The sequence below is a fragment of the Burkholderia sp. Nafp2/4-1b genome, assembly GCF_003635165.1.
Classification (GTDB): domain Bacteria; phylum Pseudomonadota; class Gammaproteobacteria; order Burkholderiales; family Burkholderiaceae; genus Burkholderia.
Genome location: NZ_ML058610.1, coordinates 82,860 through 194,022, shown reverse-complemented (window position 1 = coordinate 194,022; position 111,163 = coordinate 82,860). Strand labels below are relative to the sequence as shown.

Sequence of the window (111,163 nt, the reverse complement as noted above, 5' to 3'; positions counted from 1 at the left end):
GGCCGTCGTGCTTCAGGTAGTCGTCGATCGACAGCGGATCGGTCAGGCCGATGCGTGCGAACGTGAGTCGCTGCTGGCGTGCGAGATAGGGCACGGCATCGACCAAGCCGACGCCGCTCGGATGCGTGCCGCCGTCGAGCCAGTTCGCATCGAAGAGGGCCGGCACGTCGGCGGCCGACAGGTTCGCGTAGCCGACGCGTCCGGCGGCCGTGCCGACCTCGACGAGCGGCTCGAGCCACAGCAGCCCGCGGGAGCCGTTGCGGATCAGTTCGATGTCGGCGCCGCGCCGCTCGGCTTCCGCGACGATCGCGGCGGCGAGGGCGTCGGCGCCGAGCGCCAGCGCGGACGAATCGCGCGGAACGTAAATGCGGGTCGTCATGCGGCCTCCGGGGCGTGGGCGGCCGCGTCGGCGAGCAGCGCGTCGAATTTCTCCGGCGTGACCTTTGCGTGCAGCACGCCGTTGACCGTCATCGAAGGCGATTGCGCGCACAGTCCCAGGCAGTAGACGGATTCGAGCGCGACGTCGCCCGGCGCGTGCGCGTCGGCACCGTCGCCGTGCGCCGCGTCGAACCGGCAACCCGTGCGCGCTTCCGCGTGCGCGGCGAGCGTTTCGCAGCCCATGCTGCGGCACGCCTCGGCGCGGCACATCTGGATCGTCACGCGCGCGGGCGGCGCGGTGCGGAAGTGGTGATAGTAGGTGAGCACGCCGTGCACTTCCGCGCGCGACAGGTTCAGTGCCTTCGCGAGCGGCGCGACGCAGCCGGCCGGCACGTAGCCCGCGTCGTCCTGGATCGCATGCAGGATCGCGACCAACGAGCGGCCGGCGCGCGCATGGCGCTCGACGAGCGCGTCGGGCGCTGGGGAATTCGGGGACATCGGTTATGCTCCTCCAAAGTCTCATATGCGCTCGGAATGCATATAGTGCGCAGCGGGACTTCGTTCTGATTGATTTTGCCCAACGATAAGCGGAAGATTGCGCCGTCGCAATAGGAAGTCGGAGTGCATAATTGATTCGGATCGAATGCGACGCGTATCTGACCGTACGCGACACGGAGGGCCGCACCGCGAGCCTGTCGGATGTCGCGCCATTGCTGGAGCTCGTGGCCGATACGGGCAGCATCGCGCAGGCTGCGCAGGCAAAGGGGCTGTCGTATCGGCACGCGTGGGGCATGCTGCGCGCGCTGGAGGCGTGCGTCGGCGGCGAATTGATCGAGACCGCGCGCGGCAAGGGCTCGACGCTGTCCGAACTCGGGCAGGCCGTGGTCGACGCGCAGCGCCTCGCGCGCAGCCGTCTCGACGGAAACCTGCGCGCGCTCGCGGCCGAGGTGGCGAGCGACCTGAACCGGCGGCTCGCGCAGCGCGATGGCGCCGTGCGCATCCATGCGTCGCACGGCTATGCGGTCGCGGCGCTCGTGTCCGCGCTCGTCGATGCGCAGGCCGCGGTCGACATCAAATATCGGGAAAGCGTCGAGGCCGTGCGGGCGCTTGCCCGCGGCGAATGTGAACTGGCCGGCTTCCATCTGCCGCGCGGCGCATTCCGCGAGCAGTGCGCACAGATCTACCGGCCGTGGCTCGACGATACGCGTCACGTGCTGATTCATCTGACGCGTCGCCAGCAGGGGCTGTTCGTGCCGCGCGGCAACCCGAAGCAGGTCCGTGGGCTAGCCGATCTCGCCCGCAACGACATTCGCTTCGTCAACCGGCAGCCGGGGTCGGGCACGCGGATGCTGCTCGATCTCGCGTTGCGCGCGATCGGCATCGATCCCGAGCGTATCGACGGCTACGCGTCGGCCGAACTCACCCACTCCGCGATCGCCGCGTTCGTCGCGAGCGGGATGGCCGATCTCGGCTTCGGCGTCGAGCCGGCCGCGCGTCATTTCGGGCTCGATTTCATCCCGGTCGTCGACGAGGACTATTACTTCGCGTGCGAACGCGCGCAGCTCGATTCGCGGCCGCTCGCCGGCGTGCTGGCCTTGCTGCGCGACGCACACTTCATCGAGCGCGTCGCGCATCTCGATGGCTACGATCCGGCCGCGTGCGGAACGCTGACCGGCATCGCGGCGGGGCTCGCCGGCACCGACGCGGCGGGTGCGGCGGACAGCAACGCGCGGTAACGCGGGCGCGTGCGAACCGCGATGCAGCGGTGGGGGATTTGCGCTACGCTTGCCGCTTGATCAACGTTCCAACAAGCACGCCGTTCAGGCGTCATCCCGCCATGAAACTTTCCGTTCCCCTCTCCGCGGCAGCGTTGACCGCGGGGCTTCTGATCGCTGTTGCGCCGTTGGCGTTTGCACAGAATTCTCCTGGCGTGCCCGGCGGGATCCTGAGCGAACAGTTCCGCCTGAACGAGCATCCGCAGATGCCGTTTGCGGCATCGACGCCGTCGCAGAAATACCAGGGCAGCAAGAAATCGGCGCTGCGCCGCAAGGGCGATATGGGCGACCCGAACGGTTGCAATCTGAAGTGCCCGATGGACACCCAGTAAACAGTGGCCGACGCGCCCGGTCGTTGCGGGCGCGAATGTCCAGCCGGGGCCGCGCCGATACCGCGTGGTTTTCTTCGAGCCCCGCACAGCGTGACGCTGTGCGGGGCTCGTGCGTTATGGGCCGTCGTCGTCCGGTGCACACGTGCGTGCCGGGTCGGCCGAATGGTGGCCTAGGTGTTAACCCTTGATTCAGGAAGAATGCCTTCCAGAAACCCGTCTTATTCTTAAGCACTCGCCTACATAAACTTCGGTTTGTCAGCGATGAACGGGTGTTCACCGCGAAATCAGACAAATCTGGAGGTAGGTCACCATGAAGTCGCTCGTTCAAGCCGTTGTCGTTGCTGCCGCTCTCGTCGCCCCGGTCGTGTCGTTCGCCCAGCCGGGCTCGGCGCTCACCCGCGCACAGGTTCGCGCCGAACTGGTGCAGTTGCAGCAGGCCGGTTACAACACCGCCCGCGGTGAAGATCCGCACTATCCGGAGGCCATCCAGGCCGCCACGGCGCGTGTTGCAGAGCAGCAGCGCAGTGCACTCGCTGAAGAACGAGGCGCGGATGCGAGCGGCTACGGCGCCGAAGTGCGCGGCGCATCGGCGTCGGGTTCGCGTGCGATCGGCGTGCGTCCGGCCAGCGCGGAAGAGATGAAGTCGCTGTATCGCGGCAGCTAAGCTACGCGGCGTCCGGCGTCCGGCGAGGCCGGGCGGCAGGGGCGACGACGCGTCGTGCTCCTGTCGCGGCGCCGGGCCCGGTACTGTCCGGCCCGGTCGAGCGCCGGGCGCGCAACACCGAACATCCGTCACCTCCTGTCGCCGGAAAGCCGGCGGCGTTCCGCCCGGCCTGCCGCCTGTGGCCGGGCGCTTTTTCGGAAGGGGTGCGTGTATGGCTCGCGTCGCGCCCAACAAAAAACCCCGCAGACTTCCGTCGTGCGGGGTTCGTGCGTCAAGCGCGGAATTTGGTGGAGGCGGCGGGAATCGAACCCGCGTCCAGAAGCGCTCCACGACTAGTTCTACATGTTTAGTTCAGTCATTTGATTTAACCGCAGCGACGCGGACGAACACGCTGCACTACGGCGATTCGCTAGGTTTTCGACCCTGGCGTCGCGACGCCGACAGGGCTTAACTGACGTAAATGACCTCTGGCGGTATTGCTACCGGTCTTGCGACACTAGCCCGTCAGTGAACTAGGCAGAGGACGGCGGCCGTTAGGCTGCCAGTGCGAACGTATCGTCGTTTGCAGTTACGATTTTCCCATTGATTAACGAGGTGACGGGTCCTCGACATGCCCTAGCCGCTTCACAACCCCTGTCGAAACCAGGTCGCCCCCGCGGATAAGATCAGTCATTATAGCGCAACATCGCGCAGCAGTTCGCGCAGTTCCCGCGTCGAGCCGACGAGATGCTGCGCCTGCCAGTCGGCCGGGGCGGCGCCGTCGCCGCAATAGCCATAGGCGGCCGCGACCGTCGCCATGCCGGCGGCGCTACCGGCCTGGATGTCGCGAAGATCGTCGCCGACGTAGACGATGCGCTCCGGCGCAAGCGTCATTTGCGCGGCCGCATGCAGCAGCGGGGCCGGATGCGGCTTCGAGTGCGGCGTTGTGTCGCCCCCGACGATGCAGGCCGCGCGCGACGAGAGGCCGAGCAGGTCGGCGAGCGGCGCGGTCAGGCGCATCGCTTTGTTCGTGACGATACCCCAGCGCACGCCGCGCGAATCGAGCTCGTCGAGCACGTCGCCGATACCGGGGAACAGCGTCGTATGCACGCAGATGTCGGTCGCGTAATTGATCAGGAACTCGTCGCGCATCGCGTCGTAGCCGGGCGACTGCGGATCGATGCCGAATGCGCCGCCGAGCAGGCCGCGCGCGCCGGCCGATGCCAGCGGTCGCAGCACGTCGAGCGGCGTTTCCGCCAAGCCGCGCACGCGCTGCATCTTGTTGACGGCCGCGGCGAGATCGGGCGCCGTGTCGGCGAGCGTGCCGTCGAGGTCGAACAGCACTGCATCGCAGTGCAGCAGGCGCGGCTCGTCGAATGCGGCCCGCTCGGTCGAAAGGGGAGTCGTCATGCCGGTCGGAAGGTCACGCACCGCGGCGGCACGCGACGAGATAGTTGATGTCGGTGTCGTTCGACAGCGCGAAGCGCTTGCCGATCGGGTGATAGGTGATGCCCTTGATCTCGACGATGTGCAGGTCGGTCCCGCGCACGAAGCTCGCCAGTTCCGACGGGCGGATGAAGCGTGCGTAATCGTGGGTGCCCTTGGGCAGCATCTGCGCGATGTACTCGGCGCCGATCACCGCGAACAGGTAGGACTTCAGGTTGCGGTTCAACGTCGAGAAGAACACCCAGCCGCCCGGCTTCACGAGCGTCGCGCACGCGGCGACGATGCCAGCCGGCGACGGCACGTGCTCGAGCATTTCCATGCAGGTGACGACGTCATAGCTGCCGGGTTCGCGCTCGGCGATCGCTTCGGCGGCGATTGCCTCGTAGTCGACCGTGATGCCGCTTTCGAGGCTGTGCAGGTCGGCCACGCCGAGCGCTTCGTTCGACAGGTCGATCCCTTTCACCTGCGCGCCGAGGCCGGCCATCGATTCGGACAGGATGCCGCCGCCGCAGCCGACGTCGAGCGCGCGCTTGCCGGCGAGGTGCGCATGCGAGTCGATCCAGCCGAGCCGGACCGGGTTCAGGTCGTGCAACGGCTTGAATTCGGCATTCGGATCCCACCACCGATGGGCGAGGTCGCTGAATTTCTGGAGTTCGTGCGGATCGGCGTTGGTCATGTCGGCAAACGGGCTACGGAAGGAGGGCGGTGCGTCGGTACATCAGCCCCCAGTATATAAGCGGGCGGACGACGAGGCCAGCGAGCGCCCGGACGGGCGTCAAAGAAAAAGCCCCGCCGGAGCGGGGCTTTGAAGCAGTCGAAAACCGCGGCTTACTGCGCCGGAACGGTCGTCTTCTGAACTTCTTGCGTACCGACCACTTCGACTTCCACGCGGCGATCCGGTGCGAGGCAGGCGATCAGTTGCTTGCGATTCTTCTGGTTGCAACCGGTCGTGACCGGGTTGCGCTTGCCCTTGCCTTCCGTGTAGATCTTGTTGGCCGGGACACCCTTGCTGACCAGGTACGACTTGACTGCTTGCGCACGGCGCAGCGACAGACGGTCGTTGTACTTGTCCGAACCGATGCGGTCCGTGTAGCCCGTTGCGACGACCACTTCCGTGTTCATGCCCTGGATCTTCGAACCCAGTTCGTCGAGCTTCTGCTTGCCCAGCGGCTTGAGCGTTGCCTTGTCGAAGTCGAACAGTGCGTCGGCTTGATACGTGATCTTCTGGCTCGTGATTGCCGGAGCGACCGGTGCGACCGGAGCCGGTGCCGGTGCCTGGGCGACCAGTGCGCCATCGCACTTCGCGTTGGCGGTGGCCGGCGTCCAGAACGCGTCACGCCAGCAGAGCTCGTTCGTGCCGTTCATCCACACCCATTCGCCCGTGCCGTTCACCCAGTTGTCGTTCACGGCTTGACGCGACGCCGGCACCGACTGTGCCGAAGCGGATGCAGCCATAACTGCGGTAGCTGCAATGAACGCGAGCTTTGAAAGTTTATTCATATTTCTCCTCTCGAAATTGAGATTACCGCAGGTTTACTGCGAGCCTGTTGACGGTGACAAGTCATACATTGCTCGAAGTATAACATTGGTGCGGCACAAAAAACGCGGCACCGCTCTGTGTAGACTTCGAGCAGCGTCTAACTTTCAGTGCGTTGGCATTTTGCCATATCGTTCCCTTCCTACGAAAAAAAATCCTCCCCACCCCAAGATCGCTTCAACTTTGTGGTGCATGCGCAACACCCGCCTGCCGTAACTTTTAGAGATTGTCAAGAGCGTGCCGGCGGAATTGCGGCGGACGCCGCAGGTGTTTACGCGTTCGGGCGAAACTTCTCTCGTGCACGCGAAGCAAATTTGCTCGGACGCCGGAGCTGCCTGATGGGGCGCGATCACGGTCGTTTCGGGCGCGCCGCCATGGCCGCGATTTCTGCTGTTTACATATAGAGGGGGCGGCGAATTGGCTGCTGATTGGCGCATGTTAGAATCTCGCGTTGCGTTGCGCATGCAGCGCCCACGCGAAAGGCGTTCGCCGTCTTCGCTCCGAAACGATACGGATACATGGATCAATTCGCCAAAGAGACCCTGCCCACCTCCCTAGAGGAGGAAATGCGCCGTTCGTATCTCGATTACGCGATGAGCGTGATCGTCGGACGTGCCCTTCCGGATGTCCGCGACGGCCTGAAGCCCGTGCACCGGCGCGTACTGTTCGCGATGCACGAGCTGAACAACGACTGGAACCGCGCGTACAAGAAATCGGCGCGTATCGTCGGTGACGTGATCGGTAAATATCACCCGCACGGCGATACCGCGGTGTACGACACGATCGTGCGGATGGCGCAGGACTTCTCGCTGCGCTACATGCTGATCGACGGACAGGGCAACTTCGGCTCGATCGACGGCGACAACGCCGCGGCGATGCGTTACACCGAAATTCGCATGGCGAAGATCGGTCATGAGCTGCTCGCCGACATCGACAAGGAAACAGTCGACTTCGAGCCCAACTACGACGGCAACGAGATGCAGCCGTCGGTCCTGCCGTCGCGCATCCCGAATCTGCTGATCAATGGCTCGTCGGGCATCGCGGTCGGCATGGCGACCAACATCCCGCCGCACAACCTGAACGAAGTCGTCGACGCGTGCCAGCACCTGCTGGGCAACCCGGAAGCGACGATCGACGAGCTGATCGAGATCATCCCGGCGCCGGACTTCCCGACGGCCGGCATCATCTACGGCGTCGCCGGCGTGCGCGACGGCTACCGCACCGGGCGCGGCCGCGTCGTGATGCGCGCGGCCACGCACTTCGAGGAGATCGACCGCGGCCAGCGGATGGCGATCATCGTCGACGAGCTGCCGTACCAGGTGAACAAGCGCTCGCTGCTCGAGCGCATCGCCGAGCTCGTCAACGAGAAGAAGCTCGAGGGCATCTCCGACATCCGCGACGAGTCCGACAAGAGCGGCATGCGCGTCGTGATCGAGCTGAAGCGCGGCGAAGTGCCGGAAGTGGTGCTGAACAACCTGTACAAGGCGACGCAGCTGCAGGACACGTTCGGCATGAACATGGTCGCGCTGGTCGACGGCCAGCCGAAGCTGCTGAACCTGAAGGAAATCCTGCAGGCGTTCCTGTCGCATCGGCGGGAAGTGCTGACACGCCGCACGATCTACGAACTGCGCAAGGCCCGCGAGCGCGGCCACGTGCTCGAAGGTCTGGCGGTCGCGCTCGCGAACATCGACGAGTTCATCGCGATCATCAAGGCCGCGCCGACGCCGCCGATCGCGAAGCAGGAATTGATGGCGAAGCCGTGGGATTCGTCGCTCGTGCGCGAGATGCTCACGCGCGCCGAGACCGAAAACGCGTCGGCGGGCGGCCGCTCCGCGTATCGTCCGGAAGGCCTGAACCCGGCATTCGGGATGCAGACCGACGGGCTGTACCGCCTGTCCGACACGCAGGCGCAGGAAATCCTGCAGATGCGTCTGCAACGCCTGACCGGTCTCGAGCAGGACAAGATCATCGGCGAGTACCGCGAAGTGATGGCGCAGATCGCCGACCTGCTGGACATTCTCGCTCGCCCCGAGCGGATCACGACGATGATCGGCGAAGAGCTGACGTCGGTGAAGGCCGAATTCGGCGACGCGCGCCGCTCGAAGATCGAGCTGAACGCGACCGAGCTGAACACCGAAGACTTGATCACGCCGCAGGACATGGTCGTCACGATGTCGCACGCGGGTTACGTGAAGTCGCAGCCGCTGTCCGAGTATCGCGCGCAGAAGCGCGGCGGTCGCGGCAAGCAGGCGACGCAGATGAAGGAAGACGACTGGATCGAGACGCTGTTCATCGCGAACACGCACGATTACATCCTGTGCTTCTCGAACCGCGGCCGCGTGTACTGGGTCAAGGTCTATGAAGTGCCGCAGGGCTCGCGCAACTCGCGCGGCCGTCCGATCGTCAACATGTTCCCGCTGCAGGACGGCGAGAAGATCAACGTCGTGCTGCCGGTGAAGGAATTCTCGGCCGACAAGTTCATCTTCATGGCGACGTCGCTCGGCACCGTGAAGAAGACGCCGCTCGAAGCATTCAGCCGTCCGATGAAGAAGGGCATCATCGCGGTCGGCCTCGACGACGGTGATTACCTGATCGGTGCGTCGATCACCGACGGCGCGCACGACGTGATGCTGTTCTCCGACGCCGGCAAGGCCGTGCGCTTCGACGAGAACGACGTGCGCCCGATGGGGCGCGAAGCGCGCGGCGTGCGCGGCATGCAGCTCGAGGATGGCCAGCAGGTCATCGCGTTGCTGGTCGCGGGCAGCGAAGAGCAGACCGTGCTCACCGCGACCGAGAACGGCTACGGCAAGCGCACGCCGATCACCGAGTACACGCGTCACGGCCGCGGCACGAAGGGGATGATCGCGATCCAGACGTCCGAGCGCAACGGCAAGGTGGTGGCCGCGACGCTCGTCGACCCCGAGGATCAGATCATGCTGATCACGACGGCGGGCGTGCTGATTCGCACGCGCGTGTCGGAGATCCGCGAGATGGGACGCGCTACGCAAGGTGTTACACTCATCAGTCTCGATGAGGGTACGAAGCTCTCCGGCCTGCAGCAGATCGCGGAAGCCGAAGAGGGCGAAGGCGAGGCCGACGAGGCGTCGGACGGCGAAGCCTAAGAAACGGATGAAACTCGAGCCGCCGCGGGCGCACGGCGCCGCGGTCGGCGAGCAACCATTCATATTTCCAAAGGGAGTGATGATGCAAAAGCAATTCAAGCAACTGGTTCTGCTGGCTGCACTGGTGCCGACGTTCGCGATGGCGCAAGCGCTGTCGAATTCCGCACCGGCTGCAACCGCAGCAGCTGCGCCGATCGACGCCGACAAGAAGGCAGCGATCAAGGATCTGCTCGACGCGATCGACGCGCCGAAGCTCGTGTCGGCTATCGGCAACAGCGCCGAAATGCAGGCAAAGCAGCTCGTGCCGGCGATCCTGTCGGACGCACTGTCGGAAAACAAGTCGCTGAACGACAAGCAGAAGCAAGCCGCCGTGCCGACGCTGCAAAAGAACGCAGTGCCGAAGCTGGTTGACGGCGCGGGCAAGGTGTTCGGCTCGCAGCAGTTCCAGAACGACGCGATGTCGGCTCAGTACGACGCGTACGCGAAGTACTACAGCACGTCGGAGATCAAGGATCTGACGACGTTCTACAAGAGCCCGACGGGCCGCAAGTTCATCCAGGTTCAGGATCAGGTTGGCCGCGACGTGGTCAACGGCCTGATGCAGAAGTACATGCCGCAAGCGATCCAGGCGACGCGCGCGCAGGCTGACAAGGAAGTCGCGGCAGTCAAGCCGGGCAAGTAAGCCGTCCGGGCACGCCGCCCGGCCGTTCGGCCGGGTTTGGCGGGAGCCTGATGACAGTGCGATAATGGCCGTTTGCGCGCGAGCGCAAGCGGCCATTTCTTTTCTGGCGCGGTTCTTTCTGCCGGCGGCAAGCCGGTCGCAAGCCGGTCGCGTCCCTCCCGAGGTTTTCACGATGCGCGTCTTTAATTTCTCCGCCGGCCCTGCGGCGCTCCCCGAGGAAGTGCTGCGGCAGGCCGCCGACGAAATGCTCGACTGGCACGGCAGCGGCATGAGCGTGATGGAGATGAGCCATCGCGGCAAGGAATTCATGTCGATCCACGAGGCGGCGCTGGCCGACCTGCGCGAGCTGCTCGACGTGCCGGCCAGCCACCGAATCCTGTTCCTGCAGGGCGGCGGCATTGCCGAAAACGCGATCGTGCCGATGAACCTGCTCGGTTCGCGCGAGACCGCCGACTTCGTCGTGACGGGTTCGTGGTCGCAGAAGTCGTTCAACGAAGCGAAGAAATACGGCACGCCGCGCCTGGCCGCCTCGGGCAAGACGGCCGACGGTTTCACGCGCGCGCCCGCCCGCGACGAATGGCAGCTGTCGGACGACCCGGCCTACGTGCATCTGTGCACGAACGAGACGATCGACGGCGTCGAGACGTTCGAGATCCCCGACCTCGGCGACATCCCGCTCGTTGCCGATGTCTCGTCGCACATCCTGTCGCGCCCGATGGACGTCGCGAAGTACGGCGTGCTGTTCGGCGGCGCGCAGAAGAACATCGGGATGGCCGGCGTGACGGTCGTGATCGTGCGCGAGGATCTGCTCGATCGCGCGCAGTCGATCTGCCCGTCCGCCTTCGAATGGAAGACGGTTGCCGCGAACAACTCGCTGTACAACACGCCGCCCACCTATGCGATCTACATCGCGGGCCTCGTGTTCCAGTGGCTGAAGCGGCAGGGCGGCCTCGCAGCGATCGAGGCGCGCAATATCGAAAAGGCGAAGCTGCTCTACGACACGATCGATGCGAGCGGCTTCTATCTGAACAAGGTCGAGCCGGCGGTGCGTTCGCGCATGAACGTGCCGTTTTTCCTGGCCGACGAAACGCGCAATGAAGACTTCCTTGCCGGCGCTAAGGCGCGCGGGCTGCTGCAGCTGAAGGGCCACAAGTCCGTCGGCGGCATGCGGGCGTCGATCTACAACGCGGTGCCGCTCGAGGGCGTGAAAGCGCTCGTCGAGTACATGAAGGACTTCGAGCAGCGCGGCGCCTGAGCGCGGCGCTGTTCAAACAGCACGGCAAAACGCATGGACGACGAACTCAATTCCCGCCTGAAACCGCTGCGCGATCGCATCGATGCGATCGACGCGCAGCTGATCGCGCTCCTCAACCAGCGCGCCGCGGTGGCGCTCGAGGTGGGCGAGGTCAAGAAGCATTTCAACGCGCCGGTGTTCCGGCCGGAGCGCGAGCTGCAGGTGATCGCGCGCCTGCAGGACATGAGCGCGGGGCCGCTCGCGGGCGAGCACATCAGCGCCATCTGGCGCGAGATCATGGCCGCGAGCCGCGCGCTCGAGCAGACGATCCACGTCGCGTTCCTCGGGCCGGTCGGCACGTACAGCGAACAGGCGATGTTCGAGTATTTCGGGCAGTCGATCGAAGGGCTGCCGTGCCCGTCGATCGACGAAGTGTTCCGCTCGGTCGAGGCAGGCGCGTCCGCATTCGGGATCGCGCCGGTCGAGAATTCGACCGAAGGCGCGGTCTCGCGCACGCTCGACCTGCTGCTGCAGACGCAACTGCTGATCAGCGGTGAGCTCGCGCTGCCGATCCATCACAACCTGCTCACGCAGAGCGGTACGCTCGACGGCGTGACGCGCGTCTGCGCGCATGCGCAGGCGCTCGCGCAATGCCAGCAGTGGCTCGCCGCGAACGCGCCGCAGCTCGAGCGGCAAGCGGTGGCGAGCAATGCCGAGGCGGCGCGTCTCGCCGCGGCCGACCCGAGCGTCGCGGCGATCGCCGGCGACCGCGCGGCCGCGCACTACGGGCTGCAGATCGCGTTCTCGCTGATCCAGGACGATCCGCACAACCGCACGCGCTTCGTGATCATCGGCAAGCACCCGGCCGGGCAGACCGGTCACGACCAGACGTCGCTGATCGTGTCGGTGAAGAACGAGCCGGGCGCCGTGTTCAAGCTGCTCGAACCGCTCGCACGGCACGGTGTGTCGATGACGCGTTTCGAATCGCGCCCGGCGCGTGTCGGCACGTGGGAGTATTACTTCTACATCGACATCGAAGGGCACCGGGACGAGGCGGCCGTGGCTGCCGCGCTCGCGGAGCTCGGCCAGAAGGCCGCGTTCCTGAAGATACTCGGTTCGTATCCGCGCGCGCGCTGATGCGCAGCGGCCCGTCGCCTGCCTCGCGCAGGCGGCGCGGCGAAGCGGGCAGGGCAGGCCGGGCGGCACTGCCGAAGGCGGGTTCGGGCGGTATCCGGTGCAGTTCGCGCCGGGTGCGGTCCGTTGCCCGGAATCTGGACTTCCGTGCGCGGGGCATCGTTCCGCGTGCGTCACTTGGCTCTTGTCGTGTCAGGCTTTGCATTCAACAAACTGGTCATCTTCGGTGTCGGCCTGATCGGCGGATCGCTGGCGCGCGCGTTGCGCGAGCGCGCGCCGGGCGGTGCGGGCGAAGTCGTCGGCGTCGGTCGTTCGCGTGCGTCGGTCGAACGCGCGCTCGCGCTCGGCGTGATCGATCGCGCGGCGGCCCTCGACGACGATGCGCAACTGCGCGACGCGCTGGCCGGCGCCGATCTGGTGCTGCTGGCCGCGCCCGTCGCGCAGACGGGCCCGCTGCTTTCGCGCATCGCGCCGTGGCTCGACGCCGCCACGATCGTCACGGATGCGGGCAGCACCAAGTCCGACGTCGTCGCGGCCGCGCGCGACGCGCTCGGTGCGCGGATTGCGCAGTTCGTGCCGGGGCACCCGATCGCCGGGCGCGAGTCGAGCGGCGTCGAGGCTGCGCTGCCGGATCTCTACGTCGGCCGCAACGTCGTGCTGTGCCCGCTGCCGGAGAACGCGCCCGATGCGGTCGCGCGGATCGACGCGATGTGGCGGGCGACCGGCGCCGACGTGCGCACGATGAGCACGGCTCAGCACGATCGCGTGTTCGCGTCGATCAGTCATCTGCCGCACCTGCTGTCGTTCGCGCTCGTCGAACAGATCCTCGGCGACGCCGATGCCGAACTGAAATTCTCGTACGCGGCGGGCGGCTTCCGCGACTTCACGCGGATCGCCGCGTCGAGCCCGGAAATGTGGCGCGACGTATGCGTCGCGAATCGCGCGGCGCTGCTCGACGAACTCGACGGCTATACGCGCGTGCTCGCCCGGCTGCGTGACGCGATCGACGCCGGCGACGGCGCGGCGCTCGAAGCCGTGTTCACGCGCTCGCGTGCCGCACGCAAGGCATGGCAGGAGCGCGGCGCGCAGCCCGCTGCCGAACCGGTCAAGAAATAACAGGAAACAGGACGATTCCCATGGACTATCTCGATCTCGGCCCGTATTCCAGTGCGTCGGGCACCGTGCGTCTGCCCGGCTCGAAGAGCATCTCGAACCGCGTGCTGCTGCTCGCGGCGCTCGCCGAAGGCGAAACGACGATCACCAACCTGCTCGATTCCGACGACACGCGGGTGATGCTCGATGCGCTCGGCAAGCTCGGCGTGAAGCTCGCGCGCGACGGCGACACCTGTGTCGTCACCGGCACGCGCGGCGCGTTCACCGCGAAGACCGCCGATCTGTTCCTCGGCAATGCGGGCACCGCGGTGCGGCCGCTGACTGCGGCGCTCGCGGTCAACGGCGGCGACTATCGCGTGCATGGCGTGCCGCGCATGCACGAGCGGCCGATCGGCGACCTCGTCGACGGCCTGCGGCAGATCGGCGCACAGATCGACTACGAGCAAAACGACGGCTTTCCGCCGCTGCGGATCAAGCCGGCGGCGATCACGGTCGATGCGCCGATCCGCGTGCGCGGCGACGTGTCGAGCCAGTTCCTCACCGCGCTGCTGATGACGCTGCCGCTCGTGAAGGCGAAGGATGGCAGGATCGTCGTCGAAGTCGACGGCGAGCTGATCTCGAAACCGTACATCGACATCACGATCCGGTTGATGGAGCGCTTCGGCGTGACCGTCGAGCGCGACGGCTGGCAGCGCTTCGTCGTGCCGGCCAGGGTCCGCTACCGTTCGCCGGGACGCATCATGGTCGAGGGCGATGCGTCGTCGGCGTCGTACTTCCTCGCGGCCGGCGCGCTCGGCGGCGGCCCGCTGCGCGTCGAGGGCGTGGGGCGAGCGAGCATCCAGGGCGACGTCGGTTTCGCGAACGCGCTGATGCAGATGGGCGCGAACGTGTCGATGGGCGACGACTGGATCGAGGTGCGCGGCATCGGCCACGACCACGGCAAGCTCGAACCGGTCGACATGGACTTCAACCTGATTCCCGACGCAGCGATGACCATTGCGGTCGCGGCGCTGTTCGCGAGCGGCACGAGCACGCTGCGCAACATCGCGAGCTGGCGAGTGAAGGAAACCGACCGAATCGCCGCGATGGCGACCGAGCTGCGCAAGGTCGGTGCGATCGTCGAGGAAGGCCCCGACTATCTGGTCGTCACGCCGCCGCAACGGCTCACGCCGAACGCCGCGATCGATACGTATGACGATCACCGGATGGCGATGTGCTTCTCGCTCGTCAGCCTGGGCGGCGTGCCCGTGCGGATCAACGACCCGAAGTGCGTCGGCAAGACGTTCCCCGACTATTTCGACCGCTTCGCCGCGCTCGCCAAGGCCTGACCCGACTGACCCGATGAAATCGACCCGACCCTTTCACCCGACCCCCGTCATCACGATCGACGGCCCGACTGCTTCCGGCAAGGGGACCGTCGCCGCGCTCGTCGCCGCGCATCTCGGCTTCCACCTGCTCGACAGCGGTGCGCTGTACCGTCTGGCCGCGCTCGCGAGCGTGCGCTACGGCATCGCGGCGGAGGACATCGACGCGCTCGTGAAGCTGATCGACGATCTTCACATCACGTTCCGCGAGGGCTGCGCGCAGCTCGACGGCGTCGACGTGTCGAACGACATCCGCGCCGAAGCGGTCGGCAACCGCGCGTCGGCGATCGCCGTGCACGGGCCGGTGCGTGCCGCGCTGGTCGCGCGCCAGCGCGCGTTCCGCAAGACGCCGGGCCTCGTCGCCGACGGGCGCGACATGGGCACCGTGATCTTCCCGGATGCCGTGCTGAAGGTGTTCCTGACGGCCAGCGCCGAGGCGCGCGCGACCAGACGGCATAAGCAATTGATGCAAAAAGGTTTTTCTGCTAATATAGATGACTTGCTCCGGGATCTTCGTGAACGTGACGCGCGCGACAGCAATCGCGCAGCCGCGCCGCTGAAGCCCGCGGCAGATGCCCAGCTGCTCGATACGTCGGCGCTTTCGGTCGATGAAGCCGTCGACCAGGTGCTCCAGTGGTACCGAGCGCTCGGTCAGCCGGCCTGAGAAGGCGGGCAGCAGTAGGTGCTTCGCGCGCAGGTGCGTGCGGAGCGTGTTTCGAACCCTTAACCCCGTATGGCGTCGATCTGGCTCTTTCAGCCTGCCATTCCGGCCGGCGTGGCACAGCGATCCATGCACAATCAGATTTTTATGTCCGACCTGCAAACCTCCACCCCGAATACCGAATCCTTTGCGGCTCTGTTCGAAGAGTCGCTGACCCGTCAAGACATGCGCGCCGGCGAAGTGATTTCCGCCGAAGTCGTGCGCGTCGACCACAACTTCGTGGTCGTCAATGCAGGCCTGAAGTCCGAGGCTTACATTCCGATCGAGGAATTCCTGAACGATCAGGGCGAGGTTGAGGTGCAGTCGGGCGATTTCGTGTCCGTCGCGATCGACGCACTCGAAAACGGCTACGGCGACACGATCCTGTCGCGCGACAAGGCGAAGCGCCTTGCATCGTGGCTGTCGCTGGAAAAGGCCCTCGACAACAACGAACTCGTCACCGGCACGATCACCGGCAAGGTGAAGGGCGGCATGACCGTGATGGTCAACGGCATCCGCGCGTTCCTGCCGGGTTCGCTGGTCGACACGCGTCCGGTCAAGGACACGACCCCGTACGAAGGCAAGACGCTCGAGTTCCGCGTGATCAAGCTCGATCGCAAGCGTAACAACGTCGTGCTGTCGCGTCGTGCAGTGATCGAGGCAACGCAAGGCGAAGAGCGCGCGAAGCTGCTCGAGACGCTGAAGGAAGGCGCGATCGTCAACGGCGTGGTCAAGAACATCACCGACTACGGCGCATTCGTCGACCTCGGCGGCATCGACGGCCTGCTGCACATCACCGACATCGCATGGCGTCGCGTGCGTCACCCGAGCGAAGTTCTGTCGGTTGGCCAGGAAGTCACCGCGAAGATCCTCAAGTTCGACCAAGAGAAGAACCGCGTCTCGCTGGGCATCAAGCAACTGGGCGACGATCCGTGGGAAGGCATCTCGCGCCGTTACCCGTCGGGCACGCGCCTGTTCGGCAAGGTCACGAACATCACCGACTACGGCGCATTCGTCGAAGTGGAATCGGGCATCGAAGGCCTGGTTCACGTGTCGGAAATGGACTGGACCAACAAGAACGTTGCTCCGTCGAAGGTTGTCCAGCTGGGCGACGAAGTCGAAGTCATGGTCCTCGAGATCGACGAAGACCGTCGTCGTATCAGCCTCGGCATGAAGCAGTGCAAGCCGAATCCGTGGGATGACTTCAGCCGCAACTTCAAGAAGGGCGACAAGATCACGGGCGCAATCAAGTCGATCACCGACTTCGGCGTGTTCATCGGTCTGCCGGGCGGCATCGACGGCCTGGTCCACCTGTCGGACCTGTCGTGGAGCGAAGCCGGCGAAGAAGCCGTTCGCAAGTACAAGAAGGGCGACGAAGTCGAAGCGATCGTGCTCGGTATCGACGTCGAGAAGGAGCGTATTTCGCTCGGCATCAAGCAACTCGAAGGCGACCCGTTCAGCAACTACGTTGCAATGAACGACAAGGGTTCGATCGTCGACGGCGTCGTGAAGTCGGTCGATGCGAAGGGCGCTGTCATCACGCTGAACGGCGACATCGAAGGCTACCTGCGCGCATCGGAAATCGCACAGGATCGCGTCGAAGATGCACGCAACGTGCTGAAGGAAGGCGACAAGGTCAACGCGATGGTGATCAACATCGATCGCAAGTCGCGTGGCATCAACCTGTCGATCAAGGCGAAGGATTCGGCTGAACAACAGGAAGCAATCCGCGGCCTGCAGTCGGACTCGAGCGCTGCTGCGACCGGTACGACCAACCTCGGCGCGCTGCTGAAGGCGAAGCTCGACGGCCAGAACCAGTAAGCCTCACGAGGTCTGCTGAAGTATGACCAAATCCGAGTTGGTCGCGCAGCTGGCACTGCGATTTCCGCAACTTGTCCTCAAGGATGCGGATTTCGCGGTGAAAACGATGCTCGATGCGATGTCCGACGCTCTCGCGAAAGGGCATCGCATTGAAATTCGGGGTTTCGGCAGCTTCGGCCTCAACCGTCGCCCGGCGCGCGTCGGACGCAACCCGAAGTCGGGGGAGAAAGTGCAGGTGCCCGAGAAGTTCGTGCCTCACTTCAAGCCCGGCAAGGAATTGCGCGAACGCGTCGACGGCCGCGCCGGCGAGCCGCTGAAAGCTGATGATCCGGACGACGAGCGTTGAACGTCGTTCGGTTTGCCCGGAATCCGTCCGGCGAAGGCTGAAGAAAAAGCGCCCCTTGCGGGCGCTTTTTTCATTTCAGGCGACTGGGCGGCCCCGCACACCCGAATGATGTGCGGTGACGCGGAAACGCTTCCTTTACAATACGGGTCGATTCGGCGCCGCGAAGGGGAGTCGCGCGTCACGGCAAACCTCAACAAAGAGAGGGCTACATGAAGTTTATCGTCTGGCTGATCCGGGTATTGGTGTTCGTGCTGCTGCTGGTGCTCGCACTGGCCAATACGCAAACCGCGACGCTGAATTTCCTTGCCGGCTATGAATGGCAAGCGCCGCTGATCCTGATCGGTCTCGCGTTCTTCGTCGTGGGGTTGCTGGCCGGCCTGCTGTCCGCGCTGCCGGCGATCTTCCGCCTGCGCCTCGAGAACGGCCGCATCAAGCGCGATCTGCGCGCGGCGCGCGAAACTCCGGTCGTCGTCGACCAGCCGCCGATGCCGCCCGTCATTTAACACGGACGCCGCGCGATCCTCGCGCGGTTTTCGTCTCTGCTTCGATATTTCGCATGGATCTGGATTTCTGGTGGTTGCTCGCGATTCCGGTGGCGTTTGCGCTCGGCTGGGCGGCGTCACGCTATGACCTGAAGAATCTCCTGTCGGAGAGCGCCAACCTGCCGCGATCGTATTTCCGCGGCCTGAACTTTCTGTTGAACGAACAACCGGACAAGGCGATCGACGCGTTCATCGAGGTCGCGAAGCTCGACCCCGAGACGGTCGAGCTGCACTTCGCGCTGGGCAACCTGTTTCGCCGCCGCGGTGAAACGGACCGCGCGATCCGCGTGCACCAGAACCTGCTGAGCCGCACGGACCTGCCGGTCAACGAACGCGACCATGCGCTGTTCGAACTCGGCCAGGACTTCCTGAAGGCCGGCCTGCTTGATCGTGCCGAGGAATCGTTCCATCGACTCGCCGACGGCGACTACGCGCTGGGCGCGCAGCGCGCGCTGCTGACGATCTACGAGATCGAGAAGGACTGGAACAAGTCGATCGATACCGCGAAGCGCATCGAATCGATGAGCGACAAGCCGCTCGGCACCGAAATCGCGCAGTTCCACTGCGAACTCGCGCAAGACGCGCTGCAGCGCAAGGACGCCGGGGCCGCGGCCGAACAGTTGAAGCTCGCGCTCGTTGCGAATCCGCAGAACGTGCGCGCGACGATCCTGTCCGGCGATGCCGCGGAGGCGGCAGGTAACCCTGCAGCCGCGATCGAGCACTGGAAGCGTGTCGAAGCGCAGAATCCCGCCTACCTGCCGCTCGTCGCCGACAAGCTGATGAAGGCGCACGTCGCGCTCGGCAAGGCAGTCGAGGGGGCCGAGCTGCTGATGGGCTACGTCGAGCGCTACCCGTCGAACGACCTGCTCGATATCGCCTATCAGCATATCGCAGGCTTGCGCGGCCACGACGCGGCGCATACGCTCGCGCGTACGCAGATGGAAAAGTCGCCGAACTTGTCCGGCATGCTGCACCTGCTCGATGCGCAGATCGCGGCGGCCGACGAGCCGCGCCGTAAGGAACTTGAAATGATGCGTGCGCTGATCAAGCAGCGCACCAAAAATCTGCCACGCTATACGTGCCAGAATTGCGGTTTCCGGGCACGGCTCTTCTACTGGCAGTGCCCCGGATGCAGCGGCTGGGAAACCTATGCGCCGCGTCGCGTCGAACCTGCAATGCCGGGCTGATCCCGGCGTGCGGCGCCGACGCGCTGCGGTTGCCGCCGGGTCCGGCCCGACGGCCAAGTTAGTCAATTACCGGGACGTACCGGAACATCTATGAAAATCACCATCATCGGCACCGGCTATGTCGGTCTTGTCACGGGCTCCTGTCTCGCCGAAATCGGCCACGACGTGTTCTGCCTGGACGTCGATCCGCGCAAGATCGAGATCCTGAACAACGGCGGGATGCCGATTCACGAACCGGGCCTGCTGGACATCGTCGCGCGCAACCGCGCGGCAGGCCGCCTGCGCTTCTCGACCGACATCGAGGCGAGTGTCGCGCACGGCGAGATTCAGTTCATCGCGGTCGGCACGCCGCCCGACGAGGACGGCTCGGCCGACCTGCAATACGTACTCGAGGCCGCGCGCAACATCGGCCGCCACATGACCGGTTTCAAGGTGATCGTCGACAAGTCGACGGTGCCGGTCGGCACCGCGCAGCGCGTACGCGCCGTGGTCGACGAGGCACTGGGTGCTCGCGGCCTCGCGGGCAGCGTCGCGCATCGCTTCTCGGTCGTGTCGAACCCTGAATTCCTGAAGGAAGGCGCGGCCGTCGAGGACTTCATGCGCCCGGACCGGATCATCATCGGCATCGATGACGACGAGACGGGCACGATCGCGCGCGAGAAGATGAAGAAGCTGTACGCGCCGTTCAACCGCAATCACGAGCGCACGATCTACATGGACGTGCGTTCGGCGGAATTCGCGAAATATGCGGCGAATGCGATGCTCGCGACGCGCATCTCGTTCATGAACGAGATGTCGAATCTCGCCGACAAGGTCGGTGCCGACATCGAAGCCGTGCGGCGCGGGATCGGCTCCGATCCGCGCATCGGCTATCACTTCCTGTACGCGGGCGTCGGCTACGGCGGCTCGTGCTTCCCGAAGGACGTGCAGGCGCTGATCCGCACCGCCGGCGAGAACGGCCAGCCGCTGCGCATCCTGGAAGCCGTGGAAGCGGCCAACTCCGCGCAGAAGGATGTGCTGATCGGCAAGATCGAGCAGCGCTTCGGCGCCGATCTGAGCGGTCGCGAGTTCGCGGTGTGGGGCCTCGCGTTCAAGCCGAATACGGACGACATGCGCGAGGCGCCGAGCCGTCGCCTGATCGGCGCGCTGCTCGAACGCGGCGCAGCCGTGCGCGCATACGACCCGGTCGCGATCGACGAGGCGCGCCGCGTGTTCGAACTCGATCTCGGCGAGGGTTCCGACGCGCTCGCGCGCCTGCAATTCGTCGATACGCAGGACGCGGCCGTGACCGCCGCGGATGCGCTCGTGATCGTCACCGAGTGGAAGGAATTCAGGAGCCCGGATTTCGCGCGCCTGAAGGCCGAACTGAAGGCGCCGGTGATCTTCGACGGGCGTAACCTGTACGAACCGGACGCGATGGCCGAACTCGGCATCGATTACCACGCGATCGGGCGTCCGCACGTCGATCCCCAGTCCCTCTCCCGTGGATGACCGCACGATGACTACCCTTCGCGAAGTGGTGCCGGTTCCGCGCGCGCAGCTCGCACGTTCGCGCGTGCTCGTCGTCGGTGACGTGATGCTCGACCGCTACTGGTTCGGCAACGTCGACCGCATCTCGCCGGAAGCGCCGGTGCCGGTCGTGCACGTGCAGCGTCACGAAGAGCGGCTCGGCGGCGCGGCCAACGTCGCGCGCAACGCGGTGACGCTCGGCGCGCAGGCCGGGCTGCTGTGCGTGGTCGGCTGCGACGAACCGGGCGAGCGGATCGTCGAATTGCTCGACAGCAGCGGCGTGACGCCGCATCTCGAACGCGATGCGGCGCTGCCGACCACCATCAAGCTGCGCGTGCTCGCGCGCCAGCAGCAACTGCTGCGCGTCGACTTCGAGGCGACGCCGACCCACGAGGTACTGCTCGCCGGTCTCGCGCGTTTCGATGGGCTGCTGCCGCAGCACGACGTCGTGCTGATGTCGGACTACGCGAAAGGCGGTCTGACCCACGTGACGACGATGATCGAGAAGGCGCGCGCGGCCGGCAAGCCGGTGCTCGTCGATCCGAAGGGCGGCGACTGGGCGCGCTATCGCGGCGCGTCGCTGATCACGCCGAATCGCGCCGAGCTGCGCGAAGTCGTCGGCCAGTGGCATTCGGAAGACGACCTGCGCGCGCGCGTCGCGAAGTTGCGTGCGGAACTCGACCTCGATGCGTTGCTGCTCACCCGCTCGGAAGAGGGGATGACGCTCTTTTCCGCGACGGGCGAACTGCACGCACCGGCGCTCGCGCGCGAGGTGTACGACGTGTCCGGTGCGGGCGATACCGTGATCGCGACGGTCGCGACGATGCTCGGCGCAGGCGTGCCGCTCGTCGATGCCGTCGTGCTCGCGAACCGCGCAGCGGGCATCGTGGTCGGCAAGCTGGGTACGGCCACGGTAGACTACGACGAACTGTTTCACTGAGCGCATCCGGCGGCGCGCCGCGCGTGCCGCACGTGTGTCTTGCAATTTTTCAGGCAGAACGATCATGACCATCATCGTCACCGGCGCAGCCGGTTTTATCGGCGCGAACATCGTCAAGGGGCTCAACGAGCGCGGCGAGTCGCGCATCATTGCGGTCGACAATCTGACGCGCGCGGACAAGTTCCGCAATCTCGTCGATTGCGAAATCGACGACTATCTCGACAAGACGGAGTTCGTCGAGCGCTTCGCGCGCGGCGACTTCGGCAAGGTACGCGCGGTGTTCCATGAAGGCGCCTGTTCGGACACGATGGAAACCGACGGTCGCTACATGATGGACAACAACTTCCGCTACAGCCGTGCGGTACTCGATGCGTGCCTCGCACAGGGCGCGCAGTTCCTGTACGCGTCGTCGGCGGCGATCTACGGCGGCTCGACGCGTTTCGTCGAGGAGCGCGAGGTCGAGGCGCCGCTGAACGTCTACGGCTATTCGAAGTTCCTGTTCGACCAGGTGATCCGCCGCGTGCTGCCGAGCGCGAAGAGCCAGATCGCCGGGTTCCGCTACTTCAACGTGTACGGGCCGCGCGAGACGCACAAGGGCCGCATGGCCTCGGTCGCGTTCCATAACTTCAACCAGTTCCGCGCGGAAGGCAAGGTCAAGCTGTTCGGCGAGTACAACGGTTATGCGCCGGGCGAGCAGACGCGCGACTTCGTGTCGGTCGAGGACGTCGCGAAGGTGAACCTGTTCTTCTTCGATCATCCGGAGAAGTCGGGCATCTTCAACCTCGGCACCGGCCGTGCACAGCCGTTCAACGACATCGCGTCGACGGTCGTGAACACGCTGCGCGCGCTCGACAACCTGCCGCCGCTCACGCTCGCGCAGCAGGTCGAGCAAGGGCTGATCGAGTACGTGCCGTTCCCCGACGCGCTGCGCGGCAAGTATCAGTGCTTCACGCAGGCCGACCAGACGAAACTGCGTGCTGCCGGCTACGACGCGGCGTTCCTGACGGTGCAGGAAGGGGTCGACCGCTACGTGCGTTGGCTGTCCGGCCAGGTTTAAACGCACGCGTTGCATCGCTAGACTGGGTCTCACGGTCGGCAGCCGCCGACCGTTTTCATCGGAGATCCAGCACATGATCAGGAAATGGTTTGCCGCCGCCGCGATGTTCGGCGCGATCGCATCGGCCTGGGCGGCCGTCGACGTCAACACCGCGAACGAGGATGCACTCGTCGGCATCAAGGGCATCGGTCCCGCGCGGGCCAAGGCGATACTCGACGAGCGCGGCGCACGTGGCCCGTTCAGGAATGCAGACGATCTCGCGGCGCGCGTGAAAGGCATGGGCGGCCATACGGTCGAGCGCCTTCAGCAGGAAGGGCTGACGATCGGCGCGGCCGGCTCGGCCACGCCGGCACCGGCCGCGGGCAAGCCGGCGGCCGCGAAAGCTGCCGCGGCACCGGCTCGCACCGCGCAGAAATAGCGCGCCCAAGCGGCGCACCCGAGACAAAAGGCTCCTTCAGTCGCCGTCGTTGCGACGGCTTCCCGCGGCATGCCGCGGGTTTTTTGCGTGCAGGTTGCCTGCACGCAATCGTCACGGGAGTCACGGGCGTCACGCGTCAGGGCCGCGTATTCCATCGTCGCAAGGGGGAATGCCGGCGTCCGTGCCTGCGCTGGTTTACAATCGATCGATTGATCGGCCTCGCACTCACGGTATCTCCATGGCTTACAAAACTATCGAAGACACGATCGGCAACACCCCGCTCGTGCAACTGGTCCGCCTGCCGGACGACGAGATTCGCGCACGCAACAACGTAGTGCTCGCGAAGCTGGAAGGCAACAACCCGGCCGGTTCCGTGAAGGACCGCCCGGCGCTGTCGATGATCAGCAAGGCCGAAGCGCGCGGCCGCATCAAGCCGGGCGATACGCTGATCGAGGCGACGAGCGGCAACACCGGCATCGCGCTCGCGATGGCCGCGGCTATCCGCGGCTACAAGATGGTGCTGGTCATGCCGGAGGACCTGTCGGTCGAGCGTCGCCAGAGCATGGCCGCTTACGGCGCCGAAATCATCCTTACGCCGGTAAAGGGCGGGATGGAACTGGCGCGCGATCTCGCTGAGCAGATGCAGCGCGAAGGCAAGGGCGTGATCCTCGATCAGTTCGGGAATCCGGACAATCCCGTCGCGCACTACGAAACAACGGGGCCCGAGATCTGGCGCGACACCGAAGGGCGCGTCACGCACTTCGTGTCGGCGATGGGCACGACGGGCACGATCATGGGCACGTCGCGCTACCTGAAGGAACAGAATCCGGCGATCGAGATCGTCGGCGCGCAGCCGGAAGAAGGCTCGCGCATTCCGGGCATCCGCAAGTGGCCGGAAGCCTATATGCCGACGATTTTCGATCGCAGCCGCGTCGATCGCGTCGAGAGCGTGAGCCAGGCGGCCGCCGAGACCATGGCACGCCGGCTCGCAGCGGTCGAAGGCATCTTCGCCGGCATTTCGTCGGGCGGCGCATGCGAAGTCGCGATGCGCATCGCGCGCCAGGTCGAGAACGCGACGATCGTGTTCATCATCTGCGATCGCGGCGACCGTTATCTGTCGACCGGCGTGTTTCCTGCCTGAGCCGTTCGGCACGCGCAGGATCATGCAATGAAAAAGCGCCGCACAAGCGGCGCTTTTCGTTTGGGCGGCGCCGCGCTTACTGCGCCTGCGGGTCCGCAGGCGGCAGCGGCAGCGCGCCGTTTGCTTCCATTTGCGCCTTCACGGCTTCACCGAGCTGATACACGGTGAGTGCATAGAAGAAGCTGCGGTTGTAGCGCGTCAGCACGTAGAAATTCTTCAGGCCGAGCATGTATTCGGTCGCGCGCCCGGGCGACGGCAGGTCGACCACGGTGACCGGCGTGCCGGCTTCGGTGGTGATGTTGACCGTCGGCTCGTTGAGCGTCATGCCGGCACGCAGCAGTTGCGACAGTGCCCAGTGCGGTTCGGGCTGACCGTCGGCAGCGGCTTGCGCGATGCCGAGGCTGCCCGTGTCGGGCGTGATGCGCCAGACCACCGGCCGATCGGTTTCCCAGCCATGCTGCTTCAGGTAGTTCGCGACGCTGCCGATTGCATCGGCAGGACTGCTGCGCAGATCGACGTGACCTGCGCCGTCGTAGTCGACCGCGTACTCGCGGATGCTGCTCGGCAGGAACTGCGGGATGCCGATCGCGCCCGTGTACGAGCCGAGCACGGTGGTCGGGTCGAGCTTGTTGTCGCGCGTCCAGACCAGGAAGTCCTCGAGGTTCTTGCGGAACGTGGCCTGGCGGCTGTCGCGATTCGGCGTGTCCGGATAGTCGAAGGTGAGCGTCGTCAGCGCATCGAGCACGCGGAAATTGCCCATGTACCGGCCATAGATCGTTTCGACGCCGATGATGCCGACGATCACTTCGGGTGGCACGCCGAATTCCTCGGCCGCGCGCTGCAGCGTCGCCTGGTTCGCCTTCCAGAATTTCACGCCTGCATTGATGCGGATCGGTTCGATGAAGCGCGAGCGATAGAGGCTCCAGTTCTTCACCGAAGGCGTCGGCGCGGGCTTCACGAGCTTCACGGCGGTGGCGGAATAGCTGATGCGTGAGAACAGCGCATGCAGGCTCGCGGGATCGAAGCCGTCGCGGCTCGCCACTTCGTCGATGAACGCATCGACCTTCGGGTTGTTCGCATAGCGCTGCGGAACGATTTCTTCTTCGAAGGTCTGGCCTTGCGGTGCCGGCTGATCCGGTTGCGCCTGCGCGACGCGCGTGCCGGACGACTTCGCGGGCTGTGTCTGCGCGACGGCAGGCGCGGCGGCCAGCGTAGCGGCGACGGCGGTGACGACGAGCGGAACGCGAACGCGGAACAGTGCGGAGAGAAGGGCGGCAGGCTTGCTGGAATTCATGTCGAAGCGGGCGGACAGGGCGATGTGGTTCGGCGCAGTATACCCGACGCATCCTGCGTGCCGGGGCGGCGCAGCGCACCGTTGTGGTAAGTTAGCGGCGAATTCGCGGCAGACGATAGACACCATTGATGGAGACCTGCGGCGCATCCTGCGTCGCGGATGACAGCTTATGGCAACCGCCTTCTATACGCACCCCGATTGCATGCTGCACGAGATGGGGGAATGGCATCCGGAATGCCCGGCCCGACTGTCGGCGATCCAGGATCAGCTGATCGCTAGCCGCATCGACGATCTGATCGTGCACGAAACCGCGCCGTTCGCGAGCGAGGTCGCGCTGGGCCGCGTGCATACGCAGGCCCATATCGACTACATCCGCAGCATGACGCCCGTCGACGGCTACGTCGAGATCGATCCCGATACGCTGATGAACCGCGACACCTGGCGCGCCGCGCTGCGTGCGGCCGGCGCCGCGATCGCTGCTACCGACGCGGTGATCGAGGGCCGCTACGCGAACGCATTCTGCGGCGTTCGCCCGCCCGGCCATCACGCGGAACCCGCGCGTGCGATGGGCTTCTGTTTCTTCAACAACATTGCAATTGCTGCACGACATGCGCTCGACGTCCACGGGCTCGAACGCGTCGCGATCATCGATTTCGACGTGCACCACGGCAACGGCACCGAAGCCGCGTTCGCGAACGACGAGCGCGTGCTGATGTGCAGCTTCTTCCAGCATCCGTTGTACCCGTTCTCGGGCGTCGACCATCAGGCGCCGAACATGGTCAACCTGCCGATGCCGGCGCGCAGCAACGGGATGGCGATCCGCGAGGCGGTCGACATGTTCTGGCTGCCGCGCCTCGACGCGTTCAAGCCGCAAATGCTGTTCGTGTCGGCCGGTTTCGACGCGCATCGCGAGGACGACATCGGCAATCTCGGTCTCGTGGAAGCCGATTTCGAATGGCTGACCGCCCAGGTCGTCGACGTCGCGCGCCGGCATGCGCAGGGCCGCATCGTGAGCTGTCTCGAGGGCGGCTACAACCTGTCGGCACTCGGACGCAGCGTCGTCGCGCACCTGCGCGTGCTGGCCGGCATCTGACCGGCATCTGACCGGCAGCGGGCGGCGCGCGTTTACCCCGCCGGCACCCGCGCGAGAATCCACGCCACCAGCGCGTCGATCACGCGATCGCGCTCGAGGTCGTTCATCGTTTCGTGGAAGCCGCCTTCGTATAACGTCAGCGTGCGATCGGGCGAGCCGACACGGGCGCCGAACGTGCGGCTGCCGTCGGGTTCGGTCAGCTTGTCCTCGGTGCCGTGATAGACCAGCACCGGCACGCGCAGCGCGCCGCGGCCATGCTCGATGCGGGCCATCGCGTCGAGGATTTCGGCGCCGGTGCGCGCCGGCACCGCGCCGTGGTGCACGAGCGGGTCGGCGCGATTGGCCGCGACGACGGCCGGATCGCGCGACAGCAGCGCCGCGTCGATCCGGATCGCGGGGAAGGTCGGCCACACGCGGCTGATGAAGCGGCTCATCGCGAGCATCCAGCGCGGCACGTCGCGGCCGGGTGCCAGCGCCGGGCTCGACAGCACGAGGCCCGCCAGCGCATGACCGCGCGCAGGCACGCGTTCGATCGCATACAGCGCCGCGACGGCGCCGCCCATGCTGTGTCCCATCAGGAAGAGCGGCGTATTGCCGCGGGCCGCTTCGGCAACCAGTGCATCCGCATCGTTCAGGTAACCGTCGAAACGCTCGACCCACACGCGTTTGCCGGGCGACTGGCCGTGCCCGTGCAGATCGATCGCGAGCACGTCAATGCCGGCCGCGTTCAGTCTGGCCGCGAGCGCGGCATAACGGCCCGCATGCTCGGCGAGGCCGTGCACGAGTGCGATCGTCGCGCGCGGCGGCGCTGTGCCGTCGCCGGCCGGCCAGCGGTACGACGCCAGTTCGAGGCCGTCGGCGGTGCGCAGCCGCCCCATCAGCGGGGCAGGCGGCCACATCGGGCCCGGTGCTGCGGTGGCCGGCGCGGCGGCCGGCGTGGTGGTGGCGGTCATCTGGCGGTCCCCTGTTGGTTGGTATCGGTGTTCCGGATCATAGTCGCGGCGCTTCGGAGGCGGCCCGCAGCACTCCTCTAATTTCGTCTGGTTATGAAAAGATCGAAATCGATTATTAAGGGGAATGAGGGGTTTGCGGTAAAATCGCCGGCTATTCCAGATCCATCGGCGGCCGACTGGCGGGCTGTTCGCCAGTCGGCCGCCGTTCTGTTTACATGATCGAATTACGCAATCTGTCGCAGCGTTTTCCCGGGCCGACCGGCTGGGTCGACGCATTGCACAACGTCAATCTGACGATTCCCCAGGGCGAAGTGTTCGGCATCATCGGCCGAAGCGGCGCCGGCAAGAGCACGCTCGTGCGCACCATCAACCTGCTCACGCGGCCGACCGAAGGCAACGTCGTCGTCGGCGGGCGCGATCTCACGCTGCTGCCGGCCGGCGCGCTGCGCGAGGCGCGCCGCGAGATCGGCATGATCTTCCAGCACTTCAACCTGCTGTCGTCGCGCACGGTGTTCGACAACGTCGCGCTGCCGCTCGAACTGGCCGGCGCGAGCCGTGCCGAGATCGAGGCGGCCGTGTTGCCGCTGCTCGACCTGGTCGGCCTGTCCGCGCAGAAGGATCGCTATCCGGCGCAGATCAGCGGCGGCCAGAAGCAGCGCGTCGGCATCGCCCGCGCGCTCGCGAGCAAGCCGAAGGTGCTGCTGTCGGACGAGGCGACGTCGGCGCTCGACCCCGAGACCACCCGCTCGATCCTCGACCTGCTGAAGCGCATCAACCGCGAACTCGGCCTGACGATCGTGCTGATCACCCACCAGATGGAAGTGATCAAGCAGGTGTGCGATCGCGTGGCGGTGCTCGACGCGGGCCGCGTGGTCGAAGAAGGCCGCGTGATCGACGTATTCCTGCAGCCGCATCACGAAGTGACGCGCGCGCTGATCGGCGACGTGATCGCCCAGGAGCTGCCGCCCGCGATGAAGGCGCGCGTGGCCGAGCGGCTGAAGACGGGCAGCGGGCATTTGCTGCGGCTCGCGTTCACCGGCTCGGGTGTCGACCAGCCGATCCTGTCGGAGACGATCCGCCGGTACGAACTCGATTTCAACATCCTGCACGGGCAGATCGACGAGATCCAGGGGCAGGCGTTCGGATCGCTCGCGGTGCTCGCGGGCGGCGAACCGGGCAAGGTCGGGCAGGCGCTCGCGTTCCTGCGCGAGCAAGGTGTGGTGGTAGAGGAGCTTTCGTATGTTGAGTGAGATGTTCGATATGTTCGTGCAGTCGTTCTGGGAGACGCTGATCATGGTCGGCATCTCGGGGGCGGTCGGCGCGCTCGTCGGGCTGCCGCTCGGCGTGCTGCTGTACCTGACCGACCGCCAGGGCGTGTTGCAGAACCTCGGCGTGAATCGCGTGCTCGGCGGCCTCGTGAACGCGGTGCGCTCGACGCCGTTCATCATCCTGCTGGTCGCGGTCATTCCGTTCACGCGGCTCGTCACCGGGTCGTCGATCGGCACGGCCGCGGCGGTCGTGCCGCTGACGCTCGCGGCCGCGCCGTTCGTCGCGCGACTGGTCGAGACCGCGCTGCGCGAGGTCGATCGCGGGCTGATCGAAGCCGCGCAGTCGATGGGCGCGACCACGTCGCAGATCGTATTCAAGGTGCTGCTGCCCGAGTCGCTGCCCGGCATCGTCGCGGGGCTGACGATCACGTTCGTGTCGCTCGTCGGCTATTCGGCGATGGCCGGTGCGATCGGCGGCGGCGGGCTCGGCGATCTCGGGATCCGTTATGGCTACCAGCGCTATCTGCCGGAAGTGATGTGGACGGTCGTCGCGATCCTGATCGTGTTCGTGCAGATCGTGCAATCATTCGGCGACTGGCTCGTGCGCCGGCTGAGCCACAAGTAAAAACGACATTCATCCGTTGGGGGAGACGATGCAACGACGCTTCATGCTGAAATTCGCGGCCGCACTTGGCGCGGCCGCGCTGTTCGCGAGCGCGCACGCGCAGGCCGAAACCATCAAGGTCGGCGTGACGGGCGGCCCGCACGCGCAGATCATGGAAGTGGTGAAGAAGGTCGCGGCCAGGAGCGGCCTCGATATCCGTGTCGTCGAGTTCTCCGATTACGTGCAGCCGAACGCGGCGCTCGCATCGGGCGATCTCGACGCGAACAGCTACCAGCACGATCCGTATCTGCAGGCGCAGGTGAAGGATCGCGGCTACAAGCTGATCAAGGTCGCGGAAACCGTCACGTTCCCGATGGGCATCTATTCGAAGCGGGTGAAGTCGCTGGCCGAGCTGAATCCCGGCGCGCGCATCGCGGTGCCGAACGATCCGACCAACGGCGGCCGTGCGCTGCTGTTGCTGCAGAAGCAGGGGCTGCTCAAGCTGCGCGCGGATGCCGGGCTGAAGGCAACGCCGCTCGACATCGTCGACAATCCGCGCAAGCTGAAGATCGTCGAGCTCGATGCGGCGCAGATCCCGCGCTCGCTCGGCGACGTCGATGTGGCGGCGATCAACACCAACTACGCGATGGAAGCAGGGTTGAAACCGAAACAGGACGCGATCGCGATCGAGGGCCCGAGCGGCCCGTACGCGAACATTCTCGCGATTCGCGAGGGCGACCGCAGCAAGCCGTGGGTCGCGAAGCTGGTCGCGGCCTACCATTCCGCGGAAGTGAAGCAGTTCATCGAACAGAAATTCGGCGGCGCGGTCATCGCTGCCTGGTAAGTAACGCGAAAGCAACCCGAGGTACAGGGCGCGCCCGGCGACGATTAGAGTCGATGATCGAAAACCCGGGCTTTGCGTCCGGGTTTTTTCTCTTTTAAAATAGAACGACCGTTCGCTATTGCCGGCGCGCCATCGAGGAGCGCTATCCTCGATAGCCATGATGGATGGGTCTGCTTGGCCGCGCAGTCATGAGGCCTCGCTATAGAATGGCCTCTGGTCGTATTCGTAACTTTGGAGCGTGTGCATGAAAATCCTGGTGCCAGTGAAAAGAGTGGTCGATTACAACGTGAAGGTCCGCGTGAAGTCGGACAACACGGGCGTCGACATCGCGAACGTGAAGATGTCGATGAACCCGTTCGACGAAATCGCCGTTGAAGAAGCGGTGCGCCTGAAGGAAGCGGGCGTCGCGACCGAAGTGATCGCGGTATCGGTGGGCGTGACGCAAGCGCAGGAAACGCTGCGCACGGCGCTGGCGATCGGCGCCGATCGCGCGATCCTCGTCGAGTCGAACGACAGCGTCGAGCCGCTGGCCGTCGCGAAGATCCTGAAGGCGCTGGTCGACAAGGAGCAGCCGCAACTGGTGATCCTCGGCAAGCAGGCGATCGACGACGATTCGAACCAGACGGGCCAGATGCTGGCTGCGCTGGCTGGCCTGCCGCAAGCGACGTTCGCGTCGAAGGTCACGATCGCCGATGGCAAGGCCACGGTCGCACGTGAAGTCGACGGCGGCGCGGAAACGCTGTCGCTGACGCTGCCGGCGGTGGTCACGACCGACCTGCGCCTGAACGAGCCGCGCTACGTGACGCTGCCGAACATCATGAAGGCGAAGAAGAAGCCGCTGGAAACGGTGAAGCCGGAAGACCTGGGCGTGGACGTCGCGCCGCGTCTGAAGACGCTGAAGGTCGTCGAGCCGCCGAAGCGCGCAGCCGGCGTGAAGGTGCCGGACGTGAAGACGCTGGTCGAGAAGCTGAAGACCGAAGCCAAGGTGCTGTAAGAGGGAGCGGAAAGAAATGACGATTCTGGTGATTGCAGAACACGACAACGCGTCGATCAAGGCCGCGACGCTGAACACGGTGGCGGCGGCAGCGAAGATTGGCGGCGACATCCACGTGCTGGTCGCGGGCCACAATGCACAAGCAGCAGCCGACGCGGCAGCGAAGATCGCAGGCGTGTCGAAGGTCCTGCTGGCCGACGCGCCGCAACTGGCCGCGGGCCTGGCGGAAAACGTCGAGGCGACCGCGCTGAACATCGCGAAGGACTACTCGCACATCCTCGCGCCGGCGACCGCGTACGGCAAGAACATCGCGCCGCGTATCGCCGCGAAGCTAGACGTCGCGCAGATCTCGGACATCACGGCAGTCGATTCGGCCGACACGTTCGAGCGCCCGATCTACGCAGGCAACGCGATCGCGACGGTGCAGTCGAGCGATCCGATCAAGGTCATCACGGTGCGTGCAACGGGTTTCGATCCGGTGGCAGCCGAAGGCGGCAGCGCATCGGTCGACAAGATCGAAGCGGCCGCAGACGCAGGCAAGTCGCAGTTCGTGAGCCGTGAAGTGACGAAGCTGGACCGTCCGGAACTCACGTCGGCCAACATCATCGTGTCGGGCGGCCGCGGTCTGGGCAGCGGCGAGAACTACACGAAGGTACTGGAGCCGCTGGCGGACAAGCTGTCGGCAGCACTGGGCGCGTCGCGCGCCGCGGTGGACGCCGGCTACGTGCCGAACGACTACCAGGTCGGCCAGACCGGCAAGATCGTCGCGCCGCAGCTGTACATCGCGGTGGGCATCTCGGGTGCGATCCAGCACTTGGCCGGCATGAAGGATTCGAAGGTGATCGTCGCGATCAACAAGGATCCGGAAGCGCCGATCTTTAGCGTGGCCGATTATGGCCTCGTCGGCGATCTGTTCGCGCTCGTGCCGGAACTCGTGAACGAGCTCGGCTGATACGGTGTGACGCTTCGGCGGTAAGCATGCAGCACGAAGGGGCGCGATGAGCGCCCCTTTTTTGTTGTGGCATCGCTGGAGAGGGGCGCGCGGCGTTCGCCGAGAGGGGCCGTCATCGTACCGTGCGTTGCGCAGTCCATCGTCACGCACTCGGGCGGACCGGCAGCGTCGGTTCGACGGCGAAGAGAGCACGCGCACGCTGACTGAAGTCTCGAGCCGCGTCGGCACGGACTGTCGCAGTCGCCGAAACGAGAAAGGCGCCCTCGGGGCGCCTTTCTCGCTGATGCAACGGGCCCGCGTCGCCGTGGGCCGTCCTGACTTATGCGTAGGCCGGGCGCGTCTGGCCGCCCACGTCTTTCAGGTAGCGATGGACCGACAGGTCGTCGGCCTGGATCGCCGGCTTCTTGCCCGAGATCAGATCGGCGAGCAACTGGCCGGAGCCGCACGACATCGTCCAGCCGAGCGTGCCGTGCCCGGTGTTCAGGAACAGGTTCGACACCGGCGTGCGGCCGACGATCGGCGTGCCGTCCGGCGTCATCGGACGCAGGCCCGTCCAGAACGTCGCCTTCGACGTGTCGCCGCCGCCCGGGAACAGATCGTTCACGCACATTTCCAGCGTTTCGCGGCGCGCCGCGCGCAGGTTCTTGTCGAAGCCGACGATCTCGGCCATGCCGCCGACGCGGATGCGGTCGTCGAAGCGCGTGATCGCGATCTTGTAGGTTTCGTCGAGCACGGTCGACACCGGGGCAGCCGCCTGATTGACGATCGGCGCGGTGATCGAATAGCCCTTCAGCGGATAGACCGGGATCTTCATCAGGTTCGAGACGAAGCTGGTCGAGTACGAGCCGAGCGCGACGACGTACGCATCGGCGCGCACCGTCTCGCTGCCGCACTGCACGCCGGCGATCTTGCCGCCCGCGATCGCGAGCGCGTCGATCGGCGTGTTGTAGCGGAACTTCACGCCGAGCGATTCCGCGAGCGCCGCGAGGCGCGTCGTGAACAGCTGGCAGTCGCCCGTTTCGTCGCCCGGCAGGCGCAGGCCGCCCGTCAGCTTGTGCGACACGGCGGCGAGTGCCGGCTCGGCGTTCTTGAGCTCGGCCGGCGACAGCAGTTCGAACGGCACGTTCGCTTCCCGCAGCACCGCGATGTCCTTCGCTGCGCCGTCGAGTTGCTGCTGCGTGCGGAACAGTTGCAGCGTGCCGCCCGTGCGACCTTCGTACTGGATGCCGGTGTCGGCGCGCAATGCCTGCAGGCAGTCGCGGCTGTATTCGGCGAGGCGCACCATGCGGCCCTTGTTGACCGCATAGCGCTCGGGCGTGCAGTTGCGCAGCATCTGCCACATCCACTGGAGCTGGAAGCGCGTGCCGTCGAGGCGGATCGCGAGCGGCGCGTGCTTCTCGAACATCCATTTGACGGCCTTCAGCGGGACGCCGGGCGCCGCCCACGGCGCCGCGTAGCCGGGCGAGATCTGGCCTGCGTTCGCGAAGCTGGTTTCGAGCGCCGGGCCGGCTTCCCGGTCGATCACCGTGACTTCATGACCGGCGCGCGCGAGGTAATACGCGCTTGCCACGCCCACCACACCGCTGCCCAGAATGACGACTCGCATAGCTGCTCCAGATGGAAGAAACCAGGTCGAGGCCGGGCGCACCTGCGGCTCCGTGTAACCTCTAGCTGATCTAGTTTTTTGAGCTATGGTATTGTCGAATGTGTAGGTTTTGTTATCGTATTTTTCAGGTTTTCAGAATAAACAAATGAGAACGCAACGTCAGCCAGTACGCTCGCTCGACAAGCTCGACCGACGCATCCTCAAACTGCTCCAGGACGACGGCCGCATGGCGATGAAGGACCTCGCGGAGCAGGTCGGGCTGACCGTCACGCCGTGCATCGAACGCGTGCGGCGCATGGAGCGCGACGGCGTGATTACGGGCTACCACGCGCGTGTCGATCCGGGGCAGCTCGGCGCGGCACTGCTGGTGTTCGTCGAGATCACGCTCGGCCACAAGGGCGGCAACATGTTCGAGCAGTTCCGCCGCGAAGTGATGAAGATCGACGAGGTGCTCGAATGCCATCTCGTGTCGGGCGATTTCGACTACCTGATCAAGGCGCGCATCGGTGAAATGGCCGACTATCGGAAGCTGCTCGGCGACATCCTGCTGCAACTGCCCGGCGCGGTGCAGTCGAAGAGCTATGTCGTGATGGAGGAAATCAAGGAGACGCTGACGATTTCGGTCGGCGAATGACCGCGGCCGCGGCCCGTTGCCGGGCTGCCGTCGCGCGTCTGTCGGACCCTTGTCGGACCCTTTATCTCGCCCTTGGCACGCTGCACCCAATACTGTATAAATGTACAGTATTGGGTGCAGACGAATGGGTGAGCGCATGGACGGTCTGTCCGACAACGAATTTCCGATAGCGCCGCCCGCGCCCCGCAAGGGGCGCGGTGCGGTCGACAATCTCCAGGGGCGCTATGAAACGGCGCTGCGCGAAGCGGTCGACGACGGCTGGACGCACGAATCGGACGATGCAGATCTGCCGGCCGTGCTGCGCACGCAAGTGTTCGAGGAGCGCGCGAAGAGCATCCTCACGCACAACCAGTCGCCGGACATTCCGTTCAGCGTGTCGCTCAATCCGTACCGCGGCTGCGAGCATGGCTGCATCTATTGCTTTGCGCGGCCGACCCACAGCTATCTCGGCCTGTCGCCGGGGCTCGATTTCGAGAGCCGGATCTATGCGAAGGTCAACGCGGCCGAACTGCTCGAGCGCGAGATTTCGCGCAAGCGTTACGTGCCGGAGCCGATCGCGCTCGGCGTCAATACCGACGCATACCAGCCGGTCGAGCGCGATCTGCGCATCACGCGCAGCGTGATCCAGGTGATGCACGATCGCGGGCTGCCGTTCGCCGCGATCACGAAATCGTCGCTGATCGAGCGCGATCTCGATCTGCTCGCGCCGATGGCCGAACGCGGGCAGGTGATGGCCGCGGTCACGATCACGACGCTCGACGCCGATCTCGCGCGCACACTCGAGCCGCGTGCGGCGACGCCCGCGCGCCGGCTGCGCACGATCCGCGCGCTGCGCGACGCCGGCGTGCCGGTGGGGGTGAGCATTGCACCGATGATCCCGTTCGTCACCGAGCCGGACATGGAGCGCGTGCTGGAAGCCTGTGCGGAAGCCGGTGCGACGCATGCGAGCTACATCGTGCTGCGGCTGCCGTGGGAGGTCGCGCCGCTGTTCAAGAACTGGCTTTCGGCGCATTTCCCCGACCGTGCGGAGCGCGTGATGAACCGCGTGCGCGACATGCGCGGCGGGAAGGACTACGACGCCGATTTTTCGAAACGGATGAAGGGCGAGGGGATCTGGGCCGACCTGTTGCGGCAGCGGTTCCGTCAGGCGGTCAAGCGGCTGGGGCTCAACGAGCGCACGAACGGTATTCTCGACCTGTCGCAGTTTCGTGGGGCGCCGGCGGCCGGGGCGCCGGTGCAGCGCACGGCGAAGGTCGCAACCGGCGTGAAGCAGCGCGACGACTTCCAGTTGAGCCTGTTCTGACCGGCGCGCGCGCGGCGCTTACTGCGAAATCTGCTTCGCCGCTTCGACCTGCGATTCGAAATACGTCTGGAACGACAGCGCGAGCGCGGTCATCAGCAGGAACGCACCGATCAGCAGCGAGAAGATCACGATGAAGATCACCGTCCAGCCCGACCGGCTGTGCTTGCCCGTATCGGCATTGAACTGCGCGTCCCATTTCTCGTCGGGCCGCAGGCCATAGACGAGCGCGGCGAGAAACGCCGCCAGCAGCGAGATCGCGCCCGGCACGGCGAGCCACCAGCCGAGGCCGGCGGTGCGCTGGGTCGCGACGAGCAGCAGGAAACCCGGGATCCCGACGATCGTCGCGAGCAGATGCGCCCAGCCGTACACGTCGCGAAAGCCGTACAGGTAGAAGCGATGCGCGCCGAGCGAACCGAGCAGGAACGCGAGGCCGGCGGTGAGCGTCTTGGAGCGAAAGCGGCGGGACGGTGCGGTGCTGCTGGACATGGATGGCGGCGGATTATCGTTGGCATGGCGGCCGGCAGGCCGGTGCGGGGCGCTCGGCCCGGCACGCATTCTACGACGCCGGGTCGGGCCCGGTCACCCGTCGCCTGCGTCAAGGTGCCGCATAGGTGACGCGGTAGATCGCGCCGGCGTAGTCGTCGCTGACGAGCAGCGAGCCGTCCGGCAGCGGCAGTACGTCGGCAGGGCGTCCCCACACGGTGCCGTTCGCGCGCAGCCAGCCCGTGATGAACGGCGTCTCGCGCGCGTGGGTGCCGTCGGCCGACACCACCGCCCGCATCACGCGGTAGCCGACCTTCGTGCTGCGATTCCACGAGCCGTGCTCGGCAATGAAGATGTTGTTGCGATACGACGCCGGAAACATCGGCCCGGTATAGAAGCGCATGCCGAGTGCCGCGACGTGCGCGCCGAGTTTCAGCGCGGGCGGCACATAGCGGCGGCACGCGTCGGCGCTTCCGAATTCGGGGTCGGGCGTATCGCCGCCGTGGCAGTAAGGGAAACCGAAATCGAGGCCCGCGCGCGGCGCGCGATTGAGTTTGTCGTCGGGCACGTCGTCGCCCATCAAGTCGCGGCCGTTGTCGGTGAACCACAGCTCGCCCGAATCGGGATGCCATGCGAAGCCGACGGTATTGCGCACGCCGCGGGCGAACACTTCGCGGCCACTGCCGTCGGCGTTCATGCGTGCGATGATCGCGTAGCGGTCGCGATCGGCGACGCACACGTTGCATGGTGCGCCCGTCGGAACGTACAGTTTGCCGTCGGGGCCGAACGCGATGAATTTCCAGCCGTGGTGATGATCGGCCGGCAGCGCGTCCGTCACGACCGCCGGCGCCGGCGGCCTCGCGAGCTGATCGTCGATGTGGTCCACGCGCAGGATGCGCGACACGGCGGAGATATAGAGGGCGCCATCGCGATACGCGACGCCGACGGGCATGTCGAGCCCCGTTGCGATCACGTAGCGGGCCGTGATCCGGCCCTCATGCATCACGAGCGCATGTACGCGGCCTTTCCGCGAGCCGACATACAGGATGCCGCGCGGCGACCACGCCATTTCGCGGGCGCTCGGCACGGCGTCGGTCAGCACGTCGACGTGGAAGCCCGGCGGCACGACGAGTTCGCCCACCGGCGGTGCGGCGCAAGCCGCGGTGGCGGCAATGCAGGTGACGATGCCGGCCAGCAGGCCCGCGAGACGGTGCTGCGCGGGGCGCGCCGGAGCGACGCGAGAGAGCGGCATGGCGGCGGGGAGCGTCGTGGACACAATGATTGTATGCCCGGCGAACAGGGCCCCCGTGGAATTTTTGCGCGTAAGTGTTTGTTGTGGCTTTGGTTTCCGGCTATAATCGCACGTTTCAGTAGTTTCGAACCCGGTTTTCCCGAAGGATTTCATATGGTTATCATCCGTCTGGCTCGCGGCGGCTCGAAGAAGCGCCCGTTCTACAACATCGTTGCTACCGATTCGCGCAACCGTCGTGACGGCCGCTTCATCGAACGCGTCGGCTTCTACAACCCGGTCGCCACGAAGGGCGAATCGCTCCGTATCGCTCAGGATCGTCTGACGTACTGGCAAGGTGTTGGCGCGCAACTGTCGCCGACCGTCCAGCGTCTCGTGAAGGAAGCGCAAAAGGCGCAACCGGCTGCCTAACATGGCGCGGTGTGCCGGTCGTGCCGGCTGCAAGGAGCATTGATGTCCGGTCACGATTCCGGTAACGCAAAGCGCGGGCGAGCGTCGTTTGGCGCATTCGTCCGCAAACCGGTCGAGCGCGACACTGTCGCGGGCGCCGGTACGGCTGCCGAGCAGGGCAGTCTCGAAGCGGTGCAAGCCTGGCCCGACGATGCTGTCGAGGTCGGGGCGGTGGTCGACGCCTATGGCCTGAAGGGCTGGGTCAAGGTGGCGACGCACGCCGACGCCGGTCGCGGCGGCGATGCGCTGCTCAACGCGCGCCGCTGGTGGCTGGAACGGGGTGGGGAGCGGTTGTCCGCCCGCATCCTGCAGTCGAAGACGCACGGCGACACTGTCGTCGCGCAATCCGCGGGTGTCAGCGACCGCGATGCCGCACTGGCTTTGCGCGGCTTTCGCGTGTTCGTGCGCCGGGAAGATTTCCCGGCACTGGACGCGGACGAATTCTATTGGGTCGACCTGATCGGTCTCGAAGTCGTCAACGAGCAATCGGTGGCGCTCGGGACGGTGAGCGGGATGATCGACAACGGCGTGCATTCGATCATGCGCGTCGCGTATCCGGCAGTCGGCAAGGATGGTCAGCCGACCACCGACGAACGGCTGATTCCGTTTGTCGGCGTTTACGTCAAGACGGTGGATCAGGCAGCACGTCGCATCGTCGTCGACTGGGAAGCCGATTACTAATGAACCAGGTTACGCAGGGCGCGGTGCAGTTCGACGTCGTCACGCTCTTTCCCGAAATGTTCCGCGCACTGACCGACTGGGGTATCACCAGCCGGGCCGTGAAGCAGGAGCGCTTCGGGTTGCGCACCTGGAACCCGCGTGATTTCACGACGGACAACTACCGCACGGTCGATGATCGTCCGTACGGCGGTGGTCCCGGCATGGTGATGCTGGCCAGGCCGCTCGAGGCCGCGATCGGTGCTGCGAAAGCAGCGCAGGCGGAGCAGGGTGTCGCGAGCACGCGTGTGGTGATGATGTCGCCGCAAGGTGCGCCGTTCACGCACGAACGTGCGGTGCGGATGGCGCAGGAGCCCGGTGTAATCGTGCTGTGCGGCCGCTACGAGGCGATCGATCAGCGGCTGCTCGATCGTTGTGTCGACGAGGAAATCAGTCTCGGCGATTTCGTTCTGTCCGGCGGCGAACTGCCGGCGATGGCGATGATGGATGCCGTCGTGCGACTGTTGCCCGGTGTGCTGAACGATGCGCAGTCGGCCGTGCAGGATAGCTTCGCCGACGGGCTGCTCGATTGTCCGCACTACACGCGCCCCGAGGAATACGAGGGGATGCGCGTGCCGGACGTGCTGCTCGGCGGGCATCATGCCGAGATCGAGAAGTGGCGGCGCCAGGAAGCATTGAAGAATACGTTGCGGAAGCGGCCGGACCTGATCGTCCGGGCGCGCCGCGAGAAGTTGTTGAGCCGGGCCGACGAGGCGTGGCTTGCGAACCTCGCACGCGAAGCGAAGAACGCCTCCTGAGGCGGCGTCGCGGGCGGGAAATGGCGGTGCCGTGCATGCGTGCGCGGCGCCTGATGTAAATCCATCCTCTATCGGGGCCGGGCCTGGAAACGGGCGGGTGCAAACGCCGACAAGATGGCTTTAGGAGTCAGTGATGAATCTGATTGCAAAACTTGAGCAGGAAGAGATCGAGCGCGCGCTCGCCGGCAAGACGATCCCCGAATTCGCCCCGGGCGACACGGTGATCGTGAACGTGAACGTGGTTGAAGGTAACCGCAAGCGCGTTCAGGCTTACGAAGGCGTCGTGATCGCGATTCGCAACCGTGGCCTGAACTCGAACTTCATCGTCCGCAAGATTTCGTCGGGCGAAGGCGTCGAGCGTACGTTCCAGACCTACTCGCCGCTGCTGGCGAGCATCGTCGTGAAGCGTCGCGGTGATGTGCGTCGTGCAAAGCTTTACTACCTGCGCGAGCGTTCGGGCAAGTCGGCTCGAATCAAGGAAAAGCTGGTGTCGAAGGATCGCACCGCAGCAGCTTCCCAAGAGTAAGAGCTGTAAGGAAAAAGCACCCACCCGGGTGCTTTTTTCATTCTGGCGCGACAATATGCTCGATACGTCACGAACCCGAGAGCCCCATTGAATCGCCGCCCCATCATTGATCCCGAAGTGCTGCCGGTCGAAGGCACCGGCGCCGGCCTGCCGTCCCTCGATGCCCGGCTGATGACGCCGCCCGGGTTGCGCGAGCGGTTTGCGCGAACGCTCGAATGGAGCGTCGAACCCGACGAAGTGCGATTGCAGGAGGGCGTCGATCCGCGCAGCGCCGCCGTGCTCGTGCCGCTCGTCGTGCGCGAGACCGGTCTCACCGTGCTGCTGACGCAGCGCGCCGATCACCTGAACGATCATGCCGGACAAATCAGCTTCCCCGGCGGCCGCCGGGAGCCGTTCGACCGCGATGCGACCGCAACGGCGTTGCGCGAGGCGAAGGAAGAAATCGGACTGGCTGCCGAACCCGTCGAAGTGCTCGGCGCGTTGCCCGACTACCTGACGGGAACCGGCTTCCGCGTGACGCCCGTCGTGGCGCTCGTGCATCCGCCGTTCACCGTGCAGGCCGATACGTTCGAAGTCGCCGAGATTTTCGAGGTGCCGCTCGCGTTCCTGATGAGTCCCGCGAACCACCAGGTGCGCGTGTTCCGCTGGGAAGGCGGCGAGCGTCGTTTTTTTGCGATGCCCTATCCCAATGGCGAATCAACCGGGCATTACTTCATCTGGGGCGCAACTGCCGGCATGTTGCGCAATCTGTACCGCTTCTTGGCAGCCGGATAACCTCGCGCCCGGTCCCGCGCGCACGGCCGGCGCCCGACCCGTCGCACCGGCAGCCATGCGCTGCTTACGCTGTGCTATCGTTATGCAAAAAATGACATAACTCCGAAGACGGCGCCACGCATGACTTTCTTTTCGGTTCTCCTCGCTCTCATCATCGAACAGGTCCGCGCGTTGTCGCCGAGCAATCCGGTGTTCGCACTGTTCCAGTTTCATGCGGAAACCGTCGCGCATGGCCTGGACGCCGGCAAGCAAAAACATGGCGTGCTCGCATGGCTCGCGGTCGTGCTGCCGTGGGTGCTGGTCGTCGCGCTGATCTACTTCCTGCTGTACAAGGTGAGCTTCGTGCTCGCGTTCATCTGGAACGTCGTCGTCGTGTATTTCACGCTCGGCTTCCGCCAGTTCAGCCATTACTTCACCGACATCCATCTCGCGCTCAACAACGACGACGTGCCGCGCGCGCGCGAGGTCCTGCGCGAATGGACGGGCGTCGACACGGTCGACATGCCGGTCGGCGAAATCGTCCGCCATACGCTGATTCATGCGGTCGTTGCATCGCATCGCCACGTGTTCGGCGTGTTCTTCTGGTACGTGCTGCCGATCGGGCCGGCCGGCGCGGTGCTGTACCGTATCTCCGAATATCTCGCGCGCAGCTGGTCGACGCCGGGCGACGATCGCACGGCCGCGTTCTCGACGTTCGCGCAGCGCGCGTTCTTCGTGATCGACTGGATTCCGTCGCGACTGACCGCGCTCGGCTTCGCGATCGTCGGCAACTTCGAGGACGCGATCTACGCGTGGCGCAATCACACGCGCCAGTGGCCCGACCCGAACGACGGTGTGCTGCTCGCGGCCGGTAGCGGCGCGCTCGGCGCGCGCCTCGCGGGGCCGCTCGCGGAACCGTCGAGCCTCGACGCGCTGGCGGTCGGCGACAGCGGCCCGCTGACGGTCGGTGACGACTGCACGCCGCGCACGCTGCAGTCGGCGGTCGGCCTGGTGTGGCGCGCGGTGATCCTGTGGATGATCCTGCTGCTGATGCTGACGCTGGCGGTGTGGGTGTCATGACGCTCATGACGCGTTACCGCGGCACCCGATGAAATGAGAAGGCCGGCTCGATGCCGGCCTTTTTGCTGTGCGACAGCGCAGGGCGTTCAGTCGTCGAGCGGATCGCGTACGGCGCCGCATTGCCAGCAGCAGGTGAACTGCGCCTCGAGTGCCTCGCCGCACTGGCGGCAGCGCCACGGCGCCGCACCGCTCGACGGGCCGTGCGACGCGGCATCGAGGAGCCGCCGCGCGAGCGCGTCGTCACGCTCGTCGTCCAGCCACAGCTCGGGTGCGCACGCATCGGCCGGCAAGCCGCCGAGCGCGCCGGTCGCGTAGCAGTTATGCAGCTCGCAACCGATGCCGGCGACCTGCAGTACGTTCGCCCAGTGCTGCGCGGTCGCGAGATCGGGGGCCCTGAAACGCATCGCGGCTCCTGTCGGTAAAAGGCCGGGCCGGCCGCCTTTCGTCCGCCGTAGGGTCAGCGGACGATCTGGCTCGCCTCGTGTACGAGTTGCGCGTAAAGCGCATGCCGCGACGGCGCAATGCGGCCATCGGCGACGGCTTCGAGAATCGCGCAGCCGGGCTCTTGCAGATGATGGCAATTATAGAAACGGCAGTCCGCGAGCAACGGGCGGAATTCCGGAAACGCGCGCTCGAGCCGGCCTTCCGTCAGGTGATAGAGGCCGAATTCCTGGAAACCCGGCGAATCGATCAGTGCGCCGCCGCCGTCGAGCGGGTAGAGGCGCGTGAACGTCGTCGTGTGGCGGCCGCTGTTGAGCGCGGCCGAGATTTCGCGGGTGGCGGCCTCGGCATCGGGCACGAGCAGGTTCACGAGCGTCGACTTGCCCATCCCGGACTGGCCGAGCAGGATCGTCGAATGCCCGGCCAGGTGCGGCATCAGCTGCGCACGCGCATCGTCGGGCGCGCCCTTCACCGACAGCTCGAGCACGTCGTAGCCGAGCGCGCGGTACGGCGCGAGGCGCTCGCGGGCGACCGGCAGCGCGGCTTCGACGTCGATCTTGTTCAGCACGACGAGCGGCTTCAGCTCGTTCGCTTCGGCCGCGATCAGTGCGCGGCCGAGCAGGTCCTCGCTGAAATAGGGCTCGGTCGCGAGCACGATCAGCAACTGATCGAGATTGGCCGCGAACAGCTTCGACTTGAACTGGTCGGAGCGGTACAGCAGGTTGCGCCGCTCGCCGATTTCGACGATCACGCCCTGGTCGGCCGACGCCTGTTCGTACACGACGCGATCGCCGACCGCGATCTCGCTTTTCTTGCCGCGCGGGAAGCACTGCAGCATCGGGCCGCCGTCGTCGGGCGCGACGATGTAGTGGCGACCGTGCGCCGCGATCACGCGGCCTTCGACTCGCGGCGCGCCCGATGCGCGCGGGGCCGGCTTGCGGGAGGTCGGCCGGCTCATGCGTGCTGCATCAGGCGGTCGATCCGCTGCGATGCAGGCGGATGCGAGTAGTAGAAGGCCGTGTAGACGGGATCGGGTGTGAGCGTCGACGCGTTGTCCTCGTAGAGCTTCACGAGCGCGCTGACGAGATCCTGCGCGTCGGTCTGGCTGGCGGCGAACGCGTCGGCCTCGAATTCGTGCTTGCGCGACGTGAGGCTGTTGAACGGCGTCGCGAAGAACAGGAACACCGGAATCGCGAGGAAGAACAGCACGAGCGCGGCGCCCGCGTTGCTCGTGTCGAGCGACGGCGTGACGCCGAGCCCCGTGTAGAACCACGTGCGCTGCGCGAGCCAGCCGAGCAGCGCGAGCAGCACGAGGCTCAGCACGAACGACACCAGCATCCGCTTCATCACGTGGCGGCGCTTGAAATGGCCGAGTTCGTGCGCGAGCACGGCCTCGATTTCCTGGCCGGACAGCCGCGCGAGCAGCGTGTCGAAGAACACGATCCGCTTCGATGCGCCGAAGCCCGTGAAATACGCGTTGCCGTGCGCGGAACGGCGGCTGCCGTCCATCACGAACAGGCCCTTCGCCGCGAAGCCGCACCGTTTCATCAGCGACTCGATGCGCGCGCGCAGCGCTTCGTCCTTCAGCGGTTCGAACTTGTTGAAGATCGGCGCGATGAAGGTCGGGTAGATCAGCAGCACGAGCATCTGGAAGGCGACCCAGACGACCCAGGTCCACAGCCACCACAGGCTGCCGGCCTGGTTCATCAGCCACAGCACGACGAACAGCAGCGGCAGGCCGAGCACGGCGCCGAGCAGCGTGTTTTTCAGCATGTCGGTGAAGAACAGGCGCTTGGTCATCCGGTTGAAGCCGAACCGCTGCTCGATCCCGAACTGGCGGTAGTACTCGAACGGCACGTCGATCACGCCCGTGATCACGAGCACGGCGGCGACGAGCGCGACCTGCTGCCCGTAGCCGCGGCCGAACCAGCCGGTCAGCAGCGTGTCGAGCGCGCCGACGCCGCCGAGCAGCGTGAGGCCGACCAGCACGGCCGCGCTGACGACGATCTCGAGCATCGCGAGCCGCGTGCGCTCGACCGTGTAGTCGGCCGCGCGCTGGTGGGCGGTCAGCGGGATGGTGGCGCTGAACTGCGCGGGCACACCGTTGCGGTGCGCTGCGACGAAGCGGATCTGCCGCGACGCGAGCCACAGCTTGGTGACGACCATCGCGAGGACGGCGATCGCGAACAGCAGGGTGAACGAAAAGGGTGACATCGAAGGCGCCAAAGGGTTCTATGCGAGAATTATATGTTCTTGCGGACCGGGCCCGCTCACGCGTTGCCGGCCGCCCGGGCGGTGCCGCATCGGCGAGCCCCGTCCGCCATTTTCCAGGATGACTCATGACCGATACCGCCGCTTCCGCCTGCCAGCCCGCGCTCGTGCGCAACGAGTTGAACCTCGTCTGGCTCGACATGGAGATGACGGGCCTCGACCCGGATAACGACCGCATCATCGAAATCGCGGTCGTCGTGACCAATTCCACGCTCGACATCGCCGTGGAAGGCCCCGTGTTCGCGATCCACCAGAGCGACGAAACGCTCGCGAAGATGGACGACTGGAACAAGTCGACGCACGGCCGTTCGGGGCTGATCGACCGCGTGCGCGCGTCGACCGTGACCGAGGCGGACGCCGCCGCGCAGCTGCAGGCGTTCCTCGCGCAGTACGTGTCGCCCGGCAAGTCGCCGATGTGCGGCAACTCGATCTGCCAGGATCGCCGCTTCATGGCGCGCTGGATGCCCGAATTCGAGCGGTTCTTCCACTATCGCAACCTCGACGTCAGCACGCTCAAGGAGCTGTGCCGCCGCTGGCAGCCGGCGATCTACAAGGGTTTCCAGAAGCGTGCGATGCATACGGCGCTCGCGGACATCCACGAGTCGATCGACGAGCTGAAGTACTACCGCGAGCATTTCCTGATTCCGGCCGCGTCGGCACCGGCAGGGGAGTCCGCGCCGGCTGCCTGAGCGACCTGCCTGAGCGACCTGCCTGAGCGGGCGGGCGCTCGACAGGCGCCCGGTGCGCTCAGCGCCGCGCGCTCTTCGGCCGGAACGCCGCGACCACCGCGTCGTCGGTCTCGATGTACGGGCCGCCGATCAGGTCGATGCAGTAGGGCACCGCCGCGAAGATGCCGGGCACGGTCGACTTGCCGTCGGCGTCGCGCAGCCCTTCGAGCGTTTCCCGGATCGATTTCGGCTGGCCGGGCAGGTTGATGATCAGCGCCGCATGGTCGGCGCTCTCGCGAATTACCGCGACCTGCCGCGACAGGATCGCGGTCGGCACGAAATTCAGGCTGATCTGCCGCATCTGTTCGCCGAATCCGGGCATTTCCTTCGTCGCCACGGCCAGCGTGGCCTCCGGCGTCACGTCGCGGCGCGCGGGGCCCGTGCCGCCGGTCGTCAGCACCAGGTCGCAGCCGGCGACGTCGACGAGTTCGATCAGCGTGGCCGAGATCGTCGGCGCGTCGTCCTGGATCAGCCGGGTTTCGGCGCGCCACGGCGAGCGAAGCGCGCCGGCGAGCCATTCCTGCAGCGCCGGAATCCCCTTGTCCTCGTAGACGCCCGTGCTGGCGCGGTCGCTGATCGACACGAGGCCGACCACGAGCTCGTCCGGGTGGTTACGCTTCGTCGTCATGGTCGTCTTCGGCGTCGTCCGGTGCGTCGTCGGCGTCCGCGTCAGCCGTGCCGCTCGCGGTCTTGATCCACTGGAACAGCTCGCGGAAATAGCGCGGCGGCTTGGCTTGCTGCGCTTCCTTGCGTGCGTTGCGGATCAGCGTGCGGCCTTCCTGGATGTCGGCGTCGGGGTGCTGGCGGAGGAACTCGGTGAGCGCGTCGTCGTTCGCGAGCAGCTGTTCGCGCGTGCGCTCGATCCAGTGCAGGCGGGCCGTGGCGGCCTTGTTCACGCCGCGCTGGGCGTCGAGCGCGGTGCGCAGGGCGGCCGTTTCCTCGTCGGTCAGCGAGCGCATCACGCGGCCGACGTACTGGAGCTGGCGGCGCTTGCCTTCGTGATCGGTGATCCGGCGCGCCTCGCGAACGGCGTCCGCGAGGCTTTCGGGCATCGGCATGCGCTTGAGCGCATCCTTCGGCAGGTCGACGAGCGCCTGGCCGAGCACCTGCAGCTCGTGCATCTCGCGCTTCAACTGGGATTTGCTGGGGCGATCGTAGCCGTTGTCGTCGTCTTCGACGGCATGCTCGATCGGCTGGATTCGGGTTTTGCGTGTCATGGGCGGCATTGTATCGCGGCGCGGACCCCCAAGCTTGTCGGTATCCGGCCCCGGACCTTGCTATGATCGCGGGATACGCAACATTTTGAACATGCGGGCGCCCGCCCGCCACCGGATACCAAGACGATGGCAGCCAATCTCGACGTACAAGCGCGCTATTTCCCGCACACGCAGGACCAGCTCAAAGAAATCGCCTCGGACATCCTTCGCCACGCGAAGGCGCTCGGCGCGTCGGACGCCGCAACCGAAATATCCGAAGGCGACGGCCTGTCGGTGTCGGTGCGCCGCGGCGAGGTCGAGACGATCGAACACAACCGCGACAAGATGGTCGGCGTGACGGTGTTCATCGGCAAGAAGCGCGGCAACGCGAGCACGTCGGACTTCTCGCCGGCCGCGATCAAGGACACCGTCGCCGCCGCGTACAACATCGCGCGCTTCACGGCCGAGGACGACGCAGCCGGCCTCGCCGAAGCGGAACTGCTCGAAACCGACCCGCGCGACCTCGACCTGTATCACCCGTGGGCGCTGACGGCCGACGAGGCCGTCGAGCTCGCCCGCCGCGCGGAAGACGCCGCGTTCGCGGTCAGCCCGCAGATCCGCAACTCGGAAGGCGCGAGCGTGTCGGCGCAGCATTCGCAGTTCGTGCTCGCGACGTCGCGCGGCTTCCTCGCCGGCTACCCGTACTCGCGCCACTACATCGCGTGCGCGCCGATCGCCGGCAGCGGCCGTCACATGCAGCGCGACGACTGGTATTCGTCGAAGCGCAGCGCGGTCGACCTTGCGGCGCCGGAAGCCGTCGGGCGCTACGCGGCCGAGCGTGCGCTCGCGCGGATGGGTGCCCGCCGCCTCGATACCCGCAAGGTGCCCGTGCTGTTCGAGGCGCCGCTCGCGGCCGGCCTGCTCGGCGCATTCGTGCAGGCAGTGAGCGGCGGCGCGCTGTACCGCAAGACGTCGTTCCTCGTCGACAGCCTCGGCAAGCCGGTGTTCGCACCGCACGTCCAGGTCGTCGAGGATCCGCACGTGCCGCGCGCGATGGGCAGCGCGCCGTTCGACGAGGAAGGTGTGCGCACGCGCGCGCGCAGCGTCGTCAACGACGGTGTCGTCGAAGGCTACTTCCTGTCGACCTATTCGGCACGCAAGCTCGGCACGCAGACGACCGGCAACGCGGGCGGCTCGCACAACCTCGCGCTGCGCAGCTCGAACACGCAGCCCGGCGACGACTTCGATGCAATGCTGAAGAAGCTCGGCACGGGCCTGTTGCTGACCGAGCTGATGGGGCAGGGCGTGAACTACGTGACCGGCGATTATTCGCGCGGCGCGGCAGGCTTCTGGGTCGAGAACGGCGTGATCCAGTATCCGGTCGAGGAAATTACCGTCGCGAGCACGCTGCAGGAGATGTTCCGGCACATCGTCGCGATCGGCGCGGATTCGATCGTGCGCGGCACGAAGGAAACGGGCTCGGTACTGATCGAGCAGATGACGATCGCCGGGCAGTAAGCCGCGCGGCATCGGCCGCGAGAAAACAAAAAGCCCGACCGGCGCGTATGAGCCGGTCGGGCTTTTTTATCGCGTGCGGCGTGTCAGCCGCGCTTGCGTTCGTACACGACGAACGCATAGCCGAACGTGTTCGGCGCGGCGGCCTGGTGCGCGTCGCGCGACACTTCGCGCCAGTGCGCGGGATCGGGCGCCGGGAACGACGCATCGCCGTCGAAGTCCGCGTCGATCTCGGTGACGATCAGCTTGTCGGCGAGCACGAGGCCTTCCGCATAGAGCTGCGCGCCGCCGATCAGGAACGCTTCGGCCACGCCGTCGCGCGCGGCGAGCGCGAGCGCGTCGGCGAGCGACGTGACGGTGTCGCAGCCGTCGAAGCGGCGCGCCGCATCGCGCGTGACGACGATGTTGCGGCGGCCCGGCAGCGGCCGGCCGATCGACTCGTGGGTCTTGCGGCCCATCACGATCGGCGCGCCCATCGTCGTGCGCTTGAAGAACGCGAGGTCCTCGGGAAGTTTCCAGGGCAACTGGTTGTCGCGGCCGATGATGCCGTTGCGGGCGCGCGCGACGATCAGGGTCAACGTCGTCATGAAGGTCGGGAAGAATAGAACCGGAATGGCGCCGATTCTACCGGAACGGCGGTGCGTAGCTGCCGCGTTGCGAATGCGTAGGCTGGGCGGCGTTCCGGCGCGCCTGCGCACCGATTAAATTTGGCGTCCTCATCAATTGGCGAGCGTGCGGTTTCGCTTGCGTATCATTGATAGGTGCGCTTGCCTTCCATCGCATGCTGCCCGTTCCCGGGAGGCGACAGCGGGATCGGCATCGGAAGCGGCGACGGTGGGACGATTTCGTCCCACAGTGTGACCGACGCCTTGTCGGCGGAATGCGGCTTCGGCACCGTGACGGGCACGATGCCGAAGCCGTTGTTCCGCTGCATGCGCGACGTACTGTCGGCGAACTCCGCCGTGCGTTCGTGCGTCACGCTTTCGTCTGCACGTATCGAGATGTACGGAAAGGCCGCCGAGAGTGCAATGACCGTCTGCAGGACGGAAAGAAAAATTGGTTTGTGCATGATTGCTTGCTCCGATGCGGTCCTGCATTCAGCGAAATGCATGCCATCGCGCGACAAGCGTTGTCGCGCCTGCGATTCGCGGGCACGTGTCGCGAGTCGCGCGCAAAAACACCGGGAAATGTTTCAGGCTTGAAACGGAGGGGCTTGGGAGTACTGCGGATTCAATCGATACGCTGCAAGGATGAAAATCGGCGCGTGTGTCGATGCAGGTACGGGTCTCCATGCAGGCGGTATGTGCAGACGATTGATCCAAGTCGACCGCCGGGCGATTCGACCGCTCGCCCATGCGCGCTGCAATTCGTTTGTCGCATTCAGCGCCTATAACCAAGCAGTCTTGAACAAAAAAAATAACTCGACGCGAGATAAGCGCCATCGTGCGAGGCTTTGTCGTCGCTGCGCATCGGCATGGCGAATCGAGCCGCTTCGGCTGACCCGGTTCGATCCTTTTGCACGCGAATCGGCGTGTGCGGCAATCGTTAGACGGTTGATGAACGGGGTGAGCATATGGGAGCCGAGCAGCGGCATGTGATCTATTTCTCGCGCGAGCCGAACGACGCGTTGCGCGGGCATTTCGACGAGTGCGGGTGGCGCGTCGATCTTGCGGAAAGCGCACGCGACGTGCGGCGTGTCGTGCAGCACGGGGTGGCGACGGCCGGCCTGCTCGATTTCTCGCCGGGTTTCCGGCCCGGGGATCTGCGCGAACTCGAAACGTGTCTGACCATCCAGCACATCGGCTGGATCGCGGCGACCCGGCGTGGGCAGTTGCAGGACGCCACGCTGCGCCACCTCATTCGCGACTATTGCTTCGACTACGTGACGATGCCGTACGAGACGGCGCGCATCGTCGAGACGGTCGGCCATGCGCATGGCATGGTCGCGCTGACCGACCCGGTGGCGTCGCCCGTCGGCGCCGGCCGTGCCGAAGGCGAGATGGTGGGCACGTGCGACGCGATGCTCGGACTCTTCAAGACGATCCGGCGTGTGGCCACGACCGATGCGCCGGTGTTCATCTCGGGCGAATCGGGCACCGGCAAGGAACTGACGGCCGTCGCGATTCACGAGCGTTCGGCGCGCGCGCATGCGCCGTTCGTCGCGATCAACTGCGGCGCGATTCCGTCGACGCTGTTGCAGGCCGAATTGTTCGGCTATGAGCGCGGCGCGTTTACCGGCGCGAACCAGCGCAAGATCGGGCGCGTCGAGGCGGCAAACAGCGGCACGCTGTTTCTCGACGAAATCGGCGATCTGCCGCTCGAAAGCCAGGCAAGCCTCCTGCGGTTCCTGCAGGAAGGCAAGATCGAGCGGCTCGGCGCACACGTATCGGTGCCGGTCGACGTCCGCGTGATCTGCGCGACGCACGTGGACATGGAAGTGGCACTGCGCGAAGGGCGGTTCCGCGAGGACCTGTTCCATCGGCTGTGCGTGCTGAAGATCGAGGAGCCGCCGCTGCGCGCGCGCGGCAAGGACATCGAGCTGCTCGCGCGCCACATGCTCGAGCGTTTCAAGGGCGACGCGCATCGCCGCCTGCGCGGCTTCTCGCCGGATGCGATCGCCGCGCTGTACGGCTATTCGTGGCCGGGCAACGTGCGCGAGCTGATCAATCGCGTGCGGCGGGCGATCGTGATGTCCGAGGGCCGGATGATTACGGCGGCCGATCTCGAGCTCAACGACTTCGCGATCCTGGCCCCCGTATCGCTGACCGAGGCGCGGGAAGCGGCCGAACGGCAGGCGATCGAGCAGGCGCTGCTGCGGCACCGCGGCCGCTTTGCCGACGCGGCGCGCGAACTCGGCGTGTCGCGCGTCACGCTGTACCGGCTGATGTGCGCGCACGGCATGCGCGATCGCGGCGACACGCTGGCAGGGTTTTCGGCGCCGTTGCCGGAGGTTCCGCATCACGCTTGCTAAAATCGCGGGTGACGGCCGCCCTCGCGGCCGAAGGAACCCGCATGAAACAGTATCTCGACCTCGTTCGCACCATCCTCGACACCGGCACCTGGCAGGAGAACCGCACGGGCATCCGCACCATCAGCATGCCCGGCGCGATGCTGCGGTTCGACCTGCAGCAAGGCTTCCCGGCCGTGACGACCAAGAAGCTCGCGTTCAAGTCCGCGATCGGCGAACTGGTCGGTTTCCTGCGCGCGTCGCGCAGCGCGGCCGATTTCCGCGCGCTCGGCTGCAAGGTATGGGATGCGAACGCGAACGACAATGCGCAGTGGCTCGCGAACCCGTATCGCCAGGGCGTCGACGACCTGGGCGACGTGTACGGCGTGCAATGGCGCCAGTGGCCCGGCTACAAGGTGCTCGACGCGGGCGCCGACGCGCAGATCGCCGACGCGACGCGCCGCGGCTTCCGGATCGTCACGCGCTTCGACGAGGACGGCGCGCCGAAGGTGCTGCTGTACAAGGCGATCGATCAGCTGCGCCAGTGTCTCGACACGATCATGGAGAACCCGGCCGACCGTCGCATCCTGTTTCATGCATGGAACCCGGCCGTGCTCGACCAGATCGCGCTGCCGGCGTGCCACCTGCTGTACCAGTTCCTGCCGAACGTCACGAAGCGCGAGATTTCGCTGTGCCTGTACATCCGGAGCAACGATGTCGGGCTCGGTACGCCGTTCAACCTGACGGAAGGCGCCGCGCTGCTGGCGCTGGTCGGCCGGCTGACGGGCTATACGCCGCGCTGGTTCACCTATTTCATCGGCGACGCGCACATCTACGAGAACCAGCTCGACATGCTGCAGCAGCAGCTCACGCGCGAGCCGTACGAGAGCCCGCGGCTCGAGATCGCCGAGCGCGTGCCCGAGTACGCGAAGACGGGCGTGTATGCGCCCGAATGGCTCGAGCAGATCGAGCCGTCCGATTTCTCGCTCGTCGGGTACCGGCATCATGAGCCGCTGACCGCGCCGATGGCGGTCTGACGCTGCCGCGGCGGGCGTGACCCGCGCCCGGCGCAACGAACATGAAGAAGGCCCGATCGGCGCTTGCCGGTCGGGCCGTGTCGTTTCTTGGGGCGACGGTTATCGGGTTACTGACGGCGGGGTTACTGACGGCGCCGCTCTTCATGGCCGCCGGGCGGCGGATTGCCCGGGTGCGGCGCCTCGACGTGCGGCGCCGGTTGCGGCCGCGGCTCCATGTGCGGTGCGGGCATCGCCGGGCGCGGCTCCACATGCGGCGCGGGCATCGCCGGCCGCGGCTCCATGCGCGGGGCCTGCGGCTGAGGCTGCGGCCGCGGCATGTCGTGCACCGCAGGCGGCCGATATTCGTTCGCACGAGGCGGCGCGACTTCGCGGCGCGGGGCGGGCTGGGCGACTTCAGCGTGCGGTTGCGGCGCCGGCGCCGCCCGCTCCGGCCGCGGCTGAGCATGCTGGGCCGGCGCCGCGAAATCGGGGCGCGGATGGGGCTGCGGAATCTGCGCGACCGTGTCGACGCGAGGCTGCGGCAATGCGCGCGGTGTGTCGTGCGGCACGCCAGCCGGTTGCGCGCCAGGCGAGGCTTCCGGATGCGGGGCCGGGGCGGCGCCGCGCACGGGCGGCAATGCATTCTGACCCGCGGCGTGCAGTGCAGTCGGAGGCGTCGGGCGCTGACGTTCCATCGGCGTATGCGGCTGCATCCACACGGGGGCGGGCGTCGCGGCCGCATGGGGCGTGTCGCGTCCGGCCGGCTCGTTGCCGGCGGTCGGCGGGTGCGGAACGCCATTGCCGGAGCCCATTGCCTGATGCGGTACCGGGTCGCCCGGCGCTTGTGGCGCGGCACCGTTGGCGAAGCGCGGCGCATTCGGCGCTTCGCCGTTCAGCGGCCGCGCGCCGTTCGGCACGCCCGGAATCGGCGCACCGGGCCGCGGTGCCTGTGCCTGTAGCTGTGCCGGTGCCGGCTGGCCTTCGCGCGGCGCGTGCGCCGGCTGCACCACGGGGCCGTGCGGATTCACGAGCTGCACGTTGCGCATCGCCCACGCGCCGGCTTTCGGATTGCCCGGCACGCGGACCGGGCGAGCCTGATAGTCGGCCGGCACGCTGGTCCGGACAACTGGCGCACCCGCGCCCGGCACGTGTTCGCCCTGGCGGGCGAGATGGGCGGCCGCCTGATCGCGATACGCGGCCGGCACGGCCGGATTGCGGGTCGCGACGAACGGATGCTGGCCGATCGCCGCCGGCGGCCGGTAGCTGGCCGTGCGCAGGCTGCCGGTAAAGCTCTGGCGCACCGGTGCAATACCGGGCGTACCCGGCGTCACGTGCGCGTTGCGCCATTGCCGCGGATCGACGTGCTGCGCGAAGCGCGCGACCGGCTGGCCGTGCACGAAGGCGGACGCCGGCACGGCCGTGATCGCGTGCGGCGCGCGGAAGTTCACGTAGGTCTTGTTGATGTTGGTGATGTTGGTGATGTTCGTCACGTTCACGGTCTTGTTCACCGTGACGTTGTTCACCACGATGTTGCGGTTCACGCGATCGTAGTAATGCGGGCTCCAGCCGCCCCAGCCGGGATGCCACGGTTCGCCCGGGCCGAGCGCGAACCATGCGCAGCCGGCCGCGGCGACGCCGCCGACCGTCAGCGCGACGCTCCAGTCGGGACCGCCGCCGCCGCCCACGAACGCGACGAGCGCCGGTGCATAGACGGGCGGCTGGCTCACGACAACCGGGCCGGGCACCCACGCCCAGCTGTCGTCGACATAAGCCCAGCGGCCGTAGTGATACGGCGCGAAGCCCCACGGCGCATCATCGACCCAGGTCCAGCCCCACGGCGCCTGCCAGATCCAGTGGCCGTCGTGATACGGCGCCCAGTCGGCCGGCGTGTCGTTCGGCACCCAGACCGCGCCGTAATTCGGCGTTTCGCGCCACGTGCCGTTCGCGTCGAGATCCTGGTAGCCCGGCATGTCGCGCGACACGTAACGCGCCGATACCGAGCGCTGCTCGGCTGCGTCGCGGTTCGCCGCCCACTGATCGAGCGGATCGGGCGCAGGCGCCGCCGCTTGCTGCGCGACCTGCAGGTCGGTGCCGGTGAACACGACCTGCTGCCCTGGCGACAGCGGATACTGCCCGTTGCTGCCGTACACGGTCGCGTTGCCGCTGCGCACGGTGACCGACGTGCTCGCGCCGTCCGGCGCGACGTCGACGCGATAGTCGCCGGGGCCCGTGATGCCGAGCGCGAGATTCGGCGTGTCGATTTCGTACGATCCGCCGGGTGGCAGCGCGCGCACGTGCGTCGATACGGTGCCGAGGCCGACCTTCAGCTGCGTCGTCGTGTCGTCGAGGTTCAGGACCGACAGGCTCGTCGATTCGCCGAGTCGCACCGCGGTCGAGCCGATATGCAGCTCGGAGCGCGCACCGGCATCGTTCCACAGCTGATCGCCGGTCGTCAGCGGCCGGTTCACGGCGGCGTAGGACCACGTATCGGTGCCGGCGGGCTCCGTCGTCACGGCACCCGACATGTAGTTGAGCCGCGCGACGCGAGCCGGCGGGTCGCCGCCCGACTGTCGGGCGGGGGCCGCATACGGCGCGCCCTGTGTCGCTTGCGCGAATGCGGAGGGCAGGATTGCCAGCGCGGCGAACGCGAGCAGCGTGCAGCGGGCGGTGCGCTTGAGCGTGAACAGGGAGGCCATGTTGAGCGTCTTCGTCGTTATCGCGGCGCGTCGATTCGTGCCGTCCGGTTCACAATATCCGCTCGGCCTGTTTCAGTGCTCGGTGTTTTGTAAGTCGATTAGCACGCGGTGTAACAAAACCTGTCCATTGCGGGGGGTGTCGTGCGGCCGCAATGCGCGCGTCAAGCGGACGTAAGCCAGTCGTCGAAAACCTGCTGTCCGGGCACGGTGACGCGCAGCACGCGCGGTCGCGCCGTGCGTTCGATCCAGCCGTGTGTGCAGAAGCTGTCGAGCAGCGCCGCGCCGAGCGCGCCGCCGAGATGCGCGCGCCGCTCGCTCCAGTCGAGGCAGCCGCACGCGAAGCGGCGCCGCCGCGTGCGCTGCTGCGCGACGTCGATGCCCCAGCGCGCGAGCGCCTGCGCGCCGAGTTCGGTGGTCTCGATCGCGTCGCCGTCGTCTGCATGCAGCCAGCCGCGCGCGGTAAGCCCGTCGAAGATGCGGACCGCAAGCTCACCGGCCATGTGGTCGTAGCAGGTGCGCGCGTAGCGCAGCTCGGCCGGCACCGTGCGCGACGGCGGCGGCACCGGCCGGTTCGGCGCGGCCGCGCGCGCGACGTTCGCGAGCGCCTCGAGCGACGCCGCGATGTCGGCCGATGCAAGCCGGTAGTAGCGGTGCCGGCCGCGCACGTCGAGCGCGAGGAGGCCGCCTTCGGTCAGGCGCGCGAGGTGCGCGCTCGCCGCGGACGGCGACAGCCCCGCGATCATCGTCAGTTCGCCGGCCGGCCGCGCGCTGCCGTCCATCAGCACCCACAGCATCGCGGCGCGCCCCGGATCGCCGATCAGCGCGCCCATGCGGCTCAGGCCCGGAAAGTGGTGGTCGTCTTGATCGGTCATCGTCGTGTCTCGTCAGATCAGGCGGAATGACTGCAGTGTAGGCGCTGCGCACATTCGATGTTTCGCGTTCGGATGAAATGTCGGATGCGGCGGGCCGGGCCTCCGCATGAGGCGCGGCCGCTGGCAGGGCGCGCGTAGAATGGCCCGACGAGGCGGCAGTGGGCCGCCGAATGCGACACGATGCAACGATGAAGACGATTTTCTGCCTGTTGGCGGTCGCGCTCCTCTGCGCGGCCTGTGCGCAGGGCGGCGCGGGCGCCGCCGGCGAGCGGGGCGGCAGCCTCGAGATGTACGGGACGATCGATCAGGGCATCACGGTACGCCGCTGATGGCCGCAGCAGGCCGGCGCCGACGCCGATGCCGGTTCGGCGCGCGATGAGCCATGGTCGTGGCCGCCCCGCGGCGGCCGCGACGTATTGCCGCAGTGCAACGTATAATGCGCCGATAACCGCGCCCCCGCCGCCTGGAGTTACCGAGATGTCCCAACCGACCCCCGTACCGGCCGCCCTCGACCGCACCGAAACCGTATTCCGCTTCCTCGCCGAGCCGTCGTCCGTGAACTTCGGTGGCAAGGTGCATGGCGGCGCGCTGATGAAGTGGATCGACGAGGTCGCGTATGCGTGCGCGGCAGTCTGGTCGAGCCGCTATTGCGTGACGGTCAGCGTCGGCAACATCCGGTTCCAGCGTCCGATCCTCGTCGGCAACCTGGTCGAACTGAAGGCGCGTGTGGTCGCGACGGGCCGCACCAGCATGCACATCCACGTGTCCGTGCACGCCGGCGATCCGAAGGGCGGCGTGCTGCGTCAGACGACCGACTGCCTCGTCGTGTTCGTCGCGGTGGACGAGAACGGCAACCCGGTGCCGGTGCCGCCGTTCGTGCCCGAGACCGACGAACAGAAGGTGCTCGCGAAATATGCGGCGGACGTGCGCGCCGCGCTCGACAAGATCATCGAGATGAAGCCCGACGAAGTGGCGAAGGGCACCGTCTGACGACAACGGGCGCAGCGTTTCCGCCGCGCCCGTCGCGCCATCGCGTGATCCCTGCGTATCAGCGCGACCCGATCATCTGTTCGGGCCGCACCCACGCATCGAATTCCGCGTCGGTCAGATAGCCGAGCGCGAGCGCGGCGGCCTTCAGCGTCGTGCCTTCCTTGTGCGCCTTCTTCGCGATCTGCGCGGCCTTGTCGTAGCCGATGTGCGGATTGAGCGCCGTCACCAGCATCAGCGATTCGTTCAGCAGCAGGTCGATGCGCGCGCGGTTCGGCTCGATGCCCACCGCGCAGTGGTCGTTGAAGCTCTGCGCGCCGTCGGCGAGCAGCCGCACCGACTGCAGCACGTTGTGCGCGATCATCGGCCGGAACACGTTCAGCTCGAAGTTGCCGCTCGCGCCGCCGACGTTCACCGCGACGTCGTTGCCGAACACCTGGCAGCACAGCATCGTCACGGCTTCCGACTGCGTCGGGTTCACCTTGCCCGGCATGATCGAGCTGCCCGGCTCGTTTTCCGGAATCGACAGTTCGCCGAGCCCGCAGCGCGGCCCGCTCGCGAGCCAGCGCACGTCGTTCGCGATCTTCATCAGGCTCGCCGCGACCGTCTTCAGCGCGCCGTGCGCGAACACCAGCGCGTCGGCGGCGGCCATCACCTCGAACTTGCTCGGTGCGGTTACGAACGGCAGCTTCGTCAGCCGGCCGATCTCGTCCGCGACGCGCACCGCGAATTCGGGATGCGCGTTCAGCCCGGTGCCGACCGCGGTGCCGCCGAGCGCGAGCTCGTACAGGTGCGGCAGCGTCGATTCGACATGCCGCACGCACTGGTCGAGTTGCGCGACATAGCCGGAAAACTCCTGGCCGAGCGTGAGCGGCGTCGCGTCCTGCAGGTGCGTGCGGCCGATCTTCACGATGTCGGCGAACGCCTTCGACTTCGCGTCGAGCGTCGTGCGCAGCGTGCGCAGCGCGGGCAGCAGGTGATTGACGATCGCGTACGCGGCCGCGACGTGCATCGCGGTCGGGAACACGTCGTTCGACGACTGGCCGCGGTTCACGTCGTCGTTCGGGTGGACCTTGCGCGCTTCGCCGCGCTCGCCGCCGAGCAGCTCGCTCGCGCGGTTCGCGATCACCTCGTTGAGGTTCATGTTGGTCTGCGTGCCGGAGCCCGTCTGCCACACGGCGAGCGGGAATTCGCGCGGATGCTTGCCGGCGATGATCTCGTCGGCTGCGTCGATGATCGCGTGCGCCTTGTCGTCGGCCAGCACGCCGAGCGACTGGTTCACGGCGGCCGCGGCGCGCTTGACGATCGCGAGCGCGTGGATCAGCTCGGGCGACTGCTTCTCCGTCGAGATCCGGAAATTCTGCAGCGAGCGCTCGGTCTGCGCGCCCCAGAGCCGATCAGCCGGCACGGCGATCTCGCCGAACGTGTCGCGTTCCATCCGAACTGCTTCGTTCATGATGCACTCCTCTTGGGAAGGGGAAAGGCCGCGCGTCGCGCGGCGTCTGGCGTATCGTGAGGCAGTCGCGCCGCTGGCGCGGCGTCTTGGGTGTTCAGCCGACAAGCATAGCGCCGGCCGCGATTTCGCGTCGTGTCGCGCTCAGCGCGTTGCTGCGATCAGCGACGCGGTCTTCGTGTGAAAGCGGCAGGCCATCAGCACGGCGACGCTGGCGAGGCCGGCCGCGAGCCCCCACCACAGGCCGCGCGCGCCGAGGCCGGCGTGGAACGCCAGCCAGTAGCCGGTCGGGAAACCGATGCCCCAGTAGCCGAGGGTCGCGGCGAGCATCGGGATTCGCGTGTCGCGCAGCCCGCGCAGCGCGCCCGAGCCGACCGTCTGCATCCCGTCCACGATCTGGAACACCGCGGCGATGCCGAGCAGCGATGCGGCGAGCGATACGGTCGGCGCATTGGCCGGATCGTCGAGGTGCAGGTACAGGCCGACGATCGCATGCGGCGCGACGATCAGCACCAGCCCCGACAGCGACATGAACGCGATGCCGAGGCCGAGCGCGACGAAGCCCGCATGGCGCGCGGCGACCGGCTGGCCGGCGCCGACCCAGTACCCGACCCGCACGTTGGCGGCCTGGCCGATCGCGAGCGGCACCATGAACGCCACCGACGCGACGTTCAGCGCGATCTGGTGCGCGGCGAGCGACGTCGCGCCGAGCACGCCGACGGTCAGGCCCGTCGCGAGAAAGAGTGTCGATTCGACCCCGTACGTGATCGCAACCGGCCAGCCGATGCCGATCAGCTCGCCCATCATGGGCAGTTTCGGGCGCGCGGCGATCACGAAATGGCGAAACCGCTGGCGGCCGTGCAGCAGCCAGATCAGCGCGAGCGCGGTGAGCCAGATCGTGATGGTCGTCGCGACCGCCGAGCCGAGGAAGCCGAGCCGCGGCAAGCCGAAGGCGCCGTGGATCAGCCCGTAGTTCAGCACGGCGTTGACGCCGACGCCGCCGATCGACACCCACAGCAGCCGGCGCGCCGCGCCGATCGCGGGCAGGAACGCGCGCATCAGCCCGACGCCGATCAGGCTGCCCAGCGCCGCGAAGCGCAGGATGCCGGTGTATTCGCCGACGTGCTGCGCGAGCGTCGGCGGCTCGTGGAACATCAGCAGGATCGGTTCGGACAGCGACAGCGCGACGATCGCCGGAATCGCCAGCAGCACGGACAGCACGAAGCCGGTCCAGTAGATGTGCGGCACGCGGTGTTCCGCCTGCGCGCCGCGCGCATGCGCGACGCTCACGCTGACCGACGACAGCACGCCCTGCAGCACGGTCACGATGACGAAGAAGAAGTTCGCGCCGAGGCCGCCCGCCGCGAGCGAATCGGGGCCGAGCGAGCCGAGCAGCACGGTATCGGTGACGCTCATCGCCATCTGCGAGAGCTGCGCGATCGCGAGCGGCGCGGCGAGGCGCGCGGTATCGGCGGCATGACTGGACAGGGACGGCGGCGCGGCGACCGTCCGCGTAAGACCGGAATGCGACATGGAATGAGCGCTCGCGCGGGTGCGGGCCCGCGCTGTCTGTATTTATTTTGAGAGACGGCTAGCTTACGGCTTTATTCGAACGGTGTCGAACGCGCGCGCCGATGGCCATGTCGAGGTCAGGGGGAACGCTACGTGCGTCGGCTACGCTTCGTGAACCGCGATTCGCGTATCGCCGAACAGCACGACCTGGCCCGCGCGGATCTTGCAGGTCTTGCGCAGCTCGACCACGCCGTCGACTTTCACCGCGCCGGACGCGACGAACATCTTCGCGGTGCCGCCGCTGTCCGCGAGGCCGGTGATCTTGAGAAGGTTGTGCAGCTCGACGTATTCGCCGGTCAGCGTGAAATCCAGATTGGGCATGGCGAGAGAGGTGCGCGGCGCGCGGGAGGAATCGCCCCGCATCATACGGCACCGCGCGCCGGCACGCGAGCGCCGCGGCGCCGGCGGGTTCGCAGCGCGCAGTTGTTAAGGTCTGTGAGCGATTCGTCAGCAAATGAAACGGTGGGTAACAGTCTGAGAGATTCGAGAACCGGCCGGGCCGGCCGCGGGTCTTTTCTCGTACCTGCCGCGTGTTGCGGTGGGGACGCGACGGATCGCATCGAGGCGGTCCGCGCCCACAACTTCTCGAGGAGGATACTCATGTCCAAGATTCGTACGATGCTGATCGGTGCCGCGCTGACGGCGTTCGCCACTTCGGCCGCCTTTGCGCAGACCGGCGCCGCGACGCAGGGTACCGCGGGCGCCGGCGTGCAGACGCAGACGCCGGCGGCCGGGGCAGGCGCGGGTATGCAGGGCAGCGCCGGCGCGAACGCGTCGGGCAATACGGTTGGCGGTGCGACCGATGCGGTCGGCACGGCAGCCGACGGCGCGGCCGATACGGCGGCGTCGTCGGTCAACTCGACCAAGAAGCACACGAAGCATGCGATGAAGTCGGCCAAGCATCACGCCTCGGCAAAGCCGAAGTCGAAGGTGGGCGACGAAGCGGTCGAAGGCAGTGCGTCGACCGGCGTGCAGGGCGGTGCGTCCGCATCGGGCGCCACGCAGTAAGCGGTGCCCGATCGTCGCGCGACGTTCGCCCCGGACGGCGCGTCGCGACGACGATCGAACGACGGCCCGGTTCGCGTCAAGCGAACCGGGCCGTTCTTCATACGTGACAGCGAGCCGTCACGGCCGGCGCTGTTCCGTCCCTGGCGCCGGCGCGGGCCGCGTGACCGGTGCGAACACGCTGCGCAGCCATGCGGCGAGCCGCGCGAACACGTCGTACGGCTCCTCGACGAAGATCTCGGGCTTCAGCAGCCGCAGGTATTCCATGATCTGCTGCGCTTCCTGTTTCTGGAACGAACCGTGCGCGAGCCCGAGCCGCAGCAGGCCGCGCAGCTCGCCGAGCTTGTCGCGCGCGGCGCTGCCGACGCTCATCTCGCATGCGAGCTTCGCCTCGTAGATGCGCTGGCGCAGCGATTCCGCCAGCCGCCACGCGGGCGTCTGCATCATCTCCTCGAGTGCCTGGATGTCGTGTACCGCGCTCTTGATCTGCGCGGCCAGCGGATCGACGAGGGCCGGGTCGCCCTGCGCTTCGGCGACGATCGCCTTGGCCCAGTCGCGGCACGCCTTCACGAGTTCGTCGGGCGTCCATTCGGAGCGCGACGCGAAGCCGAAGCCGAATTCGCCGGCCTGCCGCATCAGGATCGCGACGACGTCCGGAAATTCCTTGTCGAGTGTGCGCTTCGCCCATGCGTACTGGCCGCCTTCGAGCATGCGCTGCACGGCATGCTCGGTCAGCGGCACCATGTTGTCGAGCAGCTTGGCGCGCAGGAAATCCTCGAACGACGGCGTCGCGAACTGCGGGTCGAGTTTCAGCGATACGCGCACGAACGCGTCGTAGTCCTTGCGCAGGGACGCAAGCGTGTCGTCCTTGAGGGATAGGGTGATCTGGCCCATGGGTCGTCTCGATGGCGGCCCGCGCTGGCCGGCGGCCGATACCGCGCACCGGTGCGGGCGCAGCGTCGACGGACCGGTTCGCGCCGAGCCTATGGCGGGTCTTCACTCCAATATCGGCGCTTCGGACGAAAACTTGAGCGGGGGCCGTCCGTCCGCTCAGGCCGGCAGCCAGTGCGGGATCACGACCCCTTGCCAGAAGAAGAACACCGCGAGCCCGACCGCGATCGTCACGAGCGGCCGGCGTGTCGTCGCCGACACGAGCACGGCGGCGAGCGCGCCGACCAGCTGCGGATTGCGCCAGGTCAGCTCGGCCGTGCCGCCGTGCGGCGCGACGGTCATCGGCACGATGATCGCGGTCAGCACGGTGACGGGCACGAAGCCGAGCGCGGTGCGCACGAGCGGCGGGAACGTCAGCCGTTCGCCGAACAGGAACAGCGTCGTGCGGATCGCGTAGGTGATCGCGGCCATTCCGAGGATCAGCAGTGCGTAGCTCACGATGCGGTCTCCGTACGCGAACCGGTGCGCGAGCGCTCGTGCCGCAGCGTGAGCGCGACGCCGACCACGACGCCGGCGGCGACGGCACCCAGCAGCCCGAGCTTGTACGGCCAGCCCTGCCAGAAGTACGCGAGCGTGCCGGCCGTTGCGGCAGCCGCGAAATAGCGCAGCGTGCGGAGCTGCGGGACGACGATCGCGATGAAGGTCGCCGCCATCGCGAAATCGAGGCCGAGCGACTGGAGGCCCGGGAAGGCCGCGCCGAAGCCGATGCCCACGAGCGTCCAGACCTGCCAGTTCAGGTACATCGCGAGACCCGAGCCGAAGAAGTAGTGAGGGCCGATCGCGCCGGGCGGGAAATGCCGGTAGTGCGCGTACGCGACCGCGAACACCTCGTCGGTCATCAGCGCGCCGAGCGTCGCACGCCAGCGCAGCGGCAGATGCGCGACGTACGGTGCGAGCGTCGCGCTGTACAGCAGGTGGCGCAGGTTCACGATCAGCGTCGTCGCGAGCACGACGACGAAGCTCGCGCTGCCGGCGATCAGGCCGACTGCGATGAACTGCGCCGAGCCCGCGAATACCGCGAGCGACATCAGCGCGCCGTGCCAGGCGGCGAGCGGGCCTCCGGTGACGAGCGTGCCGAAGATCACGCCGAACGGCGCGGCGCCGATCATCATCGGGATCGTGTCGCGTGCGCCGTCGAGCCATTCGTTGAGCGGGCGGCGGGGCTGGGGCGAGGATGCGGGTGTCGGATTCAAGGGGCGCTTCTCCATGAAATGGAGGATAGCGGGCGGCTGCCGCGACGGCTTGTATGTTCTTGCGCCGCCCGCGGGTGCCGGCGGCGCAAGGTGCGTGCCGGTCGCCGTGTGGCCGAATCCCCGGCGACGGCGGGACGTGCGCGTCAGCGTGCCTGCCAGCGCCCGGGCGGCACGCCGAACATCCGTTTGAAATGTCGCGTGAAGTGGCTCTGGTCGACGAAGCCGCTAGCCGCCGCGACATCGGCGATCGTCGCGCCCGCGCGCAACGGCGCCAGCGCGCGTTGCAGCCGCAGCTGGTTGCGCCATGCATGCGGCGGCATGCCGGTCGTGCGGGTGAACAGGCGCGCGGCGTGAAACGGCGACAGGCCGGCCGCCTGTGCGATATCGTCGAGCGTGACCGTGCACGTGAGATCGGCGGCGAGCCGCTCGCGCATCGCTTCGACGCGCGGTTCGTCGGCCGCGAGCACGGCCGGTTGCAGCCGTGCGTCGGCATGGCGCGCGATCAGCGTCGACAGCGCGTCGAGCATCGCCGTTTCGGCGGCGAGCGGTTCGTAGATGCGCGGCGCAGCGGTTGCCGCGGCGTCGTCGGCACGCTGTTCGTGTGCGCGAGCGGCCGGCATGCGTTCGCTGCCGGCCTCCATCATCCGGTGGGCACGCGCGAGCCGCGCGGCGAGATCGGTGTCGCGGATCACGTCGGACGGGAACCATGGCGCATCCTGCGGCCGATCGGCGATCGCGCTCGCGAGTGCGCGAATGTAGTCGACCGGCACGTAGCTCACGCGATAGCACCAGCCGTCGTCGGTCGCGCGCGAGCCTGTGTGGACTTCGCCGGGGTTGATCACCGGCACGGTGCCCGTTTCGGCGACATGGCCGGTGCCGCGGTACGTGTAGCGCTCCGCACCCTCGAGAATCACGGGAATCGTGTACGCGTCGTGCCAGTGCGGTGCGAACGTGTGGTTGCGATAGGAGGCCGTGAGCAGATCCGCATCCGGCAGCAGCGGCGTGCGCCAGTAGCGTGCGGAGTCGGGAAGGCGGGTGGCGGACATGGTCGGGCGCGGGGCGAGCGAATCGACAGTGTATCGCTCGCGTGCGCGACCCGCGCGGGCTTACTTGACCGGAATCGTCGTACCGGCCGGCATCGGCACCGCGGTCACGGCGTTCTTGGGGCTGCCGCTGACGATGCGATCGCTGTAGGTCAGGTAGACGAGCGTGTTGCGCTTCTTGTCGACCACGCGCACCACGTGCAGCGTCTTGAAGATGAACGACATCCGCTCGCTGAACACGTCGGTCTGCTGCTTGAGCGGCTCCTTGAAGCTGAGCGGGCCGACCTGCCGGCACGCGATCGACGCTTCGCTCGGATCCTCGGCGACGCCGAGCGTGCCCTTGATCCCGCCGGTGCGTGCCCGCGACACATAGCAGGTCACGCCCGTCACGAGCGGATCGTCGTACGCTTCGACGACCACGCGGTCGGAGCCCGTCACGCGGAAATGGGTGTTAACGCTGCCGACTTCCTCCGCGTGCGCGAGCGGCGCGGCGGCCAGCGCGGAGACGAGGAGGGCGAACGGTGCGGCGGAAAGGAGACGGTGCTTCATCGACGGAACCGGATGCGAATGCAGGACAGAAACTCTAGCATGCGCGGCGGCGACCGATGGGCGCCGGAAAAACAAAAGGCCCGTCGAATGACGGGCCTTTCATTGTCTGGCTCCCCGACCTGGGCTCGAACCAGGGACCTACGGATTAACAGTCCGGCGCTCTACCGACTGAGCTATCGGGGAATAAATCGGTACATCTGCATGCTTGTTCGGGAACCAACAAAAAACCCGTCCACTTTCAACGGGCTTTTGTTTTTTGGCTCCCCGACCTGGGCTCGAACCAGGGACCTACGGATTAACAGTCCGGCGCTCTACCGACTGAGCTATCGGGGAACAAACAACAACAGCAGAGAAACGAGATTGTATGGAGTGTTCGCTAACCTGTCAATACTTTTGAGCGGCGGGGCACCAAAAATTTTATGCGGCGCCGCTGCGCGATCAGCGCTCGAGCAGGTGCAGCTTTTCCTGCACGTCCTTCCACTCGTCCGCGTCGGCCGGTGCCGGCTTGGTCTTCGTGATCGACGGCCAGTTCTTCGCCAGCTCGGCGTTCAGCTCGGTGAACTGCTGCTGGTCGCCCGGAACGTCTTCTTCGGCATAGATCGCATTGGTCGGGCACTCGGCGACGCACACGGCGCAGTCGATGCACTCGTCCGGATCGATGGCGAGAAAGTTGGGACCTTCACGGAAGCAATCCACCGGGCACACATCCACGCAATCCGTGTATTTGCACTTGATGCAGCCTTCGGTCACAACGTGAGTCATTAAAACGCTCCTGCTTCGCGGTATATATGGGGTGGCGTTTGCGCCAAAAGCGGCATTGTAACTGAACCTCAAAACCCGCATGGCGTGGTCGGCTTTCCGGCTTATATCGTTTCGTGATTAGTTTATGGGGCGACGGCGGATGTCGCGCCCGCGGCAGCGGCAGCGGCGCAATGCGGGGCGGGCAGGGCGGTTTCACGATGGTCGGGCCCGCATTCGGGTAACATGGCCGACAGACCGGGCGGCGCGCGGTGCGCCGGGGCCCTGTCACGATACTGGCGGTGCCGTAAACATGATCATCACTTCGCTGCTCGACACGGATCTCTACAAGTTCACGATGATGCAGGTCGTCCTGCATCACTTTCCTGCCGCAAACGTCGAGTACCGGTTCCGGTGTCGCACGCCGGGCGTCGACCTCGTGCCGTACATCGACGAGATCCGCGACGAGGTGCGCGGCCTGTGCTCGCTGCGCTTCACCGACGTCGAACTCGACTACCTGCGGCGGATGCGCTTCATCAAGAGCGATTTCGTCGAATTCCTCGCGCTGTTCCACCTGAACGAGAAGTACATCTCGATCACGCCCTCGCCGAAGGGCAACGGCGAGATCGACATCGTGATCGAAGGGCCGTGGCTGCACACGATCCTGTTCGAGATCCCGGTGCTCGCGATCGTCAACGAAGTCTATTTCCGCAACACGCAGCGCGAGCCCGACTATCGCGAAGGCCGCGAGCGGCTGCGCGAGAAAATCAAGCTGCTCGGCGCGCGGCCCGAGTTCGCCGACTGCAAGATCGCCGACTACGGCACGCGCCGGCGCTTCTCGAAGGTGTGGCACGAGGAGGTCGCGCTCACGCTGCGCGACGGGCTCGGCGCGCAGTTCGCGGGCACGAGCAACGTGTTCTATGCGATGAAGCACGACCTGACGCCGCTCGGCACGATGGCGCACGAATACCTGCAGGCGTGCCAGGCGCTCGGCCCGCGGCTGCGCGATTCGCAGACCTACGGTTTCGAGATGTGGGCGAAGGAGTATCGCGGCGACCTCGGGATCGCGCTGTCGGACGTGTACGGAATGGATGCGTTCCTGAACGACTTCGACATGTATTTCTGCAAGCTGTTCGACGGCGCGCGCCACGATTCGGGCGATCCGTTCGAATGGGGCGAGCGCATGCTGAATCATTACGAAGCGAACCGCTGTGACCCGCGCACCAAGGTGCTCGTGTTCTCGGACGCGCTCGACATCCCGAAGGTCATGCAGCTGTACGAACGGTTCCGCAACCGCTGCAAGCTCGCGTTCGGCGTCGGCACCAACCTCACGAACGATCTCGGCTACGTGCCGCTGCAGATCGTGATCAAGATGGTCCGCTGCAACGGACAGCCGGTCGCGAAGCTGTCGGATTCGCCGGGCAAGAGCATGTGCGACGACAAGGCGTATCTCGCGTACCTGCGCCAGGTGTTCGGCATCGCGCAGCCGGTGGACGACGACTCGTCGCAGTAAGCGTCGGCCATGCGGCCAGGTGCGTTGCGACGAGGGCGGCCGGTATAATCCGACGGTATCGCACGCCAACGTCACGAGGACCGTTCATGGACACTTCCGCTGCCCGTCGCCAGATCCTCGCACGCATTCGCGCGGCGCAAGGACGCGCGCCCGAACCCGATGCGGCGGAGCGCGACGGCGTCGCCGACTATCTCGCCCGTCATCCCGAAGGGCCGCGCCCGCCGATGCCGGCCGACCTCGTCGCCGCATTCGTCGATGAAGCGGCGCGCCTGTCGACGACGGTCGACGAAGTCGCGACACTGGCCGACGCGCCCGCTGCCGCTGCACGTTATCTTTCCGCTCACGGCCTGCCGATGCAGGCCGTCGCATGGCGCACGCTCGCCGAGCTCGACTGGGCCGGCGCGGGCCTGTCGGTCGAATGCCGCAAGCCGCGCGACGGCGATCTCGTCGGCCTGACCGGCTGCTTCTGCGCGACCGCCGAGACGGGCTCGCTCGTGCTGCTGTCCGGTCCCGACACCTATGCATCGGCGGGGCTGCTGCCGGAAACGCACATCGCGATCGTGCCGGCGTCGCGCATCGTCGCGGGCCATGAAGAGGCGTTCGCGCTGATTCGCGCGGAGCGCGGCGAATTGCCGCGCGCGGTCAATTTCGTGTCGGGCCCGTCGCGCACCGGCGATATCGAGCAGACCATCGTGCTGGGCGCCCACGGCCCGTACCGCGTTCACGCGATCGTCGTGCGCGGCGCATGACGCTTGCACCGGCTTCATTCCTCCTCGAATCACTCTTCACTCGCACAAGGAAGTTCTGCATGAAACGACATGCCGCCTGGGCGGGCATGGCGTCGGGAGCCGCGCTTGGCGCCGTTCCCGCGTTCGCATCGGCCGCCACGCTCGACGGTGCCACGCTGTCCGCACTCTGGGGTATCCCGTTCGCCGGGATCCTGCTGTCCATCGCGGTGTTCCCGCTCGTCGCGCCGGTGTTCTGGCATCACCATTTCGGCAAGATCGCCGCGGCGTGGGCGATCGTGTTCCTGGTTCCGTTCGCGGTCGCCTTCGGCGCGGGCACGGCGTTCGGCACGCTGGTGCATGCGCTGCTCGAGGAGTACATCCCGTTCATCGTGCTGCTGACCGCGCTCTACACGGTCGCCGGCGGCATCTGCGTGAACGGCAACCTGCACGGCACGCCGAAGCTGAACACGGCGATCCTCGCGCTCGGCACGCTGCTCGCGAGCGTGATGGGCACGACGGGCGCCGCGATGCTGCTGATCCGGCCGCTGCTGCGCGCGAACGACAACCGCAAGCATGTCGTGCACGTCGTGATCTTTTTCATCTTCCTGGTCGCGAACGCGGGCGGCTCGCTGTCGCCGCTCGGCGATCCGCCGCTGTTCCTCGGGTTCCTGAACGGCGTGAGCTTCTTCTGGACGACCGCGCATCTCGCGCTGCCGATGCTGTTCATCTGCGCGGTGCTGCTGGCGCTGTTCTTCGTGCTCGACACGTACTTCTACCGGAAGGGCGGCGAGGAGAGGCCGGCCGCGCTCGACCCGACGCCCGACGGCGCCGCGCTGTCGATCGACGGCAAGATCAACTTCGTGCTGCTCGCCGCGGTGATCGGCCTCGTGCTGATGAGCGGTATCTGGAAGCCGGGCATCGCGTTCGACGTATGGGGCACGCACGTCGCGCTGCAGAACCTGGTGCGCGACGTCGCGCTCGTCGTGGTCGCGCTCGCGTCGCTCGCGTTGACGCCGCGTTCGGCGCGCGAGGGCAACGCGTTCAACTGGGCGCCGATCGAGGAGGTCGCGAAGCTGTTCGCGGGGATCTTCGTGACGATCGCGCCGGTGATCGTGATCCTGCGCGCCGGGGCCGACGGCGCGTTCGCGCAGATCGTCCATCTCGTCACGGGGCCCGACGGCAAGCCGATCGACCTGATGTACTTCTGGGCGACCGGCCTGCTGTCGTCGTTCCTCGACAACGCGCCGACCTACCTCGTGTTCTTCAACCTCGCGGGCGGCGATGCGCAAGCGCTGATGACGACCGGCGCGACCACGCTCGCCGCGATTTCGGCGGGTGCCGTGTTCATGGGCGCGAACAGCTATATCGGCAATGCGCCGAACTTCATGGTCAAGGCGATCGCGGAATCCCGCGGCGTGAAGATGCCGAGCTTCTTCGCGTATCTCGGCTGGGCGCTCGTGATATTGGTACCCGTATTCCTGCTGACGTCGTGGATTTTCTTCCCGGCATAGGCTGACGATTTTCAACCAAGCGCGGACGGTTCCGGCGGCGCACGCAGCGCCGCGTTCCGGCCGCGGCATGCGGAGATGGCGATGCAGAAGATCCTGGTCGCACGGCCGATTTTTCCGGACGTGATCGAACGGCTCGAACAGTATTTCGAAGTCGACTGGAACAACGGCGACGCGCTCGCGCCCGATGCGCTCGCCGCACGTCTCGCCGACAAGGACGGTGCGCTGACGGCCGGCGACCCGGTCGGCGCGGCCACGCTCGCGGCCGCGCCGCGCCTGCGCGTCGTGTCGAACATGGCGGTGGGCTACAACAACTTCGACATGGCCGCGTTCAATGCGGCGAACGTGCTCGGCACCAACACGCCCGACGTGCTGAACGAGTCGACCGCCGATTTCGGCTGGGCGCTGATGATGGCGGCCGCGCGCCGGCTCGCCGAATCCGAACACTGGCTGCGCGCCGGACACTGGCAGAAGTGGGCGTACGACGGTTTCCTCGGGAGCGACATTTACGGCTCGACGCTCGGCGTGATCGGCATGGGGCGCATCGGCCAGGCACTCGCACGCCGCGCGCGCGGTTTCGGGATGCAGGTGATCTACCACAACCGGTCGCGGGTCGCGCCGGAGATCGAGGCCGAGCTGAACGCCGAATACGTGTCGAAGGACGCGCTGCTGGCGCGCGCCGATCACGTCGTGCTGGTGCTGCCGTACACGAAGGAGAACCATCACACGATCGGCGCGGCCGAGCTCAGGAAGATGAAGCCGACCGCGACGCTGACCAACATCGCGCGCGGCGGCATCGTCGACGACGCGGCGCTGGCCGCCGCGCTGCGCGACGGGACGATCGCCGCGGCGGGCCTCGACGTGTACGAAGGCGAGCCGAGCGTCCATCCGGCGCTGCTCGAGGTGCCGAACGTCGTGCTGACGCCGCACATCGCGAGCGCGACCGAGAAGACGCGCCGCGCGATGGCCAATCTCGCTGCCGACAACCTGATTGCCGCGCTGGGCGAAGGGCCGCGCGCGGGTCAGCCGCCGAATCCGATCAACCCTGACGTGATCGGGAAGCCGCGCGCATGACGACGATGTTGTTGCTGGCGGCAGTCGTCGTGCTGGCCGTCGCGCTTGCGGTGGCGGTCGTTGCGATCATGCGCGGCGGCGGCCGCCACGACGACGTGGCCGTGCTCGGCGACCAGATCGAAGACGCCGCGCACGCGCAGGCGCTCGCGGTCGAGCGGCTCGAACGCGAGCTGCGCGGCGAGATCGTCGAGAATGCGCGCGGCTCGCGCACCGAGCTGGCCGGCAATTTCTCGCAGCTCCAGCAGACGCTCGCGACGCAGCTGACGAGCATCGCAACCGTGCAGAACAACCAGATCGACGGTTTCGCGCAGCAGCTCGGCAAGCTCGTCGCCGGCAACGCGCAACAGTTCGACGCGATGCGCGAGAGCGTGCAGCGTCAGGCGCAGCAGGCGCGCGAAGAGCAGACGGTCGCGCTGCGGCTGTTCGGCGACACGCTGAACCGGCAGCTCACGCAACTGACCGAGGCCAACGATCGCCGGATCGGCGAAGTGCGCGCGACGCTCGAGCAGCGGCTGAAGGAAATCGAGACGAACAACGCGGCGAAGCTCGAGGAAATGCGCCGCACCGTCGACGAGAAGCTGCACGCGACGCTCGAACAGCGGCTCGGCGAATCGTTCAAGCTCGTGTCGGACCGGCTCGAGCAGGTGCACCGCGGACTCGGCGAGATGCAGACGCTCGCGGCCGGCGTCGGCGACCTGAAGAAGGTGCTGACCAACGTGAAGACGCGCGGCACCTGGGGCGAGGTGCAGCTCGAGGCGTTGCTCGAACAGATGCTCACGCCCGACCAGTATGCGAAGAACGTCGCGACGGTGCCGAAGAGCAGCGAGCGTGTCGAATTCGCGATCCGGTTGCCGGGGCGGGAAGCGGGCTCGCGCGACGCGTCGCCGGTATGGCTGCCGATCGACGCGAAGTTTCCGCGCGAGGACTACGAGCGGCTGATCGATGCGCAGGAGCGCGCCGATGCGGTGGCGGTCGAGGAAGCGGCTCGTGCGCTCGAGGCGCGCGTGCGGATGGAGGCGCGCACGATCGCCGAGAAGTACGTCGCACCGCCGCATACGACCGATTTCGCGCTGCTGTTCCTGCCGACCGAGGGGCTCTACGCGGAGATCCTGCGCCGCCCGGGGCTGACCGACCTGCTGCAGCGCGATTACCGCGTGACGGTGGCAGGGCCGACCACGCTGACCGCGTTGCTGAACAGCCTGCAGATGGGCTTCCGTACGCTCGCGATCGAGCAGCGTTCGAGCGAGGTGTGGCAGGTGCTTGGCGCGGTGAAGACCGAGTTCGGCAAGTTCGGCGACGTGCTCGCGCGCACGAAGGCGCAGCTCGAAACGGTCACGCGTTCGATCGAGGCGGCCGAGCAGCGCACCCGCGTGATGAACCGCAAGCTGAAACAGGTCGAGGCGTTGCCGGGCGACACGGCGGCCGGGCTGCTCGGCGCGGAAGCCGCGGACGGCGCCGATGGTGCCGATGCGGACGACGCATGACGCATGCGTGAGATGCAGCCGCAACCGGCTGGAACGAGAAACGGGCGCCGCGGCGCCCGTTTTCTTTTGCAGTGCGGCCGGTGCGGCCGGCCCGCGCCCAGCGTTCAGCGTGCGGCGAGCGTGTCCAGCGCGTCGCCGGTGACGCGCACGATGCGCCATTCCGGCAGCACCGTCGCGCCCATCTTTTCGTAGAAGTCGATCGCCGGCTGGTTCCAGTCGAGCACCGACCATTCGAAGCGGCCGCAGCGGCGCTCGACGGCGAGGGCCGCGAGGTGCTGCAGCATCGCGGTGCCGAGGCCCGTGCCGCGCTGCGACGGCTGCACGTACAGATCCTCGAGATACAGGCCACGGCGGCCGAGGAACGTCGAGTAGTTATGGAAGAACAGCGCATACGCGACGATCGCGCCGTCGCGCTCGGCCACCAGCGCTTCGGCAGCGGGGCGCTCGCCGAACAGCGCGTCGGCCAGATCGGCTTCGGTTGCGACGAACAGATCGGTGAGCTTCTCGAACTCGGCCAGCTCGCGCATCAGCGCGAGGATCGCGCCGACGTCGCGCGCGTCGGCCGAGCGGATCAGCGGCGTGCCGCTCACGCTTCCTCCGGCGGATCGGACAGCACGATCTCGATACCGCCGAAGCGCGACGCGACCCAGTTGTACGCGTGGCAGGCGATCCACAGCAGCACGAAACCGAGGATCGCGTTCAGCAGCAGCGCGCTCAGGATCGTGCTCAGTTCGACCAGCCCGTAGCGGATGTACGCGACGAGGATGCCGAGCAGCACGATCGGCACGCTGAACGTCAGATAGACGAGGATCAGCGCTTTCGCGGTCTGCCCCGCGGCGATCGACGAGATTTGCTTCTTCATGTGTGGATTGCCCCCGTGGAAATATACCGATTGGAATTCAGATCAGGCCGTCGAGCGGCAGGATGTCGACCGGGGCGCCCGCGTCGACTGCCGCGGTATCGTGGCCCAGGACGATGAAACAGTTGGCGGCCGCGAGGCCGCTCAACGATGCGGAACTCTGCGAACCGGCCGGCGCGACGTCCCACTGGCCGTCGGCGGCGCGCGTCGCGATCGCGCGCAGGTATTCGGTGCGGCCCGGGCGCTTCTTCAGTGCCTGCGTGCTGCGTGCCGCGTACATCGCCGGCGGCGGCGCGTGCGCGCCGGCCAGCGTCAGCAGCGCGGGGCGCACGATCGCGTAGAACGTCACGGCGGACGCGACCGGATTGCCGGGCAGCCCGAAGAACAGCACGTGACCGTCGCCATTGCGCGCAGGTGCGAGCGTGCCGCATGCGAGCGGCCGACCTGGGCGCAGCGCGAGGCTCGCGAAGGTCACGTCGCCGAGCCGTGCCATCACGTCGCGCGTGAAATCGGCTTCGCCGACCGACACGCCGCCCGACGTGATCACCGCGTCGGCGTCGGCTGCAACCGCATCGCGCAGCGCGCGTTCGAGCGCAGCCGGATCGTCGCGGACGATGCCGAGATCGAGCGCGTCGATATGCAGCCGTTCGAGCATCGCGACCAGCATCCCGCGGTTGCTGTCGTACAGCGTGCCGCGGCCGAGCGGGTCGCCGGGTTCGCGCAGCTCGTCGCCGGTCGAGAACACGGCGACGCGCACGCGGCGGCGCACCGTGACTTCGCGCAGCCCGAACGACGCGAGCAGCCCGAGATCGGACGGACGCAGGATGCGGCCCGCTGCGAGCGCGCACGCGCCGCGCGCGAGATCCTCACCGGCGCGGCGGCAGTTGGCGCCGCGCGCGGCATCATGCGCGGCGAAGCGCACGAGGTCGCCGTCGACGCGCACGCGTTCCTGCGGAATGACAGTGTCGCACCCGGCCGGCATCGGTGCGCCGGTCATGATGCGGATGCACGCGCCGGGCGCGACGGCACCGTCGAACGGATGGCCGGCGAACGCGGTGCCGGCGACCGTCAGCGCGATATCGGCAGCGGCGGTCGAAGCGGGCGCGATCGCGGCGCCGTCGAACGCATAGCCGTCCATCGCCGAGTTGTCGTACGCGGGAATGTCGAACGGCGCATTCACGTCGGCCGCGAGCACGCGGTCGAGCGCGTCACGCAGCGTCACCGTGTCGCACGCGTCGACCGGCACCGCGAACCGGCATGCGAGCGCCTGCGCGTCGGCGAGCGACAGCGGGGCCGCGGAATCGGGTGCGGGTCGGGAAGCGGGCGAGGATTGCGTGATCATCAGTCGGACTGCGCCGCAAGGCGTATCGGGTTCGTGGCCGGTGGCGCGCGGAGGGCGCCTGAGCGCGCAGGCGCATGCGGCGGGCGGAAACGGAGGCCGGTGCCGTCAGCGGCGGGCAAGCGCGGCGAGTTCCTGCCAGGAGTTGGCATTGTAAAACGCACGCTCGTCGCGAAACTCGACTTCGACCGTCTTGTGGCGTGCGTACCACGCACGCACCTTGCGCTCGCCGGCCGCGAGCGCGGCGGCCAGATCGTCGGCGAGCGACGCGCGCAGCAGCGCGAAGGTCGGCTGCGGCGAACGCGCGTGTTGCGTGTCGACGGTCACCGCCATCGCGATGTCCGCGTGCCGCGCGTCGAGCGCCGCGTGCAACCGCGCAACGAGGTCGGCCGGCAAATACGGCGTATCGCACGGCGAACATGCGACGAGCGGTGCGCGCGCGGCCCGCATGCCGGCGAGCAGGCCCGCGAGCGGGCCGGGGAAATCGGTGGTTTCGTCGGCGACGACGCGCGCGTCGAACGGTGCACCGAGCTCCACGTAGCGATCGGCGTTGCGATTCGCGCTGATCAGCATCTCGTCGACCTGCGGCGACAGCCGGCGCAGCACGTGCAGCGCGAGCGGCGTGCCGTCGAGCAGCTGCAGGCCCTTGTCGGCGCCGTCCATGCGCGTCGCTCGGCCGCCCGCGAGCAGCAGGCCGGTAATGGTAATGGACGGCGAAGGGGAAGGCGGAGGCGAAGGGGAAGCGGTCATCGCGGGAAGGCGGGGCGGGCGGCGCGCGTCAGCCGCCGATGTACGACATTTCGACGCGCTTGCCGGCGCCGTCGGGCGCGACGTCGCCGGCCGCGCTGCCGCGCAGCTGCGAATAGCGGTCGGTGCGGGCCTGCCAGATCCGGGCGATCGCGGTCGCGATCTCGGCGTCGCTGGCGCCGCCGCGCACCAGCGCGCGCAAGTCATGGCCCGTCGACGCAAATAAGCACAGGTACAGCTTGCCTTCGGTCGACAGCCGGGCGCGCGTGCAGTCGCCGCAGAAGGCCTGCGTGACGCTCGAGATCACGCCGATCTCGCCGCTGCCGTCCGCATAGCCCCAGCGCTGCGCGGTTTCGGCCGCCGTGTGCGGCTCGAGCGGCACGAGCGGGAAGTGCTCGGCGATCCGCGCGACGACGTCCGCGGACGGCAGCACTTCGGTCATGTTCCAGCCGTTCGACGTGCCGACGTCCATGTATTCGATGAAGCGCAGGATCACGCCGGTGCCGCGGAAGCGCTCGGCCATCGGCAGGATCTCGCTGTCATTGGTGCCGCGCTTCACGACCATGTTGACCTTGACGGGCGCGAGGCCCGCGGCCTGTGCGGCGAAGATGCCGTCGAGCACGTCGGCGCTCGCGAAATCGGCGTCGTTCATGCGCTTGAAGAGCGTGTCGTCGAGCGCGTCGAGGCTGACCGTCACGCGCGTGAGGCCGGCGTCCTTCAGCGCGCGCGCCTTGCGCGCGAGCAGCGAGCCGTTGGTGGTGAGCGTCAGGTCGAGCGGGCGGCCGTCATGGGTCGTCAGGTGCGCGAGGCGCTCGATCAGGAATTCGAGGTTCTTGCGCAGCAGCGGCTCGCCACCGGTGATCCGGATCTTTTCGACGCCGTGTGCGACGAAGAGGCGCGCCACGCGCTCGATCTCCTCGTGCGTGAGCAGCGCGCTGTGCGGCAGGAACGGGTAGTTCTTGTCGAACACGTCCCGCGGCATGCAGTACACGCAGCGGAAGTTGCAGCGGTCCGTCACCGAGATGCGCAGGTCGCGCAGCGGCCGGGCGAACGTGTCGGCCAGGGCGCCGTCAGGCATATGCGCGGCGCCGGAGATATCCGGCATCCCGCTGACGTCGGCGAGAGGAATGATGCGTCGGGACATGTTGAAAGATGTGCGGGCCAAGCCTCTATTTTAGCCGCAAGCGGCTGGCCGGGCCGGTGGGCGGAAACCCGCAGCGCGGACATGAAAAAGCCCGCCGGAGGCGGGCTTTTCCTGTCGGGCGACGCGCCGCTTAACGGTGCGACGTTTCGACCTGCTGCATCGGGGTCGCGTCGGCCGGCGGCAGCGCCTTGCGTTCGCGCGGCACGCGGGCCGGACGCGGCAGGCGCGACGCGGCTTCCTGGGCAGCGCGGAACTTGTCGGCGTCCGTGTTCACCCACACGAGGCCAGCCTGTTCCAGCACGACGTCGAGGTTCGCCGAAGCGGGCGCAGCAGCCGGTTGAACCGGTGCCGGCGCCGGAGCCGGAGCGGCTTCGACCGGAGCGGCTTCGACCGGAGCCGGTTCAACGTGACCCGGTTCAACGTGAGCCGGTTCGGCGGCTGCCGGCGCGGCTTGCGCTGCGACGACCGGGGCCGGTGCAGCTTGCTCGACGGGCGCCGGTTGCGGCGCTTCGGCGGCTGCCGGCGCGGCCGGCACTTCGAACGCATCGGTCGGCGACACCGCGACCGGGGCCGGACCGGCTTCCGCGGCTTCCGACGCGGCGGCCGGAGCGACCGGTGCCGATTCGGCCGCCGGAGCGACCGGAGCCACCGGAGCGACTGAAGCGACCGGAGCGGGCTCGATCGGCGCGACCGGCGTCGCTTCGACGCGAACCGGTGCCGCTTGCGGCTCGACTGCGGCCGGTGCGACCGCTTCGGCACGCTGCTCGACTGCCGTTTCGGCGACGACTGCGCCTGCTGCTGCGACCGCTGCCGCCACGACCGGCGCGGCCGTATGGGCCGGTTCGATCGCGCGCGGGGCTTCCGCCGTCACGGCCTGCACGGCGGCTTCGCCGTTCTCGGCTTGCTCGCCTTGCTCGGCGTGCTCGCCGACTGCGCCTTCGTCCTCGCGCTCGCGACGACCACCGCGGCGGCCGCGGCGGCGACGGCGACGTTCCTCGCCGTCACGTGCGCCGGCTTCCGCGTCGACAGCGACATCGGCGCCCGGCAGGGCGACTGCGGCGGCCTGGTCGGCTTCCGCTTCCGGATGGTTCTCGCCACGGGTGACGGTCTCGAGCGTAGCCGCGTGTTGCGTCGGCTTGCGGCGCTCGCCGCGTTCGCGACGTTCGCCGCGCTCCTGACGCTCGCCGCGGCCGGCTGCCTCGACGGCTTCCGGCTGCTCGGTGCGCTCTCGCGGTTCACGGTTCTCGCGCGGTTCGCGCGGCTCACGGCTTTCACGCGGCTCGCGGGCTTCGCGCGGTTCGCGACCTTCGCGCGGGCCACGGCCCTCGCGACCTTCGCGGCCCTCACGACCTTCACGGCCTTCGCGCGGCTCGCGGCCTTCGCGCGGTTCGCGACCCTCACGCGGTTCACGCGGCTCGCGTACTTCCTTGCCTTCGCGTTCCTGGCGCGGCGACTGGCCGCGGCCTGCCGCTACCTGGTCGCGACCGCCCTGAGCCTGCTGGGCGCCGCCACGACGGTTGCGGTTGCGATCGCCGCCACGTTGCTCGGTCTTCTCGGTCCGCTCGCGGGCCGGACGCGCAGCCTGTTCCTTGGCCGGTGCCGGTGCAACCGGCGCGGGCGCCGGAGCCGGCGACATGCCGAACAGGCCCTTCAGCCAGCCGACGAAGCCGCCGCTCGCCGCTGCGACCGGCGCGGGGGCCGGAGCCGGCGCGGGCGCTGCCTCGACCGCGCGCTGCGGTGCCGGGCTCTCGGGCGTGATGCCCTTGACCGCTGCTTCCTGCTTCGGCTTCACGTCGGCTGCGCGCTTGCTGTAGCCGGTTTCCGACTCCAGTTCGCGGGCGGCTTCCTCGGCCATCTTCCACGACGCACGCGGATCGTCGAGGCGCGCGTCGTCGTGGCGCAGGCGCTCGAGCTTGTAGTGCGGCGTATCGAGGTGCTTGTTCGGGATCAGCACGATGCCGACCTTGAAGCGCGACTCGATCTTGTTGATTTCCTGACGCTTTTCGTTGAGCAGGAAGGCGGTCACCTCGACCGGCACCTGGCAGTGGATCGCCGCGGTGTTTTCCTTCATCGCTTCTTCCTGAATGATCCGCAGGACCTGCAGCGCGGACGATTCGGTATCGCGGATGTGGCCGGTGCCGTTACAGCGCGGGCACGTCACGTGGCTGCCTTCCGACAGGGCCGGACGCAGGCGCTGGCGCGACAGCTCCATCAGGCCGAAGCGGGAGATCTTGCCCATCTGCACGCGCGCACGGTCGTGCTTGAGCGCATCCTTCAGGCGTTGCTCGACTTCGCGTTGGCTCTTGGCCGACTCCATGTCGATGAAGTCGATCACGATCAGGCCGCCGAGGTCGCGCAGGCGCAGCTGGCGGGCCACTTCGTCGGCCGCTTCGAGGTTCGTGCGGGTCGCCGTTTCCTCGATGTCCGCGCCCTTGGTCGCGCGCGCCGAGTTCACGTCGATCGCGACGAGCGCTTCGGTGTGGTCGATCACGATCGCGCCGCCCGACGGCAGCGGTACCGTGCGCGAGTACGCGGTCTCGATCTGGTGCTCGATCTGAAAGCGGGAGAAGAGCGGCACGTCGTCGTGGTAGCGCTTCACCTTCGCGACGTTGTCCGGCATCACGATGTCCATGAACGCACGGGCCTGATCATGGATTTCGTTCGTATCGATCAGGATTTCGCCGATATCGGGCTGGAAATAGTCCCGGATCGCGCGGATCACGAGGCTCGATTCCAGATAGATCAGCATCGGCTGGCCGGCATTGCCGCTTTGCGACGCCGCTTCGATCGCGCGCCACAGCTGCAGCAGGTAGTTCAGGTCCCACTGCAGTTCCTCGGCGCTGCGGCCGATGCCCGCGGTACGGGCGATCATGCTCATGCCGTCCGGAATCTGCAGCTGCGCCATGGTTTCGCGCAGTTCCTGGCGCTCGTCGCCTTCGATCCGGCGCGACACGCCGCCGCCACGCGGGTTGTTCGGCATCAGAACAAGGTAGCGGCCGGCCAGCGAGATGAAGGTCGTGAGGGCAGCGCCCTTGTTGCCACGCTCTTCCTTCTCCACCTGGACGATCAGCTCCTGGCCTTCGCGCAGGGCATCCTGAATGCGCGCGGAGCGCATGTCGATGCCTTCCTTGAAGTACTGGCGCGCGACTTCCTTGAACGGCAGGAAGCCGTGGCGGTCTTCGCCGTAGTTGACGAAGCACGCTTCGAGCGACGGCTCGATGCGCGTGATGACACCCTTGTAGATATTGCCTTTGCGCTGTTCGCGCCCGGCTGTCTCGATGTCGATGTCGATGAGCTTTTGCCCATCGACGATGGCGACGCGCAGCTCCTCCTGCTGCGTCGCATTGAACAGCATGCGTTTCATGAACGACTCCAGGCGGCTCTGCTGCCGGCGCCTCGCGGTTGTCAGTCGCGAGGGCGGGAACGACGGCAGGCCGCGCCTTGTTGTGTTGTCACAAGCACGCTGGAGCGGGAAGGATGGCGGGGAGAATTGCCTGAAGAGGCGCTTGGGCCCGAAAGACGGGGCCGGCGGCCATAGGGCACCTGCGAACACGGCTTCAAAGCACGGCGTCCACACACCGCACGCTGCGAAAGCGCGCTAAGCCTGAGACCGGGGCACTGCCACGGAGCGCGCGCAATGGGTCGCGCGCGCCGACCGGGCGGCAGATGCTGCGGCTTGGGCCGCAGCGGGGAGTATCGAATCCAGCCCGACTTTCCCGCCTGGGGTGTACTTCCCTGGTTTGACGTCGCCAAGCCCCGCACGCTTCGCGGGGCCAAATCGGGCGCAACGCCGTAATTTTCGCAACCGGCAGCCTGCGGACGCACTTCGCGCCGTCGGGCTGCCGATCAAATTCTTTTCAACCAACTTTCCGTTACCGCGGCGCCTGATCGACCGAATCCGCCTGTGGGCGCGATCCTTGCCGACGGCGGCGCCGTGCGTGCAACTTGCTGCATCTCTTTGATTAGGGGCGAGCAGCAGACCCCCGGCGCAAGTAAAATAGCAGTTTGCGCTTGCGCCTTGCCCGATTCCGTCGGGGCCGGCCTGTCAGGCCACCCTTCAACGTCAGGCTGGGCAAAATTATATTCAGTATGAATGAGTTAGGCAAAATATCCCAGAATTCAGTCGCAAGCGGCCAGGTATCGATGATCCAGATCGACGAAAACTCGGCCGGTCAGCGGATCGACAACTTCCTGTTGCGCGTCTGTAAAGGCGTGCCCAAGAGCCATATCTACCGGATCCTGCGCAGTGGCGAAGTGCGCGTCAACAAGGGTCGGGTCGACGCGCAGTACCGCCTCGCGTTCGGTGACATCGTCCGCGTGCCGCCCGTGCGCGTGGCGGCGGCCGACCTTGCCCGCGCCGACACGCCGATCGTGCCGCCCGCGCAGTTCGACGTGCTGTTCGAAGACGACGCGATGCTCGTCATCAACAAGCCGGCCGGCGTCGCGGTGCACGGCGGGAGCGGCGTCGCGTTCGGCGTGATCGAGCAGATGCGCCAGGCGCGCCCGCATGCGAAATTCCTCGAACTCGTGCACCGGCTCGACCGCGAGACGTCCGGGATCCTGATGCTCGCGAAAAAGCGCTCGGCGCTCGTCGGCCTGCACGAGCAGATCCGCGAAAACCGGATGGACAAGCGCTATTTCGCGTGCGGACACGGCGAATGGCAGCCCGACTGGGGCCGCCGGCGCGCAGTGAAGGCGCCGCTGTTCAAGTATTTGACCCCGGAAGGCGAGCGGCGCGTGCGGGTGCAGGACGACGGCCTGGCGTCGCACACCGTGTTCAACCTGCTCGAGCGCTGGCCCGATTACGCGCTCGTCGAGGCGGAACTCAAGACGGGCCGCACCCATCAGATCCGTGTGCACCTCGCGCATCTCGGTCTGCCGATCGCCGGCGACGCCAAGTATGGCGATTTCGCGCTGAACAAGGCGCTGGCGCGCGCGAACGCGCAGCCGTCGCTGAAACGGATGTTCCTGCATGCGCACCGGCTGAAGCTCGCGCACCCGCTGACCGGCGAGGCGCTGCAGTTCGACGCGCCGCTGCCGGACGAGTGCCAGCGCTTCCTCGATCAACTCCGCGCTTTGCGCGATACCGCCTGACTCGCATGGCTCGACAGCAATTTGACCTGATCGTCTTCGACTGGGACGGCACGCTGATGGATTCGACTGCGCACATCGCGCACAGCATCCAGGCCGCTTGCCGCGATCTCGGCCTACCCACGCCGTCCGACGAGGCGTCCCGCTACGTGATCGGCCTCGGCCTGCGCGATGCGCTGCAAATTACCGCTCCGACCCTCGATCCGTCCGACTATTCGCGGCTGGCGGAACGTTATCGCTTTCACTATCTGCTCGACGACCAGCGCATCGAGCTGTTCGCCGGCGTGCGCGAACTGCTCACGGAATTGCGCGACACGGGCTACCTGCTCGCCGTCGCGACCGGCAAGGGCCGGGTGGGGCTGAACCGCGTGCTCGACCAGTCGAAGCTGACGAGCCTGTTCGACGCGACGCGCTGCGCGGACGAGACGTTCTCCAAGCCGCACCCGGCGATGCTGCACGAGCTGTCCCGTGAACTGGGGCAGGATCTCGCGCGCACCGTGATGATCGGCGACACCACGCACGACCTGCAGATGGCCGCGAGCGCGGGGGCGGCGGGCGTCGGCGTCGCGTACGGCGCGCACACGGCCGATGCGCTGGCCGCGCTGACGCCGCGCTTCGTCGCGCCGGACGTCGTCGCGCTGGGCGCATGGCTGCGGGAGCACGCATGAGCGCGGCGGACGCCGTACGCGTGTGCGCGTCGGACGCGCTCGTCGACAGCGGCGCCGGCGTGCGCGTCGACGCGACGCTGCGCGGCGAAGAGGCCGTCGTGTTCTTCGTGCGCTACGACGGCCGTGCATACGGCTACCTGAACCGCTGCGCGCACGTGCCGATGGAGCTCGACTGGGCCGAAGGGCAGTTCTTCGAGTCGTCGGGCCTGTACCTGATGTGCGCGACGCACGGCGCGATCTACGCGCCGGATACCGGCAAGTGCGTCGGCGGCCCGTGCCGCGGCGGTCGCCTGCGGCCGGTCGAGGTCGACGAGCGCGACACGCCGGACGGGCGTGCGGTATTCTGGGTGCCCGATGCCGACCTGCGTCCTGCCGCGCCAACTCCTCCCGCCACGACCGACTGACGACCCGACTGACGACACCACCGCATGGCCGACCAACCGAATACCCCTGATTCCTCGTCCCGTCCCGACAGCCGCGAACCGAACTGGGAGCGCGCGGCGCTCGAGCGGATCGCGCTCGCGGCCGTCAAGGAACAGCGCGCGGCGCGGCGCTGGAAGATCTTCTTCCGCTTCGCGTTCCTCGGCGTGTTCGTGCTGTTCGCGTTCGCGCTGATCGATTTCTCGAGCGACTCGAAGTTTTCGGCGAGCGGCCGCCACACGGCGCTCGTGACGATCGACGGCGAGATCGCGGCCGGCACCAACGCGAACGCCGACGACATCAACACCGCGCTCGATGCCGCGTTCGACGACAGCGGCACGGTCGGCGTCGTGCTGCGGATCAACAGCCCGGGCGGCAGCCCCGTGCAGGCCGGGATGGTGTACGACGAGATCCGCCGGCTGCGCACGAAGTATCCGGACAAGCCGCTGTACGTGGTCGTGACCGACATGTGCGCGTCGGGCGGCTATTACATCGCGTCCGCCGCCGACAAGATCTTCGTCGACAAGGCGAGCATCATCGGCTCGATCGGCGTGCTGATGGACGGTTTCGGCTTCACCGGCCTGATGGGCAAGCTCGGCGTCGACCGCCGCCTGCACACGTCGGGTGAAAACAAGGGCTTCTACGATCCGTTCTCGCCCGAGACGCCGAAGATGGACGCCCATGCGCAGGAACTGCTCGACCAGGTCCATGCGCAGTTCATCAAGGCCGTGAAGGAGGGCCGCGGCAAGCGGCTGCATGAAACGCCCGACATGTTCTCGGGTCTGTTCTGGACGGGTGAGAAGAGCGTCGAGCTCGGGCTGGCCGACGGCTACGGCACGACCGACACGGTCGCGCGCGACGTGCTGAAGGCGCCGGATCAGGTCGACTATACGGTGAAGGAAAGCCTGACGAACCGCGTCGCGCGCAAGTTCGGCGCGGCGGTCGGCGGTGCGGCGATGAAGGCGCTCGCCGCGGGCGGCGCATCGTTCAGCCTGCGCTGAGCGACGGCCGGCGCGGCGGTGAACGGGGCCGGGCGCCCCGTGCCGCGAAGTTGCCGCGCGGGCGTACCGTCAGTTCGCGAGCAGCAGGAAGATGGCGGGGCGCTTCTGCAGATTGGGCGCGGGCGCCTTTTTCCAGTCGGCCGCCGAGCGGCTCGCGATCGTCTCGGTTTCGAGGGTAAGGTCGGCCGCGACGCAGATCTGCGTCGACGGCGCGCAGGTCGCGACGAGCGTGTCCAGCATCGCCTGGTTGCGGTACGGCGTCTCGATGAAGATCTGCGTCTGGCGGCCCTTGCGCGACACCTGCTCGAGTTCGCGCAGGCGTTTCGCGCGCGCGGCCGCATCGACCGGCAGATAGCCGTTGAACGCAAAGCTCTGGCCGTTCAGGCCCGACGCCATCAGCGCGAGCAGGATCGAACTCGGCCCGACGAGCGGCACGACCTTCACGCCGCGCTCGTGCGCACGGCGCACCAGCAGCGCGCCTGGGTCGGCAACGGCCGGGCAGCCGGCTTCGGATACGAGCCCGGCGTCCGCGCCCGAAAGCACCGGTGCGAGCAGCCGGTCGATCTCGCCGGCCGGCGTGTTGACGTTCAGCTCGCGGATTTCGATTTCCTGGATCGGCCGCGTCGTGCCGATCTTCTTCAGGAACGCGCGGGTCGTTTTCGCGTTTTCGCCGATGTAATAGCCGAGCGTGCCGGCGCGCGCCTGCACGGCTGCGGGGAGCACGGCGGCGAGCATCGATGCGTCGCCGTCGCCGAGCGTGTTCGGGACGAGATAGAGCGTGCCGGCGGTCATGTGCGGTCTCCTTGGGGTGCGAACAGCGGATAACCGACGGCGCGCAGCATCCGCGTGAGCGCGATCAGCGGCAGGCCGACGAGCGCCGTCGGGTCGTTGGAATCGATCGCGTCGAGCAGCGCGATACCGAGCCCTTCGGATTTCGCGCTGCCGGCGACGTCGTACGGCGTTTCCGCGCGCAGGTACGCATCGAGTTCGGTTTCGGGCAGCGAGCGGAAGCGCACGTGCGTGACGACATCCTCGCTCTGCGTTTCGCCGGTGCGGCTGTCATACAGGCTGAGCGCGCTGTGGAACTCGACGTCGCGGCCCTGCATCGACAGGAGTTGCGCGAGCGCGCGTTCGTGAGTGCCCGGCTTGCCGATCTGGAGGCCGTCGAACGTCGCGACCTGGTCCGACCCGATCACGAGCACGCCGTCCGGCGCATCGATCGTCGCGGCGACCGCGCGGGCCTTCGCGCCGGCGAGGCGCAGTGCGGTAGCGGCCGGCGTTTCGCCCGCGAGCGGGGTTTCGTCGAGGTCGGGCGACACGACGTCGAACCGCAGGCCGAGGCGCTCGAGGAGAGTGCGGCGGTAGCGGGAACTGGAGGCGAGAATCAGCCGCGGCTGGCGGCAAACGGTATCCGGCATGGTCGGTTGGGTCGGTGAGTCGTCGGGTGTGAAGCGGTGTTGCGAGGGCGCAAGCATAAGTGATTGACCGCAAAAGGTAAAACAGGTATGCTTTCCCGCTTTTCGTCGGCAGGCTTTCGCTGTGGTGGCGCCTGCCGGGTCTTCGGAAGTAAAGTACGTCAATCGGACGTGGCGTAGATCACGTGCGTGGGCAGCGCCAGATGAGCGGCGCCCGACAAGCCGGATCCCGCAAGTCAGCCTGTAGGCAGGAGCGCAACATGAACACTTCTTCTGGCAAGCCGGCGGCATCGCTTGATCCGCACGCAGTCGATCTGTTCGAATTCGCCCGCAGCGGGCGGCAGGCAGCCGGCGCGGTGCGCCTGGCGCAACTGCCGCGCATGTTGAACGAAGTGCCGGCGGACGCGCCCGATCGCGACACGGTCTTCACGTGGCAGGCGGAAGGGTTCACCCAGAAGGAGTTGCAGGACGACGGCGCCGATGGGCAGCAGCCGTATCTGCGGCTCGCGGTGCACGGCCATGCATGGCTCACGTGCCAGCGCTGCGTGACCCCGTACGACCAGACGTTCGACGTCGACATGACGTACCGGGTCGTTGCGACCGAAGACGAAGCTGAAGAATTTCCGCTCGACGACGATGAAGCCGATGTGATCGTGGGTTCACGCCAGTTCGATCTCGTCGACTTGATCGAAGAGGAATTGCTGCTTTCGTTGCCGCTCGTGCCCAGGCACGAGGTTTGCCCGGCAGTTCACGAAAGCCTCGTGTCGGGTGCGAGCGGTCCTTCGGAAGACGCGGACGACGAGTCCGCCGAAGACGAGGACGAAGGCAAACGGCCGAATCCGTTCGCAGCGCTGGAAGCGCTGAAGAAGGACGGGGACGGCAACAAGAAACACTAAGCAGTTGTGGCGCGGGAAGGCGTAAGGGCTTTGGGCCAGGGTAGTTAAGCGCCGGATCGGGCTGTGTTAGAATCCGGAAAATTATTTAGGAGTTAGTCATGGCAGTCCAGCAAAACAAGAAGTCGCCGTCGAAGCGCGGCATGCATCGTTCGCACGATTTCCTGACGGCAGCGCCGCTGGCAGTCGAGCCGAGCACGGGTGAAGTGCACCTGCGTCACCACGTCAGCCCGAACGGCTACTATCGCGGCAAGAAAGTCGTCAAGACGAAGAACGACTAAGCGTCAAGTCACGCGTTGCGCGCTACGCTGGCCGTTCGCGTGACAACTGGTTCGCTTGACACTTTCCTGGCTCAACAAAAAGGCGGCATTCAACTGCCGCTTTTTTGTGCCTGAAATTCGTCGCATTCCATGACCGTAAAGCTCACAATCGATTGCATGGGAGGCGACCACGGCCCGTCCGTGACCGTTCCCGCGGCAGTCAAGTTCGTCCGCGCGCATCCTGATGCGCACCTGATGCTCGTCGGCATCGAAAGCGCGATCCGCGCTCAGCTGAAAAAGCTGAAAGCCCTCGACGATCCCGCGCTGACCATCGTGCCCGCCACCGAAGTCGTGGCGATGGACGACCCTGTCGAAGTGGCGCTGCGCAAGAAGAAGGATTCTTCGATGCGTGTCGCGCTCAACCACGTCAAGGAAGGCGCGGCCCAGGCCTGTATTTCCGCCGGCAACACCGGCGCGCTGATGGCCGTTTCCCGTTATGTGCTCAAGACGCTGCCCGGCATCGAGCGGCCTGCGATCGCGTTCGCGCTGCCGAACCCGACCGGCTACACGATGATGCTGGACCTCGGCGCGAACGTCGACTGCGAGCCGCAGCACCTGCTGCAGTTCGCGGAGATGGGGCACGCGCTCGTCGCCGCGCTCGAAGGCAAGGAGCGTCCGACGATCGGCCTTCTGAACATCGGCGAAGAGGTCATCAAGGGCAACGAGACGATCAAGCGCGCAGGCGAACTGCTGCGCGCCAGCACGCTGAATTTCCGCGGCAACGTCGAAGGCAACGACATCTACAAGGGCACGGTCGACGTGATCGTGTGCGACGGCTTCGTCGGCAACGTCGCGCTGAAGACGTCTGAAGGGCTCGCGCAGATGCTGTCCGACATCATCCGCGAAGAGTTCGGCCGATCGCTGATGTCGAAATTCATGGCGTTGCTCGCGCTGCCGGTGCTGATGCGTTTCAAGAAGCGCGTCGACCATCGCCAGTACAACGGCGCGGCGCTGCTGGGGCTGAAAAGCCTCGTGATCAAAAGCCACGGTTCGGCCGATGCCTACGCGTTTGAGTGGGCGATCAAACGCGGGTATGATGCCGTCAAAAACGGCGTGCTGGAGCGCCTCACGCGCGCGATGGCGGATAATTCGGTGTCGCTCGGCGACGGCGAACACGACGCGGGCGGCGCGGGCCAGACGAGCCCTGCCGCAGGCCATCACGCCGAACCTTCCGCTGCGCAATCCTCTAAAGCATAAATGGCCCAATCGACTCTCTATTCCCGCGTGCTCGGCACGGGCAGCTATCTGCCGCCCGACCGCGTCACGAACCAGCAGCTCGCCGATCGTCTCGCGAAGGAAGGCATCGAGACGAGCGATGAGTGGATCGTTGCGCGTACGGGCATCCACGCGCGCCATTTCGCCGCACCGGACGTCACGACGAGCGATCTCGCGCTCGAAGCGGCGCGGCGCGCGATCGAGGCCGCCGACATCGATCCGCAGTCGATCGACCTGATCATCGTCGCGACTTCGACCCCCGATTTCGTGTTCCCCAGCACCGCGTGCCTGCTGCAGAACAAGCTCGGCATCAAGAGCGGCGGCGCCGCGTTCGACGTGCAGGCCGTGTGCTCGGGCTTCGCATATGCGATGGCCACGGCCGACAGCTTCATCCGCAGCGGCCAGCATCGCACGGCACTGATCGTCGGCGCGGAGACGTTCTCGCGCATTCTCGACTTCAAGGACCGCACGACCTGCGTGCTGTTCGGCGACGGCGCGGGCGCGGTGATCCTGTCCGCGTCGGAAGAGCCGGGCGTGCTGGGCAGCGCGCTGCACGCGGACGGCAGCTACTCGAACATTCTGTGCACGCCGGGCAACGTCAATCGCGGCGTGATCGACGGCAGCGCGTTCCTGTACATGGACGGGCAGGCCGTGTTCAAGCTCGCGGTCAACGTGCTCGAGAAGGTCGCGATCGAGGCGCTCGCCAAGGCGAATCTTGCGCCCGAGCAAGTCGACTGGCTGATTCCGCACCAGGCCAACATCCGCATCATGACCAGCACCTGCCGCAAGCTCGGCCTGCCGCAGGAGCGCATGGTCGTGACGGTCGACCAGCACGGCAACACGTCGGCTGCGTCGATCCCGCTGGCGCTCGACGTCGCGGTGCGCGACGGTCGCATCCAGCGCGGTCAGCACGTGCTGATCGAAGGCGTCGGCGGCGGCTTCACCTGGGGCGCGTCGGTCTTCCGCTTCTGATCCGCGGCGCGCAACTGCTGCGCGCGGATCCCGAACCGGCGCGCCGTTCGCGCGCGCCGTCCGAATCGATTCAATTGGGGACGATATGAAATTTGCATTCGTTTTTCCGGGGCAGGGCTCGCAGTCGGTCGGCATGCTCAACGCATTCGCCGACCTGGCCGTCGTGCGCGAGACGCTCCAGGAAGCCTCCGATGCACTCAATCAGGATCTCGGCAAGCTGATCGCCGAAGGTCCGGCCGAAGAACTGAATCTGACCACCAACACGCAACCCGTGATGCTGACGGCCGCCTACGCGTGCTTCCGCGCGTGGCAGCAGGCCGGCGGCCCGGCGCCGTCGATCGTCGCGGGCCACAGCCTCGGCGAATACACGGCGCTCGTCGCCGCGGGCGCGCTCGCGTTCAAGGACGCGGTGCCGCTCGTGCGTTTTCGCGCGCAGGCGATGCAGACGGCCGTGCCGGTCGGTCAGGGCGGCATGGCCGCGATCCTGGGTCTCGATGACGATACGGTGCGCGCGGTGTGCGCCGAAGCCGCGGAAGCGGGCGTCGTCGAAGCCGTGAACTTCAACGCGCCGGCGCAGGTCGTGATCGCGGGCGCGAAGGCGGCCGTCGAGAAGGCGTGCGAGATCGCGAAGGCGAAGGGTGCGAAGCGCGCGCTGCCGCTGCCGGTGTCGGCTCCGTTCCATTCGTCGCTGCTCAAGCCGGCGTCGGACCAGCTGCGCGACTATCTGGCGAACGTCGACGTGAAGACACCGCAGATCCCGGTCGTCAACAACATCGACGTCGCGGTGGTGAGCGACCCGGCCGCGATCAAGGATGCGCTGGTGCGCCAGGCCGCGGGCCCGGTGCGCTGGGTCGAATGCGTGCAGCACATCGCGGCCACGGGCGTCACGCACGTGATCGAATGCGGTCCGGGCAAGGTGCTGGCAGGACTGACGAAGCGCATCGACGGCAATCTGGTCGGCGCATCGGTGTTCGATCCGGCGTCGCTCGACGAAGCGCTGAAGCTGGCGACCGCCTGACGCGGCGCCTTTCCTCAAGAGACGGATATTCGATTCATGGAAAAGACTCTCGATAAACAGGTCGCGATCGTGACCGGCGCATCGCGCGGCATCGGCCGGGCGATCGCGCTCGAACTCGCGCGCCAGGGCGCGACGGTGATCGGCACGGCGACGAGCGAATCGGGCGCGGCCGCGATTACCGCCGGGTTCGCGGAAGCGGGCGTGACGGGCCGCGGCGCGGTGCTGAACGTCAACGACGCGGCGGCTGCCGAAGCGCTGATCGATGCGACCGTGAAGGAGTTCGGCGCGCTGCACGTGCTCGTCAACAACGCGGGCATCACGCAGGACCAGCTCGCGATGCGGATGAAGGACGAGGACTGGGACGCGGTGATCGACACCAACCTGAAGTCGGTGTTCCGCCTGTCGCGCGCGGTGCTGCGCCCGATGATGAAGGCCCGCGGCGGCCGCATCATCAACATCACGTCGGTGGTCGGCTCGGCCGGCAACCCGGGCCAAGCCAACTACGCGGCCGCGAAGGCCGGCGTCGCGGGCATGACCCGTGCGCTCGCACGTGAGATCGGCAGCCGTGGCATCACGGTGAACTGCGTCGCGCCGGGCTTCATCGACACCGACATGACGAAAACGCTGCCGGAAGAGCAGCAGGCCGCGCTCAAGACCCAGATTCCGCTCGGCCGCCTCGGCAGCCCGGAAGACATCGCCCATGCCGTCACGTTCCTCGCATCGCCGCAGGCCGGTTACATCACCGGCACGACGCTGCACGTGAACGGCGGCATGTACATGTCGTAACGATTTTCGTTTACCATCCGCGCCGTATCCCGTTTTTCAGGCGGATCGGCGCTTGATCCACCATCAAGCCAACGCGCGTTTTGGCGTCAGCAAACCTGATAAAATGCGCGCACTTGTAAATCTGAACTTTCCCTCGGAGGGGTAATGGATAACATCGAACAACGTGTCAAGAAGATCGTCGCTGAGCAACTGGGCGTCGCGGAAGCCGAGATCAAGAACGAAGCTTCGTTCGTGAACGACCTGGGCGCGGACTCGCTCGACACGGTCGAACTGGTGATGGCTCTGGAAGACGAGTTCGGCATGGAAATCCCGGACGAAGAAGCAGAGAAGATCACGACCGTTCAGCAAGCGATCGACTACGCTCGCGCAAACGTCAAGGCGTAAGCGCCTCGCGCTTGTCCGCCACGTCGCCGCGATCTTCGCGATTGACGCGCCATCCTGCCGGCATTCGCGCCGGACGGACTAACAGCCACAGGGCTCGCAGGGCTGGTTCCTGTGGCCACTGTGGCTTTTGCTTTTGTCATCCAATGGAAAAGAGGTTACCGTGAGCCGCCGTCGTGTTGTCGTTACGGGCCTGGGGCTGATTTCGCCTGTTGGCAATAATGTTGCCGACGGCTGGGCCAATCTCGTCGCCGGCAAGTCCGGCATCGCCACCGTCACGAAGTTCGATCCGTCGAACCTCGCCTGCCATTTCGCGGGCGAAGTGAAGGGTTTCAGCGCCGAGGAATACATCCCGGCGAAGGAAGCCCGCAACATGGATACGTTCATCCATTACGGCATCGCAGCCGGCGTCCAGGCCATCCGGGACAGCGGCCTCGAAGTGAACGAAGCCAATGCGGAACGCATCGGCGTGCTGGTCGGCTCCGGCATCGGCGGCCTGCCGATGATCGAAGACACGCACCAGACCTACGTCGATCGCGGCGCACGCCGGATTTCGCCGTTCTTCGTGCCGGGTTCGATCATCAACATGATCTCGGGTCACCTGAGCATCATGTTCGGCCTGAAGGGCCCCAACCTCGCGGCCGTCACGGCCTGCACGACCGGTCTGCACAGCATCGGCCTCGCCGCGCGCCTGATCCAGGCCGGCGATGCCGACGTGATGGTCGCGGGCGGCGCCGAATCGACGGTGTCGCCGCTGGGCATCGGCGGCTTCGCGGCCGCCCGTGCGCTGTCGACCCGCAATGACGATCCGGCCGCTGCGTCCCGTCCGTGGGACAAGGACCGCGACGGCTTCGTGCTGGGCGAGGGCTCTGGTGTGATGGTGCTCGAAGAGTACGAATCGGCGAAGGCGCGCGGCGCGAAGATCTATGCGGAAGTCTCGGGCTTCGGCATGACGGGCGATGCGTACCACATGACCGCGCCGAACATGGACGGTCCGCGCCGCTGCATGGTCGCGGCCCTGCGCGACGCCGGCGTGAACCCGGACGAGGTCCAGTACCTGAACGCGCACGGCACGTCGACTCCGCTTGGCGACAAGAACGAGTCCGACGCGGTGAAGGCGGCCTTCGGCGAGCATGCGTACAAGCTCGTCGTGAACTCGACGAAGTCGATGACGGGCCACTTGCTGGGTGGCGCGGGCGGCCTCGAGTCGGTGTTCACGGTGCTGGCGCTGTACAACAACGTGTCGCCGCCGACCATCAACATCTTCAACCAGGACCCCGAGTGCGATCTCGATTACTGCGCGAACACCGCACGTGACATGAAGATCGACGTGGCCGTGAAGAACAACTTCGGCTTCGGCGGTACCAACGGCACGCTGGTGTTCAAGCGCGTCTGACGAAGAGTCGCTTGACGAGTCCATTCGATGCTCCGGCCGGGCGTCCGCAGCGCTTCGCGTTGCGGGCCTCGGCCGTGTCGTATCTCGTGCTGGCCGCGTTCGTCGCGGCGGCTGCCGCGTCCGCATACCTGTTCTGGGCGCCGCGGGCCGGTGCCGTCGCAGGCGCATGCGTGGCCGCGGTGACGGCTGCGCTGCTGGCCGTGTGCGCGGCACGCGCCTGTGCCCGGCGGCTGCCGGCCGAGCTGCGGATCGATGCATTCGGGGAGATTGCGGCGTTTGGCCGCACCGGGCGCCTGCTGGCCCGGGGCCGCGTGACCGGCCATGCGCACTGGAGCAGCCTGCTGCTCGTGCTGTCGGTCGGGCACGGCGCCCGGCGCGCGCGGCCGCTGCTGATTCCGGCCGATGCGCTCGACGCCGCGTCGTTCAGCGCGCTGTCCGTGCTGGCGCGTACCGCAGGCACGGCGGGCACGGCGGGGCAGGCATGACGGCGGCACTGTTACCTACCGTAACCAGCGGCCGGCGCCGGAACGCTACAATAACGCTCCGCGTTGCATCCCTAGTTAACGGATTTGTCAGGTGAGTGAAAAAGAAATCGATCAGGCTCTGGTCGAGCGCGTACAGAAGGGCGACAAGGCAGCGTTCGAACTCCTGGTCTCCAAATACCACCGCAAGATCATTCGGCTGATCTCGCGCCTCGTGCGGGATCCCGCCGAGGTCGAGGATGTGGCCCAGGACGCGTTCATCAAGGCGTATCGTGCGCTGCCGCAATTTCGCGGCGAGTCGGCGTTCTACACGTGGTTGTACCGGATTGCCGTCAATACGGCCAAGAACTACCTTGCGACGCAAGGCCGCCGGGCGCCGACCTCCACCGAGGCCGATGCGGAGGAAGCGGAAACTTTCTCCGATGCAGACCAACTAAGGGATATCAACACGCCTGAGTCGATGTTGATGAGCAAGCAGATTGCCGAGACGGTCAACGCTGCAATGGCCGTCCTGCCCGAAGAACTGCGCCAGGCGATTACGCTGCGCGAGATCGAGGGCCTGAGCTACGAAGAGATCGCGGAAATGATGGATTGTCCGATCGGGACGGTCCGGTCGCGGATCTTCCGTGCCCGCGAAGCAATCGCTGCCAAATTGCGTCCGCTGCTCGATACGCCCGAAGGCAAGCGCTGGTAAGCGCGACGGGTGCAACGACGCGGGTGGGGTCTAGTTACGGATAGAGTCGTGAAATCACGACGGGGTGTGTGCAAGATGGGGAGCATCATGGGGTCGGTCAATACGCAGTCGCAAGCGTGCTCGCGCGGTGAGCGCCTTTCCGCTCTGGTCGACGGTGAACTGTTCGACGGCCCGGATCACGGGCAGTTTATGGCTGAGCTCGACCGCGCGGATCGCGCTGCGTGGGCCCATTACCACCTGATCGGCGATGCGCTGCGCTCGGACGAGCTCGCGCTGTCGCCCGCGCTGAGTGCCGCGTTCACCGCGCGCATGTCGGCCGCGCTCGAAAGCGAGCCGCACCTGCTCGCGCCGGCCGCCGCGCCGGTCGCGCGCAAGCTGCTGTCGCTGCGCCGCCGGGTCGTGCCGGCGTTCGCGGTGGCCGCCGCGGCCGCCACGCTGACGTGGATCGTCGTCCCGCAAATGCAGACGGCCGGTGCACCGGGCGCCGTCCAGGTCGCGTCGGCCGGCGCGCCGCAGAACGGCAACCTGCAGCGCGTGACGGTCGCGCAGGCGTCCGCCCAGCCGGGCCTGCAGGACGTCAACATCATCCGCGACGCCAGTCTCGACCAATACCTTGAAGCGCACCAGCAATTCGCGCAGCAGCCCGTCGTCACGGGTTCGATGCCGCTGATCCGCGCTGCCGTGACCACCACGCCAGGCCAATAAACCCGATGCGGACATTGCAGTTGAATCACGCCATCTCCGGATGGAAGCGGCTGCCGGCCCTCCTGCTTTGCGCAGCCGCCCTGTTGTCCGTTCAATCCCTCCCAGCCCAGGCGCAGCAACCGGACGATCCTGTCGCGACCCGCAAGGGCGCGGCGGAATGGCTCGACCGTATCCAGCAGGCCGCGCAGCAACAGAGCTACGAAGGGACGTTCGTCTATCAGCGCGGCGGGTATGTGCAGTCGTCGCGCATCGCGCATGTGGCATCCCGCGACGGCGAGTTCGAGCGCATCGAGTCGCTCGACGGCAAGCCGCGCAAGGTGCTGCGCCACAACGACGAGCTGTACACGTTCGTGCCCGAGCGCAAGCTGTGCGTGGTCGAGCGCCGCCAGACGCGCGACTCGTTCCCTGCATTGCTCGGCGCGGGCGGCGAGCACGTGATGTCCGTCTACGACGCGAAGCTGCTCGGCAAGGACCGCGTGGCAGGGCTCGACGCGCAAGTCGTCGAACTCGTGCCGAAGGATGCGTACCGCTTCACGTACAAGCTGTGGGCCGATGCGCGCACCGGGCTGCTGCTGCGTTCGCAGACGCTCGACGCGAGCGATCGCGTGCTCGAGCAGGTCGCGTTCTCGCAACTGCAGACGGGCGGCGCGGCAGGCGACAAGGCGGCGATCGTCGCCGGCATGCGCAACCTGAGCGGCTGGACGGTGGTTCGCCCGCCGGTCGCGACGGTCGACATGGAAGCGCAGGGCTGGCAGATCGCACCGACCGTTGCCGGCTTCCAGAAGATTCGTGAAGTGCGCCGGCCGATGGCCGCGCGCGACGCGGGCGATCCGCCGATTCCGGTCGACCAGGCCGTGTTCACCGACGGGCTCGCGACGATCTCCGTCTTCATCGAGCCGGCCGAGAAGAACACCCGCAAGGAAGGCGCGGGCAGCAACGGCGCGACGCACGTTCTCGTGAAGCGTCGCGGTGACTACTGGATCACCGTGCTCGGCGAAGTGCCGCCGGCCACGTTGCAGCAGTTCGCGTCTGCCATAGAATACAAGGCTTCCAAGTAACGCTACGGCTTCCGACATGACGAAACTCACGCTGCGCCAAGTGCTCGCGGCGGCGGTGCTGTGTGCCTGCCTGCCGCTCGTCCCGCAAACCGCGGCCGCGGTCACGCCTCCCGCTGCCAGCCTTCCCGACTTCGCCGATCTGGTCGAAAAGGTCGGGCCGGCCGTCGTGAACATCCGGACGACCGCGAACGTGCCGGTGCCCGGCCCGCGCGGCGTGCTGCCGCCGGGTTTCGACAACGGCGACATGTCGGAATTCTTCCGGCGCTTCTTCGGCATTCCGTTGCCGCAGGCGCCCGGCAATGGCGGCGGCAACGGCAATGGCAACGCCAATCCGAAGAACGCGCCGGCGCCGGACAATCCGCCCGACACCGAGCAGAATCGCGGCGTCGGCTCGGGCTTCATCGTGTCGGCGGACGGCTACGTGATGACCAATGCGCACGTCGTCGACGATGCGGACACCATCTACGTGACGCTGACCGACAAGCGTGAATTCAAGGCGAAGCTGATCGGCGTCGACGACCGCACGGACGTCGCAGTCGTCAAGATCCAGGCGTCGAACCTGCCGGTCGTCGCGATCGGCGATTCGAACAAGGTGCGCGTGGGCGAGTGGGTCGTCGCGATCGGTTCGCCGTTCGGCCTCGACAACACCGTGACGGCCGGCATCGTGAGTTCGAAGAGCCGCAACACCGGCGACTACCTGCCGTTCATCCAGACCGACGTCGCGGTGAACCCGGGCAACTCGGGCGGCCCGCTGATCAACATGCAGGGCGAGGTGATCGGCATCAACTCGCAGATCTACAGCCGCACCGGCGGTTTCATGGGCATTTCGTTCGCGATCCCGATCGACGAGGCGATGCGCGTGGCCGACCAGCTGAAGGCGACCGGCAAGGTCACGCGCGGGCGCATCGCGGTGGCGATCGGCGAGGTCACGAAGGACGTGGCCGACTCGATCGGGCTGCCGAAGGCGGAAGGCGCGCTCGTCAGCAGCGTCGAGCCGGGCGGCCCGGCCGACAAGGCGGGTATCCAGCCGGGCGACATCATCCTGAAGTTCAACGGCCGGCCGGTCGATACGGCGTCGGATCTGCCGCGCATGGTCGGCGACACGAAGCCGGGCGCGAAGGCAACCGTCAGCGTGTGGCGCAAGGGGCAGGCGCGCGATCTGCCGATCGTGATCGCCGAGACGCCGACCGAGACCACGGCGAAGGCCGAGCAGCGCAAGAACCCGCCGCAGAAGCCGCGCCAGACCAACTCGCTCGGCCTGACGGTCAGCGACATTCCGGCGGACCAGTTGAAGTCGCTGAAGCTGAAGAGCGGCGTGCAGATCGACGGTGTCGACGGTCCGGCGGCCCGTGCCGGCCTGCAGCGCGGCGACATCGTGCTGCGTGTCGGCGACACCGACATCACGAGCGCGAAGCAGTTCGCCGAAGTGACCGCGCAGCTCGATACGCAGAAGGCGGTCGCGGTGCTCGTGCGGCGCGGCGACAACACGCAGTTCGTGCCGGTGCGGCCGCGCGCGACCCAGAAGTAACGCGCCGATGTTCACGCTCTACGGCCGCGGCTGGTGCCACCTGTGCGACGACATGCGCGATGCGCTGGCGCCGGTGGCGGCCGAATTCGGCGTCGCGGTCGACTACGTCGACATCGATGCCGATCCGGCGCTCGTCGCCCGCTACGACGAGGACGTGCCGGTGCTGCTGCTGGACGGCACGGAAGTGTGCCGCCACCGGTTCGACGACGCGAAGGTGCGCGGCGCGCTCACGGCCCGGCGCTGAGTCGGGCAGGGCGCCGGCCGGTCGTGCCCCGTGACGGGCCCGCGGCGGCCGGGTCGGGTCGGGGCCGGGTCCGCCCCTCTCGCAACGGCTCCGGCTGGGCGGTTCAGGCCGGTCGTGCGCGTGGCAGTCCGACCGGTCCCCCGACCGACAGTCCCAAATTACCGCCCGGCAAAGGCCTTTTCGGCTAAAATAAGCCGTTTTTTCACCGACTTACACAAGGCGTGCTCCGCAGTCGTCGAGCGCGCCTTTTTCGCTTGATCGGCACTGAATGGATCATATTCGCAATTTCTCGATCATCGCGCACATCGACCATGGCAAGTCGACGCTCGCGGATCGCATCATCCAGGTATGCGGCGGCCTCGCCGACCGTGAAATGGAAGCGCAGGTGCTCGACTCGATGGATATCGAGCGCGAGCGCGGCATCACGATCAAGGCGCAGACGGCCGCACTGTCGTATCGCGCCCGCGACGGCAAGGTCTACAACCTCAACCTGATCGATACGCCGGGGCACGTCGACTTCTCGTACGAAGTCAGCCGTTCGCTGTCCGCGTGCGAAGGGGCGCTGCTCGTGGTCGACGCGAGCCAGGGCGTCGAGGCGCAGACGGTCGCGAACTGCTACACGGCGATCGAGCTCGGCGTCGAGGTCGTGCCGGTGCTGAACAAGATCGACCTGCCGGCCGCGAACCCCGAGAACGCGATCGAGGAGATCGAGGACGTGATCGGCATCGACGCGACCGATGCGACGCGCTGCAGCGCGAAGACGGGCCTCGGCGTCGAGGACGTGCTCGAATCGCTGATCGCGAAGGTGCCGCCGCCGAAGGGCGATCCGGCCGCGCCGCTGCAGGCGCTGATCATCGACTCGTGGTTCGACAACTACGTCGGCGTCGTGATGCTCGTGCGCATCGTCAACGGCACGCTGCGTCCGAAGGACAAGATCAAGATGATGGCGACCGGCGCGCAGTATCCGGTCGAGCACGTCGGCGTGTTCACGCCGAAGTCGCGCAATCTCGATTCGCTGGCGGCCGGGCAGGTGGGCTTCATCATCGCCGGCATCAAGGAGCTGACGGCCGCGAAGGTCGGCGATACCGTCACGCACGTGACCAAGGCGGCCGCCGAGCCGCTGCCGGGTTTCAAGGAAGTGAAGCCGCAGGTGTTCGCGGGCCTCTATCCGGTCGAGGCGAACCAGTACGATGCGCTGCGCGAATCGCTTGAGAAGCTGAAGCTCAACGACGCGTCGCTGCAGTACGAGCCGGAAGTGTCGCAGGCACTCGGCTTCGGTTTCCGCTGCGGCTTCCTCGGGCTGCTGCACATGGAAATCGTGCAGGAGCGGCTCGAGCGCGAGTTCGACATGGACCTCATCACGACCGCGCCGACGGTCGTCTACGAGGTCGTGCAGAGCGACGGCTCGACGATCATGGTCGAGAACCCGGCGAAGATGCCGGAGCCCGGCCGCATCGCCGAAGTGCGCGAGCCGATCGTCACCGTGAACCTGTACATGCCGCAGGACTACGTCGGCTCCGTGATCACGCTGTGCGAGCAGAAGCGCGGCTCGCAGATCAACATGCAGTATCACGGTCGCCAGGTGCAGCTCACGTACGAAATCCCGATGGCCGAGATCGTGCTCGACTTCTTCGATCGCCTGAAGTCGGTGTCGCGCGGCTACGCGTCGATGGACTACGAGTTCAAGGAGTACCGTTCGTCGGACGTCGTGAAGGTCGACATGCTGATCAACGGCGACAAGGTCGATGCGCTGTCGATCATCGTGCACCGTTCGCAGTCGCAGTACCGCGGCCGTGAAGTCGCCGCGAAGATGCGCGAGATCATCCCGCGCCAGATGTACGACGTGGCGATCCAGGCCGCGATCGGCGCGCACATCGTTGCGCGCGAGAACATCAAGGCGCTGCGCAAGAACGTGCTCGCAAAGTGCTACGGCGGCGACATCACGCGAAAGAAGAAACTGCTCGAGAAGCAGAAAGAAGGTAAGAAACGCATGAAGCAGGTGGGTTCGGTCGAGATCCCGCAGGAGGCGTTCCTCGCGATCTTGCGCGTCGAAGACAAATAACAGGACTGATCCTTTTATGAATTTTGCGTTGATTCTTTTTGTGCTCGTCGTCGTGACGGGCGTAGCGTGGATGTTGGACAAACTGGTGTTCCTGCCGCGGCGACGCATGGCGGCCGACGTGGCGATCGAGGAGTTCGATCGCCAGCAGTCGCGCATCGACAAGCGTTTCGCGGACGAAAACGCGGTGCAGACGCGCTCGAAGCTGCGCGACGAAAAGCTGCGCCAGCCGTGGTGGCTCGAGTACACCGCGAGCTTCTTCCCGGTGATCCTGGCCGTGTTCGTCGTGCGTTCGTTCATCGTCGAGCCGTTCAAGATTCCGTCGGGCTCGATGGTGCCGACGCTGCTGGTCGGCGACTTCATCCTCGTCAACAAGTTCGAATACGGCCTGCGCCTGCCGGTCACGAACACGAAGATCACGCAGGGCAGCCCGCTGTCGCGCGGCGACGTCGTCGTGTTCCGTTATCCGAAGGACGAGTCGGTCGACTACATCAAGCGCGTGATCGGGCTGCCGGGCGACACGGTCGCTTACCAGGACAAGCAACTGACGATCAACGGCCAGCCGGTGCCCGAAACGCCGCTGCCGGATTTCTTCGACGACGAGCGCCAGAACTACGCGAAGCAGTTCGAGGAAACGATCGGCACGAAGAAGAACGCGATCCTCAACAACCCGGCCGTGCCGCCGTTCGTGATGGGCGCCTACGACTATCCGTATCGCGACAACTGCACGTACAACAGCCGCGGCGTGATCTGCAAGGTGCCGCCCGGTCAGTACTTCATGATGGGCGACAACCGCGACAACAGCGCGGACAGCCGCTACTGGGGTTTCGTGCCGGACAACAATATCGTCGGCCGCGCGTTCTTCATCTGGATGAACTTCAGCGACCTGAAGCGCATCGGTTCCTTCAACTGATCGCGTTCGACTCGCACGCAATACGACTCGCACGCAATACGCGACGCACGGGCCGCGTCGCGTATTGCCGAACTACTTTAAGAACCGGCGGCAACACCGCCTCGTCACGCCTTTTCGCGTCCGGCCGTGCCGTTTCGGCCCGACCGGCGCCCGCGTTATACTCCTGCACATGCCCCCATCCCAGTTGGAAAGCCGGCTGCGCTACGAATTTCGCAATGCGGAATTGTTGCGCCAGGCTTTGACCCATCGCAGTCACAGTGCCACGCACAACGAACGGCTCGAGTTTCTCGGCGATTCCGTTCTGAACTGCGCGGTGGCCGCCCTTTTGTTCCAGCGCTTCAGCAAGCTGGACGAAGGTGACCTGTCGCGCGTACGCGCCAACCTCGTCAAGCAGCAGTCGCTGTACGAAATTGCTCAGGCCCTCAATATTTCCGAAGGGTTGCGGCTGGGCGAGGGCGAATTGCGCAGCGGCGGCTTCCGCCGCCCGTCGATCCTCGCGGACGCGTTCGAAGCCATCATCGGGGCCGTATTCCTCGATGGCGGCTTCGAAGCCGCCCAAGGGGTCATCAAGCGCCTCTATATCCCGATTCTCGACCACATCGATCCGCGCACGCTCGGCAAGGACGCGAAGACGCTGCTGCAGGAATACCTGCAGGGGCACAAGATCGCGCTGCCGACCTACACGGTCGTCGCGACGCATGGTGCGGCGCACAATCAGCAGTTCGAGGTCGAATGCACGGTACCGAAGCTCGACGTGAAGGTGTCGGGCTCCGGTGCGAGCCGGCGGGCTGCCGAACAGGCCGCCGCGAAAAAGGCGCTCGACGAGGTGCTGGCGGCCGCGCCGATGCTGGCCGCGAAGCCGAAGCGCTCGAAGAACGCACGCGGGTCGAAGCACGTCGAGCCCGAAATCGTGCCGGGCGTGAAGGGCGTGCAGGAAGCGCTCGACCTGCGTTCCCCGGAACGGAAGGAACGTGCGGCGGCGCGTGACGCGAAGGCGGCCGCGGTAGCGCCTGCGGCATCCGGCGCAGAGCCGGCCGAGCGGCCGACGCCGACGCCGACGCCGACACCGGCGCCGATGGCCGCGATTCGCGCGGCGCATGTGGAAACGAACGCCGACAAGGCCGACCGGCCCGCGAAGCCGACGGCCGACAAACCGTCCGACAAGCCGGCCGACAAGGCAACCGACAAGCCGGCGGATCGCGGCGAAGCCGGCTCTCGCGCGGCGGACAAGCCGGCCGAGCGCGCCGACAAGCCTGCCGAAGGCGCGCCCCGTGCGGCCGACAAGCCGGCGGGCCACGCGACCGACCCTGCCGCACCGTCTGCACCGTCCGCCGACAAGGCGGCCGGTTCCGACGCCGCTGCGCGTGCGACGCCGCGCGCCCGCGACGCCGCGGCGCCTGCCACCGACACCGACACGTCGCCGGGCGGCGCAAGCCTCGCCGCCGCGCAGGCGCGCGTGGCCGATGCCGACCACTGAATTGCCCATCGATCGCGCCGCGCGCCGCGCGGCCGGTTCTGAACCTGTCTCCCAAACGATATGAACACTCCCGCTCCTACCGGATTCCGTTGCGGCATGATCGCGATCGTGGGCCGTCCGAACGTCGGCAAGTCGACGTTGATGAACGCACTCGTCGGCCAGAAGATCAGCATCACGTCGCGCAAGGCGCAAACGACGCGCCATCGCATCACCGGCATCAACACGTTCGACGACGCGCAGTTCGTGTTCGTCGACACGCCGGGCTTCCAGACCCGTCACAGCACCGCGCTGAACCGCTCGCTGAACCGCGCGGTCACGTCGACGCTCACGTCGGTCGACGTGATCCTGTTCGTGATCGAGGCCGGCCGCTTCGGGCCGGACGACCAGAAGGTGCTCGACCTGATTCCGCCCGGCATGCCGACGCTGCTGATCGCGAACAAGATCGATCGCGTGAACGACAAGGCGACGCTGTTTCCGTTCATGCAGAAGGTAAGCGAGCTGCGCGAATTCACCGAACTCGTGCCGCTGTCGGCGCAGCGCCCGGAAGACATCAAGCGCCTGCTGGACACGATCAAGCCGTACCTGCCGGAAGGCGAGCCGATCTACGGCGAGGACGAGCTGACCGACCGCAGCTCGCGCTTCCTCGCGGCCGAAATCCTGCGCGAGAAGGTGTTCCGCTGGACCGGCGACGAACTGCCGTACACGAGCACCGTCCTGATCGACAAGTTCGAGGAAGAAGGGCGCCTGAAGCGCATCTTCGCGACGATTCTCGTCGAACGCGATTCGCACAAGGCGATGGTGATCGGCAAGAAGGGCGAGAAGCTCAAGCAGATCAGCACCGAAGCGCGGATGGACATGGAAAAGCTGTTCGACGGCCCCGTGTATCTCGAGACCTTCGTGAAGGTGAAGAGCGGCTGGGCCGACAACGAGGCAGGGCTGCGCGCCTATGGGTACGAATGACGCGCTGACGTCGACCGAAGACGCGGTGACCGCCGGCGCGAACGACGCGCCGCTGCCGGCACCGCCCGAACCGCCGCGTCGCAAGGCGCGGCGCGCGACGTCACGCACGTCCGATTTCCGCGTCGCCGAGCAGCCGGCGTTCGTGCTGCATAGCTATCCGTACCGCGAAACGAGCCTGATCATCGACGTGCTCACGCGCGATCACGGTCGCCTCGCGCTCGTCGCGAAGGGCGCGAAACGTCCGCACTCCGCGCTGCGCGGCGTGCTGCAGACATTCCAGCCGCTGCTGCTGTCCTGGTCGGGCAAATCCGAAGTGCGCACGCTGACGGGCGCCGAATGGGTCGGCGGGATGCTGCCGCTCGGCGGCGACGGGCTGCTGTGCGGCTTCTACGCGAACGAGCTGCTCGTGAAATTCTGCGCGCGCGAGGATCCGCAGCCGCCGCTGTTCAATCATTACGTACTGACGCTCACGCGCCTCGCGCACGGCGAACCCGCGGTGCAGGTGCTGCGCTCGTTCGAGCGCGTGCTGCTGCGCGAGACCGGCTATGCGATGGCGCTGAACCGCACGGTCGCGCGCCGCGCGGTCGAACCCGATCGCCGCTACGTGTTCGATCCGGAGCGCGGCGTGCGCAACGCGGACGACGACGTGCCGTCGCACTGGCCGGTGATCACCGGCCAGACGTTGCTCGACATGGAGCAGGACGATTACCATCGAGCCCAGACGGTTGCGCAAAGCAAGACGCTGATGCGCTTCCTGCTGAACACCTATCTCGGCGGTACGCCGCTTGCCACGCGTCAGATCCTGATCGACCTGCAAAACCTATGAGCTTCTTCCTGACTACGCCCACCGTCATCGACCTCGGCGTGAACATCGACCACGTCGCGACGCTGCGCAACGCGCGCGGCACGCGCTATCCCGATCCGATCCGCGCGGCGCTCGCCGCCGAAGAGGCCGGTGCGGACGCGATCACGCTGCACCTGCGCGAGGACCGCCGCCACATCGTCGACGCCGACGTGCGCGAGCTGCGCCCGCTGCTGAAGACGCGGATGAACCTCGAATGCGCGGTGACGGCCGAGATGCTCGACATCGCATGCGAAGTGCGTCCGCACGACGCGTGTCTCGTGCCCGAGAAGCGCGAGGAGCTGACGACCGAAGGCGGCCTCGACGTCGCCGGCCGCTTCGAAGCCGTGCGTGCGGCATGCAGGCAGCTCGCCGACGCCGGCGTGCGCGTGTCGCTGTTCATCGATCCGGACGAGACGCAGATCCGCGCCGCGCACGAAGCCGGCGCGCCGGTGGTCGAGCTGCATACGGGCCGCTACGCCGATGCGCACGACGAAGCGGAGCAGCAGCGCGAATACGAGCGCATCGTCGCGGGCGTGCAGGCTGGTGCGCAACTGGGCCTGAAGGTCAATGCCGGTCACGGCCTGCATTACACGAACGTGCAGCAGATCGCCGCGATCGACGGCATCGTCGAACTGAACATCGGCCATGCGATCGTCGCGCATGCGATCTTCGCGGGCTGGGACAACGCGGTGCGCGAGATGAAGGCGATCATGGTCGCCGCGCGGGTCGCCGCGCTGCACGGCGGCGCGCGCTGACGATGCCGCTGGCGATGCATTCCGTGCGCGCGCGTTGTGCTCGCCATCCTGCCTCGTTCGCACTTCACGGCGGGCGCTGACATGGCGATCTACGGCATCGGCACCGATATCGTTCAGGTGAGTCGCATCGCGGCCGTGCTCGAGCGCACGGGCGGCCGGTTTGCCGAGAAGGTGCTGGGCCCCGACGAGCTGCGCGTGTTCCATGCGCGCCGTGCACGCTCCGAGGCGCGCGGCATCGCGTTTCTCGCGACGCGTTTTTCCGCGAAGGAAGCGTTCTCGAAGGCGATCGGGCTCGGCATGCACTGGCCGATGACGTGGCGCGCACTGCAGACCCTCAACCAGCGCAGCGGCGAACCGTACGTCGTCGCGTCGGGCGAGCTGGCCGACTGGCTCGCCGCGCGCGGCATCACGGCCCGCGTGACGGTCAGCGACGAACGCGACTACGCGGTGTCGTTCGTCGTCGCCGAGACCGGCGCGGCAGCGCCGCCCGCACCTGCACCTGTTTCCCGAACCACTCCCTGACGGACTTCCCGATTCTGATGAAAACGACTCCCGGCCCGGTCATGCTCGACGTCGTCGGCACGGCCCTGTCGCGCGACGATGCGCGGCGCCTTGCGCATCCGAACACCGGCGGCGTGATCCTGTTCGCGCGGCATTTCCAGAACCGTGCGCAGCTCACCGCGCTGACCGATTCGATCCGCGCGGTGCGCGAAGACATCCTGATCGCCGTCGATCACGAAGGCGGCCGCGTGCAGCGGTTCCGCACCGACGGCTTCACGGTGCTGCCGGCGATGCGCCGCCTCGGCGAACTGTGGGACCGCGACGTGCTGCTCGCGACGAAGGTCGCAACCGCGGTCGGCTACATCCTGGCCGCCGAGCTGCGCGCATGCGGGATCGACATGAGCTTCACGCCGGTGCTCGACCTCGACTACGGGCATTCGAAGGTGATCGGCGATCGCGCGTTTCATCGCGACCCGCGCGTCGTCACGCTGCTCGCGAAGAGCCTGAACCACGGGCTGTCGCTCGCCGGCATGGCGAACTGCGGCAAGCATTTCCCGGGGCACGGCTTCGCGGAAGCCGACTCTCACGTCGCGCTGCCGACCGACGACCGGCCGCTCGACGCCATCCTCAAGCAGGACGTCGCGCCGTACGACTGGCTCGGCCTGTCGCTGTCCGCGGTGATTCCCGCGCACGTGATCTACACGCAGGTCGACAAGCGGCCGGCCGGTTTTTCGCGCGTGTGGCTGCAGGACATCCTGCGCGGGCAGCTGGGCTTCACCGGTGCGATCTTCAGCGACGACCTGTCGATGGAAGCGGCGCGCGAAGGCGGCACGCTCACGCAGGCGGCCGACGCGGCGCTTGCCGCCGGCTGCGACATGGTGCTCGTCTGCAACCAGCCGGACGCCGCCGAAGTGGTGCTGAACGGACTGAAGGCGCACGCATCGGCGGAGTCGGTGCGGCGCATCAAGCGGATGCGGGCGCGCGGCAAGGCGCTCAAGTGGGACAAGCTGATCGCGCAGCCCGAGTACCTGCAGGCGCAGGCGCTGCTGAGCAGCGCGCTGGCGTAAGCGGGGAGCGGCGAGGGCGGCGCGATGCCGCGTCACCGGTTGCCGACAACAAAAAGCCGCGCGGTTGCGCGGCTTTTTTCGTTGGAGCAGGGTGTGCGGGGCGATCCGCTCTTACGCAACTAACCGTCCGACCTATCCAGCGCCCCGAACCACGGCGGCGCGGTCAGTTCACCTTCATCCGCTGCAGCTTGTTGTACAGCGTCTTCGGGCTGATGCCGAGCAGCGTCGCCGCGCGATGGCGCGTGCCGCCGACCGCGTCGAGCGTCGCGCGGATCAGCAGGTCCTCGACGTCGGACAGCGGCGTGCCGACCTTGATCTGCACGCTGCTGCCGTTCAGCGCGGCGCCGGCCGCGAAGCTGGCTTCGCCCGCGCGCAGCGTCTCGATGAAGTCGCCGGATGCGTCGTACGCGAAGCGCACGCGTTCCTGCAGTTCGCGCACGTTACCGGGCCATTCGTACGACAGGCATTCGCGCACGAAGCCCGCTGCCGCGCGCTTCTCGGTCGTGCCGCGGCCGGTGGCGCGTGCTTCGCGGTTCAGATCGTCGATCAGCGCATCGGCGATGGCGAGCGCATCGCCGTCGCGCTCGCGCAGCGGCGGCATCGTGATCGACGCCGCATCGAGACGCAGCCACAGATCCTCGCGCAGCGTGCCGTTCGCAACCGCCTCGCGCGCGGGGCGACGCGTGGCTGCGATCAGCCGGAAGTCGCTCGCGATCGAGCTCGTGCCGCCGATCCGCATGAAGTTCTGCGAGTCGAGCGCGTGCAGCAGCGCTTCCTGCAGCACGAGCGGCAGGGCGGTGATTTCGTCGAGGAACAGCGTGCCGCCGCCGGCCTGTTCGAACAGGCCCGATTCGCGCCGCTCGGCGCCGTCGAACGCGCCGCGTTCATGGCCGAACAGCACGCTGTCGAGCGATGCGCCGTGGCGGCCGGCCTGCGCGATCGTGCGGCAGTCGAACGACACGAACGGCCCCTTGCGGCGCCGGCTCAGGTCGTGCAGCGTGCGCGCGGCCAGCTTCTTGCCGGAGCCGGCTTCGCCTGTGAACAGCACGGCCGTTTCGGTGCGCGCGTTGTGCTCGATCATGTCGTACACGTGCTGCATCGCCTCGCTGCGGCCGACCAGCGCGCCGAATCGGCCCAGTTGGCGCAGCGACGCACGCAGCTTCTGCACTTCGTCGATCAGTTCGTAGGGCCGCGGAATCCGGGCGAGCAGGCTGCGCAGGCGCGGAATGTTGATCGGCTTCAGCAGGTAATCCCAGATGCCGTGACGCAGGCCTTCGATCGCGCTCTCGACCGTCGCGTTGCCCGTCAGCACGATCACCGGCAGCGAGCCGTTCGGCTGCTGCTGCGGCAGGTGCTGGAGCAGGTCGAAGCCGCTGCCGTCCGGCAGGTTCAGGTCGACGAGCACGACGTCTGGAATCGAGCGGCCGAGCGCCGTGCGCGCTTCGGCGAGTGACGTGGCCGTGTCGACCGAGAAGCCGTCTGCGGCAAGCAGCGCGGTGAGGCCGGAGAGACTGTTTGGATCGTCTTCGACAATCAGGGCGTGTGGCATGGTGGACGCGAGTCGAGTCAAGAGAGGCGGGCTGTCGGCCATCGGGGCCGGCCGCAGCCGCATGTCAGATTAAAAATTGATTTTATGCCCCGGCGGAGGCCTGACGTGCATTATTTCTCTGTCGCTATAAAACAGTTACCGATGATACAAATTGAATACCTTTAGTGCTGGATTTTTGTGTTCGCCATCGCACCCCATATGCCGATGGCGGGGGCGCGCCGGCCACACACGCCAGTGCTGTTTGGGCCAGCCAAACAAAAAGCGCCCCGAAGGGCGCTTTGTTCGATACCGAAATCGCAGGCGCTTACGCGCGGCTGCGGTATTCGTTGGTACGCGTATCGATCTCGATCTTGTCGCCGGTGTTGCAGAACAGCGGCACTTGCAGTTCGAAGCCCGTCGCGAGCTTCGCGTTCTTCAGTACCTTGCCCGACGACGTGTCGCCCTTGACGGCCGGTTCCGTGTAGGTGATTTCGCGGACGAGGATCGTCGGCAGTTCGACCGAGATCGCCTTCTCGTTGTAGAACACGACTTCGCAGGCCATGCCGTCTTCGAGGTAGTTCAGGGCTTCGCCCATCATTTCCGCTTCGACTTCGTACTGGTTGTAGTCGCCGTCCATGAACACGTACATCGGGTCGGCGAAGTACGAGTACGTCACTTCCTTGCGGTCGAGCACGACGACGTCGAACTTGTCGTCAGCCTTGTAGACCGATTCCTGACCTGCGTTCGTCAGCAGGTTCTTCATCTTCATCTTGACGACGGCCGAGTTACGGCCCGACTTGTTGTATTCCGCCTTTGCGATGACCCATGCTTCGCTGCCGATCTGCACGACGTTGCCTACGCGGAGTTCCTGTGCGGTCTTCATAAAAAACTGTCCTGATCCAATCAAATAAATAGGTGCCTGAGCGTTGCGCAACGGCTGACGGCGCAAGCGAGGGTGCGTTCCGGTGGGCGCCCAAAGCTCAAACGCGAGCGCTTGCGTGGTCAGCCGTCGGATAACCGCTTATTTTAACTGAGATTTTGCGTATTCCGCCAGCTTTCCGGCGAGATCGCCGACGCTCGCCAGCGCATCGGCCCAGCGCGCCGCATTGGCGTCCAGCGCCGCACGGTGTTGCAGCAAATCGGCCCAGTCCGGCGTGCCGGCACCGTTCCATGCATGCCAGAAGCGCTCGAGCGCTGCGCGCGGCGCGTCGGCGAGGCCGGCCGACAGGTGGGCGAGCGCGGCGTCGAGCTTCGGCAGGTGCGCATCGTCGGCTTGCGGGTAGATGTGCCAGACGAACGGCTTGCGCGCCCATTGCGCGCGGACGAACGAGTCCTCGCCGCGCACGAAATTGACGTCGGCGACCCACAGCAGCGCGTCGTAGTCGGCCTGCGGGACGAACGCGAGGCCGTACGCGGTCAAGTTACCGGCGCTGGCCCGCGCGCCGGCGGTGAACGATTCGACCCCGAAAAAGCGCGCGACGGCCGGCGACACGCGCCCGGCCGGCACGAGCGCGACGACGGGCGACGCACCGTCGCGCCACTGCGCGAGCAGCGCGTCGACGGCCGGGTTCTCATACGCGAACAGGCTGACGACCGTCGTGCCGGGCGCCGGCGGCGCCTCGCCCGTCGCATGCCGCCACCACGCGGCACGCGCCGCGGCGTCGGCTTCGAAGGCCGTGCGGCGCGCGTCGAGGTCGCGTTCCTTCAGCACGCCGCCCGTGCCGGCCGACAGGCCGGGGAAGAAGAACGTCTTCAGCAGCGGGTAGCGCGGATGCGGCGACGGGCGCAGATGGAAATCCGCGACCCAGTCTTCGGCGCTCAGGTATTCGAGATTGATCCACACGGGGCGGCGCGCGCGGCGGGCCATCGCCGCGAGATAGGCGCCGGGCAGCTCGCACGCGAATGCCTCGATCACGACGTCGGCGATCTCCAGCGCGTCGCCGACTTCCGCATGCCAGTGCTCGATCACGATGCCGTCGAGCATCTGCCGCCCCGCATCGGGGTCGACCGCCGGCCATAGCCGTGCGAACGTGTGCAGGTCGTCGATGAAGAGGCGCACCTGCCAGCCGTGCTCGTGCGCGAGCTGGCGCGCGAGGCGCCAGCACACGCCGATGTCGCCGAAGTTGTCGATCACGGTGCAGAAGAGGTCGCACGCGACCGGCTCGTCGGGCGCGAGCGGTGTAGAGGAGGCGACGGAGGCGGGGGCGGTGCTGGGCATCGAAGCGGGCCGGTGAATGCTCTAAACTGGCGATTCTAATGGACCCGTTCCGCGCCACAAGGCACCCGGATCACGCATGACATCCCCAGAAGCCGCCGACATCCCGTTCGAACCGAAGAAGATCCTCGCGCAGTTGCCGCATATGCCGGGCGTCTACCGCTACTACGACACGGCTGGCGCCGTGCTTTACGTCGGCAAGGCGCGCGACCTGAAGAAGCGCGTGTCGAGCTATTTCACGAAGACCCAGCTGTCGCCGCGCATCGCGATGATGGTCACGCGCATCGCGCGCATCGAGACGACCGTCACGCGCTCGGAGGCCGAGGCGCTGCTGCTAGAGAACAACCTGATCAAGGCGCTCGCGCCGCGCTACAACATCCTGTTTCGCGACGACAAGTCGTATCCGTACCTGAAGCTCACCGCGCATCGCTTCCCGCGCATGGCGTACTACCGCGGCTCGGTCGACAAGCAGAACCAGTATTTCGGCCCGTTCCCGAGCGCGTGGGCCGTGCGAGAGAGCATCCAGATCCTGCAGCGCGTGTTCCAGTTGCGCACCTGCGAGGACTCGGTGTTCAACAACCGCACGCGGCCGTGCCTGCTGCATCAGATCGGGCGCTGCACGGCACCGTGCGTCGGCGCGATTTCCGCGGACGACTACGCGATCGACGTGTCGAACGCCGCGCGCTTCCTGCTCGGCCGGCAGTCGGAAGTGATGAAGGAGCTCGAGCAGAAGATGCATGCGTTCGCGGCCGAGCTGAAGTTCGAGCAGGCGGCGGCCGTGCGCAACCAGATGAGCTCGCTCGCGACGGTGCTGCACCAGCAGGCGATCGAGGTCGGCAGCGACAGCGATGTCGACATCCTGGCGGTCGTCGCGCAGGGCGGGCGCGTGTGCGTGAACCTGGCGATGGTGCGCGGCGGCCGGCATCTCGGCGACAAGGCGTATTTTCCGACGCACGTCGAAAGCGCGCTGACGCTCGCCGAAGGCGGGCTCGGCGACGAGGCTGACGTTGTCGACGTTGCCGACGTGGCGGATGGGCTGGACGAGGGCGCCGCGGCGTTGCCCGACCAGCCCGCGGAAGACGCGGCCGGCGCCCGCAATGCGGCGGCATCGGTGGAGGCAGAGGTACTCGATGCGTTCATCGCACAGCACTATCTCGGCAATCGCGTGCCGCCCGTGCTGGTGGTGAGCCATGCGCCCGCGAGCCGCGATCTGCTCGAGCTGCTGTCCGAGCAGGCCGGCCACAAGGTATCGCTGGTGCGCCAGCCGCAAGGGCAGCGGCGCGCGTGGCTGTCGATGGCCGAACAGAATGCGCAGATCGCCCTCGCGCGGCTTCTGTCCGAGCAGGGCTCGCAGCAGGCGCGCACGCGCGCGCTAGCCGAGACGCTCAACTTCGAATGCGACGATCTCGCGACGCTGCGCATCGAATGTTTCGACATCAGCCATACGATGGGCGAGGCGACGCAGGCGTCCTGCGTGGTCTACCACCATCACAAGATGCAGTCGGGCGAATACCGTCGCTACAACATCACCGGCATCACGCCGGGCGACGACTACGCGGCGATGCGGCAGGTGCTGACGCGCCGCTACGAGAAGATGGTCGAGCAGGCCGCGCAGGCGGCGGCTGCCGACGCCGCTGCCGGCATCGACGGCGAATCGACGCGCCAGGCCGAGGCATCGAGCCTGCTGCCGAACATCGTGCTGATCGACGGCGGCAAGGGGCAGGTCGAAATCGCGCGCCAGGTGTTCACCGAACTGGGGCTCGACACGTCGATGCTGGTCGGCGTCGCGAAGGGCGAGGGGCGCAAGGTCGGTCTCGAGACGCTCGTGTTCGCCGACGGCCGCACGCCGCTCGAACTCGGCAAGGAGAGCGCCGCGCTGATGCTGGTCGCGCAGATCCGCGACGAGGCGCACCGCTTTGCGATCACCGGGATGCGCGCGAAGCGGGCGAAGGCGCGCCAGACGTCGCGGCTCGAGGAGCTCGAAGGGGTCGGCGCGAAACGCCGGCAACGGCTGCTCGCGCGGTTCGGCGGGCTGCGCGGCGTCGTCGCCGCGAGCGTCGAGGAACTGGCGAGCGTCGAAGGCATCTCGCACGCGCTCGCCGAGCAGATCTACAAGCAGCTTCACTGATCCGGCCATGCGGCCGGCCGCCCGCGCGCGCGTTCTCACGTTCTCGCGTTCTTGTGGCAGGCCGGTCGACACGGCACAATTGCGAATCCTTTACTGACCCGCATGCCATGCCGTTCAATTTCCCGATTTTCCTGACGTGGGTACGGATCGTGCTGATCCCGCTCGTCGTCGGCGTGTTCTATCTGCCGGACACGGTGATGGGCGGCGCGCACCGCAACCTCGCGGCGGCGGCGATCTTCATCCTCGCCGCGCTGACCGACTGGTTCGACGGCTTTCTGGCCCGCAAATGGAACCAGACGTCGTCGTTCGGCGCGTTCCTCGATCCGGTCGCGGACAAGCTGATGGTGACGGCCGCGCTGCTGATCCTCGTGCAGATTTCGCGGGTCGACGCGGCGATCGCGCTCGTGATCGTCGGTCGCGAGATCGCGATCTCGGCGCTGCGCGAATGGATGGCCCAGATCGGCGCGTCGAAGAGCGTCGCGGTGAATCAGCTCGGCAAGTTCAAGACCGCCTGCCAGATGGTCGCGATCCCGATGCTGCTGTACTACGGGCCGCTGCCGCTCGGCATCGCGACGATCGACACGCGCGTATGGGGCGAATGGCTGATGTATCTCGCGGCGGTGCTGACGATCTGGTCGATGCTGTACTACATGAAGCTCGCGTGGCCGCAGATCCGCGAGCGCGGCGGTGCGTGAGGCCGCGTGAGGGCACATGCGCATTCGACTGCGCAGGTTTTTGGAAAAAGGGCTGGAAAAGCTCTTGACACACGAATGTGCCTTCGACATAATCTCGCTTCTCCGCTGCACGACGAAGTAAATGTGTGACGGAAACGCAGTAACGTAGTAGCGCAGCAATACGCGGGAGTAGCTCAGTTGGTA

The 111,163-nt window shown here is 66.9% G+C and carries 112 protein-coding genes, 2 tRNA genes and 1 other RNA gene (1 of these 115 running past the window's edge); 73 read left to right on the top strand and 42 right to left on the bottom strand.

Features of this window, described 5'->3' with window-relative positions; all coding sequences use genetic code 11:
- A protein-coding gene (locus C7H84_RS20990; RefSeq protein ID WP_121860582.1) for a formate dehydrogenase beta subunit crosses the window boundary here: on the bottom strand, positions 1-379 show its 5' end (the start). The gene continues 1,199 nt to the left of window position 1, outside the view; only the first 379 of its 1,578 coding nucleotides appear in the window; it begins with the start codon at positions 377-379; the stop codon falls past the left edge of the window.
- On the bottom strand, positions 376-876 hold the full coding sequence (locus C7H84_RS20985; protein WP_121860581.1) for an NAD(P)H-dependent oxidoreductase subunit E: 501 nt from the start codon (positions 874-876) through the stop codon (positions 376-378). The genes C7H84_RS20990 and C7H84_RS20985 overlap by 4 nt, the downstream gene beginning before the upstream one ends.
- 131 nt (positions 877-1,007) lie before the next feature.
- On the opposite strand from C7H84_RS20985, the gene C7H84_RS20980 reads away from it, so the two are divergent.
- From C7H84_RS20980 to C7H84_RS20970, 3 genes are all read left to right on the top strand, one after another.
- Positions 1,008-2,114, top strand: a complete 1,107-nt coding sequence (locus C7H84_RS20980; protein ID WP_121860580.1) for a substrate-binding domain-containing protein — start codon at positions 1,008-1,010, stop codon at positions 2,112-2,114.
- Between the two features lie 101 nt (positions 2,115-2,215).
- A complete protein-coding gene (locus C7H84_RS20975; protein ID WP_121860579.1) occupies positions 2,216-2,485 on the top strand; it encodes a hypothetical protein in 270 nt (89 codons plus the stop codon).
- Between the two features lie 310 nt (positions 2,486-2,795).
- Positions 2,796-3,149 (top strand): DUF4148 domain-containing protein, encoded by a 354-nt coding sequence (locus C7H84_RS20970; RefSeq protein WP_121860578.1) that lies wholly within the window; start codon positions 2,796-2,798, stop codon positions 3,147-3,149.
- Positions 3,150-3,434: 285 nt separating this feature from the next.
- Here the strand turns inward: C7H84_RS20970 and ssrA are convergent.
- The 4 genes from ssrA to ompA form a co-directional block, all read right to left on the bottom strand.
- Positions 3,435-3,804: a transfer-messenger RNA gene (ssrA, locus tag C7H84_RS20965) on the bottom strand.
- A 17-nt stretch (positions 3,805-3,821) separates the two neighbouring features.
- The gene (gene gph / locus C7H84_RS20960; protein WP_121860711.1) at positions 3,822-4,538 is read right to left on the bottom strand and encodes a phosphoglycolate phosphatase; all 717 of its coding nucleotides are present in this window, start codon (positions 4,536-4,538) and stop codon (positions 3,822-3,824) included.
- A 13-nt stretch (positions 4,539-4,551) separates the two neighbouring features.
- A complete protein-coding gene (ubiG, locus tag C7H84_RS20955; RefSeq protein WP_121860577.1) occupies positions 4,552-5,250 on the bottom strand; it encodes a bifunctional 2-polyprenyl-6-hydroxyphenol methylase/3-demethylubiquinol 3-O-methyltransferase UbiG in 699 nt (232 codons plus the stop codon).
- A gap of 152 nt (positions 5,251-5,402) precedes the next feature.
- Positions 5,403-6,074: an outer membrane protein OmpA gene (gene ompA / locus C7H84_RS20950; RefSeq protein WP_121860576.1), complete on the bottom strand. Its 672-nt coding sequence runs from the start codon at positions 6,072-6,074 to the stop codon at positions 5,403-5,405.
- A 555-nt stretch (positions 6,075-6,629) separates the two neighbouring features.
- On the opposite strand from ompA, the gene gyrA reads away from it, so the two are divergent.
- The 16 genes from gyrA (at position 6,630) to cysM (ending at position 24,421) form a co-directional block, all read left to right on the top strand.
- A complete protein-coding gene (gene gyrA, locus C7H84_RS20945) occupies positions 6,630-9,233 on the top strand; it encodes a DNA gyrase subunit A (protein ID WP_121860575.1) in 2,604 nt (867 codons plus the stop codon).
- A gap of 82 nt (positions 9,234-9,315) precedes the next feature.
- Positions 9,316-9,915 (top strand): DUF2059 domain-containing protein, encoded by a 600-nt coding sequence (locus C7H84_RS20940; protein WP_044844860.1) that lies wholly within the window; start codon positions 9,316-9,318, stop codon positions 9,913-9,915.
- Positions 9,916-10,087: 172 nt separating this feature from the next.
- Positions 10,088-11,170, top strand: coding sequence for a 3-phosphoserine/phosphohydroxythreonine transaminase (gene serC / locus C7H84_RS20935; protein WP_121860574.1), 1,083 nt, complete (start codon positions 10,088-10,090; stop codon positions 11,168-11,170).
- 33 nt (positions 11,171-11,203) lie between these two features.
- Positions 11,204-12,286, top strand: a complete 1,083-nt coding sequence (gene pheA / locus C7H84_RS20930; protein ID WP_121860573.1) for a prephenate dehydratase — start codon at positions 11,204-11,206, stop codon at positions 12,284-12,286.
- Between the two features lie 186 nt (positions 12,287-12,472).
- On the top strand, positions 12,473-13,399 hold the full coding sequence (locus C7H84_RS20925; RefSeq protein WP_121860572.1) for a prephenate dehydrogenase/arogenate dehydrogenase family protein: 927 nt from the start codon (positions 12,473-12,475) through the stop codon (positions 13,397-13,399).
- 20 nt (positions 13,400-13,419) lie between these two features.
- Positions 13,420-14,724 carry a 3-phosphoshikimate 1-carboxyvinyltransferase gene (aroA, locus tag C7H84_RS20920; protein WP_121860571.1) on the top strand — a complete coding sequence of 435 codons (1,305 nt, stop codon included), beginning with the start codon at positions 13,420-13,422 and terminating at the stop codon, positions 14,722-14,724.
- 13 nt (positions 14,725-14,737) lie between these two features.
- Positions 14,738-15,424, top strand: coding sequence for a (d)CMP kinase (gene cmk, locus C7H84_RS20915; protein WP_121860570.1), 687 nt, complete (start codon positions 14,738-14,740; stop codon positions 15,422-15,424).
- Positions 15,425-15,550: 126 nt separating this feature from the next.
- Positions 15,551-17,281 (top strand): 30S ribosomal protein S1, encoded by a 1,731-nt coding sequence (gene rpsA, locus C7H84_RS20910; protein WP_346428389.1) that lies wholly within the window; start codon positions 15,551-15,553, stop codon positions 17,279-17,281.
- Between the two features lie 22 nt (positions 17,282-17,303).
- Positions 17,304-17,627 carry an integration host factor subunit beta gene (locus tag C7H84_RS20905; RefSeq protein WP_034187427.1) on the top strand — a complete coding sequence of 108 codons (324 nt, stop codon included), beginning with the start codon at positions 17,304-17,306 and terminating at the stop codon, positions 17,625-17,627.
- 209 nt (positions 17,628-17,836) lie between these two features.
- Positions 17,837-18,130 carry a LapA family protein gene (locus C7H84_RS20900; protein ID WP_121860569.1) on the top strand — a complete coding sequence of 98 codons (294 nt, stop codon included), beginning with the start codon at positions 17,837-17,839 and terminating at the stop codon, positions 18,128-18,130.
- Positions 18,131-18,183: 53 nt separating this feature from the next.
- Positions 18,184-19,356, top strand: a complete 1,173-nt coding sequence (gene lapB, locus C7H84_RS20895) for a lipopolysaccharide assembly protein LapB (protein WP_121860568.1) — start codon at positions 18,184-18,186, stop codon at positions 19,354-19,356.
- Between the two features lie 90 nt (positions 19,357-19,446).
- Positions 19,447-20,847, top strand: coding sequence for a UDP-glucose/GDP-mannose dehydrogenase family protein (locus tag C7H84_RS20890; RefSeq protein WP_121860567.1), 1,401 nt, complete (start codon positions 19,447-19,449; stop codon positions 20,845-20,847).
- A gap of 7 nt (positions 20,848-20,854) precedes the next feature.
- On the top strand, positions 20,855-21,805 hold the full coding sequence (rfaE1, locus tag C7H84_RS20885; protein WP_121860566.1) for a D-glycero-beta-D-manno-heptose-7-phosphate kinase: 951 nt from the start codon (positions 20,855-20,857) through the stop codon (positions 21,803-21,805).
- A gap of 64 nt (positions 21,806-21,869) precedes the next feature.
- Entirely contained in the window at positions 21,870-22,862 is a 993-nt protein-coding gene (gene rfaD, locus C7H84_RS20880; protein WP_121860565.1) for an ADP-glyceromanno-heptose 6-epimerase, read from the top strand.
- Positions 22,863-22,935: 73 nt separating this feature from the next.
- Positions 22,936-23,280, top strand: a complete 345-nt coding sequence (locus C7H84_RS20875) for a helix-hairpin-helix domain-containing protein (RefSeq protein WP_121860564.1) — start codon at positions 22,936-22,938, stop codon at positions 23,278-23,280.
- Positions 23,281-23,518: 238 nt separating this feature from the next.
- A complete protein-coding gene (cysM, locus tag C7H84_RS20870) occupies positions 23,519-24,421 on the top strand; it encodes a cysteine synthase CysM (RefSeq protein ID WP_121860563.1) in 903 nt (300 codons plus the stop codon).
- Between the two features lie 76 nt (positions 24,422-24,497).
- On the opposite strand, the gene mltB is transcribed toward cysM, so the two are convergent.
- On the bottom strand, positions 24,498-25,841 hold the full coding sequence (gene mltB / locus C7H84_RS20865) for a lytic murein transglycosylase B (protein ID WP_121860562.1): 1,344 nt from the start codon (positions 25,839-25,841) through the stop codon (positions 24,498-24,500).
- 43 nt (positions 25,842-25,884) lie between these two features.
- On the opposite strand from mltB, the gene C7H84_RS20860 reads away from it, so the two are divergent.
- Positions 25,885-26,808, top strand: a complete 924-nt coding sequence (locus C7H84_RS20860; RefSeq protein ID WP_121860561.1) for a histone deacetylase family protein — start codon at positions 25,885-25,887, stop codon at positions 26,806-26,808.
- Between the two features lie 32 nt (positions 26,809-26,840).
- Here C7H84_RS20860 and C7H84_RS20855 read toward each other — a convergent pair whose 3' ends face one another.
- Complete coding sequence (locus tag C7H84_RS20855) at positions 26,841-27,761, bottom strand: alpha/beta hydrolase (RefSeq protein ID WP_121860560.1); 921 nt, start codon at positions 27,759-27,761, stop codon at positions 26,841-26,843.
- Positions 27,762-27,976: 215 nt separating this feature from the next.
- Between C7H84_RS20855 and C7H84_RS20850 the strand changes: the two genes are divergently transcribed.
- The 5 genes from C7H84_RS20850 to C7H84_RS20830 all read left to right on the top strand — a co-directional run bounded on the left by C7H84_RS20850 (position 27,977) and on the right by C7H84_RS20830 (position 32,423).
- Positions 27,977-29,011: a methionine ABC transporter ATP-binding protein gene (locus C7H84_RS20850; protein WP_121860559.1), complete on the top strand. Its 1,035-nt coding sequence runs from the start codon at positions 27,977-27,979 to the stop codon at positions 29,009-29,011.
- Positions 29,001-29,654: a methionine ABC transporter permease gene (locus C7H84_RS20845; RefSeq protein WP_121860558.1), complete on the top strand. Its 654-nt coding sequence runs from the start codon at positions 29,001-29,003 to the stop codon at positions 29,652-29,654. Before C7H84_RS20850 ends, C7H84_RS20845 begins: the two co-directional genes overlap by 11 nt.
- 28 nt (positions 29,655-29,682) lie before the next feature.
- Positions 29,683-30,477, top strand: a complete 795-nt coding sequence (locus tag C7H84_RS20840) for a MetQ/NlpA family ABC transporter substrate-binding protein (RefSeq protein ID WP_121860557.1) — start codon at positions 29,683-29,685, stop codon at positions 30,475-30,477.
- 244 nt (positions 30,478-30,721) lie between these two features.
- Complete coding sequence (locus tag C7H84_RS20835) at positions 30,722-31,471, top strand: electron transfer flavoprotein subunit beta/FixA family protein (RefSeq protein ID WP_014897713.1); 750 nt, start codon at positions 30,722-30,724, stop codon at positions 31,469-31,471.
- 16 nt (positions 31,472-31,487) lie between these two features.
- A complete protein-coding gene (locus C7H84_RS20830) occupies positions 31,488-32,423 on the top strand; it encodes an electron transfer flavoprotein subunit alpha/FixB family protein (protein ID WP_121860556.1) in 936 nt (311 codons plus the stop codon).
- 319 nt (positions 32,424-32,742) lie between these two features.
- Here C7H84_RS20830 and C7H84_RS20825 read toward each other — a convergent pair whose 3' ends face one another.
- Positions 32,743-34,029, bottom strand: a complete 1,287-nt coding sequence (locus tag C7H84_RS20825; RefSeq protein WP_121860555.1) for a D-amino acid dehydrogenase — start codon at positions 34,027-34,029, stop codon at positions 32,743-32,745.
- Positions 34,030-34,174: 145 nt separating this feature from the next.
- Here C7H84_RS20825 and C7H84_RS20820 point away from each other — a divergent pair, with 145 nt between their 5' ends.
- Both C7H84_RS20820 and C7H84_RS20815 read left to right on the top strand, forming a co-directional pair.
- A complete protein-coding gene (locus C7H84_RS20820; RefSeq protein ID WP_006762687.1) occupies positions 34,175-34,663 on the top strand; it encodes an Lrp/AsnC ligand binding domain-containing protein in 489 nt (162 codons plus the stop codon).
- A gap of 124 nt (positions 34,664-34,787) precedes the next feature.
- Positions 34,788-35,966 carry a PA0069 family radical SAM protein gene (locus C7H84_RS20815; RefSeq protein WP_121860554.1) on the top strand — a complete coding sequence of 393 codons (1,179 nt, stop codon included), beginning with the start codon at positions 34,788-34,790 and terminating at the stop codon, positions 35,964-35,966.
- 18 nt (positions 35,967-35,984) lie between these two features.
- Here the strand turns inward: C7H84_RS20815 and C7H84_RS20810 are convergent, their stop codons facing one another.
- A complete protein-coding gene (locus C7H84_RS20810; RefSeq protein WP_121860553.1) occupies positions 35,985-36,452 on the bottom strand; it encodes a TM2 domain-containing protein in 468 nt (155 codons plus the stop codon).
- A 109-nt stretch (positions 36,453-36,561) separates the two neighbouring features.
- A complete protein-coding gene (locus C7H84_RS20805) occupies positions 36,562-37,701 on the bottom strand; it encodes a PQQ-dependent sugar dehydrogenase (RefSeq protein ID WP_121860552.1) in 1,140 nt (379 codons plus the stop codon).
- A 153-nt stretch (positions 37,702-37,854) separates the two neighbouring features.
- On the opposite strand from C7H84_RS20805, the gene rpsP reads away from it, so the two are divergent.
- From rpsP to C7H84_RS20775, 6 genes are all read left to right on the top strand, one after another.
- Positions 37,855-38,109, top strand: coding sequence for a 30S ribosomal protein S16 (gene rpsP / locus C7H84_RS20800; protein WP_006476550.1), 255 nt, complete (start codon positions 37,855-37,857; stop codon positions 38,107-38,109).
- A gap of 42 nt (positions 38,110-38,151) precedes the next feature.
- Positions 38,152-38,829, top strand: coding sequence for a ribosome maturation factor RimM (gene rimM / locus C7H84_RS20795; RefSeq protein WP_121860551.1), 678 nt, complete (start codon positions 38,152-38,154; stop codon positions 38,827-38,829).
- Positions 38,829-39,623: a tRNA (guanosine(37)-N1)-methyltransferase TrmD gene (gene trmD, locus C7H84_RS20790; protein ID WP_121860550.1), complete on the top strand. Its 795-nt coding sequence runs from the start codon at positions 38,829-38,831 to the stop codon at positions 39,621-39,623. Before rimM ends, trmD begins: the two co-directional genes overlap by 1 nt.
- Before the next feature lie 133 nt (positions 39,624-39,756).
- Entirely contained in the window at positions 39,757-40,149 is a 393-nt protein-coding gene (gene rplS / locus C7H84_RS20785) for a 50S ribosomal protein L19 (protein ID WP_011883860.1), read from the top strand.
- An 87-nt stretch (positions 40,150-40,236) separates the two neighbouring features.
- Positions 40,237-40,923 (top strand): CoA pyrophosphatase, encoded by a 687-nt coding sequence (locus C7H84_RS20780; RefSeq protein ID WP_121860549.1) that lies wholly within the window; start codon positions 40,237-40,239, stop codon positions 40,921-40,923.
- A gap of 120 nt (positions 40,924-41,043) precedes the next feature.
- Positions 41,044-41,982 (top strand): CobD/CbiB family protein, encoded by a 939-nt coding sequence (locus tag C7H84_RS20775; RefSeq protein ID WP_121860548.1) that lies wholly within the window; start codon positions 41,044-41,046, stop codon positions 41,980-41,982.
- Positions 41,983-42,068: 86 nt separating this feature from the next.
- Here the strand turns inward: C7H84_RS20775 and C7H84_RS20770 are convergent, their stop codons facing one another.
- The 3 genes from C7H84_RS20770 to C7H84_RS20760 are packed head-to-tail and all read right to left on the bottom strand — an operon-like array spanning position 42,069 to position 44,637.
- The gene (locus tag C7H84_RS20770) at positions 42,069-42,386 is read right to left on the bottom strand and encodes a DUF2007 domain-containing protein (RefSeq protein ID WP_121860547.1); all 318 of its coding nucleotides are present in this window, start codon (positions 42,384-42,386) and stop codon (positions 42,069-42,071) included.
- A 53-nt stretch (positions 42,387-42,439) separates the two neighbouring features.
- The gene (gene rsgA / locus C7H84_RS20765; protein ID WP_121860546.1) at positions 42,440-43,381 is read right to left on the bottom strand and encodes a ribosome small subunit-dependent GTPase A; all 942 of its coding nucleotides are present in this window, start codon (positions 43,379-43,381) and stop codon (positions 42,440-42,442) included.
- Positions 43,378-44,637, bottom strand: coding sequence for a M48 family metallopeptidase (locus C7H84_RS20760; protein ID WP_121860709.1), 1,260 nt, complete (start codon positions 44,635-44,637; stop codon positions 43,378-43,380). The genes rsgA and C7H84_RS20760 overlap by 4 nt, the downstream gene beginning before the upstream one ends.
- 125 nt (positions 44,638-44,762) lie before the next feature.
- On the opposite strand from C7H84_RS20760, the gene orn reads away from it, so the two are divergent.
- Positions 44,763-45,383 carry an oligoribonuclease gene (gene orn, locus C7H84_RS20755; protein ID WP_121860545.1) on the top strand — a complete coding sequence of 207 codons (621 nt, stop codon included), beginning with the start codon at positions 44,763-44,765 and terminating at the stop codon, positions 45,381-45,383.
- 58 nt (positions 45,384-45,441) lie between these two features.
- On the opposite strand, the gene mog is transcribed toward orn, so the two are convergent.
- Both mog and yjgA read right to left on the bottom strand, forming a co-directional pair.
- Complete coding sequence (gene mog, locus C7H84_RS20750) at positions 45,442-46,050, bottom strand: molybdopterin adenylyltransferase (protein ID WP_121860544.1); 609 nt, start codon at positions 46,048-46,050, stop codon at positions 45,442-45,444.
- The gene (gene yjgA / locus C7H84_RS20745; protein ID WP_276208410.1) at positions 46,034-46,639 is read right to left on the bottom strand and encodes a ribosome biogenesis factor YjgA; all 606 of its coding nucleotides are present in this window, start codon (positions 46,637-46,639) and stop codon (positions 46,034-46,036) included. Before yjgA ends, mog begins: the two co-directional genes overlap by 17 nt.
- Positions 46,640-46,765: 126 nt before the next feature.
- Here yjgA and pmbA point away from each other — a divergent pair, with 126 nt between their 5' ends.
- Positions 46,766-48,136 carry a metalloprotease PmbA gene (gene pmbA / locus C7H84_RS20740; RefSeq protein WP_014897696.1) on the top strand — a complete coding sequence of 457 codons (1,371 nt, stop codon included), beginning with the start codon at positions 46,766-46,768 and terminating at the stop codon, positions 48,134-48,136.
- 83 nt (positions 48,137-48,219) lie between these two features.
- Here pmbA and C7H84_RS20735 read toward each other — a convergent pair whose 3' ends face one another.
- Positions 48,220-48,720: a dihydrofolate reductase gene (locus C7H84_RS20735; protein WP_121860542.1), complete on the bottom strand. Its 501-nt coding sequence runs from the start codon at positions 48,718-48,720 to the stop codon at positions 48,220-48,222.
- Between the two features lie 164 nt (positions 48,721-48,884).
- Positions 48,885-49,244 (bottom strand): hypothetical protein, encoded by a 360-nt coding sequence (locus C7H84_RS20730; protein ID WP_240462061.1) that lies wholly within the window; start codon positions 49,242-49,244, stop codon positions 48,885-48,887.
- A gap of 462 nt (positions 49,245-49,706) precedes the next feature.
- Between C7H84_RS20730 and C7H84_RS20720 the strand changes: the two genes are divergently transcribed.
- Together C7H84_RS20720 and C7H84_RS20715 are read left to right on the top strand one after the other, a co-directional pair.
- On the top strand, positions 49,707-51,104 hold the full coding sequence (locus tag C7H84_RS20720) for a sigma-54 dependent transcriptional regulator (RefSeq protein ID WP_121860540.1): 1,398 nt from the start codon (positions 49,707-49,709) through the stop codon (positions 51,102-51,104).
- A gap of 41 nt (positions 51,105-51,145) precedes the next feature.
- Positions 51,146-52,117, top strand: coding sequence for a thymidylate synthase (locus C7H84_RS20715; protein WP_121860539.1), 972 nt, complete (start codon positions 51,146-51,148; stop codon positions 52,115-52,117).
- Between the two features lie 122 nt (positions 52,118-52,239).
- Here C7H84_RS20715 and C7H84_RS20710 read toward each other — a convergent pair whose 3' ends face one another.
- Together C7H84_RS20710 and C7H84_RS20705 are read right to left on the bottom strand one after the other, a co-directional pair.
- The gene (locus C7H84_RS20710; protein WP_121860538.1) at positions 52,240-54,792 is read right to left on the bottom strand and encodes a DUF6600 domain-containing protein; all 2,553 of its coding nucleotides are present in this window, start codon (positions 54,790-54,792) and stop codon (positions 52,240-52,242) included.
- A gap of 161 nt (positions 54,793-54,953) precedes the next feature.
- Entirely contained in the window at positions 54,954-55,664 is a 711-nt protein-coding gene (locus C7H84_RS20705) for a helix-turn-helix transcriptional regulator (RefSeq protein ID WP_121860537.1), read from the bottom strand.
- Positions 55,665-55,852: 188 nt separating this feature from the next.
- On the opposite strand from C7H84_RS20705, the gene C7H84_RS36495 reads away from it, so the two are divergent.
- Complete coding sequence (locus tag C7H84_RS36495) at positions 55,853-55,993, top strand: hypothetical protein (protein ID WP_162999333.1); 141 nt, start codon at positions 55,853-55,855, stop codon at positions 55,991-55,993.
- A gap of 148 nt (positions 55,994-56,141) precedes the next feature.
- The gene (locus C7H84_RS20700; RefSeq protein WP_121860536.1) at positions 56,142-56,654 is read left to right on the top strand and encodes an acyl-CoA thioesterase; all 513 of its coding nucleotides are present in this window, start codon (positions 56,142-56,144) and stop codon (positions 56,652-56,654) included.
- 58 nt (positions 56,655-56,712) lie between these two features.
- Here C7H84_RS20700 and fumC read toward each other — a convergent pair whose 3' ends face one another.
- From fumC to C7H84_RS20685, 3 genes are all read right to left on the bottom strand, one after another.
- Positions 56,713-58,107, bottom strand: a complete 1,395-nt coding sequence (gene fumC, locus C7H84_RS20695; RefSeq protein ID WP_121860535.1) for a class II fumarate hydratase — start codon at positions 58,105-58,107, stop codon at positions 56,713-56,715.
- 141 nt (positions 58,108-58,248) lie between these two features.
- Positions 58,249-59,637 (bottom strand): multidrug efflux MATE transporter NorM, encoded by a 1,389-nt coding sequence (gene norM, locus C7H84_RS20690; RefSeq protein ID WP_121860534.1) that lies wholly within the window; start codon positions 59,635-59,637, stop codon positions 58,249-58,251.
- 141 nt (positions 59,638-59,778) lie between these two features.
- Positions 59,779-59,997, bottom strand: a complete 219-nt coding sequence (locus tag C7H84_RS20685; protein ID WP_121860533.1) for an RNA-binding S4 domain-containing protein — start codon at positions 59,995-59,997, stop codon at positions 59,779-59,781.
- Between the two features lie 279 nt (positions 59,998-60,276).
- Between C7H84_RS20685 and C7H84_RS20680 the strand changes: the two genes are divergently transcribed.
- A complete protein-coding gene (locus tag C7H84_RS20680; protein WP_121860532.1) occupies positions 60,277-60,684 on the top strand; it encodes a hypothetical protein in 408 nt (135 codons plus the stop codon).
- A gap of 117 nt (positions 60,685-60,801) precedes the next feature.
- Here the strand turns inward: C7H84_RS20680 and C7H84_RS20675 are convergent, their stop codons facing one another.
- From C7H84_RS20675 to fdxA, 8 genes are all read right to left on the bottom strand, one after another.
- Positions 60,802-61,575 carry a DUF4088 family protein gene (locus C7H84_RS20675; protein ID WP_121860531.1) on the bottom strand — a complete coding sequence of 258 codons (774 nt, stop codon included), beginning with the start codon at positions 61,573-61,575 and terminating at the stop codon, positions 60,802-60,804.
- Between the two features lie 156 nt (positions 61,576-61,731).
- Positions 61,732-62,070: an AzlD domain-containing protein gene (locus tag C7H84_RS20670; RefSeq protein ID WP_011883902.1), complete on the bottom strand. Its 339-nt coding sequence runs from the start codon at positions 62,068-62,070 to the stop codon at positions 61,732-61,734.
- Positions 62,067-62,840, bottom strand: a complete 774-nt coding sequence (locus tag C7H84_RS20665; RefSeq protein ID WP_121860530.1) for an AzlC family ABC transporter permease — start codon at positions 62,838-62,840, stop codon at positions 62,067-62,069. The genes C7H84_RS20670 and C7H84_RS20665 overlap by 4 nt, the downstream gene beginning before the upstream one ends.
- Before the next feature lie 128 nt (positions 62,841-62,968).
- Positions 62,969-63,871, bottom strand: coding sequence for an AraC family transcriptional regulator (locus C7H84_RS20660; RefSeq protein ID WP_121860529.1), 903 nt, complete (start codon positions 63,869-63,871; stop codon positions 62,969-62,971).
- Between the two features lie 60 nt (positions 63,872-63,931).
- Complete coding sequence (locus C7H84_RS20655) at positions 63,932-64,417, bottom strand: CreA family protein (protein WP_121860528.1); 486 nt, start codon at positions 64,415-64,417, stop codon at positions 63,932-63,934.
- Between the two features lie 107 nt (positions 64,418-64,524).
- Positions 64,525-64,600, bottom strand: a tRNA-Asn gene (locus C7H84_RS20650).
- A gap of 74 nt (positions 64,601-64,674) precedes the next feature.
- Positions 64,675-64,750, bottom strand: a tRNA-Asn gene (locus tag C7H84_RS20645).
- A gap of 105 nt (positions 64,751-64,855) precedes the next feature.
- Positions 64,856-65,179: a ferredoxin FdxA gene (fdxA, locus tag C7H84_RS20640; RefSeq protein ID WP_006753067.1), complete on the bottom strand. Its 324-nt coding sequence runs from the start codon at positions 65,177-65,179 to the stop codon at positions 64,856-64,858.
- 289 nt (positions 65,180-65,468) lie between these two features.
- Between fdxA and pncB the strand changes: the two genes are divergently transcribed.
- The 5 genes from pncB (at position 65,469) to rmuC (ending at position 71,462) form a co-directional block, all read left to right on the top strand.
- A complete protein-coding gene (gene pncB / locus C7H84_RS20630; protein WP_121860527.1) occupies positions 65,469-66,668 on the top strand; it encodes a nicotinate phosphoribosyltransferase in 1,200 nt (399 codons plus the stop codon).
- Positions 66,669-66,754: 86 nt separating this feature from the next.
- Entirely contained in the window at positions 66,755-67,417 is a 663-nt protein-coding gene (locus C7H84_RS20625; RefSeq protein ID WP_121860526.1) for a lactate utilization protein C, read from the top strand.
- 59 nt (positions 67,418-67,476) lie between these two features.
- Positions 67,477-68,907 carry a sodium:proton antiporter gene (locus tag C7H84_RS20620; protein WP_121860525.1) on the top strand — a complete coding sequence of 477 codons (1,431 nt, stop codon included), beginning with the start codon at positions 67,477-67,479 and terminating at the stop codon, positions 68,905-68,907.
- Positions 68,908-68,988: 81 nt separating this feature from the next.
- A complete protein-coding gene (locus C7H84_RS20615) occupies positions 68,989-69,978 on the top strand; it encodes a D-glycerate dehydrogenase (protein ID WP_121860707.1) in 990 nt (329 codons plus the stop codon).
- Positions 69,975-71,462 carry a DNA recombination protein RmuC gene (rmuC, locus tag C7H84_RS20610; RefSeq protein WP_121860524.1) on the top strand — a complete coding sequence of 496 codons (1,488 nt, stop codon included), beginning with the start codon at positions 69,975-69,977 and terminating at the stop codon, positions 71,460-71,462. Before C7H84_RS20615 ends, rmuC begins: the two co-directional genes overlap by 4 nt.
- A 104-nt stretch (positions 71,463-71,566) precedes the next feature.
- Here the strand turns inward: rmuC and C7H84_RS20605 are convergent, their stop codons facing one another.
- From C7H84_RS20605 to C7H84_RS20580, 6 genes are all read right to left on the bottom strand, one after another.
- Positions 71,567-72,052, bottom strand: a complete 486-nt coding sequence (locus tag C7H84_RS20605; protein WP_121860523.1) for a GNAT family N-acetyltransferase — start codon at positions 72,050-72,052, stop codon at positions 71,567-71,569.
- Complete coding sequence (locus C7H84_RS20600) at positions 72,049-72,324, bottom strand: hypothetical protein (RefSeq protein ID WP_121860522.1); 276 nt, start codon at positions 72,322-72,324, stop codon at positions 72,049-72,051. The genes C7H84_RS20605 and C7H84_RS20600 overlap by 4 nt, the downstream gene beginning before the upstream one ends.
- Before the next feature lie 37 nt (positions 72,325-72,361).
- Positions 72,362-73,663: a gephyrin-like molybdotransferase Glp gene (gene glp, locus C7H84_RS20595; RefSeq protein WP_121860521.1), complete on the bottom strand. Its 1,302-nt coding sequence runs from the start codon at positions 73,661-73,663 to the stop codon at positions 72,362-72,364.
- Positions 73,664-73,768: 105 nt separating this feature from the next.
- Entirely contained in the window at positions 73,769-74,410 is a 642-nt protein-coding gene (gene mobA, locus C7H84_RS20590; protein WP_121860520.1) for a molybdenum cofactor guanylyltransferase MobA, read from the bottom strand.
- A 28-nt stretch (positions 74,411-74,438) separates the two neighbouring features.
- On the bottom strand, positions 74,439-75,551 hold the full coding sequence (moaA, locus tag C7H84_RS20585) for a GTP 3',8-cyclase MoaA (RefSeq protein ID WP_121860519.1): 1,113 nt from the start codon (positions 75,549-75,551) through the stop codon (positions 74,439-74,441).
- Between the two features lie 130 nt (positions 75,552-75,681).
- Positions 75,682-78,915 carry an Rne/Rng family ribonuclease gene (locus C7H84_RS20580; RefSeq protein WP_121860518.1) on the bottom strand — a complete coding sequence of 1,078 codons (3,234 nt, stop codon included), beginning with the start codon at positions 78,913-78,915 and terminating at the stop codon, positions 75,682-75,684.
- Positions 78,916-79,640: 725 nt separating this feature from the next.
- Here C7H84_RS20580 and C7H84_RS20570 point away from each other — a divergent pair.
- The 4 genes from C7H84_RS20570 to C7H84_RS20555 are packed head-to-tail and all read left to right on the top strand — an operon-like array spanning position 79,641 to position 82,731.
- Complete coding sequence (locus C7H84_RS20570; protein WP_121860517.1) at positions 79,641-80,645, top strand: RluA family pseudouridine synthase; 1,005 nt, start codon at positions 79,641-79,643, stop codon at positions 80,643-80,645.
- A 5-nt stretch (positions 80,646-80,650) separates the two neighbouring features.
- The gene (locus C7H84_RS20565) at positions 80,651-81,310 is read left to right on the top strand and encodes an HAD-IA family hydrolase (RefSeq protein ID WP_121860516.1); all 660 of its coding nucleotides are present in this window, start codon (positions 80,651-80,653) and stop codon (positions 81,308-81,310) included.
- Complete coding sequence (locus C7H84_RS20560) at positions 81,307-81,714, top strand: Rieske 2Fe-2S domain-containing protein (RefSeq protein WP_121860515.1); 408 nt, start codon at positions 81,307-81,309, stop codon at positions 81,712-81,714. Before C7H84_RS20565 ends, C7H84_RS20560 begins: the two co-directional genes overlap by 4 nt.
- A gap of 24 nt (positions 81,715-81,738) precedes the next feature.
- Entirely contained in the window at positions 81,739-82,731 is a 993-nt protein-coding gene (locus tag C7H84_RS20555; protein ID WP_121860514.1) for a S49 family peptidase, read from the top strand.
- 69 nt (positions 82,732-82,800) lie between these two features.
- Here C7H84_RS20555 and C7H84_RS20550 read toward each other — a convergent pair whose 3' ends face one another.
- Together C7H84_RS20550 and C7H84_RS20545 are read right to left on the bottom strand one after the other, a co-directional pair.
- The gene (locus C7H84_RS20550; protein ID WP_121860513.1) at positions 82,801-83,523 is read right to left on the bottom strand and encodes an SAM-dependent methyltransferase; all 723 of its coding nucleotides are present in this window, start codon (positions 83,521-83,523) and stop codon (positions 82,801-82,803) included.
- A complete protein-coding gene (locus C7H84_RS20545; protein WP_121860512.1) occupies positions 83,520-84,149 on the bottom strand; it encodes a Maf-like protein in 630 nt (209 codons plus the stop codon). The genes C7H84_RS20550 and C7H84_RS20545 overlap by 4 nt, the downstream gene beginning before the upstream one ends.
- A gap of 257 nt (positions 84,150-84,406) precedes the next feature.
- Between C7H84_RS20545 and C7H84_RS20540 the strand changes: the two genes are divergently transcribed.
- The 22 genes from C7H84_RS20540 (at position 84,407) to nagZ (ending at position 104,414) form a co-directional block, all read left to right on the top strand.
- Positions 84,407-85,042 carry a DUF177 domain-containing protein gene (locus C7H84_RS20540; protein ID WP_121860511.1) on the top strand — a complete coding sequence of 212 codons (636 nt, stop codon included), beginning with the start codon at positions 84,407-84,409 and terminating at the stop codon, positions 85,040-85,042.
- 98 nt (positions 85,043-85,140) lie between these two features.
- Complete coding sequence (gene rpmF, locus C7H84_RS20535; protein ID WP_006051932.1) at positions 85,141-85,320, top strand: 50S ribosomal protein L32; 180 nt, start codon at positions 85,141-85,143, stop codon at positions 85,318-85,320.
- Between the two features lie 129 nt (positions 85,321-85,449).
- Complete coding sequence (gene plsX, locus C7H84_RS20530) at positions 85,450-86,556, top strand: phosphate acyltransferase PlsX (RefSeq protein WP_121860510.1); 1,107 nt, start codon at positions 85,450-85,452, stop codon at positions 86,554-86,556.
- Positions 86,557-87,546, top strand: a complete 990-nt coding sequence (locus C7H84_RS20525) for a beta-ketoacyl-ACP synthase III (RefSeq protein WP_121860509.1) — start codon at positions 86,557-86,559, stop codon at positions 87,544-87,546. It begins immediately after the preceding gene.
- A gap of 85 nt (positions 87,547-87,631) precedes the next feature.
- Complete coding sequence (gene fabD / locus C7H84_RS20520) at positions 87,632-88,564, top strand: ACP S-malonyltransferase (protein WP_121860508.1); 933 nt, start codon at positions 87,632-87,634, stop codon at positions 88,562-88,564.
- Positions 88,565-88,600: 36 nt separating this feature from the next.
- On the top strand, positions 88,601-89,350 hold the full coding sequence (gene fabG / locus C7H84_RS20515) for a 3-oxoacyl-ACP reductase FabG (protein ID WP_057928053.1): 750 nt from the start codon (positions 88,601-88,603) through the stop codon (positions 89,348-89,350).
- A 144-nt stretch (positions 89,351-89,494) separates the two neighbouring features.
- Positions 89,495-89,734 (top strand): acyl carrier protein, encoded by a 240-nt coding sequence (acpP, locus tag C7H84_RS20510; RefSeq protein ID WP_004197638.1) that lies wholly within the window; start codon positions 89,495-89,497, stop codon positions 89,732-89,734.
- Positions 89,735-89,894: 160 nt separating this feature from the next.
- Positions 89,895-91,127, top strand: a complete 1,233-nt coding sequence (fabF, locus tag C7H84_RS20505; RefSeq protein WP_121860507.1) for a beta-ketoacyl-ACP synthase II — start codon at positions 89,895-89,897, stop codon at positions 91,125-91,127.
- Positions 91,128-91,138: 11 nt separating this feature from the next.
- On the top strand, positions 91,139-91,612 hold the full coding sequence (locus C7H84_RS20500) for a protein YgfX (RefSeq protein ID WP_121860506.1): 474 nt from the start codon (positions 91,139-91,141) through the stop codon (positions 91,610-91,612).
- 91 nt (positions 91,613-91,703) lie between these two features.
- Complete coding sequence (gene rpoE / locus C7H84_RS20495) at positions 91,704-92,303, top strand: RNA polymerase sigma factor RpoE (RefSeq protein ID WP_006752490.1); 600 nt, start codon at positions 91,704-91,706, stop codon at positions 92,301-92,303.
- A gap of 87 nt (positions 92,304-92,390) precedes the next feature.
- Positions 92,391-93,008, top strand: a complete 618-nt coding sequence (locus C7H84_RS20490; RefSeq protein ID WP_121860706.1) for a sigma-E factor negative regulatory protein — start codon at positions 92,391-92,393, stop codon at positions 93,006-93,008.
- 5 nt (positions 93,009-93,013) lie between these two features.
- The gene (locus C7H84_RS20485; protein ID WP_121860505.1) at positions 93,014-94,066 is read left to right on the top strand and encodes a MucB/RseB C-terminal domain-containing protein; all 1,053 of its coding nucleotides are present in this window, start codon (positions 93,014-93,016) and stop codon (positions 94,064-94,066) included.
- Positions 94,067-94,082: 16 nt separating this feature from the next.
- Positions 94,083-95,594, top strand: coding sequence for a DegQ family serine endoprotease (locus tag C7H84_RS20480; protein ID WP_121860504.1), 1,512 nt, complete (start codon positions 94,083-94,085; stop codon positions 95,592-95,594).
- Positions 95,595-95,601: 7 nt separating this feature from the next.
- Positions 95,602-95,838, top strand: a complete 237-nt coding sequence (locus tag C7H84_RS20475) for a glutaredoxin family protein (protein ID WP_121860503.1) — start codon at positions 95,602-95,604, stop codon at positions 95,836-95,838.
- Between the two features lie 268 nt (positions 95,839-96,106).
- Positions 96,107-97,900, top strand: a complete 1,794-nt coding sequence (gene lepA / locus C7H84_RS20470) for a translation elongation factor 4 (RefSeq protein WP_121860502.1) — start codon at positions 96,107-96,109, stop codon at positions 97,898-97,900.
- Between the two features lie 16 nt (positions 97,901-97,916).
- Entirely contained in the window at positions 97,917-98,810 is an 894-nt protein-coding gene (lepB, locus tag C7H84_RS20465; RefSeq protein WP_121860501.1) for a signal peptidase I, read from the top strand.
- 169 nt (positions 98,811-98,979) lie between these two features.
- Positions 98,980-100,287 (top strand): ribonuclease III, encoded by a 1,308-nt coding sequence (rnc, locus tag C7H84_RS20460; RefSeq protein WP_121860500.1) that lies wholly within the window; start codon positions 98,980-98,982, stop codon positions 100,285-100,287.
- Between the two features lie 60 nt (positions 100,288-100,347).
- Entirely contained in the window at positions 100,348-101,247 is a 900-nt protein-coding gene (gene era, locus C7H84_RS20455) for a GTPase Era (protein WP_121860499.1), read from the top strand.
- The gene (recO, locus tag C7H84_RS20450) at positions 101,234-102,073 is read left to right on the top strand and encodes a DNA repair protein RecO (protein WP_014897645.1); all 840 of its coding nucleotides are present in this window, start codon (positions 101,234-101,236) and stop codon (positions 102,071-102,073) included. Before era ends, recO begins: the two co-directional genes overlap by 14 nt.
- Entirely contained in the window at positions 102,070-102,846 is a 777-nt protein-coding gene (pdxJ, locus tag C7H84_RS20445) for a pyridoxine 5'-phosphate synthase (protein WP_121860498.1), read from the top strand. The genes recO and pdxJ overlap by 4 nt, the downstream gene beginning before the upstream one ends.
- An 81-nt stretch (positions 102,847-102,927) precedes the next feature.
- A complete protein-coding gene (gene acpS / locus C7H84_RS20440; protein WP_121860497.1) occupies positions 102,928-103,368 on the top strand; it encodes a holo-ACP synthase in 441 nt (146 codons plus the stop codon).
- Positions 103,369-103,385: 17 nt separating this feature from the next.
- Positions 103,386-104,414, top strand: coding sequence for a beta-N-acetylhexosaminidase (nagZ, locus tag C7H84_RS20435; RefSeq protein ID WP_121860496.1), 1,029 nt, complete (start codon positions 103,386-103,388; stop codon positions 104,412-104,414).
- Between the two features lie 163 nt (positions 104,415-104,577).
- Here the strand turns inward: nagZ and C7H84_RS20430 are convergent, their stop codons facing one another.
- From C7H84_RS20430 to earP, 3 genes are all read right to left on the bottom strand, one after another.
- Entirely contained in the window at positions 104,578-105,963 is a 1,386-nt protein-coding gene (locus tag C7H84_RS20430) for a sigma-54 dependent transcriptional regulator (RefSeq protein ID WP_121860495.1), read from the bottom strand.
- Between the two features lie 304 nt (positions 105,964-106,267).
- Positions 106,268-106,825, bottom strand: coding sequence for an elongation factor P (gene efp, locus C7H84_RS20425; RefSeq protein WP_121860494.1), 558 nt, complete (start codon positions 106,823-106,825; stop codon positions 106,268-106,270).
- Positions 106,826-106,963: 138 nt separating this feature from the next.
- The gene (gene earP / locus C7H84_RS20420; RefSeq protein WP_121860493.1) at positions 106,964-108,160 is read right to left on the bottom strand and encodes an elongation factor P maturation arginine rhamnosyltransferase EarP; all 1,197 of its coding nucleotides are present in this window, start codon (positions 108,158-108,160) and stop codon (positions 106,964-106,966) included.
- 76 nt (positions 108,161-108,236) lie between these two features.
- Between earP and uvrC the strand changes: the two genes are divergently transcribed.
- On the top strand, positions 108,237-110,285 hold the full coding sequence (gene uvrC, locus C7H84_RS20415) for an excinuclease ABC subunit UvrC (RefSeq protein ID WP_121860492.1): 2,049 nt from the start codon (positions 108,237-108,239) through the stop codon (positions 110,283-110,285).
- A 107-nt stretch (positions 110,286-110,392) separates the two neighbouring features.
- Positions 110,393-110,980: a CDP-diacylglycerol--glycerol-3-phosphate 3-phosphatidyltransferase gene (gene pgsA / locus C7H84_RS20410; RefSeq protein ID WP_006757520.1), complete on the top strand. Its 588-nt coding sequence runs from the start codon at positions 110,393-110,395 to the stop codon at positions 110,978-110,980.
- The last annotated feature ends 183 nt before the right edge of the window (positions 110,981-111,163 follow it).

Excerpts from the sequence above, each read along its gene's own strand:
- C7H84_RS20985 (WP_121860581.1), bottom strand. The coding sequence starts at position 876 with ATGTCCCCGAATTCCCCAGCGCCCGACGCGCTCGTCGAGCGCCATGCG.
- C7H84_RS20975 (WP_121860579.1), top strand. The coding sequence starts at position 2,216 with ATGAAACTTTCCGTTCCCCTCTCCGCGGCAGCGTTGACCGCGGGGCTT.
- C7H84_RS20970 (WP_121860578.1), top strand. The coding sequence starts at position 2,796 with ATGAAGTCGCTCGTTCAAGCCGTTGTCGTTGCTGCCGCTCTCGTCGCC.
- gph (WP_121860711.1), bottom strand. The coding sequence starts at position 4,538 with ATGACGACTCCCCTTTCGACCGAGCGGGCCGCATTCGACGAGCCGCGC.
- ubiG (WP_121860577.1), bottom strand. The coding sequence starts at position 5,250 with ATGACCAACGCCGATCCGCACGAACTCCAGAAATTCAGCGACCTCGCC.
- ompA (WP_121860576.1), bottom strand. The coding sequence starts at position 6,074 with ATGAATAAACTTTCAAAGCTCGCGTTCATTGCAGCTACCGCAGTTATG.
- gyrA (WP_121860575.1), top strand. The coding sequence starts at position 6,630 with ATGGATCAATTCGCCAAAGAGACCCTGCCCACCTCCCTAGAGGAGGAA.
- C7H84_RS20940 (WP_044844860.1), top strand. The coding sequence starts at position 9,316 with ATGCAAAAGCAATTCAAGCAACTGGTTCTGCTGGCTGCACTGGTGCCG.
- serC (WP_121860574.1), top strand. The coding sequence starts at position 10,088 with ATGCGCGTCTTTAATTTCTCCGCCGGCCCTGCGGCGCTCCCCGAGGAA.
- pheA (WP_121860573.1), top strand. The coding sequence starts at position 11,204 with ATGGACGACGAACTCAATTCCCGCCTGAAACCGCTGCGCGATCGCATC.
- aroA (WP_121860571.1), top strand. The coding sequence starts at position 13,420 with ATGGACTATCTCGATCTCGGCCCGTATTCCAGTGCGTCGGGCACCGTG.
- cmk (WP_121860570.1), top strand. The coding sequence starts at position 14,738 with ATGAAATCGACCCGACCCTTTCACCCGACCCCCGTCATCACGATCGAC.
- rpsA (WP_346428389.1), top strand. The coding sequence starts at position 15,551 with ATGCACAATCAGATTTTTATGTCCGACCTGCAAACCTCCACCCCGAAT.
- C7H84_RS20905 (WP_034187427.1), top strand. The coding sequence starts at position 17,304 with ATGACCAAATCCGAGTTGGTCGCGCAGCTGGCACTGCGATTTCCGCAA.
- C7H84_RS20900 (WP_121860569.1), top strand. The coding sequence starts at position 17,837 with ATGAAGTTTATCGTCTGGCTGATCCGGGTATTGGTGTTCGTGCTGCTG.
- lapB (WP_121860568.1), top strand. The coding sequence starts at position 18,184 with ATGGATCTGGATTTCTGGTGGTTGCTCGCGATTCCGGTGGCGTTTGCG.
- C7H84_RS20890 (WP_121860567.1), top strand. The coding sequence starts at position 19,447 with ATGAAAATCACCATCATCGGCACCGGCTATGTCGGTCTTGTCACGGGC.
- rfaE1 (WP_121860566.1), top strand. The coding sequence starts at position 20,855 with ATGACTACCCTTCGCGAAGTGGTGCCGGTTCCGCGCGCGCAGCTCGCA.
- rfaD (WP_121860565.1), top strand. The coding sequence starts at position 21,870 with ATGACCATCATCGTCACCGGCGCAGCCGGTTTTATCGGCGCGAACATC.
- C7H84_RS20875 (WP_121860564.1), top strand. The coding sequence starts at position 22,936 with ATGATCAGGAAATGGTTTGCCGCCGCCGCGATGTTCGGCGCGATCGCA.
- cysM (WP_121860563.1), top strand. The coding sequence starts at position 23,519 with ATGGCTTACAAAACTATCGAAGACACGATCGGCAACACCCCGCTCGTG.
- mltB (WP_121860562.1), bottom strand. The coding sequence starts at position 25,841 with ATGGTGTCTATCGTCTGCCGCGAATTCGCCGCTAACTTACCACAACGG.
- C7H84_RS20860 (WP_121860561.1), top strand. The coding sequence starts at position 25,885 with ATGGCAACCGCCTTCTATACGCACCCCGATTGCATGCTGCACGAGATG.
- C7H84_RS20855 (WP_121860560.1), bottom strand. The coding sequence starts at position 27,761 with ATGACCGCCACCACCACGCCGGCCGCCGCGCCGGCCACCGCAGCACCG.
- C7H84_RS20850 (WP_121860559.1), top strand. The coding sequence starts at position 27,977 with ATGATCGAATTACGCAATCTGTCGCAGCGTTTTCCCGGGCCGACCGGC.
- C7H84_RS20845 (WP_121860558.1), top strand. The coding sequence starts at position 29,001 with ATGTTGAGTGAGATGTTCGATATGTTCGTGCAGTCGTTCTGGGAGACG.
- C7H84_RS20840 (WP_121860557.1), top strand. The coding sequence starts at position 29,683 with ATGCAACGACGCTTCATGCTGAAATTCGCGGCCGCACTTGGCGCGGCC.
- C7H84_RS20835 (WP_014897713.1), top strand. The coding sequence starts at position 30,722 with ATGAAAATCCTGGTGCCAGTGAAAAGAGTGGTCGATTACAACGTGAAG.
- C7H84_RS20830 (WP_121860556.1), top strand. The coding sequence starts at position 31,488 with ATGACGATTCTGGTGATTGCAGAACACGACAACGCGTCGATCAAGGCC.
- C7H84_RS20825 (WP_121860555.1), bottom strand. The coding sequence starts at position 34,029 with ATGCGAGTCGTCATTCTGGGCAGCGGTGTGGTGGGCGTGGCAAGCGCG.
- C7H84_RS20820 (WP_006762687.1), top strand. The coding sequence starts at position 34,175 with ATGAGAACGCAACGTCAGCCAGTACGCTCGCTCGACAAGCTCGACCGA.
- C7H84_RS20815 (WP_121860554.1), top strand. The coding sequence starts at position 34,788 with ATGGGTGAGCGCATGGACGGTCTGTCCGACAACGAATTTCCGATAGCG.
- C7H84_RS20810 (WP_121860553.1), bottom strand. The coding sequence starts at position 36,452 with ATGTCCAGCAGCACCGCACCGTCCCGCCGCTTTCGCTCCAAGACGCTC.
- C7H84_RS20805 (WP_121860552.1), bottom strand. The coding sequence starts at position 37,701 with ATGCCGCTCTCTCGCGTCGCTCCGGCGCGCCCCGCGCAGCACCGTCTC.
- rpsP (WP_006476550.1), top strand. The coding sequence starts at position 37,855 with ATGGTTATCATCCGTCTGGCTCGCGGCGGCTCGAAGAAGCGCCCGTTC.
- rimM (WP_121860551.1), top strand. The coding sequence starts at position 38,152 with ATGTCCGGTCACGATTCCGGTAACGCAAAGCGCGGGCGAGCGTCGTTT.
- trmD (WP_121860550.1), top strand. The coding sequence starts at position 38,829 with ATGAACCAGGTTACGCAGGGCGCGGTGCAGTTCGACGTCGTCACGCTC.
- rplS (WP_011883860.1), top strand. The coding sequence starts at position 39,757 with ATGAATCTGATTGCAAAACTTGAGCAGGAAGAGATCGAGCGCGCGCTC.
- C7H84_RS20775 (WP_121860548.1), top strand. The coding sequence starts at position 41,044 with ATGACTTTCTTTTCGGTTCTCCTCGCTCTCATCATCGAACAGGTCCGC.
- C7H84_RS20770 (WP_121860547.1), bottom strand. The coding sequence starts at position 42,386 with ATGCGTTTCAGGGCCCCCGATCTCGCGACCGCGCAGCACTGGGCGAAC.
- rsgA (WP_121860546.1), bottom strand. The coding sequence starts at position 43,381 with ATGAGCCGGCCGACCTCCCGCAAGCCGGCCCCGCGCGCATCGGGCGCG.
- C7H84_RS20760 (WP_121860709.1), bottom strand. The coding sequence starts at position 44,637 with ATGTCACCCTTTTCGTTCACCCTGCTGTTCGCGATCGCCGTCCTCGCG.
- orn (WP_121860545.1), top strand. The coding sequence starts at position 44,763 with ATGACCGATACCGCCGCTTCCGCCTGCCAGCCCGCGCTCGTGCGCAAC.
- mog (WP_121860544.1), bottom strand. The coding sequence starts at position 46,050 with ATGACGACGAAGCGTAACCACCCGGACGAGCTCGTGGTCGGCCTCGTG.
- yjgA (WP_276208410.1), bottom strand. The coding sequence starts at position 46,639 with ATGACACGCAAAACCCGAATCCAGCCGATCGAGCATGCCGTCGAAGAC.
- pmbA (WP_014897696.1), top strand. The coding sequence starts at position 46,766 with ATGGCAGCCAATCTCGACGTACAAGCGCGCTATTTCCCGCACACGCAG.
- C7H84_RS20735 (WP_121860542.1), bottom strand. The coding sequence starts at position 48,720 with ATGACGACGTTGACCCTGATCGTCGCGCGCGCCCGCAACGGCATCATC.
- C7H84_RS20730 (WP_240462061.1), bottom strand. The coding sequence starts at position 49,244 with ATGCATTTCGCTGAATGCAGGACCGCATCGGAGCAAGCAATCATGCAC.
- C7H84_RS20720 (WP_121860540.1), top strand. The coding sequence starts at position 49,707 with ATGGGAGCCGAGCAGCGGCATGTGATCTATTTCTCGCGCGAGCCGAAC.
- C7H84_RS20715 (WP_121860539.1), top strand. The coding sequence starts at position 51,146 with ATGAAACAGTATCTCGACCTCGTTCGCACCATCCTCGACACCGGCACC.
- C7H84_RS20710 (WP_121860538.1), bottom strand. The coding sequence starts at position 54,792 with ATGGCCTCCCTGTTCACGCTCAAGCGCACCGCCCGCTGCACGCTGCTC.
- C7H84_RS20705 (WP_121860537.1), bottom strand. The coding sequence starts at position 55,664 with ATGACCGATCAAGACGACCACCACTTTCCGGGCCTGAGCCGCATGGGC.
- C7H84_RS36495 (WP_162999333.1), top strand. The coding sequence starts at position 55,853 with ATGAAGACGATTTTCTGCCTGTTGGCGGTCGCGCTCCTCTGCGCGGCC.
- C7H84_RS20700 (WP_121860536.1), top strand. The coding sequence starts at position 56,142 with ATGTCCCAACCGACCCCCGTACCGGCCGCCCTCGACCGCACCGAAACC.
- fumC (WP_121860535.1), bottom strand. The coding sequence starts at position 58,107 with ATGAACGAAGCAGTTCGGATGGAACGCGACACGTTCGGCGAGATCGCC.
- norM (WP_121860534.1), bottom strand. The coding sequence starts at position 59,637 with ATGTCGCATTCCGGTCTTACGCGGACGGTCGCCGCGCCGCCGTCCCTG.
- C7H84_RS20685 (WP_121860533.1), bottom strand. The coding sequence starts at position 59,997 with ATGCCCAATCTGGATTTCACGCTGACCGGCGAATACGTCGAGCTGCAC.
- C7H84_RS20680 (WP_121860532.1), top strand. The coding sequence starts at position 60,277 with ATGTCCAAGATTCGTACGATGCTGATCGGTGCCGCGCTGACGGCGTTC.
- C7H84_RS20675 (WP_121860531.1), bottom strand. The coding sequence starts at position 61,575 with ATGGGCCAGATCACCCTATCCCTCAAGGACGACACGCTTGCGTCCCTG.
- C7H84_RS20665 (WP_121860530.1), bottom strand. The coding sequence starts at position 62,840 with ATGGAGAAGCGCCCCTTGAATCCGACACCCGCATCCTCGCCCCAGCCC.
- C7H84_RS20660 (WP_121860529.1), bottom strand. The coding sequence starts at position 63,871 with ATGTCCGCCACCCGCCTTCCCGACTCCGCACGCTACTGGCGCACGCCG.
- C7H84_RS20655 (WP_121860528.1), bottom strand. The coding sequence starts at position 64,417 with ATGAAGCACCGTCTCCTTTCCGCCGCACCGTTCGCCCTCCTCGTCTCC.
- fdxA (WP_006753067.1), bottom strand. The coding sequence starts at position 65,179 with ATGACTCACGTTGTGACCGAAGGCTGCATCAAGTGCAAATACACGGAT.
- pncB (WP_121860527.1), top strand. The coding sequence starts at position 65,469 with ATGATCATCACTTCGCTGCTCGACACGGATCTCTACAAGTTCACGATG.
- C7H84_RS20625 (WP_121860526.1), top strand. The coding sequence starts at position 66,755 with ATGGACACTTCCGCTGCCCGTCGCCAGATCCTCGCACGCATTCGCGCG.
- C7H84_RS20620 (WP_121860525.1), top strand. The coding sequence starts at position 67,477 with ATGAAACGACATGCCGCCTGGGCGGGCATGGCGTCGGGAGCCGCGCTT.
- C7H84_RS20615 (WP_121860707.1), top strand. The coding sequence starts at position 68,989 with ATGCAGAAGATCCTGGTCGCACGGCCGATTTTTCCGGACGTGATCGAA.
- rmuC (WP_121860524.1), top strand. The coding sequence starts at position 69,975 with ATGACGACGATGTTGTTGCTGGCGGCAGTCGTCGTGCTGGCCGTCGCG.
- C7H84_RS20600 (WP_121860522.1), bottom strand. The coding sequence starts at position 72,324 with ATGAAGAAGCAAATCTCGTCGATCGCCGCGGGGCAGACCGCGAAAGCG.
- glp (WP_121860521.1), bottom strand. The coding sequence starts at position 73,663 with ATGATCACGCAATCCTCGCCCGCTTCCCGACCCGCACCCGATTCCGCG.
- mobA (WP_121860520.1), bottom strand. The coding sequence starts at position 74,410 with ATGACCGCTTCCCCTTCGCCTCCGCCTTCCCCTTCGCCGTCCATTACC.
- moaA (WP_121860519.1), bottom strand. The coding sequence starts at position 75,551 with ATGTCCCGACGCATCATTCCTCTCGCCGACGTCAGCGGGATGCCGGAT.
- C7H84_RS20580 (WP_121860518.1), bottom strand. The coding sequence starts at position 78,915 with ATGAAACGCATGCTGTTCAATGCGACGCAGCAGGAGGAGCTGCGCGTC.
- C7H84_RS20570 (WP_121860517.1), top strand. The coding sequence starts at position 79,641 with ATGAATGAGTTAGGCAAAATATCCCAGAATTCAGTCGCAAGCGGCCAG.
- C7H84_RS20565 (WP_121860516.1), top strand. The coding sequence starts at position 80,651 with ATGGCTCGACAGCAATTTGACCTGATCGTCTTCGACTGGGACGGCACG.
- C7H84_RS20560 (WP_121860515.1), top strand. The coding sequence starts at position 81,307 with ATGAGCGCGGCGGACGCCGTACGCGTGTGCGCGTCGGACGCGCTCGTC.
- C7H84_RS20555 (WP_121860514.1), top strand. The coding sequence starts at position 81,739 with ATGGCCGACCAACCGAATACCCCTGATTCCTCGTCCCGTCCCGACAGC.
- C7H84_RS20550 (WP_121860513.1), bottom strand. The coding sequence starts at position 83,523 with ATGACCGCCGGCACGCTCTATCTCGTCCCGAACACGCTCGGCGACGGC.
- C7H84_RS20545 (WP_121860512.1), bottom strand. The coding sequence starts at position 84,149 with ATGCCGGATACCGTTTGCCGCCAGCCGCGGCTGATTCTCGCCTCCAGT.
- C7H84_RS20540 (WP_121860511.1), top strand. The coding sequence starts at position 84,407 with ATGAACACTTCTTCTGGCAAGCCGGCGGCATCGCTTGATCCGCACGCA.
- rpmF (WP_006051932.1), top strand. The coding sequence starts at position 85,141 with ATGGCAGTCCAGCAAAACAAGAAGTCGCCGTCGAAGCGCGGCATGCAT.
- plsX (WP_121860510.1), top strand. The coding sequence starts at position 85,450 with ATGACCGTAAAGCTCACAATCGATTGCATGGGAGGCGACCACGGCCCG.
- C7H84_RS20525 (WP_121860509.1), top strand. The coding sequence starts at position 86,557 with ATGGCCCAATCGACTCTCTATTCCCGCGTGCTCGGCACGGGCAGCTAT.
- fabD (WP_121860508.1), top strand. The coding sequence starts at position 87,632 with ATGAAATTTGCATTCGTTTTTCCGGGGCAGGGCTCGCAGTCGGTCGGC.
- fabG (WP_057928053.1), top strand. The coding sequence starts at position 88,601 with ATGGAAAAGACTCTCGATAAACAGGTCGCGATCGTGACCGGCGCATCG.
- acpP (WP_004197638.1), top strand. The coding sequence starts at position 89,495 with ATGGATAACATCGAACAACGTGTCAAGAAGATCGTCGCTGAGCAACTG.
- C7H84_RS20490 (WP_121860706.1), top strand. The coding sequence starts at position 92,391 with ATGGGGTCGGTCAATACGCAGTCGCAAGCGTGCTCGCGCGGTGAGCGC.
- C7H84_RS20485 (WP_121860505.1), top strand. The coding sequence starts at position 93,014 with ATGCGGACATTGCAGTTGAATCACGCCATCTCCGGATGGAAGCGGCTG.
- C7H84_RS20480 (WP_121860504.1), top strand. The coding sequence starts at position 94,083 with ATGACGAAACTCACGCTGCGCCAAGTGCTCGCGGCGGCGGTGCTGTGT.
- C7H84_RS20475 (WP_121860503.1), top strand. The coding sequence starts at position 95,602 with ATGTTCACGCTCTACGGCCGCGGCTGGTGCCACCTGTGCGACGACATG.
- lepA (WP_121860502.1), top strand. The coding sequence starts at position 96,107 with ATGGATCATATTCGCAATTTCTCGATCATCGCGCACATCGACCATGGC.
- lepB (WP_121860501.1), top strand. The coding sequence starts at position 97,917 with ATGAATTTTGCGTTGATTCTTTTTGTGCTCGTCGTCGTGACGGGCGTA.
- rnc (WP_121860500.1), top strand. The coding sequence starts at position 98,980 with ATGCCCCCATCCCAGTTGGAAAGCCGGCTGCGCTACGAATTTCGCAAT.
- era (WP_121860499.1), top strand. The coding sequence starts at position 100,348 with ATGAACACTCCCGCTCCTACCGGATTCCGTTGCGGCATGATCGCGATC.
- recO (WP_014897645.1), top strand. The coding sequence starts at position 101,234 with ATGGGTACGAATGACGCGCTGACGTCGACCGAAGACGCGGTGACCGCC.
- pdxJ (WP_121860498.1), top strand. The coding sequence starts at position 102,070 with ATGAGCTTCTTCCTGACTACGCCCACCGTCATCGACCTCGGCGTGAAC.
- acpS (WP_121860497.1), top strand. The coding sequence starts at position 102,928 with ATGGCGATCTACGGCATCGGCACCGATATCGTTCAGGTGAGTCGCATC.
- nagZ (WP_121860496.1), top strand. The coding sequence starts at position 103,386 with ATGAAAACGACTCCCGGCCCGGTCATGCTCGACGTCGTCGGCACGGCC.
- C7H84_RS20430 (WP_121860495.1), bottom strand. The coding sequence starts at position 105,963 with ATGCCACACGCCCTGATTGTCGAAGACGATCCAAACAGTCTCTCCGGC.
- efp (WP_121860494.1), bottom strand. The coding sequence starts at position 106,825 with ATGAAGACCGCACAGGAACTCCGCGTAGGCAACGTCGTGCAGATCGGC.
- earP (WP_121860493.1), bottom strand. The coding sequence starts at position 108,160 with ATGCCCAGCACCGCCCCCGCCTCCGTCGCCTCCTCTACACCGCTCGCG.
- uvrC (WP_121860492.1), top strand. The coding sequence starts at position 108,237 with ATGACATCCCCAGAAGCCGCCGACATCCCGTTCGAACCGAAGAAGATC.
- pgsA (WP_006757520.1), top strand. The coding sequence starts at position 110,393 with ATGCCGTTCAATTTCCCGATTTTCCTGACGTGGGTACGGATCGTGCTG.